General features: G+C 70.2%; 100 protein-coding genes, 2 tRNA genes and 1 riboswitch (1 of these 103 running past the window's edge). Of the genes, 34 read left to right on the forward strand and 68 right to left on the reverse strand.

Annotation, left to right across the window (positions count from 1 at the left end; all coding sequences use genetic code 11):
* Positions 1 to 93 precede the first annotated feature (93 nt).
* The 3 genes from UG56_RS13810 to UG56_RS28395 form a co-directional block, all read right to left on the reverse strand.
* The gene (locus UG56_RS13810; RefSeq protein ID WP_256206626.1) at positions 94 to 1173 is read right to left on the reverse strand and encodes a branched-chain amino acid aminotransferase; all 1080 of its coding nucleotides are present in this window, start codon (positions 1171 to 1173) and stop codon (positions 94 to 96) included.
* Between the two features lie 103 nt (positions 1174 to 1276).
* Entirely contained in the window at positions 1277 to 2332 is a 1056-nt protein-coding gene (locus UG56_RS13815; protein WP_045548767.1) for a 3-isopropylmalate dehydrogenase, read from the reverse strand.
* A 9-nt stretch (positions 2333 to 2341) separates the two neighbouring features.
* Entirely contained in the window at positions 2342 to 2512 is a 171-nt protein-coding gene (locus UG56_RS28395; RefSeq protein ID WP_177191483.1) for a hypothetical protein, read from the reverse strand.
* 268 nt (positions 2513 to 2780) lie between these two features.
* Between UG56_RS28395 and UG56_RS13820 the strand changes: the two genes are divergently transcribed.
* Entirely contained in the window at positions 2781 to 3350 is a 570-nt protein-coding gene (locus UG56_RS13820; RefSeq protein ID WP_045548768.1) for an O-methyltransferase, read from the forward strand.
* A 50-nt stretch (positions 3351 to 3400) separates the two neighbouring features.
* On the opposite strand, the gene efeB is transcribed toward UG56_RS13820, so the two are convergent.
* The 4 genes from efeB to UG56_RS13840 all read right to left on the reverse strand — a co-directional run bounded on the left by efeB (position 3401) and on the right by UG56_RS13840 (position 8189).
* A complete protein-coding gene (gene efeB, locus UG56_RS13825) occupies positions 3401 to 4651 on the reverse strand; it encodes an iron uptake transporter deferrochelatase/peroxidase subunit (RefSeq protein WP_071327072.1) in 1251 nt (416 codons plus the stop codon).
* A complete protein-coding gene (gene efeO / locus UG56_RS13830) occupies positions 4651 to 5856 on the reverse strand; it encodes an iron uptake system protein EfeO (protein ID WP_052693389.1) in 1206 nt (401 codons plus the stop codon). The genes efeB and efeO overlap by 1 nt, the downstream gene beginning before the upstream one ends.
* On the reverse strand, positions 5846 to 7390 hold the full coding sequence (efeU, locus tag UG56_RS13835; RefSeq protein ID WP_045548092.1) for an iron uptake transporter permease EfeU: 1545 nt from the start codon (positions 7388 to 7390) through the stop codon (positions 5846 to 5848). Before efeU ends, efeO begins: the two co-directional genes overlap by 11 nt.
* A gap of 103 nt (positions 7391 to 7493) precedes the next feature.
* A complete protein-coding gene (locus UG56_RS13840; RefSeq protein ID WP_045548093.1) occupies positions 7494 to 8189 on the reverse strand; it encodes a DsbA family oxidoreductase in 696 nt (231 codons plus the stop codon).
* 159 nt (positions 8190 to 8348) lie between these two features.
* On the opposite strand from UG56_RS13840, the gene UG56_RS13845 reads away from it, so the two are divergent.
* Both UG56_RS13845 and UG56_RS13850 read left to right on the forward strand, forming a co-directional pair.
* Entirely contained in the window at positions 8349 to 9266 is a 918-nt protein-coding gene (locus UG56_RS13845) for an ABC transporter ATP-binding protein (protein ID WP_045548094.1), read from the forward strand.
* Positions 9263 to 10096, forward strand: a complete 834-nt coding sequence (locus UG56_RS13850; protein ID WP_052693391.1) for an ABC transporter permease — start codon at positions 9263 to 9265, stop codon at positions 10094 to 10096. Before UG56_RS13845 ends, UG56_RS13850 begins: the two co-directional genes overlap by 4 nt.
* 130 nt (positions 10097 to 10226) lie before the next feature.
* Here UG56_RS13850 and ilvC read toward each other — a convergent pair whose 3' ends face one another.
* From ilvC to UG56_RS13865, 3 genes are read right to left on the reverse strand one after another with little or no spacing between them, the layout of a single operon-like run.
* The gene (gene ilvC, locus UG56_RS13855) at positions 10227 to 11252 is read right to left on the reverse strand and encodes a ketol-acid reductoisomerase (RefSeq protein WP_045548095.1); all 1026 of its coding nucleotides are present in this window, start codon (positions 11250 to 11252) and stop codon (positions 10227 to 10229) included.
* A gap of 34 nt (positions 11253 to 11286) precedes the next feature.
* Positions 11287 to 11850: an acetolactate synthase small subunit gene (gene ilvN, locus UG56_RS13860; RefSeq protein ID WP_008358415.1), complete on the reverse strand. Its 564-nt coding sequence runs from the start codon at positions 11848 to 11850 to the stop codon at positions 11287 to 11289.
* A complete protein-coding gene (locus UG56_RS13865; RefSeq protein ID WP_045548096.1) occupies positions 11850 to 13601 on the reverse strand; it encodes an acetolactate synthase large subunit in 1752 nt (583 codons plus the stop codon). The genes ilvN and UG56_RS13865 overlap by 1 nt, the downstream gene beginning before the upstream one ends.
* A 389-nt stretch (positions 13602 to 13990) precedes the next feature.
* On the opposite strand from UG56_RS13865, the gene UG56_RS13870 reads away from it, so the two are divergent.
* Positions 13991 to 14473 carry a nitroreductase/quinone reductase family protein gene (locus UG56_RS13870; RefSeq protein WP_045548097.1) on the forward strand — a complete coding sequence of 161 codons (483 nt, stop codon included), beginning with the start codon at positions 13991 to 13993 and terminating at the stop codon, positions 14471 to 14473.
* A gap of 8 nt (positions 14474 to 14481) precedes the next feature.
* Here UG56_RS13870 and UG56_RS13875 read toward each other — a convergent pair whose 3' ends face one another.
* Complete coding sequence (locus tag UG56_RS13875; RefSeq protein ID WP_045548098.1) at positions 14482 to 16602, reverse strand: prolyl oligopeptidase family serine peptidase; 2121 nt, start codon at positions 16600 to 16602, stop codon at positions 14482 to 14484.
* Between the two features lie 134 nt (positions 16603 to 16736).
* Between UG56_RS13875 and UG56_RS13880 the strand changes: the two genes are divergently transcribed.
* Positions 16737 to 18074, forward strand: a complete 1338-nt coding sequence (locus UG56_RS13880) for an ABC1 kinase family protein (RefSeq protein ID WP_045548099.1) — start codon at positions 16737 to 16739, stop codon at positions 18072 to 18074.
* A 5-nt stretch (positions 18075 to 18079) separates the two neighbouring features.
* Here UG56_RS13880 and UG56_RS13885 read toward each other — a convergent pair whose 3' ends face one another.
* From UG56_RS13885 to UG56_RS13920, 8 genes are all read right to left on the reverse strand, one after another.
* Positions 18080 to 18490, reverse strand: a complete 411-nt coding sequence (locus tag UG56_RS13885) for a VOC family protein (RefSeq protein ID WP_045548100.1) — start codon at positions 18488 to 18490, stop codon at positions 18080 to 18082.
* Positions 18491 to 18522: 32 nt separating this feature from the next.
* A complete protein-coding gene (locus UG56_RS13890) occupies positions 18523 to 18837 on the reverse strand; it encodes an SHOCT domain-containing protein (protein ID WP_052693393.1) in 315 nt (104 codons plus the stop codon).
* A 113-nt stretch (positions 18838 to 18950) separates the two neighbouring features.
* On the reverse strand, positions 18951 to 19646 hold the full coding sequence (locus tag UG56_RS13895) for a GNAT family N-acetyltransferase (protein WP_084101054.1): 696 nt from the start codon (positions 19644 to 19646) through the stop codon (positions 18951 to 18953).
* 34 nt (positions 19647 to 19680) lie between these two features.
* Complete coding sequence (locus UG56_RS13900; RefSeq protein ID WP_045548102.1) at positions 19681 to 20958, reverse strand: MFS transporter; 1278 nt, start codon at positions 20956 to 20958, stop codon at positions 19681 to 19683.
* A gap of 136 nt (positions 20959 to 21094) precedes the next feature.
* Positions 21095 to 21652 carry a pyridoxamine 5'-phosphate oxidase family protein gene (locus tag UG56_RS13905; protein WP_045548103.1) on the reverse strand — a complete coding sequence of 186 codons (558 nt, stop codon included), beginning with the start codon at positions 21650 to 21652 and terminating at the stop codon, positions 21095 to 21097.
* Between the two features lie 73 nt (positions 21653 to 21725).
* Positions 21726 to 23573, reverse strand: a complete 1848-nt coding sequence (gene ilvD / locus UG56_RS13910) for a dihydroxy-acid dehydratase (protein WP_084101041.1) — start codon at positions 23571 to 23573, stop codon at positions 21726 to 21728.
* 81 nt (positions 23574 to 23654) lie between these two features.
* Entirely contained in the window at positions 23655 to 24710 is a 1056-nt protein-coding gene (locus UG56_RS13915; RefSeq protein WP_045548105.1) for a hypothetical protein, read from the reverse strand.
* A 16-nt stretch (positions 24711 to 24726) separates the two neighbouring features.
* The gene (locus tag UG56_RS13920; protein WP_045548106.1) at positions 24727 to 25794 is read right to left on the reverse strand and encodes a WD40/YVTN/BNR-like repeat-containing protein; all 1068 of its coding nucleotides are present in this window, start codon (positions 25792 to 25794) and stop codon (positions 24727 to 24729) included.
* A gap of 137 nt (positions 25795 to 25931) precedes the next feature.
* Here UG56_RS13920 and UG56_RS13925 point away from each other — a divergent pair, with 137 nt between their 5' ends.
* From UG56_RS13925 to UG56_RS13945, 5 genes are all read left to right on the forward strand, one after another.
* Positions 25932 to 26693: an HAD family hydrolase gene (locus UG56_RS13925; protein ID WP_045548107.1), complete on the forward strand. Its 762-nt coding sequence runs from the start codon at positions 25932 to 25934 to the stop codon at positions 26691 to 26693.
* A 23-nt stretch (positions 26694 to 26716) separates the two neighbouring features.
* The gene (locus tag UG56_RS13930; RefSeq protein ID WP_256206636.1) at positions 26717 to 29338 is read left to right on the forward strand and encodes a glycoside hydrolase family 65 protein; all 2622 of its coding nucleotides are present in this window, start codon (positions 26717 to 26719) and stop codon (positions 29336 to 29338) included.
* 30 nt (positions 29339 to 29368) lie between these two features.
* Entirely contained in the window at positions 29369 to 30268 is a 900-nt protein-coding gene (locus tag UG56_RS13935; protein WP_045548109.1) for an EamA family transporter, read from the forward strand.
* Positions 30269 to 30389: 121 nt separating this feature from the next.
* Positions 30390 to 30647, forward strand: coding sequence for a hypothetical protein (locus tag UG56_RS13940; protein WP_045548110.1), 258 nt, complete (start codon positions 30390 to 30392; stop codon positions 30645 to 30647).
* Positions 30644 to 31567, forward strand: a complete 924-nt coding sequence (locus UG56_RS13945) for an alpha/beta fold hydrolase (RefSeq protein ID WP_045548111.1) — start codon at positions 30644 to 30646, stop codon at positions 31565 to 31567. Before UG56_RS13940 ends, UG56_RS13945 begins: the two co-directional genes overlap by 4 nt.
* Before the next feature lie 187 nt (positions 31568 to 31754).
* On the opposite strand, the gene UG56_RS13950 is transcribed toward UG56_RS13945, so the two are convergent.
* Genes UG56_RS13950 through UG56_RS13970 form a run of 5 tightly spaced genes read right to left on the reverse strand, consistent with a single transcriptional unit; the run spans position 31755 to position 36937 of the window.
* Positions 31755 to 32558, reverse strand: coding sequence for an ECF transporter S component (locus UG56_RS13950; protein WP_045548112.1), 804 nt, complete (start codon positions 32556 to 32558; stop codon positions 31755 to 31757).
* Positions 32555 to 34144, reverse strand: coding sequence for an ABC transporter ATP-binding protein (locus UG56_RS13955; protein ID WP_045548123.1), 1590 nt, complete (start codon positions 34142 to 34144; stop codon positions 32555 to 32557). Before UG56_RS13955 ends, UG56_RS13950 begins: the two co-directional genes overlap by 4 nt.
* A complete protein-coding gene (locus tag UG56_RS13960) occupies positions 34141 to 35256 on the reverse strand; it encodes an energy-coupling factor transporter transmembrane component T (protein WP_256206630.1) in 1116 nt (371 codons plus the stop codon). Before UG56_RS13960 ends, UG56_RS13955 begins: the two co-directional genes overlap by 4 nt.
* Complete coding sequence (locus UG56_RS13965; protein ID WP_143055031.1) at positions 35253 to 35846, reverse strand: hypothetical protein; 594 nt, start codon at positions 35844 to 35846, stop codon at positions 35253 to 35255. The genes UG56_RS13960 and UG56_RS13965 overlap by 4 nt, the downstream gene beginning before the upstream one ends.
* 17 nt (positions 35847 to 35863) lie before the next feature.
* Entirely contained in the window at positions 35864 to 36937 is a 1074-nt protein-coding gene (locus UG56_RS13970; protein WP_045548114.1) for a prenyltransferase/squalene oxidase repeat-containing protein, read from the reverse strand.
* A gap of 66 nt (positions 36938 to 37003) precedes the next feature.
* A riboswitch (cobalamin riboswitch) is annotated at positions 37004 to 37129 on the reverse strand.
* Positions 37130 to 37196: 67 nt separating this feature from the next.
* On the opposite strand from UG56_RS13970, the gene UG56_RS13975 reads away from it, so the two are divergent.
* A complete protein-coding gene (locus tag UG56_RS13975; RefSeq protein ID WP_084101045.1) occupies positions 37197 to 37862 on the forward strand; it encodes a glycoside hydrolase family 19 protein in 666 nt (221 codons plus the stop codon).
* 25 nt (positions 37863 to 37887) lie between these two features.
* On the opposite strand, the gene UG56_RS13980 is transcribed toward UG56_RS13975, so the two are convergent.
* The 4 genes from UG56_RS13980 to gatC all read right to left on the reverse strand — a co-directional run bounded on the left by UG56_RS13980 (position 37888) and on the right by gatC (position 42057).
* Positions 37888 to 38646 (reverse strand): NYN domain-containing protein, encoded by a 759-nt coding sequence (locus UG56_RS13980; protein ID WP_045548115.1) that lies wholly within the window; start codon positions 38644 to 38646, stop codon positions 37888 to 37890.
* A gap of 128 nt (positions 38647 to 38774) precedes the next feature.
* Positions 38775 to 40268 (reverse strand): Asp-tRNA(Asn)/Glu-tRNA(Gln) amidotransferase subunit GatB, encoded by a 1494-nt coding sequence (gatB, locus tag UG56_RS13985; protein WP_045548116.1) that lies wholly within the window; start codon positions 40266 to 40268, stop codon positions 38775 to 38777.
* Positions 40265 to 41761 carry an Asp-tRNA(Asn)/Glu-tRNA(Gln) amidotransferase subunit GatA gene (gatA, locus tag UG56_RS13990; RefSeq protein ID WP_045548117.1) on the reverse strand — a complete coding sequence of 499 codons (1497 nt, stop codon included), beginning with the start codon at positions 41759 to 41761 and terminating at the stop codon, positions 40265 to 40267. Before gatA ends, gatB begins: the two co-directional genes overlap by 4 nt.
* A complete protein-coding gene (gene gatC, locus UG56_RS13995) occupies positions 41758 to 42057 on the reverse strand; it encodes an Asp-tRNA(Asn)/Glu-tRNA(Gln) amidotransferase subunit GatC (protein ID WP_045548118.1) in 300 nt (99 codons plus the stop codon). The genes gatA and gatC overlap by 4 nt, the downstream gene beginning before the upstream one ends.
* Before the next feature lie 141 nt (positions 42058 to 42198).
* On the opposite strand from gatC, the gene UG56_RS14000 reads away from it, so the two are divergent.
* Together UG56_RS14000 and UG56_RS14005 are read left to right on the forward strand one after the other, a co-directional pair.
* A complete protein-coding gene (locus tag UG56_RS14000; RefSeq protein WP_045548119.1) occupies positions 42199 to 42708 on the forward strand; it encodes a SigE family RNA polymerase sigma factor in 510 nt (169 codons plus the stop codon).
* The gene (locus tag UG56_RS14005; RefSeq protein WP_071327073.1) at positions 42705 to 43823 is read left to right on the forward strand and encodes a hypothetical protein; all 1119 of its coding nucleotides are present in this window, start codon (positions 42705 to 42707) and stop codon (positions 43821 to 43823) included. Before UG56_RS14000 ends, UG56_RS14005 begins: the two co-directional genes overlap by 4 nt.
* A 10-nt stretch (positions 43824 to 43833) precedes the next feature.
* Here UG56_RS14005 and UG56_RS14010 read toward each other — a convergent pair whose 3' ends face one another.
* Together UG56_RS14010 and ligA are read right to left on the reverse strand one after the other, a co-directional pair.
* The gene (locus tag UG56_RS14010) at positions 43834 to 46116 is read right to left on the reverse strand and encodes a glycosyltransferase family 2 protein (RefSeq protein ID WP_071327074.1); all 2283 of its coding nucleotides are present in this window, start codon (positions 46114 to 46116) and stop codon (positions 43834 to 43836) included.
* Positions 46117 to 46141: 25 nt separating this feature from the next.
* Positions 46142 to 48259: an NAD-dependent DNA ligase LigA gene (gene ligA, locus UG56_RS14015; protein ID WP_045550676.1), complete on the reverse strand. Its 2118-nt coding sequence runs from the start codon at positions 48257 to 48259 to the stop codon at positions 46142 to 46144.
* Between the two features lie 237 nt (positions 48260 to 48496).
* Between ligA and UG56_RS28400 the strand changes: the two genes are divergently transcribed.
* Positions 48497 to 50041, forward strand: a complete 1545-nt coding sequence (locus tag UG56_RS28400) for a hypothetical protein (RefSeq protein ID WP_045550668.1) — start codon at positions 48497 to 48499, stop codon at positions 50039 to 50041.
* Positions 50042 to 50047: 6 nt separating this feature from the next.
* On the opposite strand, the gene UG56_RS14025 is transcribed toward UG56_RS28400, so the two are convergent.
* Genes UG56_RS14025 through UG56_RS14040 form a run of 4 tightly spaced genes read right to left on the reverse strand, consistent with a single transcriptional unit; the run spans position 50048 to position 54455 of the window.
* The gene (locus UG56_RS14025; protein WP_143055033.1) at positions 50048 to 51160 is read right to left on the reverse strand and encodes a hypothetical protein; all 1113 of its coding nucleotides are present in this window, start codon (positions 51158 to 51160) and stop codon (positions 50048 to 50050) included.
* A 9-nt stretch (positions 51161 to 51169) separates the two neighbouring features.
* On the reverse strand, positions 51170 to 52168 hold the full coding sequence (locus UG56_RS14030) for a methionine synthase (protein WP_071327075.1): 999 nt from the start codon (positions 52166 to 52168) through the stop codon (positions 51170 to 51172).
* Entirely contained in the window at positions 52165 to 53265 is a 1101-nt protein-coding gene (gene mnmA, locus UG56_RS14035) for a tRNA 2-thiouridine(34) synthase MnmA (RefSeq protein ID WP_045550670.1), read from the reverse strand. The genes UG56_RS14030 and mnmA overlap by 4 nt, the downstream gene beginning before the upstream one ends.
* Positions 53262 to 54455, reverse strand: coding sequence for a cysteine desulfurase family protein (locus UG56_RS14040; RefSeq protein WP_045550671.1), 1194 nt, complete (start codon positions 54453 to 54455; stop codon positions 53262 to 53264). Before UG56_RS14040 ends, mnmA begins: the two co-directional genes overlap by 4 nt.
* 100 nt (positions 54456 to 54555) lie before the next feature.
* On the opposite strand from UG56_RS14040, the gene ppk2 reads away from it, so the two are divergent.
* Both ppk2 and UG56_RS14050 read left to right on the forward strand, forming a co-directional pair.
* The gene (ppk2, locus tag UG56_RS14045) at positions 54556 to 55446 is read left to right on the forward strand and encodes a polyphosphate kinase 2 (protein ID WP_045550677.1); all 891 of its coding nucleotides are present in this window, start codon (positions 54556 to 54558) and stop codon (positions 55444 to 55446) included.
* Between the two features lie 198 nt (positions 55447 to 55644).
* Positions 55645 to 56184: a GNAT family N-acetyltransferase gene (locus UG56_RS14050; protein ID WP_045550672.1), complete on the forward strand. Its 540-nt coding sequence runs from the start codon at positions 55645 to 55647 to the stop codon at positions 56182 to 56184.
* A 4-nt stretch (positions 56185 to 56188) separates the two neighbouring features.
* On the opposite strand, the gene UG56_RS14055 is transcribed toward UG56_RS14050, so the two are convergent.
* From UG56_RS14055 to obgE, 4 genes are all read right to left on the reverse strand, one after another.
* Complete coding sequence (locus tag UG56_RS14055; protein WP_045550673.1) at positions 56189 to 56689, reverse strand: hypothetical protein; 501 nt, start codon at positions 56687 to 56689, stop codon at positions 56189 to 56191.
* A 35-nt stretch (positions 56690 to 56724) separates the two neighbouring features.
* A complete protein-coding gene (locus UG56_RS14060) occupies positions 56725 to 57699 on the reverse strand; it encodes an endonuclease/exonuclease/phosphatase family protein (protein WP_045550674.1) in 975 nt (324 codons plus the stop codon).
* A 79-nt stretch (positions 57700 to 57778) separates the two neighbouring features.
* Positions 57779 to 58891, reverse strand: coding sequence for a glutamate 5-kinase (gene proB / locus UG56_RS14065; RefSeq protein ID WP_143055034.1), 1113 nt, complete (start codon positions 58889 to 58891; stop codon positions 57779 to 57781).
* A 72-nt stretch (positions 58892 to 58963) separates the two neighbouring features.
* On the reverse strand, positions 58964 to 60526 hold the full coding sequence (gene obgE, locus UG56_RS14070) for a GTPase ObgE (RefSeq protein ID WP_045550848.1): 1563 nt from the start codon (positions 60524 to 60526) through the stop codon (positions 58964 to 58966).
* Between the two features lie 130 nt (positions 60527 to 60656).
* Between obgE and UG56_RS14075 the strand changes: the two genes are divergently transcribed.
* Complete coding sequence (locus UG56_RS14075) at positions 60657 to 61511, forward strand: LLM class flavin-dependent oxidoreductase (protein WP_045550847.1); 855 nt, start codon at positions 60657 to 60659, stop codon at positions 61509 to 61511.
* Between the two features lie 136 nt (positions 61512 to 61647).
* Here UG56_RS14075 and rpmA read toward each other — a convergent pair whose 3' ends face one another.
* Complete coding sequence (rpmA, locus tag UG56_RS14080) at positions 61648 to 61905, reverse strand: 50S ribosomal protein L27 (RefSeq protein ID WP_008358497.1); 258 nt, start codon at positions 61903 to 61905, stop codon at positions 61648 to 61650.
* Positions 61906 to 61939: 34 nt separating this feature from the next.
* A complete protein-coding gene (rplU, locus tag UG56_RS14085; protein WP_045550852.1) occupies positions 61940 to 62242 on the reverse strand; it encodes a 50S ribosomal protein L21 in 303 nt (100 codons plus the stop codon).
* 276 nt (positions 62243 to 62518) lie between these two features.
* On the opposite strand from rplU, the gene UG56_RS14090 reads away from it, so the two are divergent.
* The 5 genes from UG56_RS14090 (at position 62519) to UG56_RS14110 (ending at position 68086) form a co-directional block, all read left to right on the forward strand.
* Positions 62519 to 63313, forward strand: coding sequence for a DeoR/GlpR family DNA-binding transcription regulator (locus UG56_RS14090; protein ID WP_045550851.1), 795 nt, complete (start codon positions 62519 to 62521; stop codon positions 63311 to 63313).
* Positions 63314 to 63502: 189 nt separating this feature from the next.
* Complete coding sequence (locus tag UG56_RS14095) at positions 63503 to 64822, forward strand: ABC transporter substrate-binding protein (RefSeq protein ID WP_256206632.1); 1320 nt, start codon at positions 63503 to 63505, stop codon at positions 64820 to 64822.
* The gene (locus tag UG56_RS14100; protein WP_045550845.1) at positions 64822 to 65781 is read left to right on the forward strand and encodes a carbohydrate ABC transporter permease; all 960 of its coding nucleotides are present in this window, start codon (positions 64822 to 64824) and stop codon (positions 65779 to 65781) included. The genes UG56_RS14095 and UG56_RS14100 overlap by 1 nt, the downstream gene beginning before the upstream one ends.
* Positions 65778 to 66614, forward strand: a complete 837-nt coding sequence (locus UG56_RS14105) for a carbohydrate ABC transporter permease (RefSeq protein ID WP_045550844.1) — start codon at positions 65778 to 65780, stop codon at positions 66612 to 66614. Before UG56_RS14100 ends, UG56_RS14105 begins: the two co-directional genes overlap by 4 nt.
* Entirely contained in the window at positions 66611 to 68086 is a 1476-nt protein-coding gene (locus UG56_RS14110; RefSeq protein ID WP_045550843.1) for a mannitol dehydrogenase family protein, read from the forward strand. Before UG56_RS14105 ends, UG56_RS14110 begins: the two co-directional genes overlap by 4 nt.
* Positions 68087 to 68090: 4 nt before the next feature.
* Here the strand turns inward: UG56_RS14110 and UG56_RS14115 are convergent, their stop codons facing one another.
* Positions 68091 to 69110 carry a helix-turn-helix domain-containing protein gene (locus UG56_RS14115; RefSeq protein ID WP_045550850.1) on the reverse strand — a complete coding sequence of 340 codons (1020 nt, stop codon included), beginning with the start codon at positions 69108 to 69110 and terminating at the stop codon, positions 68091 to 68093.
* 67 nt (positions 69111 to 69177) lie between these two features.
* On the opposite strand from UG56_RS14115, the gene UG56_RS14120 reads away from it, so the two are divergent.
* Positions 69178 to 70389 (forward strand): MFS transporter, encoded by a 1212-nt coding sequence (locus tag UG56_RS14120; RefSeq protein WP_045550842.1) that lies wholly within the window; start codon positions 69178 to 69180, stop codon positions 70387 to 70389.
* A gap of 71 nt (positions 70390 to 70460) precedes the next feature.
* On the opposite strand, the gene UG56_RS14125 is transcribed toward UG56_RS14120, so the two are convergent.
* The 3 genes from UG56_RS14125 to UG56_RS14135 all read right to left on the reverse strand — a co-directional run bounded on the left by UG56_RS14125 (position 70461) and on the right by UG56_RS14135 (position 76412).
* The gene (locus tag UG56_RS14125; protein ID WP_084101056.1) at positions 70461 to 74024 is read right to left on the reverse strand and encodes an Rne/Rng family ribonuclease; all 3564 of its coding nucleotides are present in this window, start codon (positions 74022 to 74024) and stop codon (positions 70461 to 70463) included.
* Between the two features lie 411 nt (positions 74025 to 74435).
* Positions 74436 to 75644 (reverse strand): winged helix DNA-binding domain-containing protein, encoded by a 1209-nt coding sequence (locus UG56_RS14130; RefSeq protein ID WP_256206633.1) that lies wholly within the window; start codon positions 75642 to 75644, stop codon positions 74436 to 74438.
* A 24-nt stretch (positions 75645 to 75668) separates the two neighbouring features.
* Positions 75669 to 76412 carry a TIGR03936 family radical SAM-associated protein gene (locus UG56_RS14135; RefSeq protein WP_371264388.1) on the reverse strand — a complete coding sequence of 248 codons (744 nt, stop codon included), beginning with the start codon at positions 76410 to 76412 and terminating at the stop codon, positions 75669 to 75671.
* Between the two features lie 88 nt (positions 76413 to 76500).
* Between UG56_RS14135 and UG56_RS14140 the strand changes: the two genes are divergently transcribed.
* The 3 genes from UG56_RS14140 to UG56_RS14150 all read left to right on the forward strand — a co-directional run bounded on the left by UG56_RS14140 (position 76501) and on the right by UG56_RS14150 (position 78760).
* The gene (locus UG56_RS14140; RefSeq protein ID WP_143055035.1) at positions 76501 to 77493 is read left to right on the forward strand and encodes an endonuclease/exonuclease/phosphatase family protein; all 993 of its coding nucleotides are present in this window, start codon (positions 76501 to 76503) and stop codon (positions 77491 to 77493) included.
* A 42-nt stretch (positions 77494 to 77535) separates the two neighbouring features.
* A complete protein-coding gene (locus UG56_RS14145) occupies positions 77536 to 78270 on the forward strand; it encodes a DUF4190 domain-containing protein (protein WP_084101049.1) in 735 nt (244 codons plus the stop codon).
* Positions 78271 to 78337: 67 nt separating this feature from the next.
* Positions 78338 to 78760, forward strand: coding sequence for a GNAT family N-acetyltransferase (locus tag UG56_RS14150; protein WP_045549674.1), 423 nt, complete (start codon positions 78338 to 78340; stop codon positions 78758 to 78760).
* Here UG56_RS14150 and UG56_RS14155 read toward each other — a convergent pair.
* Positions 78721 to 79215, reverse strand: a complete 495-nt coding sequence (locus UG56_RS14155; protein WP_045549673.1) for a GNAT family N-acetyltransferase — start codon at positions 79213 to 79215, stop codon at positions 78721 to 78723. The genes UG56_RS14150 and UG56_RS14155 overlap by 40 nt on opposite strands.
* A 55-nt stretch (positions 79216 to 79270) precedes the next feature.
* Here UG56_RS14155 and UG56_RS14160 point away from each other — a divergent pair, with 55 nt between their 5' ends.
* A complete protein-coding gene (locus UG56_RS14160; protein WP_045549672.1) occupies positions 79271 to 79654 on the forward strand; it encodes a RidA family protein in 384 nt (127 codons plus the stop codon).
* A gap of 263 nt (positions 79655 to 79917) precedes the next feature.
* Here UG56_RS14160 and UG56_RS14165 read toward each other — a convergent pair whose 3' ends face one another.
* Positions 79918 to 81888, reverse strand: coding sequence for a TIGR03960 family B12-binding radical SAM protein (locus UG56_RS14165; protein WP_045549678.1), 1971 nt, complete (start codon positions 81886 to 81888; stop codon positions 79918 to 79920).
* A 97-nt stretch (positions 81889 to 81985) separates the two neighbouring features.
* On the opposite strand from UG56_RS14165, the gene UG56_RS14170 reads away from it, so the two are divergent.
* On the forward strand, positions 81986 to 82657 hold the full coding sequence (locus UG56_RS14170) for a class I SAM-dependent methyltransferase (protein ID WP_045549671.1): 672 nt from the start codon (positions 81986 to 81988) through the stop codon (positions 82655 to 82657).
* Between the two features lie 69 nt (positions 82658 to 82726).
* On the opposite strand, the gene UG56_RS14175 is transcribed toward UG56_RS14170, so the two are convergent.
* The 8 genes from UG56_RS14175 to ndk all read right to left on the reverse strand — a co-directional run bounded on the left by UG56_RS14175 (position 82727) and on the right by ndk (position 92671).
* Positions 82727 to 83932 carry a S8 family peptidase gene (locus UG56_RS14175; RefSeq protein WP_045549670.1) on the reverse strand — a complete coding sequence of 402 codons (1206 nt, stop codon included), beginning with the start codon at positions 83930 to 83932 and terminating at the stop codon, positions 82727 to 82729.
* A 293-nt stretch (positions 83933 to 84225) separates the two neighbouring features.
* Positions 84226 to 85926: a S8 family peptidase gene (locus tag UG56_RS28830; protein WP_071327077.1), complete on the reverse strand. Its 1701-nt coding sequence runs from the start codon at positions 85924 to 85926 to the stop codon at positions 84226 to 84228.
* 93 nt (positions 85927 to 86019) lie between these two features.
* Positions 86020 to 87243: a rod shape-determining protein RodA gene (rodA, locus tag UG56_RS14185; RefSeq protein WP_045549669.1), complete on the reverse strand. Its 1224-nt coding sequence runs from the start codon at positions 87241 to 87243 to the stop codon at positions 86020 to 86022.
* Positions 87244 to 87252: 9 nt separating this feature from the next.
* A complete protein-coding gene (gene mrdA / locus UG56_RS14190) occupies positions 87253 to 89340 on the reverse strand; it encodes a penicillin-binding protein 2 (RefSeq protein WP_045549668.1) in 2088 nt (695 codons plus the stop codon).
* 1 nt (position 89341) lies between these two features.
* Positions 89342 to 89884, reverse strand: coding sequence for a rod shape-determining protein MreD (gene mreD / locus UG56_RS14195; protein ID WP_052693753.1), 543 nt, complete (start codon positions 89882 to 89884; stop codon positions 89342 to 89344).
* Positions 89881 to 90834 (reverse strand): rod shape-determining protein MreC, encoded by a 954-nt coding sequence (mreC, locus tag UG56_RS14200; RefSeq protein ID WP_256206635.1) that lies wholly within the window; start codon positions 90832 to 90834, stop codon positions 89881 to 89883. Before mreC ends, mreD begins: the two co-directional genes overlap by 4 nt.
* A 73-nt stretch (positions 90835 to 90907) precedes the next feature.
* On the reverse strand, positions 90908 to 91933 hold the full coding sequence (locus UG56_RS14205) for a rod shape-determining protein (protein WP_008358540.1): 1026 nt from the start codon (positions 91931 to 91933) through the stop codon (positions 90908 to 90910).
* 333 nt (positions 91934 to 92266) lie between these two features.
* Entirely contained in the window at positions 92267 to 92671 is a 405-nt protein-coding gene (ndk, locus tag UG56_RS14210; RefSeq protein WP_045549664.1) for a nucleoside-diphosphate kinase, read from the reverse strand.
* 112 nt (positions 92672 to 92783) lie between these two features.
* Here ndk and UG56_RS14215 point away from each other — a divergent pair, with 112 nt between their 5' ends.
* A complete protein-coding gene (locus UG56_RS14215) occupies positions 92784 to 95213 on the forward strand; it encodes a Tex family protein (protein ID WP_305728736.1) in 2430 nt (809 codons plus the stop codon).
* Positions 95214 to 95295: 82 nt separating this feature from the next.
* Here the strand turns inward: UG56_RS14215 and UG56_RS14220 are convergent, their stop codons facing one another.
* Positions 95296 to 95994, reverse strand: coding sequence for a pyridoxamine 5'-phosphate oxidase family protein (locus UG56_RS14220; protein WP_045551878.1), 699 nt, complete (start codon positions 95992 to 95994; stop codon positions 95296 to 95298).
* A gap of 73 nt (positions 95995 to 96067) precedes the next feature.
* Between UG56_RS14220 and pdxR the strand changes: the two genes are divergently transcribed.
* The gene (gene pdxR / locus UG56_RS14225) at positions 96068 to 97438 is read left to right on the forward strand and encodes a MocR-like pyridoxine biosynthesis transcription factor PdxR (protein ID WP_045551879.1); all 1371 of its coding nucleotides are present in this window, start codon (positions 96068 to 96070) and stop codon (positions 97436 to 97438) included.
* On the opposite strand, the gene UG56_RS14230 is transcribed toward pdxR, so the two are convergent.
* The 3 genes from UG56_RS14230 to UG56_RS14240 are packed head-to-tail and all read right to left on the reverse strand — an operon-like array spanning position 97435 to position 99543.
* The gene (locus tag UG56_RS14230; RefSeq protein WP_143055036.1) at positions 97435 to 97701 is read right to left on the reverse strand and encodes a competence protein CoiA family protein; all 267 of its coding nucleotides are present in this window, start codon (positions 97699 to 97701) and stop codon (positions 97435 to 97437) included. The genes pdxR and UG56_RS14230 overlap by 4 nt on opposite strands.
* A gap of 11 nt (positions 97702 to 97712) precedes the next feature.
* Positions 97713 to 98111: a DUF4233 domain-containing protein gene (locus tag UG56_RS14235; RefSeq protein WP_045551881.1), complete on the reverse strand. Its 399-nt coding sequence runs from the start codon at positions 98109 to 98111 to the stop codon at positions 97713 to 97715.
* Positions 98101 to 99543, reverse strand: a complete 1443-nt coding sequence (locus UG56_RS14240) for a bifunctional folylpolyglutamate synthase/dihydrofolate synthase (RefSeq protein ID WP_045551882.1) — start codon at positions 99541 to 99543, stop codon at positions 98101 to 98103. Before UG56_RS14240 ends, UG56_RS14235 begins: the two co-directional genes overlap by 11 nt.
* Positions 99544 to 99635: 92 nt before the next feature.
* Here UG56_RS14240 and UG56_RS14245 point away from each other — a divergent pair, with 92 nt between their 5' ends.
* Complete coding sequence (locus UG56_RS14245; protein WP_071327079.1) at positions 99636 to 101291, forward strand: peptide-N4-asparagine amidase; 1656 nt, start codon at positions 99636 to 99638, stop codon at positions 101289 to 101291.
* Positions 101292 to 101411: 120 nt separating this feature from the next.
* A complete protein-coding gene (locus UG56_RS14250; RefSeq protein ID WP_052693486.1) occupies positions 101412 to 103259 on the forward strand; it encodes a M48 family metallopeptidase in 1848 nt (615 codons plus the stop codon).
* Between the two features lie 14 nt (positions 103260 to 103273).
* Here UG56_RS14250 and UG56_RS14255 read toward each other — a convergent pair whose 3' ends face one another.
* On the reverse strand, positions 103274 to 104158 hold the full coding sequence (locus UG56_RS14255; RefSeq protein ID WP_045548532.1) for a GNAT family N-acetyltransferase: 885 nt from the start codon (positions 104156 to 104158) through the stop codon (positions 103274 to 103276).
* An 81-nt stretch (positions 104159 to 104239) separates the two neighbouring features.
* Here UG56_RS14255 and valS point away from each other — a divergent pair, with 81 nt between their 5' ends.
* A complete protein-coding gene (gene valS / locus UG56_RS14260; RefSeq protein ID WP_045548511.1) occupies positions 104240 to 106870 on the forward strand; it encodes a valine--tRNA ligase in 2631 nt (876 codons plus the stop codon).
* Between the two features lie 151 nt (positions 106871 to 107021).
* Here the strand turns inward: valS and UG56_RS14265 are convergent, their stop codons facing one another.
* The 5 genes from UG56_RS14265 to UG56_RS14285 form a co-directional block, all read right to left on the reverse strand.
* Complete coding sequence (locus tag UG56_RS14265; protein WP_143055037.1) at positions 107022 to 107939, reverse strand: hypothetical protein; 918 nt, start codon at positions 107937 to 107939, stop codon at positions 107022 to 107024.
* A 116-nt stretch (positions 107940 to 108055) separates the two neighbouring features.
* Positions 108056 to 109348, reverse strand: a complete 1293-nt coding sequence (clpX, locus tag UG56_RS14270; protein ID WP_045548513.1) for an ATP-dependent Clp protease ATP-binding subunit ClpX — start codon at positions 109346 to 109348, stop codon at positions 108056 to 108058.
* A 100-nt stretch (positions 109349 to 109448) separates the two neighbouring features.
* Positions 109449 to 110054: an ATP-dependent Clp protease proteolytic subunit gene (locus UG56_RS14275; protein WP_045548514.1), complete on the reverse strand. Its 606-nt coding sequence runs from the start codon at positions 110052 to 110054 to the stop codon at positions 109449 to 109451.
* Between the two features lie 4 nt (positions 110055 to 110058).
* Positions 110059 to 110721 (reverse strand): ATP-dependent Clp protease proteolytic subunit, encoded by a 663-nt coding sequence (locus tag UG56_RS14280; RefSeq protein ID WP_143055042.1) that lies wholly within the window; start codon positions 110719 to 110721, stop codon positions 110059 to 110061.
* A 78-nt stretch (positions 110722 to 110799) separates the two neighbouring features.
* Entirely contained in the window at positions 110800 to 111810 is a 1011-nt protein-coding gene (locus UG56_RS14285) for a hypothetical protein (protein WP_143055038.1), read from the reverse strand.
* Positions 111811 to 112009: 199 nt separating this feature from the next.
* Here UG56_RS14285 and UG56_RS14290 point away from each other — a divergent pair, with 199 nt between their 5' ends.
* Positions 112010 to 112771 carry a zinc ribbon domain-containing protein gene (locus UG56_RS14290; protein WP_045548516.1) on the forward strand — a complete coding sequence of 254 codons (762 nt, stop codon included), beginning with the start codon at positions 112010 to 112012 and terminating at the stop codon, positions 112769 to 112771.
* Between the two features lie 59 nt (positions 112772 to 112830).
* Here the strand turns inward: UG56_RS14290 and tig are convergent, their stop codons facing one another.
* From tig to UG56_RS14310, 4 genes are all read right to left on the reverse strand, one after another.
* Positions 112831 to 114222, reverse strand: coding sequence for a trigger factor (gene tig / locus UG56_RS14295; RefSeq protein ID WP_045548517.1), 1392 nt, complete (start codon positions 114220 to 114222; stop codon positions 112831 to 112833).
* 70 nt (positions 114223 to 114292) lie between these two features.
* Positions 114293 to 114365: transfer RNA gene (locus tag UG56_RS14300), tRNA-Pro, on the reverse strand.
* A gap of 36 nt (positions 114366 to 114401) precedes the next feature.
* Positions 114402 to 114475, reverse strand: a tRNA-Gly gene (locus UG56_RS14305).
* A 105-nt stretch (positions 114476 to 114580) separates the two neighbouring features.
* Positions 114581 to 115343, reverse strand: partial view of a PP2C family protein-serine/threonine phosphatase gene (locus UG56_RS14310; RefSeq protein ID WP_045548518.1) — the 3' portion only. 314 nt of this gene lie beyond the right edge of the window; the window shows 763 of its 1077 coding nt (coding positions 315–1077); its start codon lies off the right edge, out of view — the gene reads right to left on this strand; its stop codon occupies positions 114581 to 114583.

Raw genomic sequence — 115343 nt, forward strand, 5'->3', positions numbered from 1 at the left:
TCACGTACGTCGGCCGAGGTGGCACGGTGGTGCCACCTCGGCCGACCGGAGTGACGCTTCGGCCGACGCGAGTGACGCCTCGGCCGGGAGGGGTCAGACGATCTTGCGCATCCAGCCGAAGGTGTCCTCGGCGCGACCGAACTGGATGTCGACGAGCTGCTTGCGGATGGTCTTCCAGACCTCGCCCTCGCCGGCGGAGGCGATGGAGCCGCCGTTGTAGACGAGCTCACCGACGGGGGTGACGACGGCGGCGGTGCCGCAGGCGAAGACCTCGGTGATCTCGCCGGACTCGACGCCGGCCTTCCACTCGTCGATGCCGAACTTGCGCTCCTCGACGGTGTAGCCGAGCTTGCCGGCGAGCTCGATGATGGAGGCGCGGGTGATCCCCTCGAGGATCGTGCCGGTCTCGGGGGTGACGATGCGGCCGTCGGCGTGGACGAAGTAGAGGTTCATGCCGCCGAGCTCCTCGACGTACTTCCCCTCCTGCGCGTCCAGGAACACCACCTGGTCGCAGCCGTTGGCCGACGCCTCGGCCTGGGCCACCAGGGAGGAGGCGTAGTTGCCACCGGTCTTGGCCGCGCCCATGCCGCCACGGCCGGCGCGGGTGTAGTCCTCGGTGAGCCAGATCCGCACCGGCTTCACCCCACCCTTGAAGTAGGAGCCGGCGGGCGAGGCGATGACCATGTAGGTCACGTGCTGGGCCGGGCGCACGCCGAGGAACGCCTCCGAGGCGAACATGAAAGGCCTCAGGTAGAGGCTCTTCTCGTCGGTCTCGGACGCCTCGGGCACCCAGCGCTGGTCGACCTTGACCAGGTCGAAGACGGTCTGCACGAAGTCCTCGATCTCGAGGACGGGCAGCGCGAGCCGCTCGCTGGAGCGGGCCATCCGGGCGGCGTTGGCCTCGGGGCGGAACGCCCAGACCGAGCCGTCGGCGTGCCGGTAGGCCTTCATCCCCTCGAAGATCTCCTGGGCGTAGTGCAGCACCGCTGCCGACGGGTCCAGGCTGATCGGGGCGTAGGCCTCGATGCGACCGTTGTGCCAACCCTGTTCGGGCGTCCACTCAACGGTGAGCATGTGATCGGTGAAATAGTTGCCGAAGCCTGGGTTCGCCAGGACCTCTGCGAGCTGCTTGTCGGTGGCCGGGTGGGTCGACAATGTGGTGCGGATCTCCATGACCATGAGATTAGTCCTGTTCTGCGAGAGAGACGTAAGTGATGAGGACAGACGAAGGGCCGGGCGCAGAAACTCTGCGCCCGGCCCCTTCGGGGATGAGCGTCTAGCCGGTTACGCGGGCGGCGATCGCGTCGCCGACCTCGGAGGTCGTACGTGGCTCCGAACCGCGCTCGGAGAGGTCCGCGAGCACGGCGGCGTCGATGACGGCGGCAGCCTCGGGGTGACCGAGGTGCTCGAGCAGAAGGGCCCCGGACAGGATGGCCGCGGTGGGGTCGGCCTTCTGCTGGCCGGCGATGTCGGGGGCGGAGCCGTGGACCGGCTCGAACATCGAGGGGAACTCCCGGGAGGAGTTGATGTTGCCGGAGGCGGCCAGGCCGATGCCGCCGGTGATGGCAGCGGCCAGGTCGGTGATGATGTCGCCGAAGATGTTGTCGGTGACGATCACGTCGAAACGGGCCGGGTCGGTGGCGAGGAAGATCATCACCGCGTCGATGTGGAGGTAGTCCACGGTGACGTCGGGGAACTCCTCGGCGACCTGCTGGGTGATCCGCCACCACAGCGACCCGGCGTTGACGAGCACGTTGGTCTTGTGGACCAGGGTCAGCTTCTTGCGCGGGCGCGCCTGGGCGCGGGCGAAGGCGTCGCGGACGACCCGCTCCACGCCGAAGGCGGTGTTGACCGAGGTCTCGGTGGCGACCTCGTGCGGGGTTCCGACCCGCATCGCGCCACCGTTGCCGGTGTAGAGGCCCTCGGTGCCCTCACGGACCACGACGAAGTCGATCTCGCCCTTGTCGAGCACGGCCGGAGCCAGCGGGGAGGTAGCCCCCGGGAAGAGCCTGCTCGGGCGGAGGTTGACGTAGTGGTCGAGCTCGAAACGGAGCTTCAGCAGCAGCCCGCGCTCCAGGATGCCCGGAGGCAGGTTCGGGTCGTTGGGCTTGCCGCCGACCGCGCCGAGCAGGATGGCGTCCTGCTCCTTGATCTCGGCGAGAACGGACTCCGGAAGCACCTCGCCGGTGGCGAGATAGCGCTCGGCGCCGAGGTCGTATCGGGTCTGCTCGAACTTCACCGGCGAGGCGACCTCGAGCACCTTCAGCGCCTCGGCGGTCACCTCCGGCCCGATGCCGTCGCCGGGGATCACTGCGAGGTTGGTCGTAGACATACGGCGAGACTAGTTGTCGTCGGGCCGCTGGCCGCCGTTGTCCCGCAGGTCGAGCGCCTGTTGGACCGCGGCGATCGTGTTCTCGACGCTGTGCGGGTTGTCCGGGTTGTGGCTCGCCGGGCCCCACTCGCGGCCGCGCTCAACGTAATCGGCAGGGCTTTCGGGGTACATCGCGTACATGGCTTCTTCCTTCACACTTCGGGGAAACAGAGGGGTGTGGGAGAGAAGCCGGGGTCTAGGGGAAGACGGAAGCCACCGCGACGAGGTGGCTTCTCCTGCGGTCGTTACCGCCGGGCCCCGTCGCGGCGCTCGAGTACGAGAAAAATGCTCCGCATGGTGAACTGACGGTAACCCGAGATGTCCGCCGCGTCATCGAATCTGGACCAAAGGTCCGACATCCGAGACACAGATGCGGGTAAGGCGCCCGAACATCAGGAAGACTGTTCCTGTGAGCGCACCTCCAGAGCTGCCGGACATCGTGACCCGCGCCTTCGACGTCTCCCGTCGCGCGGGCTACGTGTCGTTCTGTCGCAACGAGACCGGACGGCTGCTGGCGACCCTGGCTGCGACCCGGAGTGGCACCATGGCCGAGTTCGGCACCGGATGCGGTGTCGGCACCGCGTGGCTGCGCAGCGGCGTACGCGGCGAGGCGGCCCACATCGTCTCCGCCGAACTCGACGAGCACCTGGCCAAGGAGGCCTCGGAGATCTTCGCCGACGACGAGCAGGTCGAGGTGATCGCCGCCGACTGGGGCATCCTCCGCGACCGCGGCCCGTTCGCGCTGCTCTTCCTCGACGCCGAGACCCCCGGCGGGGTCTCCCCCGACCAGCTCTCCGACCTCGTCGAGGAGGGCGGCATCGTCGTCATCGACGACCTCATCCCCACCGACCTGTGGCCGCCGATCGTCTACGGCCGCGTCGACAGCCTGCGCGAGTCCTGGCTCACCGACGAGCGCTTCACCACCGTCGAGGTCATGGTCGCCCCCGACACCAGCGTCCTGCTCGCCACCAAGCGCTGAGCTCGCCAGGATGCTCACCGAGGTAACTCGGTGAGCATCCGGCAGCCGACCTAGTCGAACAGCTCCTGGGCCAGGAAGTGGCCCGACTTCGGCGCGCGCGGGACGGCGAAGATCGCCGACCCGACGTGGGCGATGTACTCGTTGAGCAGATCGACGCGACCGAGCTTGCGCTGCAGGTCGACGAAGGTCGCGGGGTCCTTCATGAAGGCGATGAAGAACAGCCCGGCGTCGAGCTGACCGAGCGAGTTGAGCCCGTCGGTGAAGTTGTAGCCACGGCGCAGGATCTTGGCTCCCCCGTTGTTCTCCGAGGCCGCCAGCGCGACGTGGGAGGTCGGGTCGATGACCGGCTTGCCGTCGCGTACGGCCTTGAAGTCCGGGGTGTCGAACTCCTTCTTGCCACTGAGCGGAGCACCCTCGGCCTTGTCGCGGCCGATGGTGAGGTGCTGGGTGTCGATGGTCGTGCCGTCCCAGACCTCGATGTCCATGTTGATCTTGCGGGTGACCAGATAGCTGCCGCCCCGCATCCACGCCGGCTCGTCCGGGTCGGCGACCCACACGAACTCGTCGAGGTCCTCCTCGGACTTGATGTTGCGGGTGCCGTCCTTGAGACCCATCAGGTTGCGCGGCGTCTTCTGCCCCTTGCCCGCGGAGGCGCGGCCGAAGCCGAGCACGGTCCAGCGGGTGGTGACCAGGCCACGTCCGATCCGGACCAGGTCGCGGATGGCGTGGTAGGCCACCTGCGGGTCGTCGGCACAGGCCTGCAGGGCCAGGTCGCCGCCGCACAGCTCGGGCTTGAGCTCGTCGGAGGGCAGCCGCGGGATCTCGGCGAGCAGCTTCGGGCCGCGGCCGGCCAGGCCGAAGCGGTCGTCGAAGAGCCCGGGTCCGAGACCGAGGGTGACGGTGAGCGAGGCCGGCGAGAGGTCGTACGCCTCCCCCGTGTCCTGCGGGACGCCGTTGCTCCGCGTCGGCTCGACGGAGCCGACCGGGTTGCCCTTCATCATCGTCGCCATGGCCGCCGACCAGCGCGCGAAGAGCACCTTCAACTGCTCGGCGGTGGTGCCCTCGACGACGTCGAGGGACATGAAGACCAGGTGCCGCTGAGGCGGCGTGGCGATGCCGACCTGGTGGTCGCCGGTGTAGAAGTCGTACGCCCGGGAGAGGTCGAGCCCGTCGGCGGCCGCCGCCTCGGCAGGCGAGACGGCGCGGCCGCCGAGGAAGCCGACCGCCGCCCCGGCCGCGGCGCCACCGCCGGCGCCGGCCAGGAGCCGGCGCCGGGAGAGACCCTTGCCTTCGCCTGCCATCAGGCCGTCGCTGCCTTCTCCGCCAGGCGGCCGAGGACGTCCTGGAGCGACTGCACGGTCGCCGACAGCTTCTTGCCGTCGGAGGCCTTCAGCTCGGCGGTGTAGGGACGGTAGCCGCCCAGCGCCTGGGGGTCCTTGTAGCCCTCGAGGTCGTCGGTGACGGCGGTGAACCGTCCGTCGATGGTCTTGACCAGCTCGGCGTCGATCTTCTCCAGACCCGGGCGGAGAGCGGCGTAGGCCTGCTGGGCGCCCTCGACGTTGTTGGCGAAGTCGACCAGGTCGATGTGGCTGTAGGCCTCCTCCTCGCCGGTGATCTTGCCCGACTGGACCTCCTCGAGCAGCGCGGCGGCGCCGTTGGCGAGGTCCTCGGGCTTGAACTCCAGGGTCTTGCCGACCTCGGCGAGCTTGGTGACGTTGGTGACCAGGTCGGCGGCGTACTTCTTGGTCTGGTCGGTGATCTTCTTCGCCTGGAACAGGTCGCGCTCGACGGCGTGGAAGCCGCTCCAGCCGACCGCCTCGTCGAGGTTGGAGGCGCGCATGTCGATCAGGTAGTCGAGGTTGCCCTTGTTGTCGGTCGGGTCGAAGCCGTCCATCACGAAGCCCTCGACGTCGGACTCGATCTTCTCGTAGAAGGGGCGGGCGTCGGCGTAGGCCTTCTGCGCGGCAGCGACGTCACCGCTGTCGACGGCCTTCTGCAGCTTCTGGACACCGACGACCATCGCGTCGATCTGGGTGCGGACGTACGTGGTGTAGTCCTCGGACCCGGAGGCGAGCAGCTCGGCGGCGTCGCCCGTCGGCTCGGCCGCGGCCTCACCGGTGACCTCGAAGGGAACCCGCTCGGCGGAGGCGCCCGGGCAGTAGATCTCGTAGTCGCCACCACCGAGGGTGAGCGTGAAGGAGGAACCGGGGAGGCCCGGGGCGAGGTTCTCCTTCTCGCCGAGGATCTTCTGACCGTCCATCAGCTCGACCTCGGTGAGACCGGCCGCCGACTCGTTGGTGACCGTGAAGGTCACCGGGCCCGCCGCGGCGGTGTCGGTGTCGAGCTTGCAGACATCACCGTCGGAGCCGCTGACCAGGGTCACCGCGACCTGGCTCGCGCCCTTCTTCTTCGGCGCCGCCGAGTCGTCGGTGTCGCTGCCACAGGCAGCGAGGCCGGTCAGGCACAGCGCGGTGAGTGCTGCAACGGAGATCGCCTTACGCGACATGGGTTGAACCTTTCACTGATGGCTCCTGGCGCTCTTCGCGGCCGGAGTCGTTGACGGCGCGCGGTTCCGTGGCGCGGCCGGGCCTGCGCCGGGACTGCCACAGGAGCAGCCCGGCGAGGACGATGAGGGCAACCGGCACCCAGTGCTTCCACAGCAGCCGGTCGTGGGCGGCGTGGTCCGCCTCGGCGATCTCCGCGGACAGGTCCGCCGCGTAGGTCTCCTCGACCTGCAGCGCGGCGCCGTCGACGGTGAAGGTGCGCGGCGAGGTCAGGCCGCCGCCTTCGATCGTGAGCAGGAGCCTGCCGGTGGTGCGTACGTCGACCAGACCGCCGTCACGGCTCAGCACCGTGTGACGGGTGCTGTCGGTCCAGCGGGCCTGGTAGGGGCCTGGGGCGGTGGCGAGGTTGAGTCCGACCGGGACCCGGTTGTCGGTGTAGGCCAGCAGGTCCTGGGCGGTGAGGGTGGCCGGCAGGTCGCCGGAGCCCTTCGCGCGCCAGGCGGTGTCGGCAGTGCCGGTGTGGCCGGTGGGGTCGGTGAGCTCGATCCTCTCGCGGTCCACGGTCAAGGTCGCTCGGTCGCCGGAGACGGCCAGCACTGCCGTACGCCCGTCCGCCAGGGGCGCCTCGCGGGGCACGTCGACACTCGGCAGCGGGACCAGGACGAAGAGCGCGGCAGCCCCCGCCACGGCGGCGACGGCGCCGCCGATCCGCAGGCGTCGCGCCAGCACGGCGCCCGGACGGAGGTGGGCGGGCAGGACGAGCATCGCGAGCATCGGCACCAGGTAGGCGAGCCAGCCGAGCACCTCGATCACCCGCGGGTCGGCGGGAACACCGAGGATGCCGGTGATCACCGCCGAGCGGACCGAGCCGTTGGGGATGAGCCAGGACAGGTCGACGGTGCGGCCCTGGCCGACGGTCACCCAGCCCGCCTCGTGGCCCGTACGCAGCGCGAACATCACCAGCCCGGCCGCGACGAACACCAGGAACACGCCCGTGACCTGGAAGAACATCTTCAGGTTGAGCCGCAGGCCGCCGGCGTAGATGCCCCAGCCGAGGCCGATGGCGATGGCCAGACCGAGCACGGCGCCGACGATCGCGGCGGGCGCGCTGGTGGCGTTCTGGATGGTGGCGAGCAGGAAGACGGAGGTCTCGAAGCCCTCGCGCAGCACCGCCAGGAAGCCCATCAGCGCCATCGCGGTCAGCGTGCCGGCGCCGAGCGCGGCGGCGGCTGCCTTCTCGAGCTCGCCCTTGAGGCTGCGGGCGTGGGTGTGCATCCAGCGGATCATCCCGGTCACGAAGACGATCGCGATCACGCCGATCACGCACTCGAGCATCTCCTGCTGCCGCTGTGGCAGCGCCTGCTCGAGGAGTCGCAGCGCCACTCCGACGGCGATGCTCAGCCCGACGCCGGCGCCGACGCCGACCCACAGCCCGCGCAGCGGGGCGCCGTTGCGGCGCAGGAAGGTGGCGATGATCGACACGATCAGCGCCGCCTCGAGGCCCTCGCGGAGACCGATGACGAACGTTGGCAGCATGCTTGCAGCGTAACGTTAGGTAAGGCTCACCTTGTAGGCGGGACCGGCAAGTGGCACAGAACTTTGCCTTGGCCGCGCCGCCGTCCGGTCGCTCGGAACGAGGTCAGATCGCGCAGCCGTCGGGACCGCAGGCGTCTCCGTCGCCGAGGATGGTGAGGGCCGCCTTGGTCTCGGCGTGCACCTTCTCCAGCAGCTGGCTGAACAGGTCGGTCGGCTGGGCGCCGGAGACGCCGTACTTCCCCTCGACGACGTAGAACGGCACCCCGGTGGCGCCGTAGGCGCGGGCCTGGTCGATGTCGGCCTGGACGTCGCCGGCGAACTCCTCGCTCGCGAGCACCTCGTCCACCCGCTCGGCGTCGAGACCGACGTTCACGGCGGACTGCTTCAGGACGGCGTGGTCACCCATCGACTCCCCGCGGGTGAAGTACGCAGCGAGCAGCTCCTCCTTGAGCGCGGCCTGCTTGCCCTCGGCCTTGGCCAGGTGGAGCAGCCGGTGGGCGTCGATGGTGCGCGCGTGCGGGGTGTCCTCGTGACGGAACTCGAGACCGGCCGCCGCGGCGGGGACGTTGGCCTGCTTCATCAGCTCACGGGCCTGGGGGACGGAGGCACCGAACTTCTTGGCCAGGGCCTCGACGGTGGTCTCGACCGGCACCTGCGGGGCGGTCGGGTCGAGCTCGAAGGAGTGGTAGACGATCTCGACGTCGTCGCTGTGCTCGAAGCGCTCCAGGGCTTCCTCGAGGTGGCGCTTGCCGATGTAGCACCAGGGACAGACGACGTCGGACCAGACATCAATACGCATGCCATCGGAACGTTTGGTTCGGTACGAAACATTCCGCAGCGGACCGATCTACCCCGAGATGGTCTCAGGGGACCTCAGGGGAAGGCCCAGGAGACCGCCAGGGATCTGCCAGGGATCTGCCCGAAGCGCGCGGGGGCGCCCGGGCGCGAGGCTCGGAGCATGATCCAGATCGATGCCCTCACTAAGAGGTACGGCAGGTTCACGGCCGTCGACAACGTGACCTTCACCGCCGAGCCCGGCCGCGTGACCGGCTTCCTCGGCCCCAACGGCGCCGGCAAGTCCACGACCATGCGCATCCTGGTCGGGCTCACCGACCCGTCCTCCGGCAGCGCGCACCTCCTCGGCCGCCACTTCTCCCAGCTGCCCAACCCCGGTCGCGAGGTCGGGGTGCTGCTGGACGCCTCCGCCCAGCACGGCGGGCGCACCGGCCGCGAGATCCTCACCCTGGCCGCCCGCACGATGGGGCTGCCGAAGTCGAGCGTCGCCGAGACCCTGGAGCGGGTCAGCCTGACCGAGGAGGAGGCCGGACGCCGGGTACGCAACTACTCCCTCGGGATGCGTCAGCGGCTCGGGATCGCGACGGCCCTGATCGGCGACCCCGAGGTGCTGATCCTCGACGAGCCGGCCAACGGCCTCGACCCGGCCGGCATCCGCTGGATGCGCGACCTGCTGCGGGGCTTCGCCGACGACGGCGGCACCGTGCTGCTCTCCTCCCACCTGCTGCACGAGATCGAGGTCATCGCCGACGACATCGTGGTCATCGGCAACGGCCGGATCGTGGCGCAGGGCACCAAGCAGGAGCTGCTCGCCAGCGGCGAGACGTACGCCCGTTCCAGTGATCCCACCTCGCTCGGCCGCGCGCTCCAGCGGGCCGGCCACACCGCCGAGATCACCACCGAGGGCGCCGTCCGCAGCGACGCCGACCTCACCACCGTCGGCCAGATCGCCTTCGACGCCGGGCTCGTGCTGAGCGAGCTCCGCGCCGCCGACGGCGCCGGCCTGGAGGAGATGTTCCTCCAGCTCACCGCCGAGACCCAGCGCGACCACCTCCAGACCCCGGAAGGGAAAGCAGCATGACCACCACGACCATCGCCCCGGAGCCGGCCAACCCGGCCGGCCGTCACCCCGAGGCGGTACGCCGCCGCGAGCGGGCCGTGCCGGCCCCGATCCCCTTCGGCCGCATCGCCGGTGTCGAGCTGCGCAAGATGTTCGACACCCGCTCGGGGTTCTGGCTGATGGCCAGCCTGGTCGTGCTCTCCCTGGCCGCGACCGCCGTGACGATCATCTTCGTCGACGCCGACAACCTCGACTACGAGGGCTTCGCCAGCGCCTGGGGCATCCCGATGTCGGTGATCCTGCCGATGATCGCGGTGCTCGCGGTCACCAGCGAGTGGAGCGCACGCAGCGCCCTGACCACGTTCACCCTGGTCTCCGGCCGGGGCCGCGTCATCGCCGCGAAGGCGCTGGTCACCGCCGTGGTGGGCGTCGTCGCCATCGCGGCCGCGGCGGCCGTCGGCGCGCTCGGCTACCTCGGCGTGGCGGCCGTCATGGACCTCGACCCGGTGTGGAACCTCTCGTTCGCCGAGCTCGCCCGGGTGACCCTGGCCAGCGAGATCGGGATGTTCATGGGCTTCATGCTCGGCACGCTGTTCCGCAGCTCCCCGGGCGCGATCGTGGCCTACTTCGTCTACGCCCTCGTCCTGCCCACCGTCTCCTCGGCGCTGGCCTCGACGAACACCTGGTGGGCCGAGCACGCCACCTGGTTCGACCTCAACTGGGCGACCATGAACCTCTACTCCGAGATGACCGACAAGATGTGGGCCCAGCTGGGCGTCGCCGGCCTGATCTGGCTGGTCGTCCCGATGATCGTCGGCCTCCGCCTGGTCCTCAAGTCCGAGGTCAAGTAACCCGCCGAGTCGGCGCAACTGTCCCACCCACAACCGCCGAGTCGGCGCGTCTGCCCCAACGATCTGGGACAAACGCGCCGACTCGGGTCGGTTTTCCGGGACATTCGCGCCGACTCGGCACGTACCGGGGTCAGCGGGCGGCGGAACCCTCGGTGTAGTCGTCGTCGGACTGGCTCCACGAGAAGTGGGCGCGCAGGGCCTTGCCGGTGGCCTCGATCGGGTGACCGGCCTCCTCCTCGCGCAGCTTCTGGAACTCGACCGCACCGTTGTCCTGGTCGGCGATGAAGCGGGCGGCGAAGGAGCCGTCCTGGATCTCGGCGAGCACCTGCTGCATGGTCTCCTTGACCTGCGGGCCGATGACGCGCGGGCCGGAGACGTAGTCGCCGTACTCAGCGGTGTCGGAGATCGACCAGCGCTGCTTGGCGATGCCGCCCTCCCACATCAGGTCCACGATGAGCTTGAGCTCGTGGAGCACCTCGAAGTAGGCGATCTCGGGCTGGTAGCCGGCCTCGGTCAGCGTCTCGAACCCGGCCTGGACCAGGTGGGACACGCCGCCGCAGAGCACGGCCTGCTCGCCGAAGAGGTCGGTCTCGGTCTCCTCGGTGAAGGTCGTCTTGATGACACCGGCGCGGGTGCCACCGATGCCCTTGGCGTACGACTTGGCGAGGTCCCACGCGGAGCCGGAGGCGTCCTGCTCGACGGCGATGATGTCCGGGATGCCGCGGCCGGCGACGTACTCACGACGGACGGTGTGGCCCGGGGCCTTCGGGGCGACCAGGATCACGTCGACGCCCTCGGGCGCCTTGATGTAGCCGAAGCGCACGTTGAAGCCGTGGCCGAACACCAGGGTCTTGCCGGCGGTCACGTGGGGCGCGAGCTGGTCGTTGTAGAGACCGCGCTGGTGCTGGTCGGGGGCGAGGATGACGATGACGTCGGCCTCGGCGGCGGCGTCGCCGGGGCTGAGGACCTTGAAGCCCTCCTCCTCGGCCTTCGGGGTCGACTTCGAGCCGGGCTGCAGGCCGATGCGCACGTCCACACCGGAGTCACGCAGGTTGAGCGCGTGGGCGTGGCCCTGGCTGCCGTAACCGATGACGGCAACCTTCTTCGCCTGGATCAGCGCGAGGTCGGCGTCGTCGTCGTAGAAAATCTCAGCCACGAGGGCTTCTCCTTTAGTTGTGTTTGATAGGGGTTCAGACCGCGGAAGGCGGAGCGGGCACAGCCACGGATCGTAGGCTGCGCTCGGAGATCGACCGGGAGCCGCGGCCCATGCCGACCATGCCGGACTGGGAGAGCTCACGGATACCGAAGGGCTCGATGACCCGGAGGAAGTCGTTGAGCTTGCCGGTGTTGCCGGCGAGCTGGACGATGACGGTGTCGGTGGACACGTCGACGACCTTGGCGCGGAAGAGCTGGATGGTGTCGAGCACCTGGCTGCGGGTCTCCGTGGTGGCGGTGATCTTGACCAGCATGAGGGCGCGCTGGACGCGCGTCTCAGGCTCGAGCTCGACGATCTTGATCACCTCGACCAGCTTGTTGAGCTGCTTGGTGACCTGCTCGAGGGGGGTGTTCTCGAGATTGACCACGACCGTCATGCGGGAGACCTCGTCGTGCTCGGTCGGTCCCACCGCGAGGGATTCGATGTTGAAGCCGCGGCGCGAGAAGAGCGCGGCCACGCGGGCCAGGACGCCGGGCTTGTTCTCGACCAGGACGCTCAGCGTGTGCTTGCCGCCGGTCTTCACGGGCTGGATGCTCATCAGAGGTCGTCCTCGTCGAACTCGGGCGCGAGGTCGCGCGCGTACTGGATCTCGTCGTTGGAGGAGCCGGCGGCGACCATCGGCCACACCATGGCGTCCTTGTTGACCCGGAAGTCCACGACGACGGGCATGTCGTTGATCTCCATGGCCTTCTCGATGGTGGAGTCGACGTCGTCGGCGGAGTCGCAGGCCAGGCCGACGCAGCCCATGGCCTCGGCCAGCTTGGGGAAGTCGGGGATGCGCTTCGGCTGGCCGTGACCCTGCAGGTTGGTGTTGGAGTAGCGCTCGCCGTAGAAGAGCGTCTGCCACTGGCGCACCATGCCGAGGTTGTCGTTGTTGATGATCGCGACCTTGATCGGGATGCCCTCGATCGCGCAGGTGGCCAGCTCCTGGTTGGTCATCTGGAAGCAGCCGTCGCCGTCGATCGACCACACCGTGGTGTCGGGGCAGCCGACCTTCGCGCCCATCGCGGCGGGGACGGAGTAGCCCATCGTGCCGAGGCCGCCGGAGTTGATCCAGGTGTTGGGGTGCTCGTAGCCGATGAACTGCGCGGCCCACATCTGGTGCTGGCCGACACCGGCGGTGAAGATCGTGTCCTCGCCGGAGATCTTGCCGAGCCGCTCGATGACGTACTGCGGGGAGAGGCCTTCGGCGGGGAGGTCGTAGCCGAGCGGATACTGCTTCTTGATCCCGGCAACGAACGCGATCCAGCCCTCGTAGTCACCCTCCTTGCCCGCCTCCTTCTCGGCGGTGAGCACCGCGATCAGGTCGGTGAGGACCTCGCGCACGTCGCCCACGATCGGGACGTCGGCGTAGCGGTTCTTGCCGATCTCGGCCGGGTCGATGTCGGCGTGGATCACCTTGGCGTTGGGGGCGAAGGAGTCCAGGTTGCCGGTGACGCGGTCGTCGAAGCGGGCGCCGAGGCTGATGATCAGGTCGGACTTCTGCAGGCCGGCGACCGCGGCGACGGTGCCGTGCATGCCGGGCATGCCGAGGTGCTGGGGGTGGGAGTCGGGGAAGGCGCCGCGCGCCATCAGCGTGGTCACGACCGGGATCCCGGTGAGCGTGGCCAGCTGCAGCAGCTCGCGGTGGGCACCGGAGCGGATGGTGCCGCCACCGACGTACAGGACAGGCTTCTTGGCCTCCAGCATCAGGCGCGCCGCCTCGCGGATCTGCTTGGCGTGCGGCCTGGTCACCGGGCGGTAGCCCGGCAGGTGGAGCTCGGTCGGCCACCGGTAGGTGGTGGTGGCCTGCAACGCCGACTTGGTGACGTCGACGAGGACCGGACCCGGACGCCCGGAGGACGCCAGGTGGAAGGCCTCAGCGACCCGGAGCGGGATCTCCGCCGGGTCGGTGATGAGGAAGCTGTGCTTGGTGACCGGCATCGTGATGCCGCGGATGTCCGCCTCCTGGAAGGCGTCGGTGCCGATCATCGCCGCGCCGACCTGGCCGGTGATGGCCACCATCGGCACGGAGTCCATGTTGGCGTCGGCGAGCGGGGTGACCAGGTTGGTCGCGCCCGGGCCGGAGGTGGCCATGCAGACGCCGACCTTGCCGGTCGCGGCGGCGTAGCCCTGGGCCGCGTGGCCGGCGCCCTGCTCGTGGCGTACGAGGATGTGGCGGATCTTCGAGTCCATCAGCGGGTCGTAGGCCGGAAGGATCGCTCCCCCCGGAATGCCGAAGATGTTCTCGGCCCCCGCTGCTTCCAGCGACTTGATCAGGCTCTGTGCGCCTGTCATCTGCTCGCTCATGTCCGCCGTCCTACTCATCAGAGCTTCTACTCATGGGATCTCGTGGGCTGCTTGTGCAACAAAAAACCCTCCGGCCCGGCGGGCAACGGAGGGAGACGCGTCGTCTGGAACCAGTGGCTCCTAGGCGACGCGCCTGATAAGTACGAGAATGCTGTTCAGCATGCCCACACGTTAACCCCATGTGTCGCGCCGTGTCACCTCACCCTAGCGCGCGTCCCATGATCTGAGATCACCGTCCCAGTATCTGTCAGTCGTTCGGTCGGCACGGCTCGGTCGGCACGGCTCGGTCGGTGCAGATCTCAGGGATCTCACCGAGGCGGCGGACCCGCGGGAATCGCTAGCCTGGACGGACAGTGGATCTCGGGTCCTTCCGCCCAGTGGAGGCAACGATGTCGACCGACGAGAAGCACCGCTCCGCGTGGCTGCCGCCACGCTGGTTCATCCGCGCCGCGTGGTGGGTCCACCGCCGGCTGTACGCCGCGGGCGGAACACGCTTCCTGCGTCGCCCACGCCCGGACCGGGCCGGGATGCTCCGGCTGACCACGGTCGGGCGTCGCACCGGACAGGAGCGCTCGGTCATCCTGTCCTACGTCCCCGACGGTTCGACGTACGTCACGCTGGCGATGAACGGCTGGGCGGACCCGCCGCCCGCGTGGTGGCTCAACCTGAAGGCAACCCCCGAAGCGCTCGCCGAGACCGTCGACGGCCCACGCCAGGTGCGCGCCCACGAGGCCATCGGGCCCGAGCGCGAGCGCCTGTGGTCGCTGCTCGCCGCCGCCGACGACGGGTGGGGCGAGCTCGACGACTTCGCCGCCCGTCGCTCGCACCAGACTCCGGTGGTGGTCCTGGAGGTCGCCGAGCCGACCTCGTGACCGACCGCTCAGCCCAGGCCGAGCCGCTCGCGCAGGAACGTCCAGGCGAATGCGGAGAGATGGGCCGACTGGGCGTTGTTGGCGGCGCCGCCGTGGCCGCCCTCGATGTTCTCGTAGTAGGTGACGTCCTTGCCGGTGGCCGCCAGCAGCGCGGCCATCTTGCGGGCGTGGCCGGGGTGGACGCGGTCGTCCTTCGTGGAGGTGGTGAGCAGGACCGGCGGATAGGCCTTCGCCGCGTCGAGCAGGTGGTAGGGCGAGAAGGTCTTGATGTACGCCCACTCCTCCGGCACGTCCGGGTCGCCGTACTCGGCCATCCAGGAGGCTCCGGCGAGGAGGTGCGAGTAGCGCTTCATGTCGAGCAGCGGCACCTGGATCACGACGGCGCCGAACAGCTCCGGGTAGAGGGTGAGCATGTTGCCGGTCAGCAGCCCGCCGTTGGAGCCGCCCTGGATCCCGAGGTGGCTCGCGTCGGTCACGCCGGTCTCGACCAGATGGCGGGCGACGGCGGCGAAGTCCTCGTAGGCCTTGTGCCGGTTCTCCTTGAGCGCCGCCTGGTGCCACGCCGGGCCGTACTCCCCTCCCCCGCGGATGTTGGCCACGACGTAGACGCCACCCTCGCTGAGCCAGGCCCGGCCGACGCCGGCGGAGTAGCCGGGGGTCATCGGGATCTCGAAGCCGCCGTAGCCGTAGAGCAGCGTCGGCGCCGGCCCGGCACTGCCGTCGAGGGCACCTTCGGAGCCGACGATGAAGTAAGGGATGCGCGTGCCGTCCGCCGAGGTGGCGAACCGCTGCTCTGCGTGGAGCCCCTCGGTGTCGAACCAGGCCGGCGCCGACTTGAGCGGCTCGATCGTCTCGGCGCCGATCGTGGTCAGACCGTACGTCGTCGGGGTGAGGTAGCCGCTGGTAACGACCCAGACCTCGTCGGACTCGACGGCGTCGACGGCCCGGGTGCCGACCGCGGCCACCGGATCGGTCGCCGGGAACTCGGAGCGGCTCCACTCACCTGAGGTCGACGGGGTCAGCACGTGCAACCGGTTCTTGACGTCCTCGAAGACGTTGAGGATCAGGTGGTTGCGGGTCCAGGTCGCCCCGGCGAGCGAGGTCTTCGCGGTGGGCTCGAAGAGCACGGTCAGGTCGCGCTCACCGGCCAGGAACCGCTCCGCGTCGGTGGCGAGCAGCGAGCCCGCGGCGTAGGTCGCACCGCCGACGCTCCACTCGTCGCGGAGCTCGATGAGCAGCCACTCCCGGTGGAAGCCCGCCTCGGCGGAGTCGGGGATGTCGAGCTTGGTGAGGGTCTGCTCGGGTGTGCCGGGATGGGCGGCGACGTAGGTCTCGGAGCGGTAGAACGCGATCGAGCGGCTGACCAGGTCGCGCTCGAAGCCGGGGGTGTGGAGGTGGCGGGCGGAGATGTACATGTCCTCGTCGGTGCCCTCATAGACCACCGCCGCGTCCTCGAACGGGGTGCCGCGGCGCCACAGCTTCACGATGCGCGGGTAGCCGCTCGGGGTCAGCGAGCCCTCGCCGAAGTCGGTGAAGACGTAGACCGCGTCGGGGCCGCACCAGGAGAGCCCGCCCTTGGCGCCTCCCTGCTCGACGGCACGGGTGAAACCACCATCCGCAGGCGCGACGAAGGCCTTGGTGACCAGGTCGAACTCCCGGGTCACGTCGGCGTCCGAGCCGCCCGGGGAGAGGTCGACGAGCACTTTGCGCCACGGCTCGCCGGGCTCGGGCCGCAGCACCGAGGCGCCGTGCCAGACCCAGCTCTCCCCCTCGTCGGCGGCCAGTGCGTCGAGGTCGAGCAGGATCTCCCACTCGGGATCGTCGGTGCGGTAGGACTCGGGCGTGGTACGCCGCCAGATGCCGCGCTCGTGGTCGGCGTCGCGCCAGAAGTTGTAGAGATGCTCACCGAGGCGCGAGACCTCGGGCACCCGGTCGTCGGAGTCGAGCACCTCGAGGATCTGCGCCTCGATCTTGGCGAACACGGGGTCCGCGCCGACGCTCGCGTGGGCCTCCTCGTTGCGCGCCCGCACCCAGGCCAGCGCCTCGACACCCTCGACCTCCTCCAGCCAGCCGAACGGGTCCTCCCCGGCAGGGTCGAGCGGGGTCACGATCGTCAGCTCAGAGGTCATGCCACCGCCTCCGTAGGGCAGGGCAAAGAGTACGGATGCGGTGGCCTGACGCTTGTCGTCGTTCGCTGGCGCTCACTCATGCGGGAAGGCTACTTCGCAGGGTGCAAGTTGCGACCGACCGGCACAATTGCGGCATGAGTGATGCGGAGGGGTCGTCGAAGGGTCTGCCGCGGCGAGCGGCGACACGGACGGCCAAGCTGGCCGCGCTGCCGATGGGCTACGCCGGGCGCAAGGCGCTCGGGCTCGGGAAGCGGATCGGGGGCAAGCCGGCCGAGGCCGTGCTGGCCGATGTGCATCAGCGTACGGCCGATCAGCTGTTCCGCACCCTGGGTGAGCTCAAGGGCGGCGCGATGAAATTCGGGCAGATGCTCTCGATCATGGAGGCGGCGCTGCCGGAGTCGCAGGCGGCCCACTACCGCGCCCAGCTCACCCGGCTCCAGGACTCCGCTCCCCCGATGCCGACCGGGATCGTACGCGGCCTGCTGGCCCGGGATCTCGGACCGGAATGGTCCGACCAGCTGGTCGAGCTGTCCGAGGAGCCGGCGGCCTCCGCCTCGATCGGGCAGGTGCACCGGGGCCGGTGGGCCGACGGCCGCGAGGTGGCGGTGAAGGTGCAGTACCCGGGCGCCGACGAGGCGCTGCGCGCCGACCTGCGCCAGATCGGCCGGGTCGCGGCGATCGGCAACGCGGTGGTGCCCGGGATGGACATCAAGGCGCTGGTCGCCGAGCTGCAGGAGCGGGTCGTCGAGGAGCTCGACTACCCGAAGGAGGCCGAGGCCCAGCGCGTCTTCGCCGAGGCGTACGCCGATCATCCGCTGATCCACGTTCCCGATGTCGTCGCCGTGGGTCCGAGCGTGCTCGTCACCGAGTGGGTCGAGTCGGAGGGCTCGATCGCGAAGATCATCGCCGAAGGCACCCCCGAGGAGCGCGACCACTACGGCGAGCTGCTCGCCCGGTTCTGGTTCTCCGCACCGGGGATGACCGGGATGCTCCACGCCGACCCGCACCCGGGCAACTTCCGGGTCCTGCCCGACGGCCGGCTGGCCGTGCTCGACTTCGGGCTGGCGGCGCGGCTCCCGGACCGGGGTTTCCCGGAGGCGATGGGCCGGCTGATCCGGATCGCCGCGACCGGTGACGCCGACGCGCTGGTCGCGGGCCTGCGCCACGAGGGCTTCATCCGGGAGGGCATCAAGGTCGAGCCGCAGCACGTGCTCGACTACCTGGCCCCGTTCGTGACCCCGGCGCTCGAGGAGCGCTTCCGGTTCACGCGGCAGTGGATGCGGGAGGAGTTCAAGCGGATCAACGATCCCAAGGACCCCGCCTACACCGTCGGGCTCAAGCTCAACCTGCCGCCGTCCTACCTGCTCATCCACCGGGTCTGGCTCGGCGGGCTCGGGGTGCTCGCGCAGCTCAACGCGGAGGCACCGTTCCGGGAGATCCTCGAGGAGTACCTGCCGGGTTTCGCGGGCTGACCGGGTCAGGGCAGGACGGTCTGCCCCACCGGGCCGGGGTTGTAGGCGATCTCCCAGCGGACGCCGTCGGGGTCGGCGAAGTAGCCGGTGTAGCCGCCCCAGACGCGCTCCTCACCGGCCGACGCCTCGCGCCCGAGCGACCGGGCCAGGTCCAGCACGCTGTCGACCTCCTCACGGGTGGCGACGTTGTGAGCGAGGGTGAACGGCGCCACGCCGTCGGCGACGGCGATCCGGCCGACCTCCTCCTCGAACTCGGCCCGGTCCCACAGCGAGAGGATGACGTGCTCGCCGACGCGGATCATGAGCACGCCGTCGGCCTCCATCTCGGGGGTCCAGCCGAGGCCGTCGACGTAGAACGCCCGGCTCGCGGCCACATCGGCGACCGCCAGGGTGATGAAGCTGATGCGCTGGTCCATGGCAGTCACCCTGCCACGGACCAGCGGAGGTGTCAGGCGCCCTTGGCCGGTCCCGGCTTCTCGCGCAGGACGTCGCGACGCTCGCGATACTCGGTCTCGTCGATCTCGCCCGCGGCGTACCTCTCGGCCAGCCGGGCCTCACCCGCGCGCCGCGGTGCCTCGGCCACGCGCCTGCGGTTGTAGAGGACGACCGCGGTGATGATCGCCGCGATCACCAGGAACCACAGGATCGGGAAGATCGGCCAGAACGCCGGCGGCCCTCCCCCGTCCTGCCACGGTCCACCGTCTCGCCACGGACCCCAGTGGTCGTTCGCCACCATGGTCGCCACCGTCTCGTTGATGCTCATTGCTCGTGTCCAATCTGTCGGGCTTGCCTATGCCCTCCAGCGTGCTGCGCACGAGCCGCCGGCACATCGGCTCAGGAGCGGGGGCTGCGTACGCAATCGTGCGTACGCAGCCCCTACTCGGTCCGCAGCCGGCTGAGCTGACGCCCCTGCTCGTCGAAGTTCGCGGGGTCGAGCCAGCGCTCGTGGCTCTCCCGGACCGCAGGCCACTCCTCCGCGGTCACCGAGAACCAGTCGGTGTCCCGGTTGCGGCCCTTGACGACCATGTGGTTGCGGAACCGGCCCTCGTAGCGGAACCCCAGCCGCTCCGCGGTCCGACGGGACGGCTCGTTGAGCGAGTCGAGCTTCCACTCGAACCGCCGGTAGCCCAAGGTGTCGAACGCATGCCGCATGAGCAGGTGGATCGCCTCGGTCGCGGCCCTGGTGCGGGCCAGTGCGGACCCGAAGAGCACGCCGCCGACCTCGATGCTGCCGTTCCTCGGGTTGATCGCGTGGTAGCCCGCGACCCCGCTCGCCCGGCCCTCCCGCTCGCCCTCCAGCGGGACGAACGCGAACGGCACCACGTCGTCCGCGTCGACCAGGCCTGCCAGGTGCATCCACAGGTCCTGCAGCGAGGTCGGCATCGCGATCGGCCGGTAGGTCCACAGGTCCGCGTCGTCGGGGCCGCAGACCGCGGCGTAGAGATCCGAGTACTGCGCCGACGAGAGCGGCGCGACCCGGACGTAGCGCCCCTCGAGGGTCACCGGGTCGGGCCACGGCCGTGTCTCCCAGCTCTCGACGACGCCACCCACGGGATAGGAGAAATCGGTCACGGCGGTCATTGTCGCCGACCGCCGTGACCGATGCTCAGGAGACCGCCGCATCCGCCGCCGCGTCCACCGTGGCGAGCGAGCGCCGGGCGGCGCCGAGGGCGAGCATGCCGACCAGGCAGCCCAGGAGCAGAACCCCGGCCAGGACCATCACCGACTCGACCGCGAACCGGTCGGCGAGCGGCCCGAAGACGATCATCGAGACCGGCATCGCCACCGACATCACGATCCCGTAGAACCCGAACACCCGGCCGCGCATCGCGTCCTCGACCTGCTCCTGCAGGACGGTCGCCGCGGGCACCAGCAGCGTCTGGAAGAGGATGCAGATCACCAGGCCGGCGATCGAGAACATCCAGAAGTCCGCCGAGACGCCCAGCCCGACGACGAGCAGGCTGACGCCGACCGAGGCGGCCACCATCAGCCGCACCCGGCGCTTCACCTTGGGCCCGAAGACGGCCATCATCGCGCCGCCGAGGACCATCCCGACGCTCCAGAACAGCTCGTTGACGCTCAGCATCCAGACCTCGTCGCCGAAGCTGCGCGTGATCATCAGCGGGGTCAGGTGCGCCGGTGCGCCGGCCATGAACATGACGACGGCCACGAGCCCCATCACCCATCGCACCGAGGGGTTCCCCTTGACGTACCGGACACCGGCGAGGAGGTCACCGAAGTAGCTGATCGGTCCCGAGGAGTCGGCCGAGCGAACGGTCCTCGCCACCGGCACCAGGAGCAGCAGGAGTACGCCGACCACGGCCGTCACCACGTCGATGAAGAAGACCGAGACGATGCCGGTGCTCGCGTAGACCGCGGCGGCCACCGCCGGCGCGAAGAGCATCATCCCCGACTGGATGGTCTGCTGGACGCCGTTGACCCGCATCAGGTGCTCGGCCGGGACGATCTGCGGGAGCATCGCGTTGACCGCCGGTCCCTGGACCCCGGACAGTGCCGAGCGCACCGCCATCGCCACGAAGATCATCCACAGGTCACCGACCCCGCTCAGCATCAGCAGGGCGAGCACCAGGGTCGCCGCCGCGATCGTCGAGTCGGCCCCGATGATCAGCAGCTTGCGCGAGTGCCGGTCGGCCCACACGCCGCCGAAGACCGACACGATCGCTTGCGGCAGCATCCCCGCCGCGACGCTCAGGGTCAGCACCGCGGCCGACCCGGTCTGGACGGTGAGGTGCCACATCACCGCGTACCCGACGATCATCGAGCCCAACGACGACACCGTCTGGCCGCCCAGGAAGACCAGCAGATTCCGCTTCCACCGATCCGACCTCTGTTCCGACTTCTGTTCCGACCTCTGTTCCGACATCGCAACCACTCCCGCACTTCGGTGGGCCGCTCCGTCGGGCCCCTCACCCATGCCACGAACGGGGAGAAGCGAATCCGACAGGTTGTGAAGCTCAGAGTGACCTATAGGCCACTCTCGGCTTCACAACCCGGATCGGCTAGGCCGGGTCGAAGTCGAAGGCCGGCAGGCCATCCAGGCTGGTGGGGTTCTTGGTGCGCCGGTACTCGGCCGATCCCTCGACCCCCTTGCGCTCGAAGTACGGCCCGAGCAGGTCGCGCTCGCCGACGTACGACATCAGCGGGACGGCATAGCCGCAGGAGTCGGAGACCCGCTCGATGTCCACGACGACGACCGCGCGGGCGCCGGGGAGGTCGGTGAAGCGGCCGGCCAGGTCGGCGTACTCCTCGTCGTAGCGGGTCACCACCCGGCCACGGCCGTGGAAGCGGACGATGTTCGGTGCCCCGTCGAACGCGCAGAACATGACCGTGATCCGGCCGTTCTCCCGCAGGTGGGCGATCGTCTCGCTGCCGCTCCCGGTGCCGTCGACCCACGCGAAGGTGAGCTCGTCGAGCATCCCGAAGGTGCCCGGGATGCCCCGCGGCGACAGATTGACGTGACCCTCACCGGAGAGCGGTGCGGTGGCCACGAAGAAGACGACCTGACGATCGACGAACTCCCGCAGACGACCCTCGACGCGCGCATGAACCTTTCCCATGCGGCCGATGCTGCCAGCAGGTCCGCCGGGTCCGCCCGCGATATCCAGCGGGCGGACCTCCGGGTCGTTCTGGTTACTCCGGGACGTTGCGGTAGGCGCCGTCGGAGGCCGAGGTGGCCATCGAGGCGTAGGCCCGCAGAGCCGCGGAGACCTTCCGGTCACGGTTGGCCGGGGTGTAGGGCTTCTCGCGCTTCTCCTGGGCCACGCGACGCTCGTCGAGGACGATGTCGTCGACGTCGAGGGAGATCGAGCGGTTGGGGATGTCGATGGAGATCTGGTCGCCGTCCTCGACGAGCGCGATCAGGCCGCCGCCGGCCGCCTCCGGGGAGACGTGGCCGATAGAGAGCCCCGAGGTGCCGCCGGAGAAGCGTCCGTCGGTGATCAGCGCGCACTTCTGGCCCAGGCCACGGCCCTTGAGGAACGAGGTCGGATAGAGCATCTCCTGCATGCCCGGCCCGCCCTTCGGGCCCTCGTAGCGGATCACCACGACGTGGCCGGCCTCGACCTTCTTGCTGAGGATGCCGTCGACCGCGTCGTCCTGGGACTCGAAGACGATCGCGGTGCCGGTGAAGGTCAGGCACTCCTCGGGCACGCCGGCGGTCTTCACGACGCAGCCGTCGGGCGCGATGTTGCCGGACAGGATCGCCAGCCCGCCGTCGGCGGAGTAGGCGTGCTCGAAGTCGCGGATGCAGCCCTCGGCGGCGTCGGTGTCGAGGCTGGCCCAGAGGTTGTCGGTGGAGAACGCCTCGGTCGTACGCACCCCGCCCGGCGCGGCGAGGAAGAGGTCGAGCGCCTCCTGGCTGGGGTTCTCGGCGCGGATGTCCCAGGTGCCCAGCCACTCCTCGACGGTGGCGGAGTGGATGGTGTGGACGTCCTCGTTGAGCGCGCCACCGCGGCGCAGCTCGCCGAGCAGGGCAGGGATGCCGCCGGCTCGGTGGACGTCTTCCATGTGGTACTTCGGGCTGTTGGGGGCGACCTTGCTCAGGCACGGCACCCGGCGCGAGATCGCGTCGATGTCGTGGACGTTGAAGTCGAGCTCGGCCTCACGGGCCGCGGCGAGCAGGTGGAGCACGGTGTTGGTCGAGCCGCCCATGGCCACGTCGAGCGCGACCGCGTTCTCGAACGCGCTGCGGTTGGCGATGTTCCGCGGCAGGACGGACTCGTCGCCCTCCTCGTAGTAGCGGCGGCACAGCTCGACGATGGTGCGTCCCGCCTCCTCGAACAGCGCGCGCCGCTTGGCGTGGGTGGCGAGGGTCGACCCGTTGCCGGGCAGGCTCAGGCCGATGGCCTCGGTGAGGCAGTTCATCGAGTTGGCGGTGAACATGCCGGAACAGGAGCCACAGGTCGGGCAGGCGGAGCGCTCGATGACGCCGAGCTGCTCGTCGCTGACCGCCTCGTTGACCGAGAGCACCATCGCGTCGACCAGGTCGAGCTTGTCGTGGACGATCCCCTCGATGGCGGTCGTCTTGCCGGCCTCCATCGGGCCACCGGAGACGAAGACCACCGGGATGTTGAGGCGCAGGCTGGCCAGCAGCATGCCAGGGGTGATCTTGTCGCAGTTGGAGATGCACACGATCGCGTCGGCGCGGTGCGCCTCGACCATGTATTCGACCGCGTCTGCGATCAGCTCGCGGCTCGGCAGCGAGTAGAGCATCCCCGCATGGCCCATCGCGATCCCGTCGTCGACGGCGATCGTGTTGAACTCCTTGGCTACGCCCCCGGCTTCCTCGATCTTCTCGGCGACGATCTTGCCGAGGTCACGGAGGTGGACATGGCCGGGCACGAACTCGGTGAACGAGTTGGCGATCGCGATGATCGGCTTGCCGAAGTCGTCATCGGTCATGCCGGTCGCACGCCACAGCGCGCGTGCACCCGCCATGTTGCGGCCCGAGGTCGAGGTTGCGGAGCGAAGAGTGGGCATACCACAAGGCTAGACCCGGTGACGTACGTCTTTGCACACAGCGCCACGCGGTGGACGGTGATCGTCGGACCGCGCAGGCGCTCAGCGGAACGCCGGCGCCAGGCGGAGCGGGTGATCACCCCAACGGTCGAGGAGCTCCGTACGCAGCGACTCCACCCAGCTCACCAGCGGCCGCGGCCCGGGCAGCCCCGCAGCGAGTCCGAGGCGGGCGAGGGTCAGGGTCCGGCGTCCGGGCATCCGGTCGTCGTCGGCGAGGTGAGCGCTGTCGGCGTCCAGGGCGGCGGGAAGGAACCAGCTCACCGTGAGGATGCACCACAGCAACGTCGCCGCGTCCAGGTCGGCCGGGAACGTCGGCGGAGGGCCGTCGATGCCGTAGCTCGCGTCGAGATAGGCCTGGAGAGCGAGGGCCGAGATACCGTCCGGCACCTGCCACGCGCACCAGCACGACGGCCACGGCACGCGCAGATAGGCGGCCTCCCAGGCGCGGTGCCGGATCTCGGCGTGCTCGAAGTCGAGCAGCATGAGTCCGTCCGGACCGAGCAGGTTGTTGTCGGGACACGTGTCGCCGGGTGTCAGCGCGAGGTCCGGCCCCGTGCGCAGCGGGTCGAGCACGTCCTGGATCGCATCGGGGACGGCGTCCGCCCAGGGCAGTCCGTTCGTCGCGCAGAGCGTCGCGAGCGCAGGTCCGACCGCATCGAACACGCCGACGGTGGCATCGGTTGGTACGCCACCCGCCAGCGAGTCCCGGAAGACATCCAGCCGATCGGCCGTCCGCGCCTGCAGCTCGCCGACGGCCTGCGCCCACGCCAGGATCCGGTCGCGGCCGAGAGCAGCCTCGGACCCGAGCAGCGCGTCTGCGACGTCGGGTCCCCGACCGAGATCGGACATGACCACCACGGGCGGGTCCGCCCGCACTCCGATCAACCGCGGCGCGCGGACCCCGTCCGCCGCCTTCAGCCCGGCGGCCTCCCGCGACCAGGTCATCTCCTCCGGCTGGAGGTACTCCTTGACGATGAACGTCTCCGCGCCCGCCCGCACCCGGCGTACGACACTCCGACGGCTTCCGCCGAGCTCGGCCACCTGCTCGACCCGGTCCACCCCGAGAACCTCGGCCGCCACCTCGAGCGCATCAGCCATGCCGCGACGATAGCGGTCACACCTTCGCGGCCCTCACCACCATCACGTCGGGGATGTCGCGGAGGATCTCGCGCCAGGTCTCGCCGGCGTCGGCGGAGGCCCAGACGGAGCCGTTGCGGGCGCCGAAGTAGACACCGGCCACCTCGTGGTCGTCGGCGCACATCGCGTCGCGCATTACACCGACGTAGAAGTGGTCGGGCAGGCCCTTGTCGAGCGCCTCCCAGTGGTCGCCGGCGTCGCGGGAACGCCACACGATCGGCTTGGCCTCCGGTGGGTAGCGGGACTCGCCGGCGCCGATCGGGAAGGTGAAGATCGTGTCGGGCTCCTGCGGGTGGACCACCATCGCGAAGCCGAAGTCGGTGGGCAGGCCGTCGGCGATGGACTTCCAGGACTCGCCCTCGTCGTCGGAGCGGTAGACGCCGCCGTGGTTCTGCAGGTAGAGCCGCTCGGGGCGGGAGGCGTGGCGGGCGACCTTGTGGACGCACTGGCCGAACTCGGGATACTGCTGCCCCTCGGGCAGGAAGACCGCGATGATGCCGTTGTTGCGCGCCTCCCAGGTCTCGCCGCCGTCGCGGGTCTGGTAGACGCCGCCGGTCGAGATGGCAGCCGTCACCGAGTCGGGGTCGGTGGGGTGCGGCAGGATCGTGTGGAACGCCTGGCCGCCGAACCCCTCGTTCCACTCGGTGCGGTGCGGGTGGTCCCACAGGCCGCGGACGAGCTCGAAGGACGCGCCACCGTCACGGGACCGGAAGATCGCGCCGGGCTCGACACCGGCCCAGATCGTGCCTTCCGGCAGACCGGGCTGGAGCTGCCAGACCCGGGCCAGGCTCGCGTCGACGTCCTCCGGGAACGACATCGAGGTCTCGGTCCAGGTCTCGCCGCCGTCGGCGGACGTGCGCACCAGCGCACCCAGCCACAGCGAGGAGCATCCGGCGAGGATCCGCCCGGTCCCGGGCTCGATCATGGCGGAGTAGATCTCCTCCATGTCATGGTGCGGACCGGTGAACTCCCAGTCCTGGCGGGCGTCGTCAGAGCGCCCTATCCACAGACCCTTACGGGTCCCGACAAGCAGCTGCGTACCCATGTTTCCAGCATCCACCCGGTCGCGGTCTGTGGCCAGGAGATTTCGGCGAAAGAACGCCGAGGGAAAACATCCCGAGTCGGCGGTACCGAGAGGTCCGGATTCTTCGGCATGGGCGGCCCAGCCCCTAGCCTGAAGGCATGACCAGACCTGTTGCCTGGGAGACGTTCACCGCGATCCTCTTCGACCTCGACGGCGTGATCACGCCGACCGCGGTCGTGCACATGCGTGCGTGGGAGGAGATGTTCAACGCCTACCTGCAGGAGAAGAGTCCGGGGGCGCCGGCCTACACCGACCAGGACTACTTCGCGTACGTCGACGGCAAGCCGCGCTACGACGGCGTGCGTGACTTCCTCGCCTCCCGCGACATCACGCTCCCCGAGGGCACGCCGGCCGACCCGCCGGAGCTGGAGACCGTCTGTGGCCTCGGCAACCGGAAGAACAACGCCTTCAACATGGTGCTCGCGCGCGACGGCGTGGAGGCCTACCCCGGTTCGGTCGCCTTCCTGGACTATCTGGCCACGCTCGACGTCCGTCTGGGCGTGGTGTCGTCGTCCGTCAACGCGCCGACCGTGCTGAAGGCGGCCGGGCTGCTGGACCGGTTCGAGACGGTCGTGTCGGGAGCCGTCGCAGATGAGCAGGGACTGCCCGGCAAGCCTGCACCGGACACGTTTGTCTACGCCGGTAAGGTCCTCGGAGCCACTCCGAGCGAAGCCGTCGTTCTCGAGGACGCCGTCTCCGGGGTGCGCGCCGGCAAGGCAGGAGATTTCGCGCTCGTCGTCGGGGTGGATCGTGGCGCCGGCCACGACACCCTCACGGCTGCAGGTGCGGGCCTTGTCGTCTCCGATCTCGCAGAACTTGTCCCTGACCACCACAGCCCTGCTCGAGGAGCACAGCAGTGAAGACCAACGTCGGCCCGAACCCGATGGACCGGGCCCGTTACCCCATCGACCCGTGGCGGCTGGTGGAGACCAGCTACTCCCCCGACGATCTCGGCCTGACCGAGACGCTCTTCAGTGTCGCCAACGGCTATCTCGGCATGCGCGGCACCCCCGAGGAGGGGCGGCCGACCTACGCGCACGGCACCTTCATCAACGGGTTCCACGAGACCTGGCCGATCCGCCACGCCGAGAACGCCTACGGCTTCGCCAAGACCGGCCAGACCATCGTCAACGCCCCCGACGCCAAGATCATGAAGATCTACGTCGACGACGAGCCGCTGACCTTCGGCACCTCCGACCTGGAGGAGTACGAGCGGGTGCTCGACTTCCGTGAGGGCGTGCTGCGGCGGCATCTGGTGTGGCGTACGCCCTCGGGCAAGCGGGTCGCGATCAAGTCGACCCGGATGGTGTCGATGACCCAGCGCCACCTCTCGATCCAGACCCTGGAGATCACGATGCTGAGCGGCTCGGCGCCGATCGTGATCTCGTCCCAGCTGCTCAACCGGCAGGACGGCAAGGACGAGTACCACGTGCCGGCGGCCGCGCTCGGTGAGGGCATGGACCCGCGCAAGGCCTCCGCCTTCGACACCCGGGTCCTGCTGCCGCAGATGTCGGTTGCCGACGAGGAGCAGATGACCCTCGGCTACCGGTGCGCCAACTCCGGGATGACGATCGCGATCAGCGCCGCCCACCAGATCGACACCCCGGACCCGGTGGAGACGGTCGTACGTGCCGAGGACGACCTCGCCAAGACGGTCTTCCGGGTCGACGCCACCGAGGGCAGCACGCTGCGGATGCAGAAGACCGTGGCGTACCACACCTCGCGGGGTGTTCCGGTGCGCGAGCTGGCCGACCGCTGCGGACGTACGCTCGACCGGGCGATCCGCCTGGGCGTCGGCCACTTCGAGCGCGACCAGCGCACCTGGTACGACGAGTTCTGGTCGGCCGCCGACGTCGAGATCACGGCGTCGCGCGAGGACGACGCGGAGGACATCGCGGCGGCCCAGCAGGCGATCCGGTTCAACCTCTTCTCGCTCGCTCAGGCGACCGCCCGCACCGACGGTCTCGGCGTGCCCGCGAAGGGGGTCACCGGCTCCGGCTACGAGGGGCACTACTTCTGGGACACGGAGTGCTACGTCGTCCCCTTCCTCTGCTACACCCAGCCCGAGGTCGCCCGCAACGTGATGCACGCGCGCTCGGTGATGCTTCCCGCGGCCCGGCAGCGGGCGCTGGAGATGGCCGCCAAGGGCGCGCTGTTCGCGTGGCGCACCATCAACGGCCAGGAGGCCTCGGCCTACTACGCCGCGGGCACGGCCCAGGTGCACATCGACGCCGACATCGCCTTCGCGCTGATGAAGTACGTCTACGCGACCGGTGACACCGGCTACCTCGTCCGCGAGGGCGTCGACATCCTGGTCGAGACCGCGCGGATGTGGGCCGACCTCGGCTTCTGGCGCCACAACGGCGAGCCGTCCTTCCACATCCACGGCGTGACCGGGCCGGACGAATACACGACGGTGGTCAACAACAACCTGTTCACCAACGTGATGGCCCGCTACAACCTGGAGAAGGCCGTCGAGACCATGCAGATGCTCCGCACGGAGTATCCGCGTGAGTACGGGCAGGTCATGGGCCGGCTCGACGTCTCCCCCGAGGAGGTCGAGGAGTGGGGTCGCTGCGCGGCCGCGATGCACATCCCCTACGACGAGGGCCTGGGCATCCACCCGCAGGACGACAACTTCCTCGACCGCGAGGTGTGGGACCTGCCCAACACCCCCGACGAGGTACGCCCCCTGCTGCTCCACTACCACCCGCTGGTGATCTACCGGTTCCAGGTGCTCAAGCAGACCGACGTGGTGCTCGCCCTCTTCCAGCAGGGCAACCGGTTCACCGCCGAGGAGAAGCGGGCCGACTTCGAGTACTACGACCCGATCACCACCGGTGACTCCACGCTGTCCGCGGTCGTGCAGTCGATCATGGCGGCCGAGGTGGGCTACCAGGACGACGCTCTGCGCTACTTCTACGACGCGCTCTACGTCGACCTGCACAACATGCACGGCAACACCGTCGACGGGATGCACATCGCCTCCACCGGCGGCGTGTGGGGCGGGCTCGCGTTCGGCTTCGGCGGGATGCGCGACTACGACGGCAAGCTCTCCTTCGACCCTCGCCTGCCGGTCGAGTGGGGCTCGCTCATCTTCCGCGTCCAGTGGCACTCGACCCGGATGCAGGTCGCGGTCACCCGCGACCAGATCGTGTTCACCGTCGTGGACACCCCGGGCGAGGAGTTCGACATCCCGGTCAGCGTCCGCGGGGAGGAGTTCGTGGTCGCCAAGGGGTCGCCGGTCGTCGTGCCGCTCGCCGACCAGGGGCCGCGGATCGGCAAGCACCTCGACGAGGAGCCCCACGGTGGCGTACGGCCCGACGGGTCGCGGATCATCGCCACCGTGCCCACGCCCATCCCGCCGGAGATCTACGAACAGGACCACATCGAGCAGCACCCGATGGTCCCGCACGACGGCGCACGTGGGTCCGAGCGGCTCGCCGAGGAGGCCAACAAGGCCGCCAACCTGTCCAACATCTCGCAGACGGACTCCGCGCAGTAGCCGATCTTTACATGGTCCTAGACTGACCGGGTGGTTCAGCCCTTCTCACACGGTGGAGACTCTCTCCGGGCGAGGCTGGCCCACCCGGTCGTCCTGGTCCTGATCGGGATCGCGTCGGTCCAGGTCGGTGCGACGTTCGCCAAGTCGCTCTTCGACGAGGTCAGCCCGACGGCGATGGTGTGGCTGCGGCTGTCGATGTCCGCGCTGATCCTGCTGGCGATCACCCGGCCCCGGGTCCGCGGTCTGTCGCGACGCGACTGGCTGGTCGTGGTCGCCTTCGGGGCCTCGCTCGGGATGATGAACTGGGCGATCTACCAGTCCTTCGCCCGGCTGCCGATCGGGATCGCTGTCACCATCGAGTTCATCGGACCGCTCACGATCGCGCTGGTCACCTCGCGGCGGGCGCGCGACCTGGTCTGGGTCGCGCTGGCGGCGGCAGGGGTGGTGCTGCTCGGTCTCGAGCCCGGCCGGATCTCGGTCGTGGGCGTGCTGTTCGCGCTGCTCGCGGGGGTCTGCTGGGCTGCGTACATCGTGCTGTCGAAGGCGACCGGAGCGCGCTGGGAGGGGCTCGACGGGCTCGCCCTGGCCTCGACGGTCGCCGCGGTCGCGCTGACGCCTGCGGCGCTGGCGTACGCCGACGGGCTCGGGGCTCCGCACGTGTGGCTGGTCGGGCTGATGGTGGGCCTGATGTCGTCGGTGGTTCCCTACTCCCTCGACCTGGTCGCCCTGCGTTCGATCAAGCCGGGTCTCTACGCGATCCTGATGTCACTGGAGCCGGCCGCCGGTGCGCTGGCCGCGATCGTCGTCCTGCACGAGGGGCTCTCGGTCCTGCAGTGGCTGGCCATCGCGTGTGTCGTGGTCGCCTCGGCCGGAGCGACCCGCACCGGGAAGCCCGAGCATCACGTGCCGGCGGAGTCGACCCCGGCGTAGTGGGGTGTTTCACACAAGCGACATCAGAACGTCACTGACGTCGTACGTTCGGCTCACTACAGTTTGGTGACAACTCCCCCACCCTCATCCGGTTTCCCCGCCTGTCTCTGGAGTTGCTCCGTTGTCGACCATCACCGCCCCTGCGCCCACCACCGCCGTCGCCCAGATGGCCGCACTCTTCGCCGCGCGCACCGCCGGGCGAATGGTCGGCCCGTTCCTCCGACCGATCCAGCTGCTGCTCGCCTGGCCGGTGGCCTCGCAGCTCGTCGCCCGCCACAACGCCAAGGCCGCCGAGGAGGCGCTGCTGCTGCGGCGTGCCGAGCGTGAGGATGTCCAGCACTATCTCCAGCTGCTCGCATCGGAGAGAATGACCGCATGACGGTTCCCCGGGCGATGGCCGAGTCGACGGTCGCGTTCCGTGACGTGCTCTCCGACGACGGAACGCTGATCCGCGCCTGGACCAACGACCCCGAGGGTGTGATCGACGGTCCGACGGTGCTGCTCTGCAACGGTCTGGGTACCAGTCCGTGGAACTGGCCGGCCCTGCTGCACACCTCGTGCGGCGTACGCGTCGTCTCCTGGCAGCACCGCGGCACCTCTGGCTCGGCGCGCCCGAAGGACCTGGAGCAGACCACCTCGAGACACTTCGCCGAGGACGCGCTGTCGGTGATGGACGCCTTCGCGCTCCTCCGGCCGGTGGTGATGGGCTGGTCGATCGGAGTGAACACGGCGTTCGAGCTGGCCGCGGACCACCCCGAGCGGGTCGCCGGCATCTTCGGTGTCGCCGGTGTTCCCGGGGACACCTTCAAGTCGATGCTGGGGCCGTTGCCGCTGCCCGCCCCCGCGGCCGCGGTCGTGACCCGCACCGCCGCGAAGGTGCTGCGCCGCACCGGCTCGCTCATCACTCCCGTGGCGACCCGCCTCGAGCTCGGTCCCCGGGCGATCGAGATGTTCTCGAAGGCCGGCCTGATCGGCAAGGTCCCCGACCCCGAGCTGGCCGCGGCCGCTCTCGCCGAGTTCCTGACGACCCCGGTCGAGTGGTACTTCCACCTCGCGCTGCGCACCTCCCAGCGCCGCTCGGTCTCGCCGCGCCGGATCAAGGTGCCGGTCGTGCTGGTCGCCGGCACCCGGGACCTCATCGCCGGTGCGCGCCACATGTCCCGGGTCGCCGCCGGCCTCAGGAACGGCACCTTCGTCGAGCTCGACGGCACCCACTTCGTGCAGATGGAGCAGCCCGACCGCGTCCATCAGCTGCTGCTCGGTTTCCTCGCCCGGGTCGCCGAGCACCAGCGGGCCTGACCAGCGCCGAGACGTCACACCGGTCGGCCGAGACGTCAGGTGCGCAGCTGCGGCGAGCTGTAACACGTCGTTCGTAGGACTACTCGCCCTATCGGAACGACCGGATAGTCCTACGAACGACGTGTTACACGTGCGGCGCCGGCCAGATCTCGACCGACGTACGTGACGCCTCGGCCGACGGGAGCGCCTACTCGACCGACCGGAGGGACGCCTCGGCGGGGGTGATCATGGCTCGGCGGGCGGCTCGGCGCAGAGTGGCGAGGACAGCAGGGCCGAGGAGGGCGATCGCGACGGCGGTGGTGATCGCGCGCATCGTGTCCCAGCTGCTGGTCGAGGTGACCAGGGTGTAGCGCAGGAAGGTCGCCAGGTTCTCGCCGAACGCGGCGCCGGGCTCGTAGGAGAGGTTGCCGCTCGCACCCGGCACCGTGACCCCGGTGAGCAGCGGCCAGCCCTGCAGGTTGAGGAGGAGGCCGTAGGCGTAGGAGGCGAAGATCCCGTACGCCGCGAGCATCGCGACCTCCCACCGGCTGCTCGCGCGCGGGCCGCGCGGCAGGAGGCCGGCGCCCATCGCCACCCAGGCGGCGCCGAGCATCTGGTAGGGCAGCCAGGGGCCGACCCCGGCGGTGACGAGCGCGGCGACGAACAGGCTGGTGCAGCCGAGGACGAACCCGAAGGCGGGGCCGAAGACCCGGCCGCCCAGGATGAGCATGAAGAAGACCAGCTCCACGCCACCGGTGCCGGCGGAGATGGCCCGCAGCACGGCCTCGATCGCACTCAGGACGCCGAGCAGCGCGATCATCCGGGTGTCGATCCCGCCCGCCGCGAGCTCGCTGAGTAGCACCACCAGCATCAGCGGGAGCAGCGCGAGGAAGACGAACGGCGGCTGCACCCGCTCGTAGCCGTGGAGCAGCAGCGGCCACGCGAACATCATCAGCCCGGCCGCCGAGATGATCGCGAGCAGGAGGGCCGTGCGCGGCGAGAACCGGATCATCCCTCCCCCACCGCCTCGACGATCTCGCGTACGTGGAGCCAGCCCGGGCCGAAGACCTTGCTCACCTGGGGCGCGAACGCGGGCGACTCGGCGGTGACGCTGCGTACGTCGCCGGCGGAGACCACCTCGCCGTCGGCGAGCACCACCACGTCGTCGGCCGCCTCGGCGACGAACTCGACGTCGTGGGTCGCGACCAGGACCGCCTTGCCGGCTCCGGTGAGGTCGCGAAGAATCTCGGCCAGGGCGTGCTTGGCGGCATAGTCGAGGCCGCGGGTGGGCTCGTCGAGGAGCACGACGGGCGGGTCGGCGCTCAGGATCAGCGCCAGTGCCAGGGCGAGGCGCTGGCCCTCGGAGAGGTCGCGCGGGTGCTGGTCGTCGGGGATGCCCGGGACGAGGCTGTCCAGGATCTCCCTGGTCCGCGGGCCGCCGGCGTCGCACTCCTCGGCCACCGTCTCCAGGTAGAGCAGGTCGGCCGCGGTCTGCGGCAGCAGCCCGACCAGGGTGCGCCGCGCCTCGGGGCCGAGGGCCGCCGGGTCCTTGCCGCCGACGTCCACCGACCCGGCCAGGCGCTTCTGGGTGCCCTGCAGCGTCCACAGCAGCGTCGACTTGCCCGAGCCGTTGCGCCCCATCAGCGCCGTCACCCGCCCGGCGGGCAGGTCGATCGAGACGTCGTGCAGGACCGGCGTACGTCCTCGGGTGACGGTGAGGCCGGAACTTCTCAGGCTTTTCCTGCACTTCTCTGGTGTTGCATTGCCAGAGAAGTGCAGGGATACCCGGTCAACCGGGTATCCCAACGCCTTCGCCCGCCGCCTAGCATCCCGCACCGTGAGCGGCAGCGGCGACCACCCGAGCTCACGCCCGAGCTCGACGAGCGGCGGCACGACGGGCGAGTCCTCGAGGATGTCGGCGGGCTCGCCGACCGCGACGGAGCCGTCGCCGACGAGGAGCGCGATCCGGTCGGCGAACGGTACGACGCGCTCGAGGCGGTGCTCGGCGAGGACGACGGAGGTGCCGAGGTCGTGCACCAGCCGGGTGATGGTGGCCAGGACGTCCTCGGCGGCGGTGGGGTCGAGCGCGGAGGTCGGCTCGTCGAGCACGACGACCCGCGGGTGGGTGGTGAGGACGGAGCCGATCGCGACGCGCTGCTGCTGCCCGCCGGAGAGCGTACGCAGCGACCGCTGCCGCAGCTCGGCGATCCCGAGCAGGTCGAGGGTCTCCTCGACCCGGCGCCGCATGGTCGCGGGCGGGAGGCCGAGCTGCTCCATGCCGTAGGCGAGCTCCTCCTCGACCGTGTCGGTGACGAAGCCGGCCACCGGGTCCTGCCCGACGTAGCCGATGATCCCGGCGCGCTCGCGCGGCGGCGTACGGATGATCGAGGTGCCGTCCAGCAGCAGGTCGCCGTCCAGAACACCGCCGGAGAACCGCGGCACCAGGCCGGCGAGCACGCCGAGCAGGGTCGACTTGCCGGAGCCGGTGGGGCCGGAGACGAGCAGCAGCTCGCCCTCCTCGACGGTGAGGTCGACGTCCTTGAGCACGTGCTCGGAGGAGTCGGGCGGGGTGAAGGTGATCCCTCGCAGCTCGATCATGCGACTGCCTCCTCGTGGACGAGCGATGACGCCGGAACCGGCGCGGCGACGGCCGGGACCAGCCCGACCAGCACCCCAGCCATGGCGGTCAGCGTGACCGGCGGGACGGTGCTCACGCCCGGGAAGGCCACCGGCACCTGGGAGCGGGCGACCCACCAGCCGACGGCCACGACGAGCACACCGCTCAGCGCCACCACGACCTCCGGCCAGCGCCACCGGTCGGCCCGGTAGACGGTGCGCGTCACCCGCCGGCCGGCGAGCGCCAGCCCACCGGCAGCGGCTGCGACGCCGAGCACGAGCATGGTCCCCGCCAGCCAGCCGGGGGTGGTGCCGTCGAGCACCGCGTAGACGCCGACGCAGAGCCCGACGAGCGAGACCAGCATGAGCGCCGAGGTGAGGCGCCGGGTGGCGACCGGGACCCCGGCCGTACGTCCGTAGCCACGCGTGTCCATCCCCGCCGCCAGCGCCATCGAGCGCTCGAGCGCGTCCTCGAGCACCGGGACCAGGAAGCGGCGCAGCCGCTTGACCCTCCCGGTCGCGCCGGCGCGCAGCCGCTGGGCGGCGCGGACACGCTGCACCGACTCGGCCAGCTGGGGCAGCACCGTCACCGCGACCACGACGGCGGTGCCGATCTCGTAGAGCGCCGGCGGCAGCGACCGCAGCAGCCGCTTCGGGTTCGCCAACGCGTTGGCCGCGCCGACGCAGATCACGATCACGCCGAGCCGCATCCCGTCGTAGAGGCCGGCCAGCAGCGCCTCCCGGGTGAGCGGCCCGAGCAACCTGATCCCGAGCACCCAGTCCGGGAGCGGGATCTCGGGCAGGTCGACGAGCACGTGGCCGGGCACCGCCCCCAGGAGCACCCGGAAGAGCACCCGCGTCGCGACGATGAACAGCGCGAGGCCGACGTAGAGCCGGAACGCCTTCGCCCACGGCTGCTCGCCGCGACGGGCAGCCACCACGACCGAGACCACTCCCACCAGGAGCAGGAGCAGCAGCGGATTGGTGGTGAAGGACGCGTACGCAGCCAGCCCGATCGCCCACACCCACCAGGCGACGGGGTGCAGATCACGGGGCAGGCGCGCGATCGTGGCCGTGCGGACCATGGTGCTCATCGACGGCGCCACCAGACGACACCGGCGACGGAGAAGAGGGCGAGGATCCCGGCCGGAGCGACCCAGGCGGGCAGCTGCTCGGGCTCGGCGGACGGTCGAGAGTCCGAGTCCTCCGGAAATAACTCCGGCGACGGACTCGAGGGCGCCCCCACAGCATCCCCGAGCACCGTCGCCGGAGCGGTAACGACATCGTCGTCTATCCACGTGAACGCAACACCCTGCCCTGAGGTCACGCTGATTTCGGTAACATTTCTGGAGGCATAGCTCCAGGCCCCGGAATCGTCGGTGACCCACAGCGACCAGTACGCGTCGGCGGGCGGCATCTGGGCGCAGCCGGCCGTCTTCGGCCGGCCGTCGATGCGGCACACGACGCTGGGCATCGAGGTCACATAGGTCAGCGGATGACCGGCCTTCTCGAACAGGTCGGCGCCGGTGTCACCCTCGTCGGGCCGGACGCAGGTGACCTCCGGCTCCCCGCCCAGCGCGTTGGGCTCGACCACGACGGTGACGCCGTCGCACGCCTCGGCGGCAGAAGCCGAGGCCGGGGCGACGACGGGTGCGGTGGCCCCGGCGAGGATCGCCAGGGCCACCAGAGCGGACCGTAGGCTCAGCACGAGCTCTTCGTGGTCGCGTCCTTGGGCAGGAAGACGAGGGACGGGAGCGCCTGGGCGGCCGCGAGGCGGTACATCCCCTCGGACTCCTTGGTCAGGCCCTTGGTGTTGCCCTCCTCCAGCGCGGCGTCGTCGTAGGCCACCGCGCCGGCGTCCTCGCCGCAGGTCACGACGTGCTCGGCGACCCAGGTCGCCGCCTTCTCGGCGGAGTCGGTCTCACCCGCGCGCCCGAATGCCCACCCGGCCAGGCCGGTGGTGTTGGAGTTGGCGATGTTGCCGGTGGCCGCCTTGAAAGAGCCGTCCTCGGCCTGGGTCTCCTTGAGCCACGCCACGCCGGCCTTGACGGCCTTCTCCGCCTCCGGGGACGCCACGCCCGAGAGCGCGATCAGGGCGAACGCGGTGGCGTCGGCGTCCGGCACGGCCTTCGGGTCGGCGTCGCAGGTCTGGTCGGCGGCCGCGGGGTCGGCCGCGAAGGTGACCCGGAACCAGCCCTCCTCGCACTGCTGCCCGGCCAGGAACTCCGTCGCGGCCGCGGCCTTCGTGCTCTCGGCGTTGTTGAGGGCCCACACGGCGTACGACTGGCCGATGGTGTTGGAGTAGTCGGCCGCCTTCTTGTTCTTGGGGTCGAGCTTGTCGGCGATGCGGCCGTTCTCGGCGACCGTGCCCTCGAGCTGCTTCAGCAGGCCGGGGTCGGAGGCGTCGATGTTCTGCTGGAGGACGAGCGCCTTCGCGGTGGCGCCGGCCGAGGTGATCGTGCCGAAGCCGGGCGAGGTGTAGGCCTTCTTGTTCTTCATCACGGCCGCGGCGATCGTGGCGATCTCCTCGTCGTAGCCACCGACCTCGGCCAGCGCGATCCCGATGTCGGCGCTGAGCCCGAAGTCGTCGGTGCCGTACTGCGCGTTGCGGGCCACGCCCTTCGGCGCCTGGGCGACGAGCCAGTCGGCCACCGAGGTCGACACCTTCGCGTCGTAGGTGGGCTTCTCCCCCTCCTCGACGGTCTTCTCGCCGCAGCCGGCGAGCGAGGTGAGGGCGAGGGCGGCGGCGATGCCGCCGAGGACGGTCTTCTTCATGGTTCCTTCCGCGCTGTTCGTCGGGAAGGCCCAGGGCCGACCCGCTGCTTTCCACGACAGCGTCAGGTCAGTACGCGTCCGTCGGCAGGTGCTCCGGCTCGCTCGGGACACCCCCTCGATGTCCCGGGCCTACGGTTGCGGGTCAGCGCCGGGCTTGGACCGGCTTCCCCCACCACGGCGTGTGTTGATTGAGAGGGGGCCATCTTATGACGCGCACGCGCTGCTTGCGGGATCGCCGACGAGCAGTCACTCTGTCCCCATGCGCCACAGGATTCTCGGCCTTGTCGCAGTGTCGATCTCGGCCACCCTTCTCGCCCTCTGCCCGACCACGACGGCCGTCGCGGAACCGGCTCGGACATCGGTCACGTACGCCGATCTGGTCGCCATGTTCGGCGACAAGGTCGGGAACAGGAAGACCGTCGAGACCGGGCTGCCGACCCTCAACCGCGCCATGGACGAGGCCCGGATCACCACCCCCTACCGGCAGGCGGCCTATCTGGCCACGCTCGCCAACGAGAGCTCCTTCCACCACGACGCCAAGGGCCCCCACGACAAGCGGAAGTACGCCGGCCGCGGCTACATCCAGCTGACCGGTGAGGCCAACTACACCGACGCCGGCGCCTACTTCGGGATCGACCTGCGCCGCCGCCCCGAGCTGGCTCGGTCGCTGGACCACAGCGCGCCGATCTCACGGTGGTACTGGACCGTCGCCCGCGACATCAACCCGCTCGCCGACGCCCTCGACATGGGCCGGGTCAACGCCGCGGTCGGCTACCCCTACGACAGGTCCGAGGACGCCGAGCGCTGCCGCGACTTCAAGGCCGCGCTGAAGCACCTCAACGGGTCCGTCCCCAAGGGCATCGACTGCACCCGCCCGAAGCCGAAGAAGGCAGACGGCCAGGACGGCGCCGCGGACGCCTCCTAGCAGACCGCCGTCGAGCAGCCGTACGTCACTTCTTGCTGTTGCGCTTGTCGCTGACCGCGATCGCCGAGGTGCCCTCGTCCTTGAGCTCGAAGAGATCGATCGCCTTGATGAGCTTGGTCCAGGTGGCGTACCCGTAGTTGCGCGGGTCCTCGGAGGACTGGTTGCGGATGCGGGACACGACCGTGCCGACCAGTGCCCAGCCGTCGTCGTCGGCGGCCGCGGCGATGGAGTTGCGCAGCAGCTGGATCAGCCGGGCGTTGCGCTTCAGCTGCTGCCCTGTCGTCGCCGAGGACGGCTTGCGGGCGGGCGTGGCGCCGGCCTCGGCGTCGGTGTCGGTCTCCTCCTCGGAGCCGCCGAGCTTCTCCACCACGGTGAACCGGGTGCAGGCGCTCTTGAACGGCGCCGGTGTCTTCTCCCGGCCGTAGCCGTAGACCGCGCGCCCCTTCTCCCGCAGGTAGTGCACCAGCGGCGTGAAGTCGGAGTCGGAGGAGACCAGCGCGAACGCGTCCGGGATCGCCGCGTGCAGCAGCTCGACGGCGTCGATGGCGAGCGCCATGTCGGAGGCGTTCTTGTGGGTGGTGAGGTCGAACTGCTGCATCGGCCGGATCGCGGCGTCGTGCAGCTCCTCGATCCAGCCCTTGAGCTCGGGCTTCGTCCAGTTGCCGTAGGCCCGCCGGATCGTCACCTCGCCGTACTCGGCCAGGTCGTTGAGGATCGCGTCGATCTTGGCCGCGGGCGCGTTGTCGGCGTCGATGAGCAGGGCGATGCGGAAGGGCTCGGTCACGCCGGACAGTCTGCCAGTACGACCCGCCGCCGAGTCGGCTCATCCTGACCAAAACCACCGCCGAGTCGGCGCGTCATGACGCGCCGACTCGGCGGATGGTGGTCAGTTCGAGCCGTCTCGACAGAGCCTCAGGCGAGCTTCTCCAGGATCAGCTCACGGACACGCTTGGCGTCGGCCTTGCCGCCGGTCGCCTTCATGACCGCACCGATGAGCGCACCGGCCGCGGCCTGGTTGCCGCCTCGGATCTTCTCCGCGACCGCGGGCTGGGCGTCGATCGCTTCGTCGACGGCCGCACCGAGCGCGCCGTCGTCGGAGACGACGGCGAGGCCGCGGGCGTCGATGATCTCGGCGACCGAGCCCTCACCAGCCAAGAGCCCCTCGAAGACCTGGCGGGCGAGCTTGTCGGTCAGCGAACCGCCGTCGACCAGCTTCTGCACCTCGGCGACCTGGGCCGGGGTGACCCCGACCTCGGCCAGCTCGACACCGCGGTCGTTGGCGGCACGGGACAGCTCGGCCATCCACCACTTGCGCGCGGCCTGGGCGGAGGCACCCTCGGCGACGGTCGCCTCGATCAGCGTCAGCGCACCGGCGGCCCAGACATCACGCATCTCCAGGTCGGAGTAGCCCCACTCGGCCTGCAGCCGCGCCCGCTTCTCGGCCGGCGGCTCGGGCAGCGTGGCGCGCAGCTCCTCGACCCACTCGCGACTCGGCGCGACCGGGACGAGGTCCGGCTCGGGGAAGTAGCGGTAGTCGTCGGCGTCCGACTTCGGGCGCCCGGCCGAGGTGGTGCCGGTGTCCTCGTGGAAGTGGCGGGTCTCCTGGAAGATCGCCTCCCCCGCGTCGAGGATCCCGGCGTGGCGCGACATCTCGAAACGTACGGCACGCTCGACCGAGCGCAGCGAGTTCACGTTCTTCGTCTCGGTGCGGGTGCCGAGCTTGTCGGAGCCCTTCGGGGACAGCGACAGGTTCACGTCGCAGCGCATCGAGCCCTGGTCCATGCGTACGTCGGAGACCCCCAGGCCCAGCAGGATCTCGCGGAGCGCGGCGACGTAGGCCTTGGCCACGAGCGGCGCCTTGGCACCGGTGCCGAGGATCGGTCGGGTGACGATCTCGATCAGCGGGATGCCCGCACGGTTGTAGTCGACCAGCGAGTAGTCGGCGCCGTGGATGCGACCGGTCGCGCCACCGATGTGGGTGGTCTTGCCGGTGTCCTCCTCCATGTGGGCGCGCTCGATCTCGACCCGGAAGGTCTCTCCCTCGACCTCGACGTCGAGGTAGCCGTCGTAGACGATCGGCTCGTCGTACTGCGAGGTCTGGAAGTTCTTCGGCATGTCCGGGTAGAAGTAGTTCTTCCGGGCGAACCGGCACCACTCCGCGATCGACCCGTTGAGCGCGAGCCCGATCCGGATCGCCGACTCCACGGCCTTGGCGTTCACGACCGGCATCGAGCCGGGCAGGCCGAGGCAGGTCGGGCAGACCTGCGAGTTCGGCTCGCCGCCGAAGGTCGCGGGACAGCCGCAGAACATCTTGGTGTTGGTGTTGAGCTCGACGTGCACCTCGAGCCCGAAGGCCGGGTCGTAGCGCTCCAGCACCTCGTCGAACGGGACGAGAGTCTCCGTCATCGGGCCACCTCCAGCTTGTCGATCGAGAGCACCGGACCGATGGCGCCCTCGAGCGCGGCACCGACGCGGTAGAGACGGGCGTCCTCCAGGACCGGCGCCAGCAGCTGTACGCCGACGGGCAGCCCGTCCACGTCGGAGACACCGGCCGGGACGGAGATGCCGGGCGTGCCGGCCAGGTTGGCCGGGATGGTGGCCAGGTCCTGCATGTACATCGCGAGCGGGTCGTCGAGCTTCGCGCCCAGCGGGAACGCGGTCGACGGCGACGTCGGCGAGACCAGCACGTCGACCTGCTCGAAGGCCTTCTTGAAGTCCTCGATGATCAGCGTGCGGATCTTCTGCGCCTGACCGTAGTAGGCGTCGTAGTAGCCGCTGCTCAGCGCGTAGGTTCCGAGGATGATGCGGCGCTTGACCTCGTCGCCGAAGCCGGCGTCGCGGGACGCCTTCATCACGTCCTCGGCGCTCGGGTCGCCGTCCGGGGTGACCCGCAGCCCGTAGCGCATGGCGTCGAACTTGGCCAGGTTGGAGGAGCACTCCGCCGGCAGGATCAGGTAGTAGGCCGCCATCGCGTGCTGGAAGCTCGGGGTGGAGACCTCGACGACGTCGGCACCCAGCTTGGTGAGGATGTCGACCGACTCGTTGAACTTGGCCATCACGTCGGGCGCCCAGCCCTCGCCCGCCAACTCCTTGATGACGCCGACCTTGACGCCCTTCAGGTCGCCGGTCCCGCCCGCGCGGGCGGCGTCGACGAGCCCGGTCACCGGGGTCGTGGTGGAGGTCGAGTCGAGCGGGTCGTGACCGCCGATGAGCTCGTGCAGGAGCGCCGAGTCGAGCACGGTGCGGGTCACCGGACCGACCTGGTCCAGCGAGTTGGCCAGGGCGACCAGGCCGTAGCGGGAGACCGAGCCGTAGGTCGGCTTCACGCCGACGGTGCCGGTGACGGCACCCGGCTGACGGATCGAGCCACCGGTGTCGGTGCCGAGCGCGAGCGGCGCCTCGAAGGCGGCGACGGCCGCGGCCGAGCCACCGCCGGAGCCGCCGGGGATCCGGTCGAGCTTCCACGGGTTCTTCGTGGGGCCGTAGGCCGAGTGCTCGGTGGAGGAGCCCATCGCGAACTCGTCCATGTTGGTCTTGCCGAGGATCGGCAGACCGGCGTTCTTGATCTTCTTGACCACGGTCGCGTCGTAGGGCGGGACCCAGCCCTCGAGGATCTTGGAGCCGCAGGTCGTCGGCAGGCCGGTGGTGGTCAGCACGTCCTTGACCGCGATCGGTACGCCGTCGAGAGCATGCAGCGCGTCACCGTTGGCCCGGCGCGCGTCGGAGGCGGCGGCCTGGGACAGCGCACCCTCGGCGTCGATGTGCAGGAAGGCGTGGACGTCACCGTCGACCGCGGCGATGCGGTCGAGGTGGGCCTGGGTCAGCTCGACGGAGGTGGTCTCGCCGGCGGCGAGGGCGTCGGCCAGCTGCGCGGCCGTCTTCAGGATCAGCTCGCTCACTGCTCGTCCCCCAGGATCCGCGGCACCGCGAAGCGCTGCTCCTCGACGCTCGGCGCACCGGAGAGCGCCTGCTCCGGCGTCAGGCACGGAGTCACGACGTCCTCACGGAAGACGTTGGTCAGCGGAAGCGGGTGGGAGGTGGCAGGCACGTCGTCGCCGGCAAGCCCCTGGATCGAGGCGACGGACTCGAGGATCACCTGCAGCTGAGGGGCAAGGTGATCGAGCTCGGCGTCGCTGAGGTCGATGCGGGCGAGGTCGGCCAGGTGCGCGACCTCGTCGCGGGTGATTTCTGGCATGCGCACATCCTAGGCGGCACGACGCCCAACTCTCACCTCGGTAAGGCCCGCGTCGGGCGGGAGGTCGACGCACATACAACCGATCGGTGGCCCCACCGCGTCCTCAACCCTGACAATCGGCTCGAGAGATCGGATGGATCGATGGCGAGACCGCCAACCCAGGAGCAGTTCGACGAGTTCGCCCAGGTCGCCTGGCCGCGGCTCTATCGCTCTGCCTACCTGCTCGTCGGGGACCACGCCAGTGCGGAGGACCTGGTCCAGACCGCACTGGCCAAGACCTTCGGAAACTGGGGCAGGGTGCGGACGCTCGAGGCCGCACCCGCCTACGCACGGCAGGTGCTGTTCAACACCGCGATGAGCTGGTTCCGGAAGGCTTCGTGGAACCGCGAGCAGCCCACCGAGGTGCTTCCCGACCTCGGTCAGGACAGCGACCCCACCACCCGCTCGGTGCTGCTCGACGCGGTCGCCGCACTGCCTCCGCGCCAGCGCGCCGTCGTGGTCCTCCGCTTCTACGAGGACCTCGATGTACGCCGCACCGCGGCCCTACTCGGCTGCTCGGAGGGCACGGTGAAGAGCCAGACCTCCTTCGCCCTCGACAAGCTCCGCACCATCCTCGGCGACCCGACTCTCACCCTGGAGGTGACCCAGTGACCGACAACGACCTGCGCACGCTGCTGCGCGATGCCGCCGACGAGGTGTCCGTTCCCCGTCTGGCCACCGACGAACTCCATCTCCGCGTCCGAGCCGTCCGCCGGCGCCGCCGGGCCCGCTGGGCCGCTGGCGCGGCGGCCCTGGCGATTGCCGGCGCGCTCGGGACGTACGCCCTGAGCGGGACGCTCGGCGGCGACGAGCCGCACATCGCCGCCGCCGAGGGGGACCCGCGGGGGTGGGCGGTCGCCGAGGGCGGCAGCGTCCACTTCGGCGACGGGAGCGTGGTGACGTACGGCGGGACGGTGAACGACCTGCGCTACACCTCCGTCGGCCTGCTGGCCCGGAGCACGCAGTCCAACGCGCGTCTCTCGCTGATCACGACGGCCGGCGTACAACCGCTCGACCTCGGTGACGTGAGCGACCGGCTGATCGGCACCGACCCCGACTCGCCCTATGTCTCCTGGACCGTCGAGGGCGGCGACGGCTGGCTGGTGCGCGTCATCGACCTCGTCACCGGCGAGAAGGTGGCCGACGTCCCGATCTCCGGGAAGTACACCTGGGCGGGCTGGAAGACACCGCCGGTCGCGGTCGACGGCGAGCACGCCTATGTCGCTCTCGACGACCGCACGCTCGACGTCGAGTGGCGTGCCGGGAAGGTCTCGACCGCGAAGGGGCTCCCGGGCAGCTACACCACCGAGGTGCTCAACGGCCGCGCGGTGACCCAGGATGCGACCGGCGAGACCCAGAGGGTGGTCGAGGTGGCCACGGGTCAGGTGCTCCTGACCACTCGCTCCACCGAATTCCCCGACGACCTGATCAGACTCAAGCTCTCGCCCGACGGCACCCACGCCTTGGCGGCCCCCTACTCGACGTGCGACGAGCACGACAACTGCCGCTATGACACCCCAACCGCGCCGATCCACGACCTCGGCCAGGGCACCGAGACCGCCGTCGAGCTCGGCGACCACATCGGCTGGGCCCCTGGGGGGCAGCTGATCCGGGCGTCCGGGACGAAGGTGGAGATATGCGATCAGGTCGGCAAGGAGTGCGCCGATACGCCGGTCACCTTGAAGAAGCGCGCCGACACGATCAGCGGGACGATGAACCAGTCCTGACGCTCGCCGGCTACTGCGTCTTGTTCGGTCCCCCACCGTTGGACGGCTTGCCGGTCGGCCTGCCCGGCGAGCCGGGCTGATCGGTGGCGGCCTGGGTCGGGTCGGTCCCGCGGGTGGGGCTGGTCGACGGGGTCGGCGCTGCGGTGCGGGTCGGCCGGGCGCTGGCGGTGGCGCCGACCTGGCTCGGCGTGGCCGCCGGAGCCTGGGTCGGGTCGTCGGCCGGCTCACCTCCCGTCTCGGGGTCCGGGTCCGCGCTGTGCGAGGGCGAGGGCTCGTCGTGCCCGGTCCGCGTCTTCTTCTCCAGGGCACCGTGCACGTCGCCGACCTCGGGTACGTCCGGGCTGCCCACCGGCGCGGCGAGCGCGACGAGTCCGGCGAGCATCACCGCGGAGAAGGCCAGCACCAGTCCCCCGCGCCGGGCAGCGGGCGCAGCGGCGGCGCTCCACGCCCAGATCCGCTCCCGGCGGCGACGCAGGTCGGCGGGCAGGTCGCTGCGGATCGCGGCCCAGCTGTTGATCGGCGCCAACGCGTACCCGATCCCCTGGAAGGCGAGCAAGGCCGCGACGGCGACCCCGGTCGCCCCGCCGCTCACTGCGACCACGAGCGCCAGGACCAGGCAGACCGCGGCCGCGACGGTCTCGACCAGGTTGCCCCGGACCACGTCACGCACCCGCGGCTGCCCCTTGATCTTCGGCGTACGCAGGAAGGTGCCCTCACGCGAGACCAGGCCGAGCCAGGAGGCCCGCGCGACGGTCACCCCGAGCGCCAGCCACAGCCCGAAGGCGCCGATCGCGTCACCCCAGGAGGCCCCGCCGCGGAGCCGGACCAGAGCGATCGAGCGGGCCGCACCGAAGAGCACCAGCGCGACGGTGGCGAACAGGAGGAGCCCGGAGACGCGGCGTACGACCAGTCCGCCACCGAGCGTCAGGTCGAGGGCGCCGGTGACCAGGAAGAAGGTGAACAGCCCCCCGGCGAGGTCACCGAACCACTGCAGCCCGCCGACGAGATAGGCCCAGCGCTGCGCCAGGTTCATCTGGTTGTCCTCGGTGCGGCGCCCGGGCAGCAGCGAGCGCCAGTGCATGCGCAGGATCTGGATGCCGCCGAAGCACCACCGGAACCGCTGCTTCTTGAGCGTCTCGAAGGTCAGCGGCATCACCCCGTGACCGTAGGAGCGGTCGACGTGCATGCCGTTGTAGCCCATCTTCAGCAGCCGCAGCGACAGCTCGGCGTCCTCGGTGATGCACCACTCGTCCCAGCCGCCGGACCGGATCAGGGCGGAGGCCCGGATCAGCCCCATGGTGCCGCCGAAGATGGCGCCGTTGCGCTCGTTGCGCGAGACCTGGCTGACGTCGAAGAAGTAGCCGTAGGAGTGGTAGAGACGGCGGAAGTAGGGCGAGACGTCCCAGTCCCGGTAGTCCTGGGGCGTCTGCACGAACGCCACCGAATCATCGGTGAACAGCGGGGCGTTGTGAGCCAGGAAGTCCGGGGCGACGTGGTAGTCGGCGTCGACGATCCCGACGACCTCGGTGCGCGGGTTCATCCTGGTCAGCGCGTAGTTGAGCGCTCCGGACTTGAAGCCCGGCCAGTTGGCCAGATGGATGAAGGTGAGCCCGTCGTACTGCTCGCAGAACTCCTGCACCGGCCGCCACAGCGCCGGGTCGTCGGTGTTGTTGTCGATGACCAGGATCTCGTACGCGTCGTAGTCCAGCTCGAGCATCCGCTGGAGCGTCTCGATGACCATCTCGGGCGGCTCGTTGTGGGTCGGGACGTGCAGGCTGACGAACGGGTGGCGCCAACCCGGGTGGTGCTCACCGCGTGTCGGCCACCCGCGCCAGCGGCGCCGGGCGAGCACGTCGACCATCTCCCACAGGTAGCCCACGCCGATCAGGAAGACGAAGACCTCCAGCAGCCACAGCAGGCCGGACAGCGTCGTCGTCCACGCGCCGGGATGGACGATCACCGTCCACAGGCCCACGTAGGTCAGGTAGATCAGCCCCACGTCGATGGTGAGCGCCCAGGCCACCAGACCGCGTACGTCCCAGTCCCGTGCCGCGGGGAGCCAGGCCAGCAGCGAGGCACCGAGGACGGTGCCCTCGATCGCGGCCCGGGTCGCGTCCTGACCGATCAGCAGGCCGGCCCCGAAGGCGATCAGCGCGGTGACGACCGCCGCGAGGATCGCGGTGGCCGTGGAGAGCGAGCCGGAACGCGGCGTACGGATCGTGAACAGCACCACGGTCGCCGGGACCAGCAGGACCGCGGCGACCGTGAGGAGTGGGGGGAGGGCGTCGAGCACGGCCCCACACTATGGGGGGTATTTCCTAACCGAGTCCAGTCGGGCCGGCCTCCAGCAGGACCTTGAACGCCGCCTCGTCGAGGATCGGGAGGCCGAGCTCCTCGGCCTTGGCGGCCTTGGAACCGGCGTTCTCGCCGACCACGACGTAGTCGGTCTTCTTGGAGACCGAGCCCGCGGCCTTGCCTCCCCGGCTGATGATCGCCTCCTTGGCGCCGTCGCGGGAGAAGTCCTCCAGCGACCCGGTGACGACGACGGTCAGGCCCTCGAGGGTGCGGGCGACCGACTCGTCGCGCTCGTCGGCGAGGGAGACCCCGGCCGCGCGCCACTTGTCCACGATCTCCTGGTGCCAGTCGACCTGGCGCCACTCGACGATGGCCTCGGCGATGATCCCGCCGACACCTTCCGTGGCGGCGAGCTCCTCCTGGGAGGCCGCCCAGATCGCGTCGAGGGAGCCGAACTCGGTGGCCAGCGCACGGGCAGCGGACGGGCCGACGTGGCGGATCGACAGCGCGACCAGCACCCGCCACAGCGGGACCTGCTTGCGCTCCTCGAGGTTGCGCAGCAGACCGAGGGCGTTGGCGTTGAGGACCCGGTCGCCGGCGCCGGCCTCCTTCTCGGCCTTCTTCGCCGCGCGGGTGAAGAACGTCGTGGTGGCCAGGCCGGCCTCGTCGAGGTCGAAGATGTCGCCCTCGTTGGTGATCACCCCGGCGGCGAGCAGCGCGTCGGCCGCCTCGTAGCCCATCCCCTCGATGTCGAAGGCGCCCCGCCCGGAGGCGAAGAAGACCCGCTCCCGCACCTGCGCCGGGCAGCCGCGGTGGTTGGGGCAGCGCAGGTCCTTGTCGCCCTCCTTCTGCTCGGCGAGCGTGGTGCCGCACGCGGGGCACTCGGTGGGCATCACCCACTCCGGCAGCCCCTCGGGTCGCAGCGGCAGCACCGGGCCGAGGATCTCGGGGATGACGTCGCCGGCCTTGCGGAGGATGACGGTGTCGCCGGGGCGTACGTCCTTCCGCTTCACCTCGTGGGCGTTGTGCAGCGTCGCCCGCTCGACGGTCGAGCCGGCGACCTTCGTCGGCTCCATGACACCGAAAGGCGTGACCCGGCCGGTGCGGCCGACGCCGACGTCGATCGCGAGCAGCTTGGCGTTGACCTCCTCCGGCGGGTACTTGTAGGCGATCGCCCACCGCGGCGCCCGGCTGGTCGAGCCGAGACGGCGCTGCAGCGAGATGTCGTCGACCTTGATCACGACGCCGTCGATCTCGTGCTCGGTGACGTCGTGGCGGTGCTCGCCGAAGTAGCTGATGAACTCCTCGACCTCGGCAAGGGTCTTGAGCACCTTGACCCGCTTCGAGGTGGGCAGCCCCCAGGCCTTCAGGGCGTCGTACGCATGCGACTGGGCGACCGGCTGGAAGCCCTCCCGCGCGCCGATCCCGTGGCAGACCATCCCGAGCTCGCGGGTCGCGGTCACCCGCGGGTCCTTCTGGCGCAGCGAGCCGGCGGCGGAGTTGCGCGGGTTGGCGAACATCGGCTTGCCCGCGTCGACCAGGGAGGCGTTGAGCTTGTCGAAGGCCTCGACGGACAGGAAGACCTCGCCGCGGACCTCGACCAGGTCGGGCACCGGGAACTCGTCGGTGCCGTTGAGCCGGTGCGGGATCGACTTGATGGTGCGTACGTTCGGGGTGACGTCCTCGCCCGTGCGACCGTCGCCACGGGTCAGCGCCCGGACCAGGCGGCCCTTCTCGTAGAGCAGGTTGATCGCCAGACCGTCGACCTTGAGCTCGCACAGCAGCTCGGCCTGGCCGGCGCCGTCCTTGGCGATCCGGGCGTGCCAGCCGGCGAGCTCCTCGAAGGAGAAGACGTTGTCGAGCGACTCCATCCGCTGCAGGTGGTCGACCGCGGTGAACTCCGTCGAGAAGGTGCCGCCGACCTTCTGGGTCGGCGAGTCGGGGGTGCGCAGCTCCGGGAACTGCTCCTCGAGCTCGTTGATCCGGCGCCACTTCTGGTCGAACTCGGCGTCGGAGAGCGTCGGGTCGTCGAGCACGTAGTAGCGGTAGCGAGCGTCCTCGATCTGCTCGGCGAGCTCCTGGTGCTCGGTCTTCTGCTCAGGGCCCGCGTCAGCGGTCACGTCATCGTTCACGGGCACCATCTTGCCCGGTCCCGCCGACATTTTCTGTCGGCATACCCACCCGGGCGTTTTCGGCGTTTCATCGGCCCAAACGACACTCAACGCCCTCAATATCGACGCAGCCGATCAACACCTGGGTGACGGGGCTCACCACAAGAGGGTAAAGACCGCTACCTTCCTCCCGCGTCGGGAAGGCGGGCCGACACCAATCCCCCATACGACCGCCTTGTGAGGTCTGCAGTGGTTGCTCGGCTCGTCGTGACGCTGTTGACAGCGCTCGCGCTCACGCTGGCTTCGGTCGGCGCCACGTACGCGCTCGGGTTGGGAAGCGTCTTCTCCGACGCCGAGGTCGAGGTGTCGATCGTCGAGCAGTCCAAGGACGGCGTGGTCCTCAGTGTCCACGGCACCGACTACAGCGCCAAGGATCCGGGCATCGAGATCGCGCTCAACCCGGTCGGCTACCGCGGATCGGGCACGCGGAGCACCTTCATCAAGTCGGTCGTGATCAACCCCGAGAACCCCGACGACTGGACCTACACGTTCACCCTCGACGCTGCGCAGGTCGCCCGGCTCGACCCCGGCACCGACTACCAGATCATGACGATGCGAGGCGGTGACCGCGACCTCTACGACTCCTCCGACTCGCGAGCGGTGGGGGTCCCCTTCGACTTCGACGCACTCTCCCAGCCCAGCAGCTCACCGACCCCGGAGGAGCCCTCGGGAGACACCGGCTCCTCGGACGGGTCCGGCTCGGGGTCGGGCTCCGGCTCGGGCGCCGGTGACGGTACGTCCTCCGGTCGGCCCGCAACGGGCGACTCCGGCGACGGGACCGGTGCCGGGTCCGACGAGAAGCCGAGGAAGAGGGCGTCGAAGAAGCCCTGGACCGCACCCGAGGAGCCGCCGACGGTCAAGGGCATCACCCTCACCGGCCTCGACGACGTCTCCGTGGACGCCGATGACGTGATCCACGCGCAGGCCTCCGGCTTCAGGCCCCACGAGACCGGTATCCGGGTCGTCGTCTACTCGACCCCGCTGGTCCTCTCGACCAGCGTCAAGGCCAACGGCAGCGGCGTCGCGAAGTGGTCCGGGCGGCTTCCCAAGGACATCGGGCTCGGCAAGCACACGCTCACCTTCCAGGGCTCGGTGAACCGTGGGATCAGGTTCCTCGTGACCGGCACCCCGAGCGACGGCGAGTGCGTCCAGAGTGGCTGCGCCCCGCCGACCGGAGCCGTCAAGAAGGCGGCCGCCGCCGACGAGAGCGGCGTCGGCCCGCTCACCTGGATCATCGTCGCCACGATGATCCTCCTCGCCCTCGTCGCCGGTGCCGTCGCCATGCTCTCCGGGCGCCGCAAGCGCGACCCGGAGTGGGACGAGCCGGGCTACGCCCAGGCCCCGCCGCGCTATCCGGCGGACCCGCGGCATGCCTCCGGGCCCCACCCGGCCTACCCCCGCCAGCCGCAGCTCCAGCCCCAGCATCTAGGCCAGCACCAGGGTCCGCCTCGGCATGAGACCCCGCTCCCGCGCCGGCTCCCTGCGGACCAGCTGCCGAGCCCACGTCAGTCCGGCCCACGTCAGTCCGGGCCTCGTCAGCCGGGACCGCGTCAGCCCGATCCGCGTCAGCCGGATCCGCGGCAACCGGTTCCCCGGCAGCCGAGCCACCGGCAGGCGGCGCCCCAGCACCGGGATCCGCAGCACGCGGCTCCCGTGCAGCCGGCACACCCTCAGCCGCGCCCGCCGGAGTCGTTCGCTCCGCCGAGCCAGCGTGACCAGGCCTACCAGGGCCAGCGGGTCGCCGGACGCTGACGTCGCTCAGCCGACCAGCGACTCGCCCCGGCGGGCGGTCGCGGCCGGAACCGTCGGCCACAGCGTCTCCAGGGCCGACTCGAAGCCGGAGAGGACGGGGTCGAGGTCGTCGCCGGGGAACGGGGCGGGCGCCTGCTGGCGTACGACCGCACAGAAGGCACGCCGCTCCCCCTCCGCCGGGTAGCAGCGAACGGTCTCGGCCAACCCTTCGGTCCAGCCGTCGTAGCCGTCGGTGTCACCCTTCGAGCAGGTGAGCGTCCTAGGGCACTTGCGCTTCTCGGCGGGCAGATCGGGAGCGTGGACAGCGGTGACGGTGCTGCCGTCGGGGCGGGTGCCGACGACACCGAAGGCGCCCGTGCCGTAGCCCGAGACGTCGGCCTTCTCGAAGGAGTCGATGTCGGCGTACTCCTTGGTCTCGAGCAGCCCCGCCGCGATCGCGCCGGCGGTCAGCGCGACCTCGCCGGCGCCGTTGGCACCTTCCGCGGGGAAGCCGCTGACCTGCGCCTTCGTCATCTTCAAGGTCGTCTTCGTGCCGAGGCGTGGGTCGGTGACCAGGGCGACGAGGTCGTCCACGCTCACCTCGAGATCGAGCTTGCGGGGGTCCCCGGTGATCTTCTCACCCACGTAGGCGGCCCGGCGCTCCTCCCGCCCCGACCGGTGGGAGACCATCAGCTGCCCGGGGGTGCCGTCGTCGGTGGCGAGGTCCCAGGCGACCGTGGCGGTTCCGGTCTCGCCCTTCACCTCGGCACACCCCGACATGCCGTCGTGGCACCAGGTCGAGAGCAGGTCGTCGTCGACCGGGCCGGCCTTCACCTCCAGCGTGTGATCGGCTCCCCAGACCAGCACGGTGCCGACCTCGTCCGGTTCGAAGTAGGTGTCGCCGCCGTCGAACTCCTCCGGCACGACGCGTACGTGCTGGAGCGCGATCGCCGCGAGCGCCTCGGGTGTCGCGGGGCGGTTGCCGGGCTTCAGGTCGGCCGGGTCGATGCTCACCGACGGCGCCACCGAGGGCTCGTCGCTGGTGCCGTCGTCCGCCTCGGTCGCGCCGCTGCCACAGCCTGCCAACGCCCCGGCGAGCAGCAGAGTCGCAGCCGGCAGAGCCATCCCCCGTCGTCTCATGAGGGGAATCTACGCCAGGTGACGGGCGCTTTCGGTGAGGATGCGCAGCACGGTGCGGGCCCATCGCCAGTCGGCACCGGCGAGACCGCACGCGGGCGTCAGCACGATGTCGTACGCAGCATCGAGCCCGAGCATGTCGAGCCAGCGCTCCACGGTCTCGGTGACCGTCTTGTCCGTCGGCACGGGGCCGGCCGGCGCGAGCGACGGGACCACGCCGAGCGCGACCGTGTCGCCGGCCTCCAGCGCCGTGGCCAGCTCGTCGTGGTCAGCCGCGGTGAGCTGGGTCAGGTCGACGCTGATGCCCTTCGCCCCGGCCTTGCGGAGCAGGCCGAGCGGGGTCCCGGGCGCGCAGGAGTGCACCCACGGGATCGCGCCCTCGTCGGCGATCGCGCCGAGCACCCACTCCAGCGACTGGGATGCCTCGGGAAGGTCGATGCTGCGGTGCTTGCCGAATCCGGAGGCGGTCGGCACCTGGGCCTCGAGCACGGCGCTCAGCGCGGGCTCGTCGACCTGGACGACGAGGGTGTCGGCGCCGGGGAGGCGGCGGCGTACGTCGCGGATGTGGGTGCGTACCCCCTCGGCCAGCGCCTGCGCGAGATCACGCCGGGCGCCGTGGTCGGCGAGCAGCTTGTCGCCGCGCGGCCGTTCGACGGTGGCGGCCAGGGTCCACGGGCCGGCGACCTGGATCTTGAAGGCGCCGCCCCCGGAGGTCAGCGGAGAGTCCTGGACCAGCTCCTCGACGGTGTCGAGGTCCTGGGCGAGCAGGCTGCGGGCGCGCCGGTGGTCGACGCCGGCGGAGCCGGAGGTGCCGGTCAGCCGCCAGCCCGCGGGCTGGAGGTCGGCGTCGAGCCCGTCGAGGACGGCCAGCGCCCGACCGGTCATGTTCGCGATCGCGCCGCGCGCGGGCAGCTCGGGCAGGTGCGGGAGGTCCTGCAGCTCACCGAGGACGATGCGGCAGGCCTCCGCGTAGTTCTCCCCCGGCAGCGACCCGACCCCGGTCGCCCTCACGCGAGAGCCACCCGGCGGGTCGCGGAGATGGTGACCGACCCGACGACACGGGTGCCGTGGTAGATGACCGCCGCCTGGCCCGGCGCGATGCCGTAGGCGGGGTCGAGCAGCTCGATCTCGGCTCCGTCGGGAACGACGGTCACCCGGGCCCGGTGCTCGTCGCCGTGCGCGCGCAGCTGGACGGTGCCCTCCAGGACGCCCTCGGGCGGCCGGCCGGCCCAGCGCGGCCGGATCCCGGAGAGACCGTCGACGGCCAGGTGCTCGCGCGGTCCGACCGTCACGGTCGCGGAGACCGGCTCGATGTCGAGGACGAACCGCGGCTTCCCGTCGGGCGCGGGCTTGCCGAGGCGGAGGCCCTTGCGCTGCCCGATCGTGTAGGCGTAGGTCCCCTGGTGCTCGCCCAGCACCTCACCGCTCTCGTCGACGATCGGCCCGGACTCGTTGGGCGCCCGGTCACCCAGCTTCTCGCGCAGCCAGCCGGCGTTGTCGCCGTCGGCGACGAAGCAGATGTCGTGGGAGTCGGGCTTGTCGGCGACCAGCAGGCCGCGACGGGCCGCCTCCTCGCGTACCTGCGGCTTGGGGGTGTCCCCGAGCGGGAACAGCGAGTGGCGCAGCTGGTCCTGGTCGAGCACCCCGAGCACGTAGGACTGGTCCTTGCCGGCATCGACCGCGCGGTGCAGCTCGACCAGCCCGTCGGCGTCCTCGCGAAGGGTCGCGTAGTGACCGGTCGCGACCGCGTCGAAGCCGAGCGCGAGCGCCCGGTCCAGCACGGCGGCGAACTTGATCTTCTCGTTGCAGCGCAGGCACGGGTTGGGCGTGCGGCCCTCGGCGTACTCCGACATGAAGTCCTCGACCACGTCCTCGTGGAAGCGGTCGGAGAGGTCCCAGACATAGAACGGGATGCCGATCACGTCGGCGGCGCGGCGGGCGTCGTTGGAGTCCTCGATCGTGCAGCACCCGCGCGCGCCGGAGCGGTAGGACGCCGGGTTGCGCGAGAGCGCCAGGTGGACGCCGGTGACGTCGTGGCCCGCCTCCTTGGCGCGGGCGGCGGCGACGGCGGAGTCCACTCCGCCGGACATGGCGGCGACGACTCTCATCGGTTCAGTCCTGCCGCGCGGCCACGCTCGACGGCCGGACCGATCGCCGCGACGAGCCGGTCCACGTCCTCGGTGGTCGTGGTGTGCCCGAGCGAGAAGCGCAGCGAGGAGCGCGCCTGCTCGTCGGACTGGCCCATGGCGAGCAGCACATGGGAGGCCTGAGGTACGCCGGCCGAGCATGCCGCCCCGGTCGAGCACTCGACCCCGGCGGCGTCGAGCAGCATCAGCAGCGAGTCGCCCTCGCACCCGGGAAAGGCGATCTGGGCGTTGTTGGGCAGCCGGTGACGACCCAGCGGCTCCAGCGGCGGACCGTTGAGGTGAGAGTCCGGCACCGCCGCGAGCACCTGCTCGACCAGCCGGTCGCGCAACGCACCGACCCTGGTCGCGTATGCCTCCTGCTCCTTGATCGCGAGCTCGACCGCCGCCGCGAAACCGGCGATGGCGGCGGTCGCGTGGGTGCCGCTGCGTACGTCCCTCTCCTGGCCGCCGCCGTGGACGAGCGCGGTCAGCTCGAGCTCGCGGCGCACCACGAGCGCGCCGGCGCCCACGGGGCCGCCGAGCTTGTGGCCGGTCAGCGAGAGCGCGTCGACGCCGCTGGTCGCGAAGTCGACCGGCACCGCGCCGACCGCCTGGACGGCGTCGGTGTGGACCGGGATCCCGTGCTCGGCGGCGATCGCGGCGATCTCGGCGACGGGCTGCAGGGTGCCGACCTCGTTGTTGGCCCACATCACCGAGACGACCGCGACCGAGGCCGGGTCACGCTCGATGGCGTCCTTCATCGCGGCGAGGTCGACGCGGCCGGTCGCGTCGCACGGGATCAGCTCGACCTGGGCGCCCTCGGTGGTCTCCAGCCAGTGCAGCGGGTCCAGCACCGCGTGGTGCTCGACGGTGGTCGACAGGATCCGGGTGCGCGCCGGGTCCTGGCCGTGCCGGGCCCAGAAGGCGCCCTTGAGCGCGAGGTTGTCGGCCTCGGTGCCACCGGAGGTGAAGACGACCTCACCGGGCCGGGACCCGAGCGCCGCGGCGATCCGTTCTCGGGACTCCTCGAGCACCCGACGGGCGCGGCGCCCTGATGCGTGCAGCGAGCTCGCGTTGCCGACCAGCGCCAGCTCCGCGGTCATCGCCTCGATCGCCGCCGGAGCCATGGGCGTGGTGGCGGCGTGGTCCAGATAGACGGTCCGGGGATTCATCGTCTACCAAGGTTACGGCCCGATGGCCATGCTTGCTGAAACGGTGCAGCCTTGCTGAAACGTCGCCGCTCGTTCACCTCGCCTCCCTATGGTCGTGCGCATGTCCCAGGGATTCCGCGAATACATCGACAACCTGATCACCGAAGGTCACACGATCGGCGAGGATCACGACGATGACCCGGTGCTCCTCGATCCGGCCGGCAAGGCCGTCGACACCTGGCGCGAGAACTATCCCTACACGGAGCGGATCGCCCGTGAGGTCTACGACGAGCAGAAGTACCTCCTCCAGGTCGAGCTGCTGAAGTTCCAGCGCTGGAACGACCGCGTCGGTGGGAAGCACGTGCTGATCTTCGAGGGCCGCGACGCCGCCGGCAAGGGCGGCACGATCAAGCGGTTCATGGAGCACCTCAACCCCCGCTACGCCCGCACCGTGGCGCTCTCGAAGCCGTCGGACCGCGAGTCGCAGCAGTGGTACTTCCAGCGGTACGTCCAGCACCTCCCCACCGCCGGCGAGATGGTCCTCTTCGACCGCTCCTGGTACAACCGCGCCGGCGTCGAACGGGTGATGGGCTTCGCCTCCGACGAGCAGTACGAGCAGTTCATGCACCAGGTGCCGCTCTTCGAGCGGATGCTCGTCGACTCCGGGATCACGCTCACGAAGTTCTGGTTCTCGGTCGGTCGCTCGGAGCAGCGGACCCGCTTCATCATCCGCCAGATCGACCCGGTACGGCAGTGGAAGCTCTCCCCCATCGACGTGCAGTCGCTGGACAAGTGGGACTCCTACACCGCCGCCAAGGAGGAGATGTTCCGCCGCACCGACACCGACTGGGCCCCCTGGACGACCATCCGCTCCAACGACAAGAAGCGCGCCCGCCTCAACGCGATGCGCTACTTCCTCGCCAACCACGACTACGACGAGAAGGACATCGACATCGTCGGCACCCCCGACCCCCTCATCGTCCAGCGCGGCATCGACGCCGTCGGCGACTGACGCCGGACAGCCTCACCCCGAGCCGGTGGGCTCGCGGCGGTGGGGAGCGTCCGCGGGGCTTTCACCAGACGTTGAGGCCCGTGCCGAGGCGTCACGCGCGTCGGCCGAGTGGGCACGTGTCTGCCACCTCGGCCGACGTAGGTGACGCATCGGCCGACGTAGGTGACCTCTCGGCGGGGTCGGCTACGGTGCAGGATCATGAAACCCCTCGGCGACGTGCCCTGGCCCCCGGATCCGATCGTCACCGACCGCCTGATCCTCCGCGAGACGAGGACGGAGGACAGGAAAGGGTTGGCCGAGCTGCTCTCGGACGAGACGGTGCAGGCCTATCTCGGCGGCCCGCAGCACACCCGCGAGGAGCTGGAGGAGCTCATCCCGCAGGATCCGAACACCAGGCCCGGGATCTTCGCGGTCGAGCACGCCGGCGAGTTCGTCGGGCGGATCACGATCCAGCGGCGTGATCGGGCATGGGCACACCACGTACGCGAGGAGGGTGACGAGGTCGAGATCGGCTATGAGTTCCTCCCGATCACGTGGGGCCGAGGCATCGCGACCGAGGCCACCCGGGCGGCGCTCGGCTGGATCGAGAGGACGCTCCCCGGCGAGCCGGTGGTGCTCACCACGCAGGTGGCCAACGAACCGTCCCTACGCCTGGCCCGCAAGCTCGGGTTCGTCGAGGTGGAGCGGTTCATGGGCTTCGGTGCCGAGCAGTGGTTCGGCCATCTCCGAGACGAGTAGGCGTCTAGTCGTCGGTCTCGAGCATGTTGGCCGTCCACAGACCCAGTGCCAGCGGGAGCAGGAGGCCCCAGGTCGGGCGGAGGTCGGCGTACTCACCGAGCACCTCGCCCGCCACACTCAGCCAGATCACGAGCGTGACGACCGCACCGATGACCCCCGCGAGCCCGGCAGCGAACCGTGCCAGCCCGGAGCGCTGCAGCGCGATGACGAGAGCGAGCACCGGGGCCGCGAGCGCGAAGAGGATCGCGACGTACGACGCGAAGGCGAGGAACACATAGGCGGCCGGCACCTCGTCGGATGCGTCCCGCAGCTCCGCGACCCACCCGGTCGCCGCCCAGACGGAGAGCGAGACCTCCGAGTCGTCGGTGCCTCTGACCACGGGAACCGCAAGCGTTGCGACGGCGAGGACGAGCACACCGAGGAACTGCGTGCGCCGCAACCGGCTCGCGGTCTCCTCGTTCCCACGAAGCGCCGAGCGAATCAGACCGTCCGAGTTGTCAGCCACGCGCTCAGGTTACGAGACCAGCGCCCGAATCCGACTCACTCCTCGGGCGTGCCGAGGTAGGCGACCAGCGCCAGGTGGTCCGAGCCGGGGACCTCGACCGTCTCGGTCGCCAGCGCGACCAGGTCGTCACCGATGAGGACGTGATCGATCGCGGTCGCCGGCGGGAGAGGTACGCCGGCGAACCCCTCGGTCGGCCACGTCGGCTGCCAGCCCGCGTTGCTGGCCCTGGCCGCGTCCTGTACGTCCGCAGCGTCGAGCAGGCGGCGGACGGTGTGGTGGTCGAGCGAGGCGTTGAGGTCGCCCAGGACGAGGTCGGGCTTCTCCGCGGCCGCCTCCTTGATGATCAGCTCCTGCTCGGCCGGCCACGACGCGAGCGTGGGCGGGGCCGGGTGGGCGACGACGACCCGCCGCTCTCCCACGTCGGCCACCCACGACCCCATGGCGGTGTCGAGCCGGCGCGACCTGGTGATCGGCTGGTCGGCGAAGAGCATCGTGCCCCGGGTCCCGGGCGCGGCCTCGCCGATCCGGTAGGGCAGCTGCTCGCGCAGCGTGCTCGACAGCTTCGCGAACGCCTCGGGGGTGATCTCCTGGAGGGCGAGCACGTCGACCTTGTGGGCGCGCACCGCCTCGACCACCGCGTCGGTGTCGCCCTTGCCCTCGAGGAGGTTGGTGGTCATCACGGTCAGCGGCTCCCCGGCGCTCGTCTCCCGGGAGCCGGCGTAGAGCGGCGCCTGCCAGGCGAGGTGCACCGCGAGCAGCATCGCGGTGACACCGGCGAGGACCAGGAGCCGGGTACGCGCCGGACCGGCGGCCAGCCACACCAGCACCAGGACAGCGATCAGGCACAGGGCGTACAACCCGACGCCGAAGGGCGCGAACGCAGCAAGCCGCACCGCTCGCAGGTCGGTGCTCGCCAGCGCCCGGGAGAGCGTGATCGCCACCGCCGGCAGCCCGCAGATCACCAACAGGCACCAGGCCAGCGCCAGCGGAACCCACCGAGCCCGGTTCACGCGGCCGCCTCCGTAGCGCCCGCGCCAGAGTACGGAGCCGACCGCGTGATGGACCCGATGGTCGCTCGCCGGCGCTCGCTCACAGCACGACCAGATCGTCGCGGTGGATGACCTCCCGACCGTACGCAGCCCCCAGGTTGGCCTCGAGATAGCCCGAGGACCGCCCGGCGAGCCGCGGGATCTCGTCGGCGTCGTAGTTCACCAGCCCGCGCGCGACCGCGACCCCGGAGGGGTCGACGACGTCGACCGGGTCGCCGACGTGGAACGCGCCCGAGGAGCCGGTGATCCCCGCCGCGAGCAGCGAGGCGCCACGCTTCCGGATCGCGGCGACCGCTCCGGCGTCGACCGTGATCGAGCCGACCGCCTCGGTGGCGTGCTGCAGCCACAGCAGCCGCGCGGGGCGCCGCTTGCCGACGGCATGGAACAGGGTGCCGACCGTCTCGCCCGCGAGCGCGGCCTCGGCCTGAGCGGCGGAGGTCAGCACGACCGGGACGCCGTCCTCGACGGCGATCCGGGCGGCCTCCAGCTTGGTCACCATCCCACCGGTGCCGACGCCCGCGGCACCGGCCTTGCCGATGGTCACCCCGGCCAGATCGGCCAGCGAGGCGACCTCGTCGATCCGCTGCGAGCCCTGCTGGGACGGCGGCGCGTCGTAGAGCGCGTCGACGTCGCTGAGCAGCACCAGCAGGTCGGCCTTGACCAGGTGGGCCACCAGCGCCGCGAGCCGGTCGTTGTCGCCGAACCGGATCTCGGAGGTGGCCACGGTGTCGTTCTCGTTGACGATCGGGAGCACACCCAGGTCGAGCAGCGTGGACAGCGTCGCGTCGGCGTTGCGGTAGTGCGCACGCCGGTTCAGGTCGTCGACCGTGAGCAGCACCTGGCCGGCGATGATGCCGTGCCGGGCGAGCTCGTCGGTGTAGCGGTGGACCAGGAGCCCCTGCCCCACGCTCGCCGCCGCCTGCTGCTTGGCCAGCGCCCGCGGGCGCTTGGCCAGCCCCAGCGGTGACAGCCCGGCGGCGATCGCCCCGGAGGAGACCAGCACGACCTCCTGCTCGGCGGCCCGCGTCTTCGCGAGTACGTCGACCAGCCCGCTCACCCGGGCCGGGTCGATGCCTCCTGCCGCCGTCGTCAGCGACGACGACCCGACCTTGACCACGACCCGGCGTGCTCCGGTCACGACCTCGCGCTGCACCGATCCCCCTCGTACGTCAGCCTGTGCTCTCCGCTGCGCCGGATCCTACCGGCGCCGGCGCCGGCCGAGGCGTCAGTTTCCGCTGGTCGAGCGGGACGACTCGCCCGGGTCGTTCTCGGCCCAGTCGCTGTCCGGGTCGTCCTCGCCACCGATCTCGTACGCCACGGGGCCGGACCCTTCACGCAGCCGTCGGGCGACGTCGGCCCGGGCCTCGTACTCTTCCTTGGTCTCCATCCCGGCGTCGATCTCGCGCCGGCGGGCGGCAGCGGGCCGCTCCTCGTAGAAGCGCTGGTCCTCGCCGCGGCGGCCAAGCATCTCGGCACCGGTCTCGATCGAGGGACGGAAGTCGAAGACGACCGCGTTGGCCGGGTCGCCGATGATGACGGTGTCGCCCTCCTCGGCTCCGAGCTCGACCAGCCGCTCCTCGACGCCGAGCCGGTTGAGGCGGTCGGCGAGGTAGCCCACGGCCTCCTCGTTGTCGAAGTCGGTCTGCCGCACCCAGCGCTCGGGCTGCGGGCCGCGGACGAGGTATTCGCCGTTCTTCGACACCTTGACGGTGAAGCCGTTCTTGCCCTCGGCGCCCTCGGGACGCAGCACGATCCGGGTCGGCGGCACCACCGGGACGTCCTTGCGGGCGGCGGCGACCAGCTCGGCCATCGCGTAGATCAGCTGCTGCGTGCCCTCGCCGGAGGCGGCGGAGATCTCGAAGACCTTCAGGCCGCGCTTCTCGAACTCGCCGATCGTCATCTCGGCGATCTCGCGGCCGTCGGGGACGTCGACCTTGTTCAGCGCGACCAGCCGGGGCCGGTCCTCGAGGCCGCCGTGGCGGGAGAGCTCGTTCTCGATGATGTCGAGGTCGTCGATCGGGTTGCGTCCCGGCTCGATGCTCGCGGTGTCGATGACGTGGACGAGCGCCGCGCAGCGCTCGATGTGGCGCAGGAACTCGTGACCGAGGCCGCGACCGTCGGCCGCACCCTCGATCAGCCCCGGCACGTCGGCGACGGTGAAGGTGATCTCGCCGCCCTTCACGACGCCGAGGTTGGGCACCAGCGTGGTGAACGGGTAGTCGGCGATCTTCGGCCGGGCTCGCGAGATCGCCGCGATCAGGCTCGACTTGCCGGCCGAGGGGAAGCCGACCAGGCCGATGTCGGCGACGACCTTGAGCTCGAGGCCGATCTCACGCGCCTCGCCCGGCTCGCCGAGGAGCGCGAAGCCGGGAGCCTTGCGCTTGGAGGAGGCCAGCGCGGCGTTGCCGAGCCCACCACGACCGCCCTCGGCGATGACCAGCTCGGAGCCCGGGCCGACCAGGTCGGCGAGGACGTTGCCGTTCATGTCGGTGACCACGGTGCCGTCGGGGACGGGAAGCACCAGGTCCTCGCCGTGGGCGCCGTTCTTGTGGTCGCCCGCACCCTGGCCGCCGTTGGACGCCTTGCGCTTGGGACTGTGGTGGTAGTCGATCAGCGTGGTCACGTCGGGGTCGACGCGCAGGATGATCGATCCGCCCGGGCCGCCGTTGCCGCCGTCGGGCCCGCCGAGCGGCTTGAACTTCTCGCGGTGCACCGACGCCACCCCGTGTCCGCCGCGACCGGCCTCGACGTGGAGGGTGACGCGGTCGACGAAGGTGGGTACAGCCATGCGCTCACCTTAAGGCCGACCCCACGTGTCTGCCGAGTCGGCGCATCTGACCCCGTGCCTCGCGAAGCGAAGCGAGCGAGAGGGGTCGGATGCGCCGACTCGGCATTCTCGGCATCGGTAGGTTGAGCCCATGCGAGTAGGAACAGTGATGTGGCCGATCGAGGACTGGCCGGCGATGGGCGAGCGATGGGCCCAGGCCGAGCAGCTCGGATTCGAGACGGCGTGGGTCTACGACCACCTGGCCTGGCGCGGGCACAGCCCGTGGGAGGAGGCGTTCACGTCGATGGCCGCCGCAGCGGCCCTCACCTCCACGATCCGGCTCGGGACGCTCGTGACCACCCCCAACTTCCGTACGCCGATCCCGACCGCCGCGGCGATCCGCAGCCTCGACCGCATCTCGGGCGGGCGCATCACGATCGGCATCGGCGCCGGCGGCGCCGACCACACCTCCGACGGCGACGTGCTCGGGCGGGAGTTCACCCCGCGCGAGCGCGCCGACCGGTTCTCGGAGTGGACCCGCACCGTCGACCGGCTGCTGCGCGAGTCACCGGTCACGATCGACGGCGAGCACTGGCAGACCCGCGAGGTCACCGTCTCCCCCGGCCAGGTGCAGCAGCCGCGTACGCCGCTGTGGCTGGCCGGCAACGGCCCGCGCGGGATCCGGCTCACCGCTGAGGTCGGCGACGGCTGGATCGCCAACCCGCAGGGCGACGACCCGAAGGGGTTCGTGGCCCAGCGGCTGGAGATGCTCCGGGAGGCGTGCGAGAAGAAGGGCCGGGACTACGACAGCATGCCGAAGCTGTTCATGTCCGGCTTCACCGAGGAGCCGTGGACCGAGTCGGCCGACGCGTTCGAGGACCTGGTCGGCTCCTACGCCGAGATCGGGATCACCGACATCGCGCTCCACTGGCCGCGGCCGGGCACGCGCTGGGAGGTCTCGCAACAGGTCTTCGAGGCGATCGCGGACCGCGCGACGCAACTCTGACGAGAGTCAAACGAAGATCCCGCCGAGTCGGCTCGTCCCAACGGGCCGACTCGGCGCTGATGTCGGTCAGGACGAGCCGACTCGGCAAAAGGGCGACGGCCCTCTCCCGCAGGAGAGGGCCGTCGAAAGGCGTTGCTCAGGCGTCGCCCGGGACGATGTTGATCACGCGGCGGCCACGGCGCTTGCCGAACTCGACCGCACCCGGCTGCAGGGCGAACAGGGTGTCGTCGCCGCCACGGCCGACGTTGGTGCCGGGGTGGAAGTGCGTGCCACGCTGGCGGACGATGATCTCGCCGGCGTTGACGAGCTGACCGCCGAAGCGCTTCACGCCGAGGCGCTGGGCGTTGGAGTCGCGACCGTTCTTGGTGCTTGCCGCACCCTTCTTGTGTGCCATCTTCTCAGTCCTTCAGTGTCTCTAGAACGCCGAATCAGGCGTTGATCGCGGTGACCTTGACCTGGGTGTACTTCTGACGGTGACCCTGGCGCTTCTTGTAGCCGGTCTTGTTCTTGTACTTCTGGATGATGATCTTCGGGCCCTTGGAGGCGCCGACGATCTCACCCGCAACCGAAGCCTTGTCGAGGCCGGTCGAGGTCACGTTCTCGCCGTCGACCAGGAGGACCACGGGGAGCGAGACGGCCGTGCCGTTCTCGCCGTCGAGGCGGTCGATCTCGATGACGTCGCCGACAACGACCTTCTGCTGCTTGCTGCCAGCCTTCACGATCGCGTACACCGCGGTCTCCTTCATGCTCCGAACTCAAAAGTCTTGTGTCGACCCGCGGCAAAGCAGGCCGGACCCCGAAGCGATAGGTGCCAGCAGATGCCTGCAGGAACGGCGCACTGCGCACGCCGAGATTCAATCTTACGTAAGCGGCCAGGTAGCCGCAAAACGCCGCGACACCGTCCGTCCGGGGCATTGTGCCCCGGAGAACCCCGATCAGGCCAACCGGGCGCCCGGTTCGGCCATGCCCTCTGCGAACCGGGCACGATTCCGGGCATGATGGCGCCCATGACGTCGCCCGAGCAGTCGACTGAGCCGTCTCAGCGGAACCAGGCCCGCCAGGAGGAGATCCTGGCGCGCGCCCGCACGACCGGCCGCGTCTCGGTGACCGATCTCGCGCCCGCTCTCGGGGTGAGCGTCGAGACGATCCGGCGCGACCTCAAGGTGCTCGCCGACCGCGGCGTCGTGGAGCGGGTCTACGGCGGCGCGGTCGCCCTGGAGAGCGGCAGCTTCGAGACCTCGCTCGAGTTCCGCGCCGGCCGCGACGTCGACGAGAAGCACCGGATCGCCCGGGCCGCCCTCCAGCATCGCCACGGGGCGGAGACGATCTACATCGACGAGGGCACCATGCCGCAGTTCCTCGCCGAGGAGCTCTTCGGCCAGGGCCCGGCGACGGTCATCACCCCCTCGCTCCCGGTGGCCACCCGGCTCTCCGCGGACCCAGAGCTCACCGTGATCGTGCTGGGCGGGCGCGTACGCACCATCACCCGGGGCGTCGTGGACCAGTGGGCGACGCGGATGCTGGCCGACCTGGTGATCGACCTGGCCTACATCGGCGCCAACGGGATCTCCCGCGAGCAGGGCCTGACCACCCAGGACCCCTCGGTGGCCGCGGTCAAGCGCGCCGCAATCGAGCGCTCCCGGCGCCGGATCTTCTTCGGCGCCCACACCAAGTTCGGCGCCTCCAGCCTGTGCCGTTTCGCCGGCGTACGCGACTTCGAGCTGCTCATCACCGGCACCGAGCTCTCGGCCAGCGAAGCCCGCCGGTTCTCGGCACTCGGCCCCCGGGTCATCCGGGCCTGAAACCCGGCCTGAAACCCGGCCTGAGAACGGGCAGGAACCGGGCGCGACGGACGCATCGACCGGGCTAGGGGGTCCGGCCCGAATTACGACATCGTGGTCGTGACGACAGTCACACTGCGAGGAGGCAGATCGATGCGGGCACGGAGACGGACCTCCGCAGCGCTGACAGCGCTATCACTGGCGACGGTGATGTTGACGGCATGCGGCACCGGCGGCCTGGGAGCCGGCGGGACGAGCGCGGGCGAGCACAGCATCACGGTGCTGATGGTGAACAACCCCCAGATGCTCGAGCTCCAGGAGCTCACCGCGAAGCACTTCACCGAGGAGACCGGGATCGAGGTGAACTTCGTGGTCAAGGTCGAGCAGGACATGCGGGACACCGCGAGCACCGAGTTCGCCAACCAGTCCGGGATCTATGACGTGGCGACGCTGTCCAACTTCGAGATCCCCTACTACGCCCAAGCGGGCTGGATCTCGGACATGGAGAGCATCGCGAACGACCCCGAGTTCGACCAGGACGACATCCTGCCGCCGATGACCGAGGCGCTCTCGGCCGACGGCAAGGTCTACGGCGAGCCGTTCTACGGCGAGTCGTCGTTCCTGATGTACCGCAAGGACCTGTTCGAGAAGCACGGCATCGACATGCCGGCCAACCCGACCTGGGAGCAGGTCGCCGGCTTCGCCGCCAAGATCGACGAGGCGGAACCGGACATGCGTGGCATCTGCCTGCGCGGCCTGGCCGGCTGGGGCGACAACCTCGCCTCGATCACGACCGTGGTCAACACCATGGGCGGCACCTGGTTCGACGAGGACTGGAACGCCCAGGTCAACAAGGGCGGCTTCAAGAAGGCCGCCAACTTCTACGTCGATCTGGTCCGCAAGCACGGCGAGGCCGGCGCCGCGACCTTCAGCTTCCCGCAGTGCCTCAACGCCATGCAGCAGGGCAAGGTCGCGATGTGGTACGACGCCACCTCCGGTGCCGGGTCGCTCGAAGCGGCCGAGTCGCCGGTCAAGGGCAAGGTCGGCTACGTCGCCGCCCCGCACGACCAGACCGAGAACGCCGGCTGGCTCTACACCTGGGCGTGGGCGATCCAGAAGGCCTCACGGCACCAGGAGGACGCCGCGAAGTTCGTCGCCTGGGCCTCCAGCAAGGAGTACGAGGAGCTGGTGATGGCCGACACCGAGAACGACACCGGAGGGCCGACCAACGTCCCCGCGGGCAAGCGTGCCTCGACCTATGCGAACCCGGAGTACCTCGAGGTGGCCGGCTCCTTCGCCACCCCGACCATGAATGCGATCAAGAACGCCCAGGCCGACAACCCGGGCGTCCAGAAGCGGCCCTACAACGGCATCCAGTTCGTCGGGGTCCCGAGCTTCACCGACTTCGGTACCGAGTGCGCCAAGCAGCTCTCCAGCGCCATCTCGGGCTCGAAGACCACCGACGCGGCGCTCGACCGATGTCAGTCCCTCGCCCAGGAGTACGGCGACGTCCAGAAGGAGAAGCAGTGATGGCCTCCCTGACCGCACCACTCCCCGCAACCACGGAACCGGCGGCGACAAGGCCGCCCGAGGCGTACCGGAAGTGGGGCCGGGAGTCGTGGAAGCTGCGCGCGCCGCTGCTGCCCGCGCTGGTCTTCCTGATCGTGGTGACGCAGCTGCCGTTCGTGGCGACGCTGGTCATGTCGTTCATGAACTGGAGCGCGCAGCCCGACGCCCCGGGGCGCAGCTTCGCCGGCTTCGACAACTTCAAGACGGTGTTCACCACGCCGGCCTACCGCACGGCGGTCCTCAACACGATCGAGATCACCGTGGTCGTCGTCGGGGTGAGCGCCCTGCTCGCCCTCGGGATCGCCCTGCTGCTGAACAACGCGTTCGTCGGCCGCGGCGTGGTCCGCACGATGATGATCGCGCCGTTCCTGATCGTGCCGATCGCGGCCGCGGTCTTCTGGGGCAACGGCATCCTGATGACCGGGTTCGGCCTGGTCGACGGGGTGCTCGGTCAGCTCGGGGTGCCCGGCGCCCAGGACATCGCGTTCCTCACCGACCATCCCAAGCTCGCCATCGAGATCGAGCTGATCTGGCAGTGGACGCCGTTCATGATGCTGATCCTGCTCGCCGGGCTGCAGTCGCAGGATCCTGAGGTGCTGGAGGCGGCGAGCATCGACGGCTGCAACGGCTGGCAGACGTTCGTGCACATGACGCTCCCCCACGTACGCCGCTATCTCGAGCTCTCGATCGTGCTCGGCACGATCTTCATCGTCCAGAACTTCGACTCGGTCCTGGGCATGACCGGCGGGCTGAACTCCACCAACATCCCGTTCGCCGTCTACGAGACGTTCTACTCGGCCAAGGACTACGGGGTCGCCTCAGCGCTGGGCGTCGTCGTGGTCATCGGCTCACTGATCATCGCGACCTTCGCACTCCGCGTGGTGTCGTCCCTGCTGACCGACGAGGAGGCTGCCCGATGAACACATGGAACCGGCAACGGGTGGCGAAGATCGCCATCCCGATCGCAGCATGGCTGGTCGGCATCATCTTCGTGATCCCGATCCTCTACATGGTCCTGACCTCGCTGCACGCACCGCAGGACGCCCAGACCTACCCGCCGAGCTGGGGTGCCCCGCTGACGCTGGACAACTACGGCGGCCTGTTCACCTCGGCCAACCCGATCACGCCTGCGCTGATCAACTCGGTGATCACCAGCGTGCTCTCGACGCTGCTCGTGCTCGCGCTGGCCATCCCCGCCGCGTACGCCCTGGCGATCAAGCCGGTGAAGAAGTGGTCGGACGCGATGTTCTTCTTCCTGTCGACGAAGATGCTGCCGATGGTCGCGGGGATCCTGCCGATCTACCTGTTCACGACCCAGGTCATCAACATGCCCGACAACGTGATCATCCTGATCCTGCTCTACACCGCGATGAACCTGCCGATCGCGGTCTGGATGATGCGCTCGTTCCTGGCCGAGGTGCCGCCCGCGATCATCGAGGCCGCCTCGATCGACGGCGCCTCGACGCTGCGGATCCTGACCCGCATCGTGGCGCCGATCTCGATGCCCGGCGTCGCGGCCACCTCGCTGATCTGCTTCATCTTCGCCTGGAACGAGCAGCTCTACGCCAAGGTGCTGACGTCGGTCGCCGCGCAGACCGGTCCGGTCTTCGTGAACACCCTGATCCAGACAGAGCACGCCTACCTCGCCGAGCTGGCCGCCGGGGCGACGCTGATCTCGCTGCCCGTGCTCATCGCCGGCTTCGCCGCCCAGGACAAGCTGGTGCAGGGACTCTCCCTCGGGGCGGTCAAGTGACGTATCCGAGACTCACGACGGCTCGACTCGGCGACCTGTCTGCATCCGTTGCTGTCCCCGCCTACGACCGCTCCGCCGTCACTCCCGGGATCGTGCATCTCGGGGTCGGCGGCTTCCACCGCGCCCACCAGGCGCGCTACGTCGACGACCTGCTCGCCTCGGGCATCACCGACTGGGGCATCGTCGGGGTGGGGCTGATGCCCCAGGACGTACGCATGCGGGATGCTCTCGCGGCCCAGGACCATCTCTACACGCTCGTCGAGCGGGCGCCGGACGGCGCGGTACGGGGGCGGGTGATCGGCTCGATCATCGACTACCTCTTCGCGCCCGACTCCCCCGCGGACGTACTGGACCTGCTCACCGATCCGCGGATCCGGATCGTGTCGCTGACCATCACCGAGGGCGGCTACCACGTCAACCAGGCGACCGGCGGCTTCGACGCCTCCGACCCCGCCATCCAGGCCGACCTGGAGCCCGGGGCGGTGCCGTCGACGGCGTTCGGCTACGTCGTGGAGGCGCTGGCCCGGCGGCGTGCCGCCGGGATGGCGCCGTTCACGGTGATGTCGTGCGACAACATCGCCGGCAACGGCGACGTCGCCAGGGCGATGATGTCGGCGTTCGCGTCCCTGCGTGACCCGGAGCTCGGCGACTGGATCGCCTCCGAGGTCGCCTTCCCGAGCTCGATGGTGGACCGGATCACCCCGGCGACCACCGATGCCGACGTCGAGGAGGTCGGCTGGCGGTTCGGCATCGGGGACGCCTGGCCGGTGGTCAGCGAGCCGTTCACCCAGTGGGTGCTCGAGGACCACTTCCCGCAGGGCCGGCCACCGTTCGAGCAGGCCGGGGTCGAGATGGTGCCCGACGTCGAGCCGTACGAGCTGATGAAGCTGCGGCTCCTCAACGCCAGCCACCAGGCGCTGTGCTACCTCGGCTACCTCTCTGGCTACCGCTACGCCCACGAGGTCTGCACCGACCCGCTCTTCGTCGACTTCCTGCTCGGCTACATGTCGCAGGAGGGTGCCCCGACCCTGCCGCAGGTGCCCGGGGTGGACCTGCCGGGCTACCAGCACGAGCTGATCTCCCGGTTCGCCAACCCCCACATCCGCGACACCCTGGCGCGGCTGTGCGCGGAGAGCTCCGACCGGATCCCGAAGTGGCTGGTGCCGGTGATCACCGCCCAGCTGGGTCGTGGCGGCTCGGTGCGGCGGTCGGCGCTCGTCGTCGCCGCCTGGGCCCGCTACGCCGAGGGCGTCGACGAGCAGGGCGCGCCGATCGACATCGTCGACCGGCGCCAGGCCGACGTGATGGCCCGGGCGATCGCGCAGCGCGACGACCCGCTCGCCTTCCTCCGCGACCCCGACCTCTTCGGCGACCTCGTCGACTCGCCCGAGTTCACCGAGCCGTACGCCGAGGCGCTGGCGTCCCTGCACGCCGTCGGGGCTCGGAAGACCCTCGAGATCTGGGAGGCGTAGGCACTCATCGCACCCGGGCTGCCGGGTCCGATCTCGGATCGGGCCCGAGCAGCTCCTCGCCCAGCGCCGTACGCCAGTAGAGCACCTCGCGTCCCGCGCGGCGTCTCATGACCACGCCGGCGTCGAGGAGAACGCGCAGGTGGTTGCCGACGGCGCCGACGGGCAGGTGGGTGAGCGCGGCGAGCTGCGTCGTGGATCGGGGTGCATCGAGCAGAGCGAGCACCCCGGCCCTGTTGGCGCCGATGAGCCGGGCCAGGGCTTTCGCGGGATCGGTGCTCTCGCCGCCGGTGGCCGCGAGAGCACCGGCGACGGGATAGACGATCGCGTAGCGCTGCGGCAGGTCCCAGGCGAGCCAGGATCCGTCGCTGTGCACCGGCACGAACGAGAGCTCGTGGGCGTCGGACAGGTCGCGGGCGGGCAGGTCATAGCCGTTGACCTGGAGGATCCCGTTCCCGAGCCACTTCTTGCGCCTGGTGCCGAGCGTGGCGAAGACGCTGGCCCAGCCCTCGCTGGCGAGCTGGCTGGCGCGGGAGACGATGTCGGCCTCCAACACGCGCCTGCGGCGTGGCCAGTCCGCCTGGACGGTGGCGGTCCAGATCCACGTCAGCAGCTCGATCACGGCGTCGCGGATCCCCGATCGCCCCAACACGACCGGTAGATCACCGGCGACCTCCCGGAGCTCGGCGCGCATGGTGCGGTCGTCCCAGGTCAGCACCTGAGCGAGCTCGTCGTCGAAGGTCGCGCCGTCGCCGAGCGGCGGCGGGGTGATGAAGTCAGCCATCCACCCGGGCTGGTCGCCGCGGCGGGGCCGCCACAGCGTGGCGTCGAGGGCCCTCAGCATCGGGTCCGAGGCCAGAAGATCCTCGTACGCCTCGAGGTAGGCGGCGCGGAAGGACCTCTGCCACGGCGTGCCGTTGGCGTCGGGACGGCTGAGAACCGTCAGCGCGGCGACGGTCTCGTGGAGCGGGGAGACCACGAACCGGCTCGCGGCCAGCAGGTCCGCCGGGATGATCCAGGTTCCCATCGTCACGACCTTTCGCGTGTGCGCGAATCATTACCCGATCGCCCTCGATCATTCCAGACTTCACCGCATGACGAGCACTTCCGCACCGCCCGCACCGACCACCTTCGGACAGCTCTTCTCGATCCCGGAGTTCAGGGTCCTCTTCGCCAACCGCTGCCTGGTGATGATCTCGGTCGCGTCGTCGTCGCTGGCGCTCGGGACGATCATGTTCGAGAGCACCGGGTCCGCCCTGCTCAGCGCGCTGTCGATGTTCGGCGGGCCACTGGTCGCACTGGTCGTCTCGCAGCTGTTCCTGGGACTCTCCGACACCCTCCGACCGCGAACCGGACTCATGCTCCAGATGGCGGCACCGCTCGTCGCCAATGCACTTCAAGCGCTGCCGGGGGTGCCGTGGCAGGCACGATTCGCTCTGCTCGCCATTCCCTACGCGGTCAACGCCATGCTCAGCGGCACGCAATGGGTCGTCCTGCGCGACATCATGTCCGGCTCGTCCTATGCCCTCGGTCGATCGACGCTGAACCTCGCCGTCGGCGGGATGCAGGTCGTCGGATACGGCCTCGGCGGCGTCGCGCTGCTGTGGCTCTCACCGCAGACGCTGTTCATCGTCGCAGCCGTCGTCAACCTGCTCAGCCTGATCACCGTGCGGTTCGGCATCAAGGACCGGCCGGCCCCTGGACGTACTTCGGAGGGGCTCGTCGCCCGGACCCGCCGAGTCAACCGGCTGCTCCTCGGATCACGGGTCACCCGGCCGCTCTACCTCGCCGGCTGGGTGCCGAACGGGCTGATCGTCGGCTGCGAGGCACTCTTCGTTCCCTACGGTCACGGTTCGCTCGCCGGCTACCTCTTCGCGGCCGGTGCTGCCGGGATGATGCTGGGCGACCTGGGAGCCGGCCGCTTCCTGACGGTCCCGCAGCGTGACCGGCTCATCGGCCCGCTGCGCTATCTCCTCGCGGTCCCCTTCCTCCTCTTCTGGTTCTCCCCTCCCGCGGCGGTTGCGGTGGCCGCGGTGTTCATCGCCTCCGTCGGGTACGCCGCCTCGCTCCCGTTGCAGGAACGCCTGATCACCCACACCACCGACGACATCCAGGGGCAGGCGCTCGGTCTCCAGAGCCAGGGCATGATGATCGGCCAAGCCCTCGGGGCCGGGGTCGGCGGCGCCATCGCGTCCTCGCTCGCCCCCGGTCACACCATGGGGGTCCTGGCCACGGCGTCGTTGCTGGTGACCCTCGCGCTCACCCCCGGCCTGCGCCGGTCTGCGCCGCGGCATCCGGTTCCGTAGCCGCAGGTGCGGCGAGAACGCCGAAGCCCTGGCCACCGCTGATACGGTGGCCAGGGCTTCCTATCGAGGTGTCAGCTGTCCTGTGACGGCGTGGTGTCGCGGCTCGCGCCACCGCGGGTGCGGGTCACGACCTTCGGCGCAGGCGTCGAGGCGGTGCCGTTGGTGGCGGGCGTCGCCTCGGTCTTGGTCGCGGTCATCACCGCGCCCTCACCGGTGCTGACCACCTCGCGGCGGGCGCCGCGGCGCTGCCGGGTGACCACCTTGGGCTTGGAGTCGACCGGCGCGGCCGCGACCGGCTCCGGCGTGGTGACCTCGGGCTCGGCTGCCTCCGGCTCGGCTGCCTCGGGCTCGGCTGCCGGGGCGACCGGAGCGGGCTCCTCGGCGACGGGCTCCTCGGTGACGGGCTCCTCGGCAACCGGCTTCTCGGCGACCGGCTTCTCAGCGGCCGGCTTCGGCTCCGCAGCGGTCGAGCTGCCGACAACCGCGGCCAGGACCGGGCGACCGGTCGCTGCCGCACGGCGGGTGCGGGTGCGGGTGGTGACCTTCGGGGCCTCCGGCTCGGCGGGCGCCTCGGCGACAGGCTGGACCGGAGTCTCGGCCGGGGTCGCCGTCTCGGTCGGCTCGGTCGCCGGGGTCGACGCCTTCGACCGGCGCGAACGCGTACGCGTGGTCACCTTCGGCGCGTCGACCTGCTCGGGAGCGGTCTCGACTGCCTCGGCCGGCTCGGCGGTCTCCGCAGTCTCGGCCACCGAGGGCTCCTCGGCGGTCTTCGACCGACGCGAGCGCGTACGGGTGGTGACCTTGGGGGCCTCGGCCACCGCGACGGTCTCGGCGGGCTCGGTGGCCGCCTCCTCCGCGGGGGTCTCGACGGGCTCGGCGACCGCAGTCGTCTCGCTCTGTCCGGCCATGGCGGCGAACTCGGCGGGCGACGGCGTCTTGGCGTGCTCCTCGACGGGCTCGGTGCGCTGCTCGCCACCGATCTCGTCCTTGCCCTTGCCGCGGCCACCGCGACCGCCCCGACGGCGCGAGCGCGGCTCGTCGGGGGCGACGCCGGAGGACTTGCCGGGCTCGACCGGGTGCTCGTGGATCACGAGCCCACGGCCGCCGCAGGCCTCGCAGTTCTCGGAGAAGGCCTCGAGCAGGCCGGTGCCGATCCGCTTACGGGTCATCTGCACCAGACCCAGCGAGGTGACCTCGGCTACCTGGTGACGGGTGCGGTCACGGCCGAGGCACTCGACCAGGCGACGGAGCACCAGGTCGCGGTTGGACTCGAGGACCATGTCGATGAAGTCGACGACGATGATGCCGCCGATGTCGCGCAGCCGGAGCTGGCGCACGATCTCCTCGGCAGCCTCGAGGTTGTTCTTGGTGACCGTCTCCTCCAGGTTGCCGCCGGAGCCGGTGAACTTGCCGGTGTTGACGTCGACGACGGTCATCGCCTCGGTGCGGTCGATGATCAGCGAGCCGCCCGAGGGCAGCCAGACCTTGCGGTCCAGGCCCTTGGCGATCTGCTCGTCGATCCGGTACGCGGCGAAGGCGTCGGCCTCGCCGTCGTACTTCTCCACGCGCTCCTCGAGGTCGGGAGCGACCGACTGGACGTAGTCCTTGACGGTCTCCCACGACGAGTCGCCGGAGATGACCAGCTTGGCGAAGTCCTCGGTGAACAGGTCGCGGACGACCTTGAGGGTCAGGTCGGGCTCGCCGTAGAGCAGCTGCGGGGCGTTGCCGCCGGCACGCTTCTCGATGTCCTCCCAGCGGGCCTTGAGCCGCTCGACGTCGCGGGTCAGCTCGTCCTCGGCGGCACCCTCCGCGGCGGTGCGTACGATCACGCCGGCCGTGTCGGGGACGATCTCCTTCAGGAGGGTCTTGAGGCGGTTGCGCTCGGTGTCGGGCAGCTTGCGGGAGATGCCGGAGGTGGTGCCGTCGGGCACGTAGACCAGGAAGCGGCCGGCCAGCGAGATCTGCGAGGTCAGCCGGGCGCCCTTGTGGCCGATCGGGTCCTTCGTCACCTGGACGAGCACCTTCTGACCGGAGGTCAGCACCGACTCGATCTTGCGGGGCTGACCCTCCTTCCAGCCGAGCGAGGCCCAGTTGACCTCACCGGCGTAGAGGACCGCGTTGCGGCCCTTGCCGATGTCGATGAACGCGGCCTCCATGGAGGGGAGCACGTTCTGGACACGGCCCAGGTAGACGTTGCCGATCAGGCTGGTCTGGCTCTCGCGGGCGACGTAGTGCTCGACGAGGACCTTGTCCTCGAGCACGGCGATCTGGGTGAGGTCCTCGCGCTCGCGGATGACCATGACGCGCTCGACCGACTCGCGGCGGGCCAGGAACTCGGCCTCGCTCACGATCGGGGCGCGACGGCGGCCGGCCTCGCGGCCCTCGCGGCGGCGCTGCTTCTTGGCCTCCAGGCGGGTCGAGCCCGACAGCGCGGTGATCTGGTCCTCGCCGGTGCGGCTCGCGCGGACCTTGGTGACGGTGTTCTCCGGGTCGTCCCCGGCGTCGCCCGAGGCCTCGCCGGCCCGGCGGCGACGACGGCGACGGCGCGAGGAGCTGCCGCCCTCGCCCTGCTGGTCGGCGTCGGCGTCCTTGCCGGCCTCGTCGCTCTCCGCCTCGGCGTCGTCGGACCTGTCCTCGGCGTCGGTCGCGTCGGAACCGTCGGCGTCGCCGTTGGAGCCCTTGCGGCGGCGACGGCCACCGCGGCGGCGGCGACGACGGCCGTTGCCGCCGCCCTCGCCGTCGTCGACCGAGCTCTCGTCGGCGTCGGTGTCGGTGCTGCTGTCCGTGTCGGTCTCGGCCTCGGTGTCGGCGGACTCGTCCTCGGTCGGCTCCTCCTCGGCGGGCTTCTCCTCGGCCGGGGCGGCGCTGCGGGCGTTGCGCCTGCGGGTCCGGGCCGGGGCCTCCTCCTCGGCGGCCTCAGCTGCGGGCTCGGCGGCCTTCGGCTCGTCCTCGGCGGGCGCCTCGACGGCGGCCTCGACCGGCTTCGGCTCGGCCGTCTTGCGGGTGCGCCGGCGGGTGGTCGTCTTGGTCGGCGCCTGGAACAGCACCGCGGGGGCCACCGGACCGGTCTGCTCGGTCTCGGTCTCCGCGAGGGTCTCGTCGACCTCCTCGTCGACCTCCTCGGCGGGCGTCTCGACGGGCTCGACGGCCTCGACCACGGGAGCGGCGGCCTTCTTGGCGGCCGCCTTCTTCGTCGTGGTCTTCTTGGCGGTGGTCTTCCTCGCCGCGGTCTTCTTCGCCGGAGCCTCGACGGCCTCAGCGGGGGCCTCGGCCGGGGTCTCGACGGCCTCAGCGGCCTCGGGAGTGATCTCGGGGGTGGTCTCGGTGGTCTCGACCTCGGCCGGCGCCGCAGCGGCAGCCTTCTTGGTCGTACGCTTCCGGGTGGTCTTCTTCGCCGCAGCCTTCTTGGCGGGGGCGGTCTCGCCGGCCTCGTCGGCGGGGGCCTCAGCGGCCTCAGCCGGGGCCGCGGCGGCCTTCTTGGTGGTGCGCTTGCGCGTCGTCTTCTTCGCCGCGGTCTTCTTCGCGGGAGCGGACTCCGCGGCCGTTTCCGCTTCGTTCGTGGGGGTGTCGGTCACCGGAGTCTGCGGCGTTTCAGCGCCGTTCTCGGTGTTCTCGACAGTGGTCTCGTCGGCCATGCCGTTCTCCTCATCCAGGACCTTCACAGGTGCCGGATAGTCAGGTGCCGGGAAACGGGCGCTGCGCAGTATCGAACTTTTTCCACGTAGCAGCCGCGTCGCGGCGCAAAGCTTGTCAGGGCGGCGGCATCCTCCGCAGCGGTGCGTCACAGGCTGCGGTTCGTCACCTGCCGCGGTCGCTCGGCCGTCCGGGACCTTCCCGGGCGAGTCGCTCTCACTGACCTGCTAGGCCTGCGTCGCGGTCTGGTGACGACCTACCTCCTGTGTGCCGGAGTGCGGCCCCGGAGGGCCCACGCCGGCGAGGCGTCGTCGGACTGTCCATTCCTCGGGTCGGGCCCGATTGTTTGAGCAGTCGTCTCGGAGTATCGCATACACCCTGTCAACAGACCGATATCCGGACACCAACGAAACTCAGGGAAGGACTGCTTCTTTCATCTGGCGCGACTTGTAGACGTTCACGATGACCACCCCGTCGAGCCACTCGGTGAGCCGCTCCGCCTCGGCCGCCAGCGCCTTGCGACCGGCATCGCCGATGTCGTGGCGCACGATCGGGTGCACGGTGCCGTCCTCGTCCTGCGCCCAGGCTCCCACGATCCGGCCGTCCCACCAGGCGGTGTTGCCTGCGTTGCCGTTGGAGTCGAAGAGGTACGGCACATCCTCCGCGTCCAGGTAGAACCCGCGTTCCCTCCAGCCCATGACGGTGGGATCGAGGGTCGGCACCAGCGCCGCCCAGGGCTCGATCTCGGGTTCCGGCGAGGTGGCGATCGGGTCGTCCGGGAGCACCCAGCCCGTCCCGCCGCTCTCGAGTCCGACCTCGACGGCCCCGACGGCGACGAGCGCCGCCCGCACGGCCGACTTGGTGGCCCCGAGCCACCAGACCAGGTCGGCCTCGGTGCCGGGACCGAAGGTCCACAGCCAGCGGCGGACCAGCTCCGCGTAGCCCTCCGCCGCGGGCAGCGGGGACGGCATCTCGTCGAGCCATGACTCCGTGAGCGTCCAGGCGGGCTTGTTCAGCCGCCAGTGGCCGAGGTTGGTCGCCCGCATCAGCCGCCCCTGCGCGGCGAGGGTGCCGATCACCCAGCGCCCGATCGCGAACTCACCGCCCCACTTCTTGCCCGGCTCCCCCAGCCGGAAGCGGATGTCGAGCTCCGGCACCAGCTCGCGCAGCTGCGCCGTCGTCCGCGGCTCCCCGTCGGCCAGCGCCGCCAGCGTCGCCGCGTAGGCCTTCTCGATCCAGCCGTCGTGGTCCTCGTCGACGCCGCCCGCGGTCAGCCACTTGTGGAGGTTCTTCTCCTGCTGCGCGGCGACCCGGGCCGACGCGCTCCCCAACGCCGCCGGGACCAGGTCGCGCGGGAAGGCGAAGAGCGTACGCCGCATCGCCAGCTGCTTGACCAGCGAGCGCTCCTCGTAGAGCGCCCGCTCGACGTCCTCGACCCGGAGGTCGTGGACGCGCGCGTGCAGCGCGAGGTGGACCGTCGCGGCCTCGGTGGCGTGCCAGGCGGTCATCGCCCGCGTCGCGGCGGCCACGTCGGCGTACCTGTGGCCAGGGGCGAGACCATGGCGTCGACCCAGCCGGGCGCGGCGCTCGCGGTCGGTGACCGTTCTCATCGGCAGTCCCATCGGCAGAGCCTCATCGACGGCACGCTAGTGGAGCGGGTCGCCGATCGTGCCGGACTCCTCGTCGAAGGTGCCCTGGGTGAGGCGGGTCAGCAGCGGCAGCCCGCCGTGCTCCGGGCCGACCTTCAGACCGCCGATGCGCTCCAGACCGGTGACGACGTCGTCGGGACGTACGGTCGGGGTGCCGTGCTTGAGCAGGAGCTCCAGCCGCGAGCCGCCCTCCCCGCGAGGCGCCGAGGCGAGGCGTACGACCGCGCTCCTGGCATCGAACTCGCGCATCCCCTTCTTGGTCATCCGCTCCACGATGACCTCCTCGGCGGCGAGGAACGCCGCGACCGCCGCGGCGGCCTCCTCGGGGGCCGTCGGAAGGTCGATGATCCACTCGCTGCCGGTGAGCAGGTCGGCCAGCGCACCCTTGGGCGAGGTGGCGGTGTCGACGACGTCGAGCAGGTCGAGACCGTCGGGCATGACCTCGTCGAGGGCACCCTTGGTGGCGACCGGGTCGACGACCTCACGCAGGGCCAGCTCGACGTACTCGGCCTCGCTCGCCGCCCCGGTCGGGGCCGCGCCGGCGTAGGAGATCCGCGGGTGGGGGTTGAAGCCCGAGGAGTAGGCGACCGGGATCCGGGCCCGCGCCACTGCGCGCTCGAAGGCGCGGCTGAAGTCGCGGTGGCTGGTGAACCGGAGCCGGCCGCGCTTGGCGTAGCGGATGCGGAGACGCTGGACCGGCGGGGCCTGCTGTTCGGGCTGTTGACGCACGGAGTCGATTATGTCGGTCCTGCGGCGTGATGACCCATCCGGCGAAGGGGAGGCGAACGGTTTGTAACGGTTTGCCCGTCAAAAATGGGAGACTCGCGCGGTGAGTCGCCACAGAAGCAGGAATTTCTCGGTACGCCTCAAGGAGCTGTTGCCGATCCTCGCGGTGGTCCTCACCGTCGGCGTCATCGCCGCCCTGACCGTCCTCGCGCCCCGGCTGAACGACTCCAGACAGGCCTCCGCGGAGACCTCCTCCTCGCCGAGCGCGGACCCGCTCGACGCCTCTGCGTCGGCGAGCCCGTCGGCGTCGTCGGGGCCGCTGCCGAAGTTCACGACGCTCGAGGCGCCGCCGGCGATCGACAAGGCCCCGAAGAAGCCGAAGATCGACCCCTGCGCGGTCCCGCGCAACCTGACCGTGATGACCTTCAACATCAAGGGCGGCCGGGTCTCCCCCGGTGAGCTCGGCGGGATCGCCGGAGTGATCCGCTCGTCCGGCGCCGACGTCGTACTCCTCCAGGAGGTCGACCGGAACCGCCGCCGCTCGGGCAACGTCGACCAGCCCGCGATCATCGCCTCCCACCTGGGGATGCAGTCGGTCTTCGGTGCCAACGACTACATCACCGACCGCGGCGGCTACGGCAACGCGATCCTGTCTCGCTTCCCCATCGCCGAGTCCGGCAACACCCACCTGCCCAACAGCGACGGCAAGGAGCAGCGCGGCGTACTGAGGGCGAACATCATCGTCCAGGGCCAGCGTCTGGTCGTCTTCAACACCCACCTCGACCACACCTCCGACTCGCTCCGCCAGGCCCAGATCGGCGCGGTGATGGCCAAGGTGAACGCCTACGACGGCGCCAAGATCCTCGGCGGCGACCTGAACTCGGGTGACGGCTCGGGCGTGCTGAGCACCGCCCTGTCCTCGCTGACCGACGCCGGCGCCTCCCTCGGGCCCAGCCATGACGGCGGCGGCCGCGTCGACTACCTGCTCCCCAACTCCTGGCTCGAGGCCGGCGACGGCCGGGTCACCCCCACCAGCTTGTCGGACCACCACGCGGTGAGCATCGACTTCTCCATGCGCGGCGCAGAGGACTGCTGATTTCCCGGACGCGGACTCACCGGGCGTGGGAACATCCCGGCCATGTCCAACGCCGCGCCGCCCCCGGCGCATGAGCTGAACCCCCACGACAATGTGACCTCACGCGATCCGTTGCCTTCGTCCAACGAGCGCCCCTCCCAGGCGATGGCGGTCGCCGCGCTTGTGCTGTGCTGCATCTTCTTCAACCCCATCGCCGTCATCATCGGCATCGGCCTCGCGATCGCGGTGTTGTTCCGGTCGAAGCCTCGACGCAACCGCGGAGTCAGGAAGGCGATCACTGCGATCGTGGTCGGCAGCTGCGGTCTCGTTCTCATTTCCAGTCTTGTCGCCTGGCTCTGGTCGTTCACCTATGGCACCAACATCGAACGCGACAAGAACGGGGCCGTGACATCGAGTGGGATCACAGTGCCGGAGCTCCTGCGAGTTGGGGACTGCTTCGAGGACGACAACGAACCGGGCGAACCGTTCATCCTCTACACGATCGACGTCGTGCCATGCTCCGAGCCACATCGATGGGAGGCCTACCACAGATTCCTTCTCCCGGACGGACCGTGGCCAGGAGACAACGAGGTCGCGTGGCTCTCGGACCCGGGGTGTCGTACCGCTTTTCACGAATTCATCGGCGAACGTGAGGGCCCGAGCGATCTGCGAATGGAGTTCTACCTGCCCTACGAGGCGTCCTGGCGGTCAGGTGACCGCCTTGTCGTGTGCTACGTGGGGACCGGGTCACCGACGACCGACTCGCTTCGCGGCTCTGCCTTGCGGGAAGCCCCTTAAGTCTTAGAAAGAGATATGCGACAGTCTCCGCGTCGCTCTACCGGTCACGCATGAGAAACTCCCGGGCGTGTTCGAACTCCGACCTGCCACTGCCGCTGACGTCGACGCTCTGATCGCCCTGTGGGAGGTGGCCGCGGAGAACGACGCGCGGCCGACGGACTCGGTGGCGAAGGTCGAGGCGCTGATCGCCCGCGACCCCGACGCCTGCACGGTCGCGGTCACGCCCGAGGGTCGGCTCGTCGGCTCGCTGATCTCCGGCTGGGACGGCTGGCGCGCCCACCTCTACCGGCTGGCGGTCCACCCCGACGTACGCCGCCAGGGGCTCGCCCGGCGCCTCCTGACCCATGCCGAGGAGCGCCTGGTGGCGCTCGGGGCGAGCCGGATCGACGCGATGGTCCTGGAGGGCAACGACCTGGGTCAGTCGCTGTGGAAGAGCTCGGGCTACGAGTCTCAGTCGGAGTGGCGCCGCTGGGTCCGCCCGGTCGGCTGAGGCCGGACCATCAGGTCGTACGCCTCCCGGAACCCACCCCGCTCGTAGAACGGGATCGACCGGTCGCTGGGGCTCAGCACGACGCGTACGAATCCCTCGTCGTCGGCGTGGTCGGTGAGCGCGGTCAGCATCGCGGTGCCGAGGCCGCTGTTGCGGTGCTCGCGCCGGACGTAGAAGTTGGCCAGATAGCCCCACCGCGACGACCGTTCCTGACCCGGCTTCGGCATCCGGGTGAAGACCAGCATGTTGACCATGCCGGCGGCCTCGCCGTCGACGTACCCGAGCCAGGTCACCCGCTGCTCGTGCTCCTTGAGCATCCACTCGTCGAAGCGCTCCTCGAACCCCGAATCGTCGATCGGACCCTCCGTGATCTCCTCGACCCAGGCGCGGCGAAGGCTTGCCAGGAGGGGCGTGTCCGCCGGTCCTGCTGGTCGTACGTCGAAGGTGTCGCTCACGGACCCAACCTAGTAATCGTTCGCGCGGCACGGCGGTCGGGTCTACCTTCGGCGCGTGGAGTTCGTGACCCCGGAAGACCTTCCCGCGCCGGCCGGCTACAGCCACGCGGTGATCACCGACCCCGGTGCCCGGCTCGTGGTGACCTCCGGCCAGGTCGGCATCGCCGCCGACGGCACCGTGGCCGAGGGCTGGGAGGCGCAGACCCGGCAGACCTTCGTCAACCTCGGCATCGCGCTGGCCGCCGCAGGCTCGACCTGGGCGGAGGTGGTGAAGCTGACCTACTTCGTGGTCGCCACCGACGAGCTTCCGATGATCCGGTCGGTGCGCGACGAGTTCGTCGACGTCAAGCACCCGCCGGCCAGCTCGTTGGTCCAGGTCGCCGGCCTCTTCCGACCCGACGTACTCATCGAGATCGAGGCGACCGCCGCGATCCGCTGAAGCGCCCGCGGAGCGATTCCCTGCTCATACCCGGCCCGGCATGACACCATCTGCCCGTGACCGGCATGTCCCTCTCAGCCGACGATCCGTACGCCGTTGCCTGCCGGGCGGTCACCGACCAGCCCATCACCGGCACGATGCGGCCTGACGATGGCTGATCGTCGAACGCCGGTGTCAGAACCCCGCACTTGCGGGGTTCTGACACCGGAACTGCTGTAGGCCCTCGTCATTTCCCCGCAGTTGTGGGGTTCTGCCGATCGACCTCAGACGACGCTCAGTGGGAGCAGCTTCTGACCCGTGGGGCCGATCTGGATCTCGGTGTTCATCTCCGGGCAGACGCCACAGTCGTAGCAGGGGGTCCAGCGGCAGTCCTCGACCTCGATGTCCTCGCCGTCGGCGGCGGCGAGGGCGTCCTCCCAGTCGGCCCAGAGCCAGTCCTTATCGAGACCGGAGTCGAGGTGGTCCCAGGGGAGGATCTCGTCGTACTCACGCTCGCGGGTGGTGTACCAGTCGAGGTCGACGCCGGTGCCTTCCAGACCCGCCTCCGCGGCGGCGACCCAGCGGTCGTAGGAGAAGTGCTCGCTCCAGCCGTCGAAGCGGCCGCCGTCTCGCCAGACCTGCTCGATGATCGCGCCGACGCGGCGGTCGCCGCGGGACAGCAGGCCCTCGACGATGCCGGGCTTGCCGTCGTGGTAGCGGAACCCGATGGCGCGGCCGAACTTCTTGTCGGAGCGGACCACGTCGCGCAGCTTCTGGAGGCGCTCGTCGGTGGTCTCGTGGTCGAGCTGGGAGGCCCACTGGAAGGGGGTGTGGGGCTTGGGTACGAAGCCACCGATCGAGACGGTGCAGCGGATGTCGTTGCGGCCCGAGACCTCGCGGCCCTTCGCGATCACCTTCTTCGCCAGCTCGGCGATCTGCAGGACGTCCTCGTCGGTCTCGGTCGGCAGGCCGCACATGAAGTAGAGCTTCACCTGGCGCCAGCCGTGGGAGTACGCGGCACCGACGGTGCGGATCAGGTCCTCCTCGGTCACCATCTTGTTGATGACCTTCCGCATCCGCTCGGAGCCGCCCTCGGGGGCGAAGGTCAGGCCGGAGCGACGACCGTTGCGGGAGAACTCGTTGGCCAGGGTGATGTTGAAGGCGTCGACGCGGGTCGAGGGCAGCGAGAGCGAGACGTTGGTGCCCTCGTAGCGGTCGGCCAGGCCGGTCGCGACGTCACCGATCTCGGTGTGGTCGGCGCTCGACAGCGAGAGCAGGCCGACCTCCTCGAAGCCGGACTTCCGGATGCCGTTCTCGACCATGTCACCGATGGTGGTGATGGAGCGCTCGCGCACCGGGCGGGTGATCATCCCGGCCTGGCAGAAGCGGCAGCCGCGGGTGCAGCCGCGGAAGATCTCCACCGAGAACCGCTCGTGGACGGTCTCGGCCAAGGGCACCAGGGGGTTGCGCGGGTAGGGCCAGGCGTCGAGGTCCATCAGGGTGTGCTTGCGCACCCGCCACGGGATGTCGGGACGGTTGGGGACGACGGCCTCGATCTGGCCGTCGGCGGCGTAGTTGACGTCGTAGAACTTCGGCACGTAGACGGCCCCGGAGACGGCCAGCCGGCGCAGCAGCTCGTCGCGGCCGCCGGGGCGACCGTCCTGCTTCCACTCGCGCACGACCTCGGAGATCTTGAGCACGACCTCCTCGCCGTCACCGAGCACGGCGGCGTCGAGGAAGTCGGCGATCGGCTCGGGGTTGAACGCGGCGTGGCCGCCGGCGAGCACCACCGGGTCGTCGTCGCCACGGTCGACCGCGTGCAGCGGGATGCCGGCGAGGTCGAGGGCGTTGAGCATGTTGGTGTAGCCGAGCTCGGTCGAGAAGCTGAGCCCGAAGACGTCGAACGCCTTCACCGGACGGTGGGCGTCGACGGTGAACTGCGGGATCGGACCCTGCTCGTCGCCCTCCCGCATGATCTTCTCCAGGTCGGGCCAGACCGCGTAGGTGCGCTCGGCCGCGATCCAGTCACGCTCGTTGAGCACCTCGTAGAGGATCTGGACACCCTGGTTGGGCAGGCCGACCTCGTAGGCGTCGGGGTACATCAGCGCCCACCGCACCTCGACCTCGTCCCACTTCTTGACGGTGGAGTTGAGCTCCCCACCGACGTACTGGATCGGCTTGGACACCAGCGCCAGGCGCGGCTCCAGCCGAGGGAAGACGGACTCAGGAACGAGGTCGCTCTGGGCGACGGTCACGATGGGCACCTCAAAGCTCGGGAACGATCAACCCCAAGCGTACGCCGAGCCGCGACTCCCCGACCAAACCTCGCGCCGTGGCGGCACAATGCCGGGCATGGCACTGCGTACGTGGGCGAAGGAGTTCGCGGGAGGGACCGTGTCGACGGCCATGGCCAGGCTCAACGCCCGGCATCCGTGGAGCCACAACGACCACTTCCACAGCTGGATCCTGGCGAACCTGCCGCAGCGGCGCCACGCGGCCCTGGACGTCGGCTGCGGCCGCGGTGATCTCGTGACCGCGCTGTCGCCGCGGTTCACGGCGGTCCACGGGAACGATCGCGACGAGGAGATGCGGCGACACGCCACCGCCCGCTGCGCCGGGCTGCCCAACGTCACCATCGACGGCGACCCCTGGACCGAGACCGACGGGAGGTTCGACCTGGTCACGATGATCGCCGTCCTGCACCATCTCGACGTCGCCGGCGCGCTGGCGCAGGTGCACAGGCTCCTCGAGCCGGGCGGACGGTTCCTGGCGGTCGGGCTCGCTCCTCCGCGGAGCGCCGCGGACCACCTGTGGGATCTCGCCTCCATCATGACCAACCCGGTGATCGGCTACGTCAAGCATCCGTGGCCCTCGGCCGAGACCCCGGCCCCGCCGTTCCCCGTCAAGGACCCGACCATGCCCCTCGACGACCTGCGCGAGATCGTCCTCGACGTCATGCCCGGCGCCACGATCCGGCGCCGCCTGGGCTTCCGGCACACCATCGCCTGGACCAAACCGGACTAGCGGGGTGGAAATGGTCGTGGGGGCCGCCCCTCCCGGACGGCCCCCACGACCTCAGTTCAGAGCCTCAGCTCAGAACACCGTGCTGAGCAGCAGGTTCGGCGAACCGGTGCCCGGGTTGGTGACCACGTCCGGGGTGGCGGCGCCGGTCAGGCCCTCGGCGACCTCGGCCGGGGTGGCCGAGGGGTTCGCCTCGAGGTAGAGCGCGGCAGCGCCGGTGACGTGAGGGGTCGCCATCGACGTACCGGAGATGGTGTTGGTCGAGCCGTCGTTCCAGGCCGAAGTGATGTCGACGCCCGGAGCGAAGATGTCGAGGCACTCACCGGTGTTGGAGAAGTCCGCGGCGGTGTCGGTGTCGTCGGTGGCACCGACGGTGATCGCCTCCGGAACGGCAGCCGGCGAGGAACCGCAGGCGTCGGAGCTCTCGTTGCCAGCCGCGACGGCGTAGGTCACGCCGTCGGCGATCGAGGCCTGGACGGCCGCGTCGAGCGCGGCGTCGTTGCCGCCACCGAGCGACATGTTGGCCACGGCCGGGCCGTCGGTGTGGTTCTCGGTGACCCACTCGATGCCGGCGACGACACCCTCGGTGGTGCCGGAGCCCTGGTCGTCGAGGACACGGACCGGAACGATCGTGGCCTCCTTGGCCAGACCGTAGGTGGTGCCGGCGACGGTGCCGGCGACGTGGGTGCCGTGGCCGTTGCCGTCGGTCGGGTCGGAGTCGCCGTCGACGGCGTCGAAGCCCTCACCGATCCGGCCGCTGAACTCGGAGTGGTCGGTCGCGACACCGGTGTCGATGATGTAGGCGGTCACGCCCGCACCGGTCTGGTCGTAGTGGTAGTTCTTGTCGAGCGGCAGCGCGGCCTGGTCGACGCGGTCGAGGCCCCAGGTCGGGTCGGCCTGGTCACCCTGGGTGGTGTAGCGGTGGTTGGCCTGCACGTAGGCGACGTCCGGGTTGTTGCGGACCTCGGCGAGCGCGTCCTTGTCGAGCGTGGCGGAGAAGCCGTTGAACGCCGTGTTGTAGACCTCCCGTACGTCGCCACCGGCGTCACGGGCGTCGCTGCGCACCGACTTGGCCTCGGACGCTGCCATGTCGCTGCCGCCCTGCTTCTTCATCACGACGATGTACTGACCCTCGATCGCGGTCGAGGCGTCCGCCCCGCGCAGCGGTGCCGGACCGTCCGCGGCGCCCGCCGGGACGGTGAAGGCGATCGCCGATGCTGCTGCTCCGACAGCAACGGCAGAGATGACTGCCGGCGCCTTGATGGCACGGTTCTTCATGGTTCGGTTCACGAACTGACTCCCGTCATCGTGCGGCCCTGTAGGACCGCTGCGAACGCCCTGCGCCCTCCCTGTGGCCGCAGCCCGAAGCGTTCGGCCAACCACGTAATCACGTTACGTCGGGCACGTAACGACCCAACTCTTCGCATTGCAGCAACGTGCACGCAACGAAGGTGAACACCTATAAACAGACCATAAACAAGGCAGGAAAATTGCCCTGACACCACCACGCCGGGCCGCCCGCATTACGCGAGCGACCCGGCGTGGTCAGGCCGTCAGATCAAGCGACCGGATCAGGCGATGGAGGTGTCGTCGATCAGGAAGCTGGTCCCGAGCGAGGAGTCCTCGGTGCCGGTGAACGTCAGCGTGACCGTGCTGCCTGCGTACGAACCCAGCGAGAACGACTTCAACGCATAGGAGGAGCTCGCATTGAGGTTCGAGTACGTCGCCAGGGTGGTCGAGCCGATCTTGACGGTCAGCTTGTCGTAGGCCGTCGAGGTGGTCGTCTCGTTGGTGATCACCCGCAGGTAGAACGACAGCGTCTTGCCGGTCGTGGGCAGGGTGACCGACTGCGAGAGCGTGTCGGTGTGGGTCGAGCCGTAGCCGTTCAGCCACGCCTTGTAGGAACCCGTACGCGCCGGGGCGCTGCTCGAGTTGTCGATGACGCCCGAGGAGGCGCTCCAACCGGTCGCGCCCGATTCGAAGCCCGGGTTGACCAGCAGGTTCCCGGTGGTCGGCGGGTCGGTCGGCGTGGTGCCGCCGCCCTCGAGCGAGTAGAGCAGGCGGTTGGGCGAGCCGGTGCCCGGCGAGGTGACGACACCGGTCGTGGCGTTGGAGGTGATCCACGACTGGACCGTCGCCGGCGTGGCCGAGGTGTGGGCCGCCAGGTAGAGGGCCGCGGCGCCCGCGACGTGCGGGGTCGCCATCGACGTACCGGAGATGGTGTTGGTCGCCGTCGTCGAGGTGTACCACGAGGAGGTGATGCTCGAGCCCGGGGCGAAGACGTCCACGACCGAGCCGTAGTTGGAGAACGACGAGCGCGCGTCGGAGCTGGTGGTCGAGCCCACGGTGATCGCGTTGGCGACCCGCGCCGGCGAGTAGTTGGACGCGTTGGCGTTGTCGTTGCCGGCCGCGACGGCGTACGTCACCCCGTCGGCGATCGAGCTGTTCACCGCCGCGTCGAGCGAGGACGAGGCCCCGCCACCCAGCGACATGTTGGCGACCGCCGGACCCGAGGTGTGGTTGGAGGTGACCCAGTTGATGCCCGCGATGACACCGGAGTCGGTGCCGGACCCCTGGGCGTCGAGGACACGGACCGGCACCAGGGTGACGCCCTTGGCCACACCGTAGGTCGAGCCGCCGACGGTGCCGGCGACGTGGGTGCCGTGACCGTTCTCGTCGGTCGTGGAGGACCCGACGGAGTAGTAGCCCGAGGCGACCCGCCCGCTGAACTGGGTGTGGGTCGAGAGGATGCCGGTGTCGATGATGTAGGCGGTGACGCCCGACCCGGTCTGGTCGTAGTGGTAGGAGTTGCTCAGCGGCAGGTTGCGCTGGTCGATCCGGTCGATGCCCCAGGTCGGGTTGGACTGGTCACCGGTCGCCTTGACGACCCCGTCGGCCTCGACGTAGTCGACGGCCGGGTCGCTGCGCACCTCGGCCAGGGCGGCGTCCGACAGCGTCGCCGCGAAGCCGTTGATCGCCGCGTCGTAGGTGAACTTCACCTTGCCGCCGGCATCCTCGGCCTTGCTGCGGACGGCGGCGTTGTCGCTCTTCGCCGAGGCGCGGAAGCCGTTGCCGGCCTTGGCCTGATCCTTCATCACGACGATGTACTGACCATCGATGGCGTTCGCCTTCTCGGCACCGATCAGCGGTGCCGGAGTGTCGGCCGCGCCGGCGGGGCCGGACAGCGCCAGGATGGTGGTGGCAGCGCCGACGGCTGTGGCGGTCGCTGCGACCAGCGCGCCGAGGCGCTGGGTTCTGTGGGGTCGGTTCACGATTACTGCTCCCGTCGTCAAGCAGCCTCTGGTTGAGGGCCGCAAGGGGTCACAGATGCCCTGTGGGGCAACCGGGAGGGAACGTAATCGAGTTTACTGACGATGAAACGCGACATCTTTTCGCACTGCAGCAACCTGCAGGCGGTCGCGCGAGCGGAGGTCCTGGAGTGGTCCGGACCGGTCCAGACCGGTGCGCCGCGACCGGGCCGAGATACCGAGCAGGAGACCCACCGCCAGCAGCGCCGCGATCATCGAGGAACCACCGTAGGAGAGCAACGGTAGCGGCACCCCGGTGACGGGCATGATGCCCAGGCACATGCCGATGTTCTGGAAGCTCTGGATGCCGAGCCAGCACACGATGCCGGCCGCGGCGACCCTCCCGAAGAGGTCGTCGGTGCGCGCCGCGATCCGCAGTCCGCGCCACAGCACGACGCCGATCAGGCCGATCACGAGCAACGAGCCGACCAGCCCGAGCTCCTCCCCCACGACCGTGAAGATGAAGTCGGTGTGCTGCTCGGGGACGAAGCCCGCGCGGGCCTGCGATCCCTGGAACAGCCCCTGGCCGAAGATGCCGCCGTCACCGATCGCGATCCGGGCCTGCTGGACGTTGTAGCCGGCACCGCGAGGGTCCAGCGACGGATCGGTGAACGCCATGAACCGGTGGATCTGGTATTCCTTCAGCACCCCGGTCGCGACCACCGTCGTGGCGCCCGCCAGACCGGTCAGCGCCAGCAGCGCCAGCCAGCGCCGTGGTGTCCCCGCGGCCGCGAGCACGCAGAAGACCGTCACGCCGAGCACCAGCGTGGTGCCGAGGTCGGGCTGGAGCAGGACGAGCACGATCGGCACCGCCGCGACCAGGATCATCGCGACCACGTCGCCCAGCGACACCCGGGCCTGCCAGCGGCCCTCGCTGCGCTCGGCGAGGACCAGTGCCATCGCGATGACCACGGCGAGCTTCGCCAGCTCCGAGGGCTGGACCTGCACCGGCCCGAGGGTCACCCACGACTTCGACCCGTTGATCGTCGAGCCCATCACGAGCACCAGCACCAGGCCGACGATCGCGCCGAGGTAGACCACCGGTGTCAGCATCCGCACCCAGCGGTGGTTGGTCGCGACCACGCCCACCATCAGCACCAGCCCGACGGCCACGTTGATGATCTGTTTGCGCAGGTAGGCGGTGGTGTCGCCGCCGGTGAGCGCGTCCCGGTGGACGGTCGCCGACCAGACGAACAGCACCGACAGCGACACCAGGACCAGGACCGCGCCGAGGAGGACCAGGTCGATGCGGCGTACGAAGGCCATCACGTCGTTCTTCATGCCTGCACCTCAGTCCTTCGGAGCGACGATCGAGCCGTCGGCACCGAACGCCGGCAGGTTCCTCGGCGGGTCGATGCCCTTGATCGCGGCCTTGGCGGGCCGGACCTCGGCACCGCCCTCCTCGATCCCGTAGAGCGACTCCCACAGCTTGCGTACGGCATCACCCACCGCGCCCGAGCCGGTGCCGCCCTGGGAGATCGTCATGATGACGACGTACTTCTTGTTGTACGTCGCGACCCAGCCGGTCGTCTGCTTGCCGGTGACCTCGGCGGTGCCGGTCTTGCCGCGCACCTTCACCTCGTCGAGCGGGAACCCGCCGAACTTCCAGGCCAGGGTGCCGGAGCGCGGGGTGCCGAGGAGCGCCTCGTTGACGTAGTCGATGCTCTTGGCCGACATCTTGACCTTGCCGGCCACCTTCGGCTCGATCTTCTCGACCACGGTGCCGTCGCCGCTGACGACCGCCTTGCCGACCCGGGGCTCGTAGAGGGTGCCGCCGTTGGCCAGCGAGGCGTAGGCGCGGGCGAGCTGGATCGGGGTGACCATCGTGTCGCCCTGGCCGATCGAGAAGTTCACCGCGTCACCGGTGCGGTAGTAGTTGCCCTCCACGCAGAACTCGTGGGCGAACAGCTGCAGGAACGGGGTCGGCGCGTTCTTCTTCTCGTCCATGCGGCAGTAGTAGCCCTTCATGGCCTCGTAGTACTCGGCCTTCCATTTCCGGTCCGCGATCCGGCCCGCCGACTCCCCCGGCAGGTCGATGCCGGTGCGCTTGCCGAACCCGAACGCCTTCGCGGTCTCGACCAGCGGGTCCTTGGCCTTGATGTCGGCCGGGTTGGAGCCGTACTTCTGCCAGTAGTTCACCGCGATCCGGTAGAAGAACGTGTCGCAGGAGAGCTCGAGCGCCTGGGCGAAGGTGATGTTGCCGTAGGCGGCCGACTCGTAGTTCTTGAACCAGCGGTTGCCGACCTGGAGGCCGCTGGAGCAGTCGAGCAGGGTGTCGCGGCTGTAGCCGTTGTTGAGCGCGCCGACGGTCATGAACGGCTTCCAGGTCGACCCGGGTGCGAACTGGCCCTGCGTCGCCCGCGGCAGCAGCGGGTAGCCCGCCTTCTCGGAGTAGAGCCGGTCGAGCTGCTTCTGGGTGATCCCGCCGACCCACTCCTCCGGGTCGTACGTCGGCTGGCTGGCCATCGCGACCAGCCGGCCGGTCTGGGCCTCCATGACCACGACCGAGCCGGAGTCGGCCTCGTAGTTGCGGCCGGTGATCTTGTCGAAGGTGCCGCGAGCGGTCTCGATGGACTCGGCCAGCAGCTTCTCGGCGCGCCCCTGCACCTTGGCGTCGATGCTGGTCACCAGCGTGTCACCGGGCTGGGAGGCGACCGAGTCGCCGCGGCCGATCTCGCGGCCGACCGAGTCGACGGTGACCGTGTCGTAGCCGGGCATCCCGCGCAGCCACTGGTCGTACTCCTTCTCGACGCCGGAGCGACCCACCATCGAGGTGTTGTTGAGCGACTCGTCGCCGCGTTCCTTGGCATTGTCGTTCTCGTCCTCGGTGATCGGGGAGAGATAGCCGAGCACCCCGGCGGCGTTGATCCCGTAGGGCCTCGGGTAGGAGCGCAGCGTCTGCTTCTCCGCGACCACGCCGGGGAAGTCCTCGGGCTGCTCGAGGATGCGCAGCGCGGTCGACTCGGAGACGTCGGTGGCGATCGGCACCGGCTGATAGCGCGTGCCGGACCAGTTGGCGATCGCCTCGTTCTGCTTCTTCGGGGACACGTCGACGGCCTTGGCGACGCGCTTCATCAGCGTCGCCTTGTCCGCGTCGTCGAGCCCGTCGAGCACGCCCTGGTCGAGGCTGACCACCCAGGCCGAGCGGTTGGTGACCAGCGGCCGGCCCTGGGCGTCGACGATGATCCCGCGCACCGGCTGGCGCACGATCTCGCGCTTGGACTGCGAGGCCGCGGCCGCCTGGTAGGCGTCGCCGTGGCGCACCTGCAGGTAGAAGAGCCTGACCCCGAGCGTGGCCAGCAGCGAGAAGACGAGCGCCTGGATCACGATCAGCCGCAGCCGGCTGACCTGTGCCGTGGAGAGTCGACTCGGCGCCATCTCAGAGGTCTCCCCTGCCGAGCAGCCACAGCATCGCCGGGATCAGCAACGGGGCCAGCAGCAGGTCGTAGCCGACGCTGATCGCGACGGTCGGCAGCAGCGTCAGCGGCGCCTCGCCGAGGATCAGGCCGCTGACCACGAAGATGCTGACCCCGATGAACGAGCAGGCGGCCACGGTGACCATCACGGTCAGTGCGTTGGGGCGACCCTGACCGCCCTGGGCGATGCTGCCCTCGCGTACGCGGCCGGCGACGTAGCCGACGATCAGCAGCGCCAGCGCCCACCGGCCGGCGGTGTGGTCGGCGGGAGGCGCGAGATCGAGGAGTACGCCGGCGGCGAAGCCGGTCACCAGCGCGGCCTGTCCGCCGCGGGTGAGCGCGACCGCAAGGACGACCAGTAGCGCCAGGTCGGGAGTGATGCCGCGGATCGCGAAGGCCGGCGCCACGCTCAACTGGAGGACGACGGCGATGATGACCAGCAGGCCGACCAGCACGTGGCGCAGCAGCGGCCCGGTGCTGTTGGCCCGGGTCTCCATCTGACTCATCGAAGCTCCCCTTCCGGCGTGACCACGGCGCGGTCGCTCATCGTGTCGCCCGGCACCACCACACCGACGACGTCGAGCGAGCCGAAGTCGACGTACGGCTTGATCCGCACCGTGCGCGAGGAGTCGCGCACGCTCGCGAAGGTGTCGGTGACCTCGCCGATCGGCAGCCCCGAGACGTACGGAGCGGCCCGGCCGTCACCCCAGGTGATGACCGTGTCGCCCTTGAGCGGGGCGGCGGTCTGGTCGACGAGGTCGAGGGAGAGCAGACCGGCGTCGGAGCGGCCGGCGACCACGCCGGAGCCGCGGACCATGCCGACCTGGCCCGACTTCTTGCCGCTGCGGTCCTCGCCGCCGACGCGGCCGCCGACGACCGAGGCGGCGTCGACGATCAACAGGACGGTGGCGCTGGTCTTGGTGACCCGCAGGACCCGGCCGACCAGGCCGTCGCCGGTGATCACCGACATGTCCGACCTGATCCCGGCGGCGCTGCCGGCGTCGATGGTGACGGTGCGGTTGAAGGTCTGGGCGGGGCCGTAGGCGGTGACCCGCGCCGGCACCAGCGCATAGCCGAGGTCCTCGGCGGCGCGGGTGATCGACTCGTACTCGGCGAGCTTGGACCGACCATAGTCGGTGACCTCGACCTGGCGGCGCAGCGTGGCGTTCTCGGCCTCGAGCTTCGCGACCCGCTCGCGGAGCTCGTCACGGCTGTCGAACCACTCCGGGATCCCGGTGAACGGGCGGGCCACCATCGCCGCGCCGGTCTCCAGCGGGGAGAGCACCTCGCCGACCGCGGTGCGAGCCGGCTCCAGGGCGGGGGTCTGGTCGAGGGTGGCCAGGGTGGCACAGCACAGGATGAGCGCGATCAGCCAGGAGCCCTTCGGGCCACCGCCATCGGCGTTGGTCTCGAGGCTGCCGCGGCGGTTGAGCCTCTCCCGCGGCGTACGGACCATGGGTTTAGGGCCTTTGCGCTGTTCCAGCCCTTTGCGCAGACGTTCGCTGGGGCGGGGGCTCAGCAACGACACGTCACCATCTCCTGTTCTCGTTCACCAGGACGGGGCGGAGCACGTCGTAGTCCTCGACACAGCGCCCGGCGCCCATCGCGACCGAGGTCAGCGGGGACTCCGCGACGTGGACGGGCATGCCGGTCTCATGACGAAGCCGCTCGTCGAGGCCGCGGAGGAGGGCACCGCCGCCGGTCAGCACGATGCCGCGGTCCATGATGTCGCCGGCCAGCTCGGGCGGGGTCTGGTCGAGGGTGGAGCGGACCGCGTCGAAGATGTCGTGCAGCGGCTCCTCGATCGCCTTGCGCACCTCGGCGCTCGAGACGGTCACGGTGCGCGGCAGGCCGCTGACCAGGTCTCGTCCCCTGATCTCGGCCTCGGGCTCGTTGGGCAGCGGCCAGACCGAGCCGAGGGTCATCTTGACCTCCTCGGCGGTGCGCTCGCCCAGGAGCAGCGCGTGCTCCTTCTTCAGCCAGGTCATGATCGCGTTGTCGAGCTGGTGGCCGGCGGTGCGGATCGACTGGCTGGTCACGATGCCGCCGAGGCTGATCACCGCGACCTCGGTGGTGCCGCCGCCGATGTCGACGACCATGTTGCCGGTCGGCATGTGCACCGGGAGCCCGGCGCCGATCGCGGCCGCCATCGGCTCCTCGATGATGTTCACCATCCGGGCGCCGGACTGGTAGCCGGCCTCCTTCACCGCGCGGATCTCGACCGCGGTGATCCCGGACGGGACGCAGATGACCATCCGCGGTTTGGCGAAGTAGCGACGGCGGTGGACCTGCTGGATGAAGTAGCGGAGCATCTGCTCGGTGGCCTCGAAGTCGGCGATCACGCCGTCCTTGAGCGGTCGCAGCGCGACGATGTCGTCGGGCGTACGTCCCAGCATCTTCTTGGCCTCATGGCCGACGGCGACCATCTCGCCGGTGTTCTTGTTGAGCGCGACCACACTTGGCTCATCGACAAGGACGCCCTTGCCACGGACGTAGACGAGTGTGTTTGCGGTGCCGAGGTCCACCGCCATGTCACGTCCAATGATGCTCGCCATACGTCCTCGCGTTCCCGGGGCGCCGCGTCGGGGATCCGTTGCAGGATGCGGGCCCTGCCGACGAGGCTACGAAGGTGCGAGCCCCAATCCCAAGAGGCTCGCCGAAACCGCAACGATACGGGGTGTGTCCGAGGCAAGTGACCGCGGGATGCCCGTGTCCGCAGGCTGTTGCGGAACGGCTCTCGGAGGCCTGGGAAAGTCGTCTCGGCAACCATGGCGGAACGGCCCCGCGACGTCGTGTTCTGCTGTTCTCGAGGGGCCGATCGCCCGCTGATCCGAAATGAGAGATCGCGCCGGTAGGAGCTACCGGCGCGATCTCCGAAGGTCGGGTGCTTACGCGCCGAACCAGAGCTTGATCTCACGGTCGGCCGACTCGGGCGAGTCGGAGCCGTGGACGAGGTTCTCGCGGTTGGAGAGGGAGTAGTCGCCGCGGATCGTGCCGGGCGCGGCCTTGCGGCCGTCGGTGGCGCCGTTGAGCGCACGCACGACCTCGATCGCCTCGTCGCCCTCGAGGACGGCGGCGACGAGCGGGCCGGAGGTGACGAAGTCGCGCAGCGGCGGGTACCACGGCTGCTCGACGTGCTCGGCGTAGTGCTCGTCGGCCATGCCCGCGTCGATGGTGCGGTGCTCCAGTTTCACGATCGAGAGGCCCTTGGCCTCGTAGCGGGACAGGATCTCCCCCACCAGGCCCCGGCGGACGGCGTCGGGCTTCAGGATCACGAACGTGCGCTGCGTCATGGGGCCGAGCGTATCGGGGCGGGCCGGTCCGGGCACGTTCGGGCCCATGGAGGCCGGGGCTTCTCGGCCTGGGCTGAAACCATGTCGGTGGCATGCGGCAGGATGGCGCCCCGTGACAACAACTCCACCAGCTCCGACGCTCGCAGACTCGATGGCCGCCATCCCGGCCCGCATCGCCGAAGATCTCGGGGTGCGCCCCGCGCAGGTGACGGCCGCGGTCGCCCTGCTCGACGAGGGCTCGACGGTGCCGTTCATCGCGCGTTACCGCAAGGAGGTGACCGGCGGCCTCGACGACGCCCAGCTGCGTACGCTGGAGGAGCGGCTCGGCTACCTGCGCGACCTGGAGGAGCGGCGCGCCGCCGTGATCGCCGAGATCGCGAAGCAGGACAAGCTCACCCCCGAGCTGCAGGCCTCGATCCTCGCCGCCGACACCAAGGCGCGGCTGGAGGACATCTACCTGCCGTTCAAGCCGAAGCGGCGTACGAAGGCGATGATCGCCCGCGAGAACGGGCTCGAGCCGCTGGCCGACGGGCTCCTGGCCGACCCGACCCTGGACCCCGCCGTCGAGGCGGAGAAGTACCTCGGGGAGCAGGTCGCCGACGCCAAGGCCGCGCTCGACGGCGCCCGCGCGATCCTGGTCGAGCGGTTCGGTGAGGACGCCGACCTGATCGGCACGCTGCGCGAGCGGATGTGGAAGCAGGGCCGCCTGGTGACCCGCGTGCGCGAAGGCCGCGAGAACGACCCCGCGGCGGCGAAGTTCTCCGACTACTTCGAGTTCTCCGAGGCGTACGCGTCACTGCCGTCGCACCGCACTCTGGCCGTCCTGCGCGCGGAGAAGGAGGAGGTGCTCGACGTCACCCTGTCGCCCTACGCCGAGGAGCCCGAGCCGGGCGAGGTGACCGACTACGAACGCTCGATCGCCGCCCGTTTCGGGATCGTCGACTCCGGCCGCCCGGCGGACAAGTGGCTGGCCGAGACGGTGCGGTGGGCGTGGCGTACGCGGATTCTCTTCCGCCTCGAGCTCGACATGCGCACCCGGATCCGTACGGCCGCCGAGGAGGCCGCGATCGCGGTCTTCGCCGACAACCTGCGTGATCTGCTGCTGGCCGCGCCGGCCGGCACGCGGGCGACCATGGGCCTCGACCCGGGCATCCGGACGGGTGTGAAGGTGGCTGTCGTTGACGCCACCGGGAAGGTGGTCGACACCTCGACGGTCTACCCGCACGAGCCGCGACGCGACTGGGACGGTGCGCTGGCGACCCTGGCGAAGCTCGCGAAGAAGCACTCGGTCGACCTGATCGCAATCGGCAACGGCACCGCCTCCCGCGAGACCGACAAGCTCGCCGCCGACCTGCTGAAGCTGCTCCCGGACCTGAAGATGACCAAGGTGATGGTCTCCGAGGCGGGCGCCTCGGTCTACTCCGCCTCGGCCTACGCCTCCTCCGAGCTCCCGGATCTGGACGTGTCGCTCCGCGGCGCGGTCTCGATCGCCCGCCGCCTCCAGGACCCGCTGGCCGAGCTGGTCAAGATCGAGCCGAAGTCGATCGGGGTCGGGCAGTACCAGCACGACCTGCCCGAATACAGCCTCTCCAAGTCGCTGGACGCGGTCGTCGAGGACTGTGTGAACGGCGTCGGCGTCGACCTCAACACCGCCTCGGCTCCCCTGCTGCGCCGGGTCTCGGGGATCACCGAGTCGCTCGCCTCGGCGATCGTCGCGCACCGCGACGCCAACGGCCCGTTCCGCACCCGCCGGGAGCTCACCAAGGTCGCCCGGCTCGGCCCCAAGGCGTTCGAGCAGGCGGCAGGGTTCCTCCGGATCCGTGGCGGCGACGACCCGCTCGACCTCTCCGGCGTGCACCCGGAGTCCTACCCGGTGGTCAACCGGATCCTGGAGTCGACCTCGACCGACATCGGGTCGCTGATCGGCAACACCTCGGTGCTGAAGTCGTTGAAGGCGTCCTCGTTCGTCGACGAGACCTTCGGTCTGCCGACGGTCACCGACATCCTCGCCGAGCTCGAGAAGCCCGGCCGCGACCCGCGGCCGGAGTTCCGCACGGCGACGTTCTCGGAGTCCGTGCACGTGATCGCCGACCTGCGTCCCGGCATGGTTCTTGAGGGCACGGTCACCAACGTGGCCGCCTTCGGTGCCTTCGTCGACATCGGCGTCCACCAGGACGGTCTCGTCCACATCTCCGCGATGTCGGACACGTTCGTCGAGGACCCGCGCGACGTCGTCCGCTCCGGCGACGTCGTGCGCGTCAAGGTCCTCGAGGTCGACGAGGCCCGCAAGCGGATCTCGCTCACGCTCCGGCTCAACGACGACGCGCCCGCCGGCGCACCCGCGAAGGGCGAGTCCGGCGATCGCTCGGGCCGTCCCGGTGGTGGCCAGCGTGGCCAAGGCAAGGGCGGCCAGGGCAAGGGCGGGCCGCGGGGCGGCTCGAAGGGTGGCGGCAACCGCGGCGGCCAGGGCGGCGGCCGCGGCTCGTCCGCTCCGGCCAACAGCGCCATGGCCGACGCGCTGCGGCGCGCGGGGCTCAGCTGATTCGCCGTATGTTCACCGAGGTGACTCGGCGAAGTGCCGCCTCCTTCGTGGAACTCCACGAAGGAGGCGGGCACTGACCGAGTTACCTCGGTGAACGTTCCGCGAGCCCGGCGGCCCGACGTACGACATCCTCCGGGACCGCCGCGGTCGAGTCCTCGGCGGTGACCGGGGCACCGGCGACGCGGTGGATCGGGATCACGCCGGCCCAGGTCGCGGACTCGATGTCGGCGGGGTCGTCGACGGGCCCCTCGGCGCGCTCCTTCATCGACGCCTCGACCAGCGGGAGGGCGAGGACAGCGGTTGCGGCGAGCTCCTTGCGGGTCGCCGGCCGCAGGGTCGCCCAGCGACCGGGGATCATCTGGTCGACGACCAGCGCGAGGGCGTGCTCGCGCTCCTCCGGGTCCTCGACCAGCCGCGCGCGGCCGATGACGACGGCCGAGCGGTAGTTCATCGAGTGGTGGAACCCGCTGCGCGCGGCGACCAGGCCGTCGAGCTCGGTGATCGTCACGCACACGTCGCGCTCCAGCGCCCGCCCGAGCCAGCCCGCGGCGACCGACCCGTGCAGGTAGAGCGAGCCGCCCGCGTCCGGGCCGTCGAGATCGAAGCCGTACGCCGTGGGCAGGACGACCGGGTGGGCGTCCTCGCCCGACCCGACAGTGACGCCCAGGTGGGCGAGGAGCGCGTCTCCGAGGAAGGCGTGGAGGCGCTCGCGGTCGGGTACGGCGCGATTCTTCCCGCGGCTGACCTGAGTGCGTGGAGTGGGTGACAACGTCGTGCTCATGGCACCATCCTGAGAGCGAAGTGGCCAGCATGCACGGGCCAATTCACCCCAATTCCGACAGGCCATTCGATCGATGCTCCCCGTGACTCTCGACCGCGGCTCCAGCGAGCCCCTGCCCGCCCAGCTCGCCGGGCAGGTTCGCTCCCTGGTGCTGTCGGGCACCCTCGGGACCGGCGACCGGCTGCCCTCGAGCCGCGCGCTGGCGGCGGATCTCGGCGTATCCCGAGCCGTGACCGAGCAGGCCTATGACCAGCTCACCGCCGAGGGCTGGCTCGAGGCGCGACGCGGGTCCGGGACGTACGTCACCACGACCCGGCCGACGGGCGTGACGCCTCGGCCGACGGGGGTGACCTCTCGGCCGACGGACGTGACCTCTCGGCCGACGGACGCGACGCCTCGGCCGACGCGGGTGACGGCTCGCCTGGACACCGGCACGCCGTTCTTCGACCCGCGGCTGGAGCCGGGGTGGCGGCGGGCGTGGCGGGAGGTCTCGGCGGCCGCTCCCCCGCGCGGCTACGACGACCCGCGCGGGCTGGTGGAGCTACGTGAGGCGCTCGCGGCACGGCTCGGACGCACTCGCGGCCTCGACCTCCATCCGGACGAGATCATCGTGACCGCGGGCACCACCGACGGGCTCCGGGCGCTCCTGCCCGAGCTGCGCCCCGGGCCGGTGGCGGTGGAGGATCCGGGTTACCGCGCGGCCGCCGAGACGGTGCTCACCTACGGACGCGAGGTCATCGACCTGCCCGCGGTGGAGACGGTGCGCGACCTGAGGCGGGCGGTCGCTGCGTACGTCACTCCGGCGCACCAGCACCCCCTGGGACGGGTCATGCCGGCGACCGACCGGCTGAGCCTCCTGGAGGCCGCGCGGCGGGCCGACGCGGTGGTGATCGAGGACGACTACGACTCGGAGTTCCGCTACGACGTCGCGCCGGTGCCCGCGATGGCGACGCTGGACCGCGGCCGGGTGGTCTATCTCGGCACCGCGGCGAAGTCGGTGGTGCCGACGCTGCGCCTGGGCTGGCTGGTCGCTCCGCCCGACCTGCACGAGCTGATCCTGCGCCGCCGCACCATCACCCACGCCGGTGCCGCCTGGCCCTCCCAGCGCGCGCTGCTCACCCTGCTCCGCGACGGCTGGCTGGACAAGGCCGTACGCTCCGCCCGCCGTGTCTACGCCGAGCGCGCCCCGAAGGTGGCCGAGGCGATGGCGCCGTATGCGACGCTCGCCGGCCCGCTGGCGGGCATGTACTCCACCTGGCTTCTCCCCGAGCGAGACGCACGACGCGCTCGCGACGCTGCCCGAGCGGCCGGGTTCGAGATCAACCTGCTCTCGACGTACGCCCGCAGCAGCGGCCTGACCGGCCTGGTGATCGGCTTCGGCGGTGTCACCGACGCAGAGCTCGACCAGGCGCTCACCGCGCTCACCGGCGCGCTGGACCGCTAACGCCCGGGGGCGTCGTCCTCGATCAGGTCGAAGAGGTTCTCCAGGCTGTCCGGGTCGTCCTCGCCACCACCGACGGTCCACCCCGAGCTGGTACGCCGCAGCTGCGCCCCCACGAGCCGGCACGACTCCCCGGCCTTGTGTGCGTAGTGCGCCGTCCGCGTCCGCGGCCGGCGCAGCACGAGCGCGTTGCCGCAGGCCGGGCACAGCGCCCAGTCGGTCGGCGTCTCGTCGGTCGCCATCTGCAGCTCGTCAGGCTCGTCCACGCCGGTCAAGGCTAGACCTCTTCCTCGGCGTCTTCCTCGGCGACGAGCCGGTCGAACGCCTCGAAGGCCGCGGAACGCTCGCTCTCGATCCTGCGACCGAGGAGGTCGGCCGTGCCCCACAGGATCGCGAAGATCACGCCGACGACGAACATGATCGAGATCAGGAAGCCCATCGCGATCGCGACGACCTGCAGGGCCCAGCCGAGCCAGTAGGCCCAGGGGCGGCGCAGCAGGCCGGCCACGAGGATGCAGGCCACGAAGAAGCCGAGGCCCAGCGGCAGCGCCAGCCCGGCGGGGACCCCGCCGATCGAGATCATCACGGGTGAGGCCAGCGCGACGGCGAGCCCCTCCATCGACACGATCGCGGCGCACATCCCGCGCCGTGGCGACTTCTCCCGCTCACTCGTCATCTGCGTCCGCCTCCAGATAGGCCTCCAGCTCGGGGTCGGCCGTCGGCACGACCCGGGCGGTCGCCGGGGAACCCGAGGCCGAGCCACGACCGCCCAGCAACGTACGTGCCTCGCCGGCGGTCACCACCGAGCCGGTCACCAGTACCGCACCCTCGGAGATGGAACCCGTCTCGGAGGACTCGGAGAGGGCCAGCGCGGCATCGATCGCGTCGGCGAGACGCGGCACCACCGAGACCCGCTCCTCGCCGTAGAGGTCGACGGCGATCTTGCCGAGCTCGACGGCGGGCAGGGCACGCTCGGTGGAGTTCTGGGTGACGACCAGATGCTCGAGCGCAGGCTCGAAGGCCGCGAGCAGACCCTCGACGTCCTTGTCCCCCATCACGCCGATCACGCCGACGACACCGGAGAACGAGAACGAGTCCTCGAGCGCCGTGACCGTCGCCTCGGCACCGGCCGGGTTGTGGGCGGCGTCGATCAGGATCGTCGGGGACGACCGCACGATCTCCAGCCGCGCCGGCGAGTCGACCTTCGCGAACGCGTCACGCACGAGCTCGTCGGCCAGCACGGTGTCGCCGAGGAACGCCTCCACCGCGGCCAGCGCCGCCGCCGCGTTCTGCGCCTGGTGGGCACCGTAGAGGGGCAGGAAGAGATCCTCGTACGTCCCGCGCAGCCCGCGCAGCGTGAGGATCTGCCCACCGACGGCCGGGGTGCGGGACACCACCGCGAAGTCGGTGCCCTCCCACAGCAGTCGGGCGCCGACCTCGGCCGCGTGCTGGTCCAGCACGGCCGCGACCTCGACGGACTGCTCCGCGATGACCGCCACCGAGCCCGGCTTGATGATCCCGGCCTTCTCGCGCGCGATCGCGACCGGGGTGTCGCCGAGGTACTTCGCGTGGTCGACCGCGATCGGGGTCACCACCGCCACGTCGGCGTTCGCCACGTTGGTCGCGTCCCAGCTGCCGCCCAGCCCGACCTCGACCACGGCCACGTCGACCGGGGCCTCGGCGAACTTGGCGTAGGCCATCCCGACCATCGTCTCGAAGAAGGACAGCGGGTGCGGCTGGTCGTCGTCGACCATGCCGAGGTAGTGGGCGACGTCGTTGAACGCGGCCACGAACTCGTCGTCGTCCAGCGGCGAGCCGTCGATCGAGATCCGCTCGTTGATCCGCTCCACGTGCGGCGAGGTGAACCGTCCCACCCGCAGGTCGAGGGACCGCAGCAGCGTGTCGATCATCCGGGAGGTGGAGGTCTTGCCGTTCGTGCCGGTCAGCTGGATGACGCGGAAGGCATCCTGCGGGTCGCCGAGGATCTCGAGCAACGCCCGGATCCGGTCCAGCGAAGGTTCCAGCCGGGTCTCGGGCCAGCGCGACTGGAGCGCTTCCCAGACCTCTTCGATCGTGGCCGCCAAACGCGGCGAAGCCGATTCACTCATCAATCGCAGTCTAGTTGTGACCTGCCGACCGCTCCCCATCCACGCGTACCACCACTAGGTTGAGGCGACTCACCAGATGAAGGGACATCGCCATGAGGATCGCCCCTCGCCCCCACCGCATCGGCCTCGCGGTGGCCGCCGTCCTCGCCGTCGCCGCCGTCGCGGCCGTCCCGGCGCTCGCGAGCCCCGCGGTCGCCGAGGACGCGCCGACCTTCGGCTCCGACTGGGACGACCCGCGTACGGCCGACCAGCCGGTCGCCAGGCCCGACACCGACTCGTGCACCGTGCGCATCGTCGACAACGAGTTCCGCAGCTTCGACACCTACCGCCACGACTACGCTCCACCGGCCGACTGCGCCGGGGACTGGTCCAAGGTCGTCCTGACCCTCCACGGCGCGGTCGCCGGGAGGCAGTACGACCGCCTCGGGCAGATCCGTCTCGGCGGCGTACCCATCTTCAAGACCTCCACGCCCGAGCCGTCCGCGGACGGCATCGAGTGGACCGTGGAGAAGGATCTGACCGCCTACACGGACCTCCTCTCCCGTCCGGGAGAGGTCGAGATGGACCTCGGCAACGTCATCAACGACACCTACACCGGAGTCCTCGACGTCCAGGTCGACCTGACCTTCTACACGACCTCTGCGAGGTGGCCCGCTCCGAGCCGCAACCCGGAGACGGTGCAGGCGCTCGACGCGGTGACCACCGGCGGCGGCGCGACGACCGGGTCGCTCACGGTGCCCGCCAACACCGAGAAGCTGGTGGCCGAGGTCTACGCGACCGGCTCGGGCGGCGGCTGCGAGGAGTTCTGGTACACCGCCGCTCCCAGCACCTCGCCCGACGACTACTGGTGCAAGGCCGAGCAGGGCCCGTGGCGCGAGGTGCAGGTCTACGTCGACGGTGAGCTCGCCGGCATCGCGACCCCCTACCCGCACATCTACACCGGCGGCTGGTCCAACCCGTTCCTCTGGTACGTCCTGCCCGCACCCCGCGCCTTCGACATCAAGCCGCTCGAGATCGACCTGACCCCGTTCGTCGGGACGCTCGCCGACGGTGCGGCCCACGAGATCTCCGTCCGCGTCCACGGCGCCGAGGGCGACGGCTGGAACGCGCCCGTGGGGCTGCTCTCCTGGCAGGACGAGGGCTCGACCCGGGTCACCGGGGCGGTGACCGCCACGACCGACACCGCACCGCAGGTCACGAACACCACCGGCACCGACGGCGACATGTTCACCGCTCACGTCGACGGCTCGCACTCGCTGTCGGTGACCGGCTACGCCGACACCTCGCACGGCCGGGTCACCACCACCGTCGAGCGCACCGTCACCGAGACGGCCCAGCACTGGTGGTCCGACGGCGAGTACGACGACGGCGAGGACCTGACCTTCACCGACACCGGCTACGTACGCACCAAGGCGGGCAGCCGCGCCGCCGAGTTCGACCGGTGGGACTACGCCTACGACCTGGACGGTCTGATCGAGATCACCGAGGCGGGCGACATCACCACGACGATGGCCCTGGTCGACCACGGCGAGGAGCTCACCCGGACAGGCGCCAGGAAGGGCCCGTGGACGGACTGGACCAACCGCTACGAGGGCTCGGCGACCTGGAACTACCTCGTCCCGCGCGAGCAGCGCCGTTCGACCGGACGTTCCGAGCACGACTTCAGCACGCGGTCCGACCAGGGCTGCTGGCACCGGGTCATCTCCACGGAGGCGGGGCTGATCACCGGCGACAGAACGGGCTGCTGACGCCGATCGGCGGCGGTGGTCGGCTTCACACGGCCCGAGGGACCCGATACCCTCCACGTGATCTCGGACGCCCCACCACCGCCGCCGAAAAGGCCCATCCCCCACAAGGTCCCTCCACGCATGCGTACGTTCCGGGCTGCTCTCACGGTCTCGCTCCTGGCCGGTGCCTACGTCGTGGCTGCCTTCGTGCTGGTCGGTCAGCAGCTGGCCCCACGGCAGCCCCGCACCAGGACCACCGGCGACCCCGGCGGGCTCGTCCTCACCGAGCAGGAGCAGCCGGGACTGTGGGCGGAGGTCCGTCAGCTGGCCGCCACCGCCGGCACCCGCGCCCCCGACGAGATCCGGCTGGTGCCGGAGGTCAACGCGGCGGTGAGCGAGGAGACCAGCCTCCTCGGCCTGCGGACCGGGACCCGGCGGATGTTCCTCGGCGTACCCCTCCTCCAGGGCCTCTCCCGCAACCAGCTCCACGCGGTTCTTGCCCACGAGCTCGGTCACCACAGCACCACCCACACCCGCCTCGGCGCCCTCGTCCACCGCAGCCGCCTGGCGATCGCCGAGGTCGCCGCCGGTCTCTCCAACCCGCTGGTGAAGCGGCCGTTCCGGACGTACGCCCGGATCTTCTTCTCCCTCACCCGACCGCTCGCGTATGCCCACGAGATCGACGCCGACCGGCTCAGCGCCCGGGTCGCCGGAGCGCGGACCGCCGCGGTCACGTTGCGCACCCTCCCCGCCCTCGATGCCGCCTGGCGCATCTACCTGGAGCAGTACGTCGAGGCCGGCACCCACTACGGCCTACGGCCCACGCGGTTCTTCGACAACTTCACCCACCTGATGAGCGAACCCGAGCGCCTGGAGGAGCTGGGCCGGATCAGCGCGGCACCGCCCGAGGTGGCGGCATCGGCCTACGACTCGCACCCGCCGCTCGCGGAGCGGATCGCCCGGCTGGAGGCGATGGCGTCCGCCGAGGAGGCCGACGGGGCGGACGGGGCGGACAAGTCCGGCAACGCTGCCAGCATCCTGCGCTACCCGTCACAGAACTTCCTCGCGCTCGAGGACAAGACGTTCGCCGGCTCCGGGCTGACCCCGGCGCCGATGGCCGAGATCGTGACCGTGGCCGGCGCCCGGGCCGCGGCGGTCAACGCCGAGACCCTGCTGAACGCGATGCGCGAGAACCAGATCGCGCCGGCCACGGTGCGCGGGGCCCTCGACCTGATCGCCACCGGCGACCTCGACAGGCTCCTCGACATGGTCGAGATCGAGTCCACGACCGCCGAGGCCGCTGGCGAGAGGGCCTTCGAGGAGAAGCGGAAGGTGATCGCCCGGCTCCTGGGCGCCGCCATCGCCCACGAGCTGGTCGGCGAGGACAAGGCACGCTACGAGCTCAGCTGGGCCGGTCCCTGGCGCCTGGTCGACATCGCCGGTCAGGAGGTCGACCCCGAGAACCTCGCCTACGAGGCCCTCGGCTCCCCCGGCTACGCCGCCGCGCTGCGCGCCTGGGTGCACCAGCTCGATGCGAAGGCCGACACCGAGACGCAGACGAAGGCCGCGGCCGAGCCCTCGGCCCCGCCCGACGGCTATATCGGCGCCTTGGCCCCGATCTCCGGCGACGGCTTCCGTACGCTCCTGGTGACCGACACCGGCCTGATGCTGGTCAAGCCCTCCGGCTCCGACCGCCTCGCCACCGGGTTCGCCTCCGTGACCGCCGGCTCACCCGGCCGCACGCTGATCCAGCGTGCCCTGGAGCGGCCTCCGGCCGAGCTGGCCGCCACCGCCAACGCCGCCTACGTCCCCTGGGACCAGATCCGCGCCCTCCACCTCAAGCAGAGCAGCAGCGGCCGCCGCTCGGCCGACATCACCACCGCCTCCGGCGCCGGCTGGTCGCTGCGCTGGACCGATGCCGCCGAGTCCGAGGGCCACATCTGGCCGGCCGTCGACCACTACCTCGGCCGCCGCTTCACCGTCGACTGAGATCGCCGGCTGAGTCACCGCAGGATCGTGTGGTTGGCCATGTCCACGACCGGGCGGAAGCCGAGCTTGGCGTAGACGTGGTTGGAGACCGGGTTGTCCTGATCGGTGAACAGGCAGACCCGGGCGCCCGCCTCCAGGAGACGACGGCACACCTCGGCGACCGCGGCGCTCGCATAGCCGCGACCCCAGCGCTCCTGCGGTGTGTAGACCGGCCCGACCCGGGCCACGCCGAAGGCGGGTGCGCTGAACCCGGTCAGGTGGACGACCTCACCGGCGTCCTCCCACAGCAGGATCCGCCCGCCGTCGATGCGCCGACGGATCTCACCCGCCTCATGGTGCTCGTCACCGTGGGCCGAACCGGCGTTCCCGGCCTGGTCCCGAGCGGCCCGCCCGAAGTCGTTGAACCACTCCAGGCAGAGCTCGAGGTCTGCGTACGTCGCCAGCCTGGCCTTCCCCGGCACCTCCTTGGGCACGACCAGGTCGCCGAGCTCCCACAGGCGGGTCGCCATCGCCGTCTCGACCGTGCCGCCCCACAACCGGGCCGACTCCTCGGCCACCACGCGAGCGGCCGGCAGCGACCCGTTGACGCCGCCCGGGTGCTCGCCACGCTCGTGCAGCACCCTCGCGACCTCGACGGCGGCCGCCTCGGGCAGCGGCGAGACGTAGAGCGGGTAGGGCTCGAAGGGTGCCGTCCGCATCACCACACCCACGATCTCGCCCTCCATCCGGGCGACGGCCCACCACTCGTACGGCGTCTGCATCGGTCCGTGCTCCGCGGCTCGGCCGGCGACCGAAGCGACGACGCTCACCAGCACCGGGTGGGCGCTCAGGTAGCCGTCGGCGACGTCGAGGAACTCGGCGGGGTCGGTGTAGAAGTCGAGGGTCGGCAGGGGGCTCACGGACGACAGCATGGAGCGTGCGCAGCGCCGGTCTCAACCGGGTTTCGCGCCAGCAACGGTGCGCCCATAGGATTTGGTCCCATGACTGAGACCACGCCCACGCAGACCGCACCGGAGACGACTACGCCCGCTGAGCAGCGCGTAGTCGCCGTACCGGACAAGCCGGTCCTCGAGGGCCTGGAGGCCAAGTGGGCCGAGCGGTGGAAGAACGAGAAGACCTACGCCTTCGACCGCACCCAGCCGCGGGAGAACGTCTACTCGATCGACACCCCGCCGCCGACCGTCTCCGGCAGCCTGCACGTCGGCCACGTCTTCTCCTACACCCACCCCGACCTGATCGCCCGCTTCCAGCGGATGAACGGCAAGTCGGTCTTCTACCCGATCGGCTGGGACGACAACGGTCTGCCCACCGAGCGCCGCGTCCAGAACTACTTCGGCGTCCGGTGCGACCCGACCCTGCCGTACGACCCCGACTTCACCCCGCCGGAGAAGCCCGACCCGAAGCGCCAGATCTCCATCAGCCGGCCCAACTTCGTCGAGCTGTGCAACCAGCTGGTCGTCGAGGACGAGAAGGTCTTCGAGGACCTGTGGCGCACCCTGGGCCTCTCCTTCGACTGGGACCAGCAGTACACGACCATCGGCAAGGTCTCCCAGACCGCCTCGCAGAAGGCGTTCCTGCGCAACCTGTCGCGCGGCGAGGCCTACCTGCAGGAGGCGCCGACCCTGTGGGACGTCACCTTCCAGACCGCGGTCGCCCAGGCCGAGCTCGAGGCCAAGGACTACCCCGGCTTCTTCCACCGGGTCGCCTTCCATGCTCCTGACGGCGCGAAGATCCACATCGAGACGACCCGTCCCGAGCTGATCCCGAGCGTCGTCGCGCTGATCGCGCACCCCGACGACGAGCGTTACAAGGAGCTCTTCGGCACCACCGTCACCAGCCCCATCTTCGGCGTCGAGATCCCCGTCCTGGCCCACGAGGCCGCGGAGATGGACAAGGGCGCCGGCATCGCGATGTGCTGCACCTGGGGTGACCTCACCGACGTCCAGTGGTGGCGTGAGCTCAACCTTCCCGCCCGCGCACTGATCGGCCGCGACGGCCGCTTCTCCCGCGAGACCCCGGAGTGGATCACCACCGAGGCGGGGGTCGCTGCGTACGAGGACCTGAAGGGCAAAACCGTCCACTCGGCCCGCGAGGCCGTCGTCGCGATGATCCGCGAGTCCGGTGACCTCGAGGGCGAGCCGAAGAAGACCCAGCGGATGGCCAACTTCTACGAGCGTGGCGACAAGCCGCTCGAGATCGTCGCCAGCCGGCAGTGGTACATCACCAACGGCGGCCGCAACCCCGAGCTGCGCGAGCAGCTGCTGGCCCGCGGCGGTGAGCTGACCTGGCTGCCCGAGCACATGCGTCACCGCTACGACAACTGGGTCGGCGGCCTCAACGGCGACTGGCTGATCTCGCGCCAGCGCTTCTTCGGCATCCCGTTCCCGGTCTGGTACGCGCTCGACGACGAGGGCAACCCCGACTACGACAAGCCCCTGCTGCCCAGCGAGGACCAGCTGCCGATCGACCCGTCCACCGATGTCCCGGCCGGTTACGAGGAGGCCCAGCGCGGCAAGCCCGGCGGGTTCCAGGGTGACCCCGACGTCATGGACACCTGGGCGACCTCGTCGCTGACCCCGCAGATCGCCGGCGGCTGGGAGGCCGACCCCGACCTGTTCAGCCGGGTCTACCCGATGGACCTGTGCACCCAGAGCCACGAGATCATCCGCACCTGGCTCTTCGGCCGCATCGTCCGCGCCCACCTCGAGGACGGCACCGTCCCGTGGAGCCACGCGATGATCGCCGGCTGGATCCTCGACCCCGACCGCAAGAAGATGTCGAAGTCGAAGGGCAACGTCGTCGTCCCGACCGAGATCCTCGACAAGTTCGGCGCCGACGCGGTCCGCTGGCGCGCCGCACTGACCCGCCCGGGCATGGACTCGCCGTTCGACGAGACCCAGATGAAGGTCGGTCGCCGACTGGCGATGAAGATCCTCAACGCCTCGAAGTTCGTCCTCGGCAACGTCGGCGCGGCCACGCTCAACCCGGTCGCGATCACCGAGCCGGTCGACTGCGCGCTGATGGCCCGTCTCAAGGAGACGATCACCAAGGCGACCGACGCCTTCACGGCCTACGACTACTCCACGGCGCTGGAGACCTCGGAGAAGTTCTTCTGGGAGTTCTGCGACGACTACCTCGAGCTGGTCAAGGAGCGTGCCTACGACGAGGACGGCGGTCTCGCCACCGAGTCCGCCCGCGCGACCCTGGCCACGGCCCTCCACGTCCAGCTGCGCCTGCTCGCCCCCTTCCTCCCGTACGTCACCGAGGAGGTCTGGTCGTGGTGGCAGGCCGGTTCGATCCACACCTCCTCGTGGCCGCGTGAGCTCGAGCTCGGCACCGCTGCCGCGGCCGACCCCGCCGCGCTCGACGCCGTCGCAGCCACCCTGACCGGGATCCGCGGCGCGAAGTCGACCGCGAAGGTCAAGATGCGGCACCCGCTGGCCAAGGCCGAGGTGACCGGGCCGGCGAAGCTGGTCAAGGACGCCGAGGCCGCCGCGGCGGACCTGAAGCGAGTCGGCAACATCATCGGCGACCTGTTCTTCACCGTCGACGAGAACGCCACCGAGATCACCGTCACCGCTGAGCTGGCAGAGGTCGCCGAGGAGGCCTGAGCCTCAGGCCGACGGAGCCCCGAACGACGGAGCAGGCCCCGGACCGCGATGCGGTCCGGGGCCTGCTTCGTCCCTCATTCCGGCCCAGCGCCCGGGGGGACTCGCTCGGCCGGTCACTCCGGCGTGGTGCGGGTCGCCATCGGAGTGATTCCTACTGCACCGACTTCTCGGCACACGTCTTGTCGTCCTGGTTGTCCTTGCTGCCTTCCTGCGGCTCCTGCTCCGGCTCCGGTGCGTCCGTCGTCGCAGCGTCGGACGGCTCAGCGGAATCGGTGGTTGCCTCGGGTTCGGCTGCGGGCGACGACCCTACCGGGGTCTTCGGCTCAGCGCACGCCTCACCGCACTCCGGCGCGCCCTCCGGCTCGGGAGCCTCGCTCGCTCCCGGCAGCGTCTTCACGTCCTCGGCGATCGCGGCGGTGAGCTCGCAGGCGTTCTCGGCGATCCGCTCGGCCTCGGACTCGTGCTCCTCCGACTTCGCCTCGGGTCCCTTCGACGCCTCGGTGGCCTCGTCCTCGTCGCGGTCCGCCTTGGGCTCTTCGAGCGGAAGGTCCTCGACCGGGACACCGGCGTCGGCGGCGATCAGCTGGCGCAGGAACATCGGCACGGCCTCGTCGACGGGCCGGGCGTCCTCCTCGGCCACGAAGGGCCACAGCAGCGGCGCCATGATGCCCGGGATCGGGCCCACGGACGGCACCAGCGTGGGCGGCGCGGCGTCACCCTCGTCCTCGCCGGGGTCCGCAGGCCCGGTCGGCTCCTCGGAGGGCGCGTCGGGCTGCTCGGCCGGCGCGGACGACGCCCCGTCCGGCTTCTCGTCCGCCCCGCCGGGTTCGGCGGAGCCGTCCCGGTCGTTCCCGCCGTCCGCGTGCGGCGGGGTGCTGGGGATCCTCGAGACCCCGGAGACGCCGTCCTCCGGCGACGGAGGGATCACCGTGAAGTCGGCCTGGCCCGAGAGCGTACGCGGCACCCGGTGCAACGCGGACACGTCCGGGCTGAGGGTCTGGACGATCACGAGCAGGCCGATGAGCACTACGGCGGCGTAGGCCATCACCGGGCCCCTCTGGAACCTCACGTGCCCACTTCCCTACCGAGTGACGGAGCTGGAAAGGTACAGACGATCATCAGTGCGTATTGTGTCCGACCGCCCGGGCCGAAACCGACCCGGGCGGGGAAAATGACTCAAAGGGACTAGGCGGACTTCTTCTTGGTTTCCTTCTCGCGAGGAACCAGGGTCGGCATCTCGCCGTCCTCGACCACCTCGCGGGTCACGATCACCTTGCCGACGTCGCCGCGGGAGGGCACGTCGTACATCACGTAGAGGAGAACCTCCTCGATGATCGCCCGCAGGCCTCGGGCACCGGTGCCACGTTCGAGGGCCTTGTCGGCGATGGCGGTGACCGCGTCCTCGGTGAACTCGAGGTCGACACCGTCGAGGTCGAAGAGCTTCTGGTACTGCTTCACCAGGGCGTTACGCGGCTCAGTCAGGATCTTGACCAGCGCGGCCTGGTCGAGCTTCTCGACGCTCGCGATCAGCGGCAGCCGGCCGATGAACTCCGGGATGAGCCCGAACTTGGTGAGGTCCTCGGGGCGCACCAGCTTGAGCAGGTCCTCGGACTCCTTCTCGGCCTTGCCGCGCACCTCAGCGGTGAAGCCGAGCGTCTTCTTGCCGACGCGCTGCTCGATGATGTGCTCCAGACCGGCGAAGGCGCCACCCACCACGAAGAGGATGTTGGTGGTGTCGATCTGGATGAACTCCTGGTGGGGATGCTTGCGGCCACCCTGCGGCGGGACCGAGGCGGTGGTGCCCTCGATGATCTTCAGCAGCGCCTGCTGCACGCCCTCACCGGAGACGTCACGAGTGATCGAGGGGTTCTCCGCCTTGCGGGCGACCTTGTCGATCTCGTCGATGTAGATGATGCCGGTCTCGGCCTTCTTGACGTCGTAGTCGGCGGCCTGGATCAGCTTGAGGAGGATGTTCTCGACGTCCTCACCGACGTAGCCCGCCTCGGTCAGCGCGGTGGCGTCGGCGATCGCGAACGGGACGTTGAGCATCCGCGCCAGCGTCTGCGCCAGGTAGGTCTTGCCGCATCCGGTCGGGCCGATCACCAAGATGTTGGACTTGGCGACCTCGACCTGCTCCTCCTTGGCGTGCTTGCCGGGGCCCTGCGGGCCGCCGGGCTGCAGGCCGGCCTGGACGCGCTTGTAGTGGTTGTAGACCGCCACCGCGAGCGACTTCTTGGCCTGCTCCTGGCCGATGACGTAGGAGTTGAGGAAGTCGAAGATCTCCTTCGGCTTGGGGAGGTCGGCGATCTCCACCTCGGAGCCCTCGTTGAGCTCCTCCTCGATGATCTCGTTGCAGAGGTCGATGCACTCGTCGCAGATGTAGACGCCGGGACCCGCGATGAGCTTCTTGACCTGCTTCTGGCTCTTCCCGCAGAAGGAGCACTTCAGCAGGTCACCTCCGTCGCCGATGCGTGCCACGCGTGGCCTTCCTTCCCCGACTTGTGCTGCTAGGTCCGAATAGTTACTGACGGTACCCCGCGCCGCGCCTTCTGTGTGGGAGCGGCGCGGGGCCCGATGGTCAAACGAGCTGCGGCGTCTTGAGCGACTCGAGCACCGAGTCGATCAGGCCGTACTCCACCGCCTGCGCGGCGGTGAGGATCTTGTCGCGCTCGATGTCGTGGCTCACCTCGTCCATCGACTTGCCGCTGTGGTCGGCGATCATCTTCTCGAGCAGCTCACGCATCCGGAGGATCTCGTTGGCCTGGATCTCGATGTCGGAGGTCTGGCCGAAGGTGCCCTCGGTGTAGGGCTGGTGGATCAGGATGCGGCTGTTGGGCAGCGCCATCCGCTTGCCCTTGGAACCCGCGCCCAGCAGGATCGCGGCGGCCGAGGCGGCCTGACCGATGCAGACGGTCTGCACGTCCGGCTTGATGAACTGCATCGTGTCGTAGATCGCGGTGCAGGCCGTGAACGAGCCACCCGGGCTGTTGATGTAGATCGAGATGTCCTGGTCCGGGTTCATCGACTGCAGGCAGAGCAGCTGGGCGATGACCGCGTTGGCGACATCGTCGCTGATCGGGGTGCCCAGGTAGATGATCCGGTCCTCGAAGAGCTTGGCGTAGGGGTCGATCCGGCGGACGCCGTAGGACGTACGCTCCTCCCACTGCGGGATGTAGTAGTTCATGTCCTCAGTCCTTCTTGTGGGCGGGGCGGCCCTCGTCGGAGGCTTCCTTCGCACTCTTGATGACCTGGTCGACCAGGCCGTAGTCGAGCGCCTCGGCAGCGGTGAACCAGCGGTCACGGTCGGCGTCGACGGTGACCTGCTCGACGCTCTGGCCGGTGTGCTCGCTGATCAGCTCCAGCAGCACCTTCTTGATGTGCAGCGACTGCTGGGCCTGGATCTTGATGTCGGAGGCCGAGCCGCCCATGCCCGAGGAGGGCTGGTGCATCATGATCCGCGCGTGGGGCAGTGCGTAGCGCTTGCCCTTCGCGCCGGCGCAGAGCAGGAACTGACCCATCGAGGCGGCCAGGCCCATGCCGACGGTGGCCACGTCGTTGGGGATGTAGTTCATCGTGTCGTAGATGGCCATACCGGCATCCACCGAGCCACCGGGCGAGTTGATGTGAAGGAAGATGTCGGCCTCGGGGTCCTCCGCGGAGAGCAGCAGGAGCTGCGCGCAGATCGCGTTCGCGTTCTGGTCGCGGACCTCGGAGCCGAGGAAGACGATGCGCTCCCGCAGCAGTCGGTTGTAGATGTTGTCGTCGAGAAGGCTCAGACCGCCGCCGTTGCCGCCCAGGCTCGGGGAGAGCCCTGGGGCACCGGCGTGAGCGTCAGCCGCGCTGGAGTCGATGTTCACAGGATCGACACTAGCCGCCGCAGCCGGTTGTTCCACGGCTGGTGTGCCAATGTTCGCCGACGGCGTATTCGCTCAGGCCAGCCAGCGCAGCAGCGCGTCGTGCACCGCCGGGTGGTTCGACAGCGGCGTCTCCGCGGTCGAGAGCGTGAAGCGCTCCGCGGTCGGGAACAGGTCACGCACCCGACGCGATCGCAGTGGCGTCTTGTGGCGCCACCACAGCATCTCCCCGAAGAGACGCCCGACCCGGTTGGGTCGCGAGGTCGCCTTGTCGGTGACGAGCAGGTAGTCGACGTCCGGTCGCGGCGGCAGCATCGCCTCGTCGTCCCCGACGACCACGATCCCGGCGAGATGCTCGTCGAGCTGCTTGCCGACGCCACCCGAGATCGGGGCGGAGGTGACCGCGTAGGGGGTCGTGCCGAGGGCGATGAGCTCGGAGACGTACGTCGTCCAGGGGCGCGGCCCGGCGGTCGCCACCCCGAGCGCGTTGCGGGCGATCAGACCACCACCGGCGTAGCCGACCAGGACGATGCGGGGGTCACCGGCGGCGTCGATGCGCGACTCCGTCGCGAGGGCGTCGACGCACTCCTGGATCCGGCTGCTGAGCGCCACCGCGGCCGGCACCGACTTGCTGCCGGCCGAGACGTGCATGTGCAACGGCATCCAGCCGAGCAGCTCGGCCAGCCGGTCGGCGTACGTCGCTCCGGTCGTCTGCGAGCCCCCCTGCCACACGGTCTCGTCCTTGCCCGCCGGCGGGATCAGGACCAGGATCCGAGGAGCTGTCCCGGTCTGTCGCTGGGCGGCGGCCCACTCGCGCGGGCTGACCATGCGGCCGTCGTGGTGGACCGCGACAGCCGGACCGGAGTCGGTGTTGACGACGCCCCGGATGATCGGGGTCGCCAGCGCGAACGGGGCGGCGAACGGCCGGCGGGCGAAGGCGGTGATCCGCCAGGCGAGCTTGGCCAGTCCGACCAGACCGGCCACCTTGCCCTGACCGCGGTCGAGCTGCTCCCCGGCGTCGGGGTCCATCGGAGTGTCCTCGACGTTGAGGACCACGGCGCGGACGGTCTCGGGGCTGGAGGTCACGCTGGAAGCGTAGAGCCTCCGCACCGGCGACAGGTCGATCCGTGCCACCTGAACGGACGGTCTGTGTCTCAGATCACAGGGCGGCGACCGCGTTCCGTACGTTTGCGTTCACTCACACGTATGGTGTCCGTGATGCTGTTGTTACTGGTGTTGCGTGACGATGGCGGTCCTCTCGGGTTACCGTCGGATAGGGAAGGGGGTGTCGGCCGTGGGGGACGAGGAGGAGTCACGCTGCCCGTCGTGCGGCGACACCCTGCTGCCCGGCGCTCTCTACTGCATCGGCTGCGGCGCCTCGCGGCTGGCTCCCCCGGCGCAGCACCGTCCGCTCTTCGTCGACGAGCTCGGCGACGAGGCGGCCACGCCCCGCAGCACCCGGGGCTACTTTTTCGAGGACGCTCCCCCGCCGCCCGCGCGGCGCACGGGACGCACCGCGCCGATCCTGGTGATGATCGCGGTGCTGGTGCTCGTCGCCGGCGTGCTGGGGTTCGTCTTCGGCAAGGACGGTGCCGGCCCCGAACAGTCCGAGGCGGAGCCTTCGAGCGAGCCCACCACGAGCGAGCCCTCGAGCGTGCCTTCCGTGGACCCGGACGCTCCTCCGGAGGACCAGCTGCTCCGCATCTCCCGGCTCGACACCGAGGCCGCCACCAAGCTCATCGGCACCTGGATCCCCCAGCTCGCGGCCGTCGGCGCGGGTGACGGCGGCGACGTCGACTGGCACCGCGCCCTGACCCGCTACCAGGAGCTCAAGACCGACCACCCCGACGTGCTGCTCCTCGACACCGGCGAGTGGCCGAGCTCGTATGTGAAGCCGGGGATGTACGCCGTCGTCGTGCCCTATCCCAGCGACACCTCCGCTCCCGCGCTCGAGTGGTGTGTCGAGCAGGGCCTGTCGGCGACGAACTGCGCGGCCAAGCACCTGGAGGTCTACGGCGACCCGACGGACAACTACGACGCGCAGTAGCCCCAGAACGAAACCGCCCCTGCCCGGTTCGGGCAGGGGCGGCGTACGTCTGGGAGAGATCAGGCGTCGGCCTTCTCGGTCTCCTCGGCGGGAGCCTCGGCCTCGGCCTCCGGCTCGTCCTCACCGATGGTGCCGTCGGGGCGGAGGTTCTTCAGCTCGACGTGGTTGCCGGACTCGTCGGTGACCTTGGCGGCCTCGACCAGCTGGGCCAGCGCCTTGCCGCGCAGGATCTCCTGGACCAGCTCGGGCACGTGGTTGTGCTCGAGCATGTGGTTGACGAACTCCTGCGGGTCCTGGCCGGACTGCTGCGCACGGCGCATCATGTGCTCGGTCAGCTCCTGCTGCTCGACCCCGATCTCCTTCTCCTTGGCGATCTGGTCGAGGATCAGCTGAGCGGCGACGGCGTCACGGACACGGCGCTCGAGGTCGGCCTCGAACTCCTCGATCGTCTGGCCCTCGTCCTCGAGGTACTTGTCGAAGGTCAGGCCGGCGAAGCCGAGCTGCTGCTCGATGCCCTGGCGGCGGGCGTTGAGCTCCTCGGTCACGATGGTCTCGGGCAGCGGCACCTCGACCTTCTCCAGGAGGGCCTCCAGCACGGCGTCACGGGCGGCGGCGGCCTGCTCGAGGCGCTTGCCGTTGCCGAGGCGGCCGCGGACGTCCTCCTCGAGCTCCTTGACGGTGTCGAACTCGCTGGCGAGCTGGGCGAAGTCGTCGTCGTAGGCCGGGAGCTCCTGCTCCTGCACCTGGTTGACGGTGACGTTGACGTCGACCTCCTGGCCGATCAGCTCACCGCCCACGAGGGTGCTCTTGAAGTCGGCGGACTCGCCCGCGGACAGACCGGTGATGGCCTCGTCCAGGCCGTCGAGCATGCCGCCCTTGCCGACCTGATAGCTCATCCCGACAGCCTCGGCGCCGTCGACGTCCTCGCCGTCCTTGGTCGCCTTCAGGTCGATGACCACGAAGTCACCGTCGGCGGCGGGGCGCTCGACGTCCTTGAGGGTGCCGAAGCGCTCACGCATCGCCTGGATCTGCTCCTCGACGTCGGCGTCGGTGAGCTCGATGTCCTCGACCTTGGCCTCGATGCCCTCGTAGTCGGGCAGCGTGATCTCGGGCTTGACGTCGACCTCGGCGGTGAACTCCAGGGCCTCGTTGTCCTCGAGCTTGGTGACCTCGATCTCGGGCTGCGCGAGCGGCTCGAGCGAGTTCTCCTGAAGGGCGTCGAAGTACATCTGCGGGAGGACGTTGTTGACCGCCTCGGAGAGCACCGCACCGCGGCCGACCTGCTTGTCGATCACCTGGGGCGGGACCTTGCCACGGCGGAAGCCGGGGACATTGATCTGCTTGGCGATCTGCTTGTACGCCGCGTCGAGGCTCGGCTTGAGCTCCTCGAAGGGCACCTCGACGGTCAGCTTGGCCCGGGTCGGGCTCAACGTCTCGACGGCGCTCTTCACAGGGTGTCTCCTGTCGTTGGTTCTTAGATGGTGTCGCGTGCAGGGGGCTGTACGGATTTTCAGGGGAGTGTCGGGGCGACAGGACTCGAACCTGCGGTCTCCTGCTCCCAAAGCAGGCGCGCTAGCCACTACGCTACGCCCCGTCAAGGGCCCCTCCCCAATCAGCGGGAAGTGCCACTTGGAGCGGATGACGGGAATCGAACCCGCGTAATCAGTTTGGAAGACTGAGGCTCTACCATTGAGCTACATCCGCGTACGCGAGAGCCAGCGCCCTCGTGCGACCCGCGAAATCCTGCCATAGATCTGACTCACACCTGTAACCGGCTCCCCTACCGGTGGGTTCGAGCGGTCGGATCGGTCAGCGTCTGCCGACCGCGACGAGCGCACGATCGTCGGAGCTGGCGCTCAGTCCCTCGAGCAGACGGCGCGCTCCCCCGCCTCGTCCGGTGACCGCGAGATGGTCGGCGGTGGCGACCAGGTTGCCGATGCCGTGCTCGAGGTCGACGCCCCGTGCCTCCACCACGCCGTCGGTGTAGAGCATCACCATGTCGCCCACACCGAGCACGCCCTCGCAGGCGTCGAAGTCGACGTCGTCGATGAGCCCCAGCACCGGACCGTTGCTCTCCGCCTCCTCCCAGCGGCCGGTGGCGGCACGGCGCACCAGCGCCGGCGGGTGGCCCGCCGTACGGATCTCGTAGGCACCGTTGCCGAGGTCGATCGAGAGGTAGACCGCGGTGGCGAAGCCCTCCGCCCAGTCCTGGCGGAGCAGGTAGCGGTTGGCGGCGGGCAGGAACTCCGCCGGCGTCACCGCGCCGAGGAGACCGCCGAAGGCGCCGGAGAGCTGGAGCGCCCGGGTGCCCGCACGCTCCCCCTTGCCGGAGACGTCCACGACCACGATCTCCAGGCGGTCGTCGGCCCGCGCGGCCACCACGAAGTCGCCGGCGAACCGGGTGCCGCCCGCAGGGAGGACCGCCGAGTCGGCGAGCCAGCCCGGCGGCATCGGCGGGATGGCGCCCTGATCGAGCTTGTGGGTCAGGTCGAGCAGCATGAGCTCGTCGCTCAGCCCGCCCACTCCGAGGTAGGTGCGGCGCATCGCGACGAACAGCACGATCGCGCCGAGC

Origin of the sequence: Nocardioides luteus, from assembly GCF_000960475.2 — a bacterium.
GTDB classification, from domain to species: Bacteria; Actinomycetota; Actinomycetes; order Propionibacteriales; family Nocardioidaceae; genus Nocardioides; species Nocardioides luteus_A.

Bases quoted from the DNA above. Each gene is read 5' to 3' on its own strand.
- mreC (WP_256206635.1), bottom strand. From the start codon at position 90,834: ATGGTCCGTACGCCGCGGGAGAGGCTCAACCGCCGCGGCAGCCTCGAG.
- UG56_RS14220 (WP_045551878.1), bottom strand. From the start codon at position 95,994: ATGAGCACGACGTTGTCACCCACTCCACGCACTCAGGTCAGCCGCGGG.
- rodA (WP_045549669.1), bottom strand. From the start codon at position 87,243: ATGAAGAACGACGTGATGGCCTTCGTACGCCGCATCGACCTGGTCCTC.
- UG56_RS14090 (WP_045550851.1), top strand. From the start codon at position 62,519: ATGACGTCGCCCGAGCAGTCGACTGAGCCGTCTCAGCGGAACCAGGCC.
- UG56_RS14100 (WP_045550845.1), top strand. From the start codon at position 64,822: ATGGCCTCCCTGACCGCACCACTCCCCGCAACCACGGAACCGGCGGCG.
- UG56_RS14105 (WP_045550844.1), top strand. From the start codon at position 65,778: ATGAACACATGGAACCGGCAACGGGTGGCGAAGATCGCCATCCCGATC.
- gatB (WP_045548116.1), bottom strand. From the start codon at position 40,268: ATGACGGAGACTCTCGTCCCGTTCGACGAGGTGCTGGAGCGCTACGAC.
- efeO (WP_052693389.1), bottom strand. From the start codon at position 5,856: ATGTCGCGTAAGGCGATCTCCGTTGCAGCACTCACCGCGCTGTGCCTG.
- UG56_RS14125 (WP_084101056.1), bottom strand. From the start codon at position 74,024: ATGGCCGACGAGACCACTGTCGAGAACACCGAGAACGGCGCTGAAACG.
- UG56_RS13960 (WP_256206630.1), bottom strand. From the start codon at position 35,256: ATGAGCACCATGGTCCGCACGGCCACGATCGCGCGCCTGCCCCGTGAT.
- UG56_RS13955 (WP_045548123.1), bottom strand. From the start codon at position 34,144: ATGATCGAGCTGCGAGGGATCACCTTCACCCCGCCCGACTCCTCCGAG.
- gatC (WP_045548118.1), bottom strand. From the start codon at position 42,057: ATGCCAGAAATCACCCGCGACGAGGTCGCGCACCTGGCCGACCTCGCC.
- UG56_RS14175 (WP_045549670.1), bottom strand. From the start codon at position 83,932: ATGAAGAACCGTGCCATCAAGGCGCCGGCAGTCATCTCTGCCGTTGCT.
- UG56_RS13945 (WP_045548111.1), top strand. From the start codon at position 30,644: ATGACGGTTCCCCGGGCGATGGCCGAGTCGACGGTCGCGTTCCGTGAC.
- UG56_RS13930 (WP_256206636.1), top strand. From the start codon at position 26,717: ATGGACCGGGCCCGTTACCCCATCGACCCGTGGCGGCTGGTGGAGACC.
- UG56_RS14235 (WP_045551881.1), bottom strand. From the start codon at position 98,111: ATGACGAGTGAGCGGGAGAAGTCGCCACGGCGCGGGATGTGCGCCGCG.
- UG56_RS13845 (WP_045548094.1), top strand. From the start codon at position 8,349: ATGATCCAGATCGATGCCCTCACTAAGAGGTACGGCAGGTTCACGGCC.
- ppk2 (WP_045550677.1), top strand. From the start codon at position 54,556: ATGTCCCAGGGATTCCGCGAATACATCGACAACCTGATCACCGAAGGT.
- UG56_RS14000 (WP_045548119.1), top strand. From the start codon at position 42,199: ATGGCGAGACCGCCAACCCAGGAGCAGTTCGACGAGTTCGCCCAGGTC.
- ligA (WP_045550676.1), bottom strand. From the start codon at position 48,259: ATGGTGCCCGTGAACGATGACGTGACCGCTGACGCGGGCCCTGAGCAG.
- UG56_RS13900 (WP_045548102.1), bottom strand. From the start codon at position 20,958: ATGTCGGAACAGAGGTCGGAACAGAAGTCGGAACAGAGGTCGGATCGG.
- UG56_RS14115 (WP_045550850.1), bottom strand. From the start codon at position 69,110: ATGGGAACCTGGATCATCCCGGCGGACCTGCTGGCCGCGAGCCGGTTC.
- UG56_RS14040 (WP_045550671.1), bottom strand. From the start codon at position 54,455: ATGAATCCCCGGACCGTCTATCTGGACCACGCCGCCACCACGCCCATG.
- UG56_RS14120 (WP_045550842.1), top strand. From the start codon at position 69,178: ATGACGAGCACTTCCGCACCGCCCGCACCGACCACCTTCGGACAGCTC.
- UG56_RS13890 (WP_052693393.1), bottom strand. From the start codon at position 18,837: ATGAGCATCAACGAGACGGTGGCGACCATGGTGGCGAACGACCACTGG.
- UG56_RS28395 (WP_177191483.1), bottom strand. From the start codon at position 2,512: ATGTACGCGATGTACCCCGAAAGCCCTGCCGATTACGTTGAGCGCGGC.
- UG56_RS14050 (WP_045550672.1), top strand. From the start codon at position 55,645: ATGAAACCCCTCGGCGACGTGCCCTGGCCCCCGGATCCGATCGTCACC.
- valS (WP_045548511.1), top strand. From the start codon at position 104,240: ATGACTGAGACCACGCCCACGCAGACCGCACCGGAGACGACTACGCCC.
- ilvD (WP_084101041.1), bottom strand. From the start codon at position 23,573: ATGCCCACTCTTCGCTCCGCAACCTCGACCTCGGGCCGCAACATGGCG.
- UG56_RS13880 (WP_045548099.1), top strand. From the start codon at position 16,737: ATGAGTGATGCGGAGGGGTCGTCGAAGGGTCTGCCGCGGCGAGCGGCG.
- UG56_RS14095 (WP_256206632.1), top strand. From the start codon at position 63,503: ATGTTGACGGCATGCGGCACCGGCGGCCTGGGAGCCGGCGGGACGAGC.
- efeB (WP_071327072.1), bottom strand. From the start codon at position 4,651: ATGGCAGGCGAAGGCAAGGGTCTCTCCCGGCGCCGGCTCCTGGCCGGC.
- UG56_RS13865 (WP_045548096.1), bottom strand. From the start codon at position 13,601: ATGAGCGAGCAGATGACAGGCGCACAGAGCCTGATCAAGTCGCTGGAA.
- rpmA (WP_008358497.1), bottom strand. From the start codon at position 61,905: ATGGCACACAAGAAGGGTGCGGCAAGCACCAAGAACGGTCGCGACTCC.
- UG56_RS14075 (WP_045550847.1), top strand. From the start codon at position 60,657: ATGCGAGTAGGAACAGTGATGTGGCCGATCGAGGACTGGCCGGCGATG.
- UG56_RS13970 (WP_045548114.1), bottom strand. From the start codon at position 36,937: ATGAAGAAGACCGTCCTCGGCGGCATCGCCGCCGCCCTCGCCCTCACC.
- UG56_RS13810 (WP_256206626.1), bottom strand. From the start codon at position 1,173: ATGGAGATCCGCACCACATTGTCGACCCACCCGGCCACCGACAAGCAG.
- mrdA (WP_045549668.1), bottom strand. From the start codon at position 89,340: ATGGCGCCGAGTCGACTCTCCACGGCACAGGTCAGCCGGCTGCGGCTG.
- UG56_RS13850 (WP_052693391.1), top strand. From the start codon at position 9,263: ATGACCACCACGACCATCGCCCCGGAGCCGGCCAACCCGGCCGGCCGT.
- UG56_RS14130 (WP_256206633.1), bottom strand. From the start codon at position 75,644: ATGGGACTGCCGATGAGAACGGTCACCGACCGCGAGCGCCGCGCCCGG.
- UG56_RS14205 (WP_008358540.1), bottom strand. From the start codon at position 91,933: ATGGCGAGCATCATTGGACGTGACATGGCGGTGGACCTCGGCACCGCA.
- UG56_RS13925 (WP_045548107.1), top strand. From the start codon at position 25,932: ATGACCAGACCTGTTGCCTGGGAGACGTTCACCGCGATCCTCTTCGAC.
- ilvN (WP_008358415.1), bottom strand. From the start codon at position 11,850: ATGAGCATCCAGCCCGTGAAGACCGGCGGCAAGCACACGCTGAGCGTC.
- UG56_RS13975 (WP_084101045.1), top strand. From the start codon at position 37,197: ATGCGCCACAGGATTCTCGGCCTTGTCGCAGTGTCGATCTCGGCCACC.
- ndk (WP_045549664.1), bottom strand. From the start codon at position 92,671: ATGACGCAGCGCACGTTCGTGATCCTGAAGCCCGACGCCGTCCGCCGG.
- UG56_RS13870 (WP_045548097.1), top strand. From the start codon at position 13,991: ATGTCGACCGACGAGAAGCACCGCTCCGCGTGGCTGCCGCCACGCTGG.
- UG56_RS14245 (WP_071327079.1), top strand. From the start codon at position 99,636: ATGAGGATCGCCCCTCGCCCCCACCGCATCGGCCTCGCGGTGGCCGCC.
- mnmA (WP_045550670.1), bottom strand. From the start codon at position 53,265: ATGAGAGTCGTCGCCGCCATGTCCGGCGGAGTGGACTCCGCCGTCGCC.
- UG56_RS13815 (WP_045548767.1), bottom strand. From the start codon at position 2,332: ATGTCTACGACCAACCTCGCAGTGATCCCCGGCGACGGCATCGGGCCG.
- UG56_RS13920 (WP_045548106.1), bottom strand. From the start codon at position 25,794: ATGGGTACGCAGCTGCTTGTCGGGACCCGTAAGGGTCTGTGGATAGGG.
- UG56_RS14145 (WP_084101049.1), top strand. From the start codon at position 77,536: ATGTCCAACGCCGCGCCGCCCCCGGCGCATGAGCTGAACCCCCACGAC.
- efeU (WP_045548092.1), bottom strand. From the start codon at position 7,390: ATGCTGCCAACGTTCGTCATCGGTCTCCGCGAGGGCCTCGAGGCGGCG.
- UG56_RS13950 (WP_045548112.1), bottom strand. From the start codon at position 32,558: ATGATCCGGTTCTCGCCGCGCACGGCCCTCCTGCTCGCGATCATCTCG.
- UG56_RS14240 (WP_045551882.1), bottom strand. From the start codon at position 99,543: ATGAGTGAATCGGCTTCGCCGCGTTTGGCGGCCACGATCGAAGAGGTC.
- UG56_RS14250 (WP_052693486.1), top strand. From the start codon at position 101,412: ATGCGTACGTTCCGGGCTGCTCTCACGGTCTCGCTCCTGGCCGGTGCC.
- UG56_RS13915 (WP_045548105.1), bottom strand. From the start codon at position 24,710: ATGGCTGATGCGCTCGAGGTGGCGGCCGAGGTTCTCGGGGTGGACCGG.
- UG56_RS14275 (WP_045548514.1), bottom strand. From the start codon at position 110,054: ATGAACTACTACATCCCGCAGTGGGAGGAGCGTACGTCCTACGGCGTC.
- UG56_RS13885 (WP_045548100.1), bottom strand. From the start codon at position 18,490: ATGGACCAGCGCATCAGCTTCATCACCCTGGCGGTCGCCGATGTGGCC.
- UG56_RS14025 (WP_143055033.1), bottom strand. From the start codon at position 51,160: ATGAGACGACGGGGGATGGCTCTGCCGGCTGCGACTCTGCTGCTCGCC.
- obgE (WP_045550848.1), bottom strand. From the start codon at position 60,526: ATGGCTGTACCCACCTTCGTCGACCGCGTCACCCTCCACGTCGAGGCC.
- UG56_RS14170 (WP_045549671.1), top strand. From the start codon at position 81,986: ATGGCACTGCGTACGTGGGCGAAGGAGTTCGCGGGAGGGACCGTGTCG.
- UG56_RS13840 (WP_045548093.1), bottom strand. From the start codon at position 8,189: ATGCGTATTGATGTCTGGTCCGACGTCGTCTGTCCCTGGTGCTACATC.
- UG56_RS13875 (WP_045548098.1), bottom strand. From the start codon at position 16,602: ATGACCTCTGAGCTGACGATCGTGACCCCGCTCGACCCTGCCGGGGAG.
- UG56_RS13905 (WP_045548103.1), bottom strand. From the start codon at position 21,652: ATGGGAAAGGTTCATGCGCGCGTCGAGGGTCGTCTGCGGGAGTTCGTC.
- mreD (WP_052693753.1), bottom strand. From the start codon at position 89,884: ATGAGTCAGATGGAGACCCGGGCCAACAGCACCGGGCCGCTGCTGCGC.
- pdxR (WP_045551879.1), top strand. From the start codon at position 96,068: ATGCTCCCCGTGACTCTCGACCGCGGCTCCAGCGAGCCCCTGCCCGCC.